This is a genomic window from Sinorhizobium fredii (assembly GCF_002944405.1).
Taxonomy (GTDB): Bacteria; Pseudomonadota; Alphaproteobacteria; order Rhizobiales; family Rhizobiaceae; genus Sinorhizobium; species Sinorhizobium fredii_C.
Genome location: NZ_CP024307.1, coordinates 3,763,451 through 3,876,253, shown reverse-complemented (window position 1 = coordinate 3,876,253; position 112,803 = coordinate 3,763,451). Strand labels below are relative to the sequence as shown.

The 112,803-nt window shown below is 63.7% G+C and carries 110 protein-coding genes, 1 tRNA gene, 1 pseudogene and 2 riboswitches (2 of these 114 only partly in view); of the genes and pseudogenes, 60 read left to right on the top strand and 52 right to left on the bottom strand.

The annotated features are described in order from the left end of the window. A protein-coding gene (gene pyc / locus NXT3_RS19045) for a pyruvate carboxylase (protein ID WP_104839868.1) crosses the window boundary here: on the top strand, positions 1-838 show its final stretch. The gene continues 2,618 nt to the left of window position 1, outside the view; the window shows 838 of its 3,456 coding nt (coding positions 2,619-3,456); the start codon falls outside the window, past its left edge; the stop codon is at positions 836-838. Between the two features lie 329 nt (positions 839-1,167). Here the strand turns inward: pyc and NXT3_RS19040 are convergent, their stop codons facing one another. From NXT3_RS19040 to NXT3_RS19030, 3 genes are all read right to left on the bottom strand, one after another. Further along, on the bottom strand, positions 1,168-1,929 hold the full coding sequence (locus NXT3_RS19040) for an amino acid ABC transporter ATP-binding protein (protein WP_037418262.1): 762 nt from the start codon (positions 1,927-1,929) through the stop codon (positions 1,168-1,170). Next, a complete protein-coding gene (locus NXT3_RS19035; protein ID WP_097526078.1) occupies positions 1,926-2,606 on the bottom strand; it encodes an ABC transporter permease subunit in 681 nt (226 codons plus the stop codon). Before NXT3_RS19035 ends, NXT3_RS19040 begins: the two co-directional genes overlap by 4 nt. A gap of 104 nt (positions 2,607-2,710) precedes the next feature. Further along, entirely contained in the window at positions 2,711-3,484 is a 774-nt protein-coding gene (locus NXT3_RS19030) for an amino acid ABC transporter substrate-binding protein (RefSeq protein WP_097539683.1), read from the bottom strand. Between the two features lie 270 nt (positions 3,485-3,754). On the opposite strand from NXT3_RS19030, the gene NXT3_RS19025 reads away from it, so the two are divergent. The 3 genes from NXT3_RS19025 (at position 3,755) to ispG (ending at position 7,438) form a co-directional block, all read left to right on the top strand. Further along, on the top strand, positions 3,755-4,537 hold the full coding sequence (locus tag NXT3_RS19025) for a DeoR/GlpR family DNA-binding transcription regulator (protein WP_097539622.1): 783 nt from the start codon (positions 3,755-3,757) through the stop codon (positions 4,535-4,537). Between the two features lie 76 nt (positions 4,538-4,613). Then, a complete protein-coding gene (locus NXT3_RS19020) occupies positions 4,614-5,807 on the top strand; it encodes an MFS transporter (protein WP_176536622.1) in 1,194 nt (397 codons plus the stop codon). A 377-nt stretch (positions 5,808-6,184) separates the two neighbouring features. Next, positions 6,185-7,438 carry a flavodoxin-dependent (E)-4-hydroxy-3-methylbut-2-enyl-diphosphate synthase gene (gene ispG / locus NXT3_RS19015; protein WP_037418251.1) on the top strand — a complete coding sequence of 418 codons (1,254 nt, stop codon included), beginning with the start codon at positions 6,185-6,187 and terminating at the stop codon, positions 7,436-7,438. 182 nt (positions 7,439-7,620) lie between these two features. On the opposite strand, the gene hisC is transcribed toward ispG, so the two are convergent. Beyond that, positions 7,621-8,676 (bottom strand): histidinol-phosphate transaminase, encoded by a 1,056-nt coding sequence (hisC, locus tag NXT3_RS19010; RefSeq protein WP_104839867.1) that lies wholly within the window; start codon positions 8,674-8,676, stop codon positions 7,621-7,623. A gap of 6 nt (positions 8,677-8,682) precedes the next feature. Beyond that, on the bottom strand, positions 8,683-9,597 hold the full coding sequence (locus tag NXT3_RS19005; protein WP_104839866.1) for a polyprenyl synthetase family protein: 915 nt from the start codon (positions 9,595-9,597) through the stop codon (positions 8,683-8,685). Positions 9,598-9,774: 177 nt separating this feature from the next. On the opposite strand from NXT3_RS19005, the gene mtgA reads away from it, so the two are divergent. The 3 genes from mtgA to rpmF all read left to right on the top strand — a co-directional run bounded on the left by mtgA (position 9,775) and on the right by rpmF (position 11,627). Next, positions 9,775-10,521: a monofunctional biosynthetic peptidoglycan transglycosylase gene (mtgA, locus tag NXT3_RS19000; RefSeq protein ID WP_083854000.1), complete on the top strand. Its 747-nt coding sequence runs from the start codon at positions 9,775-9,777 to the stop codon at positions 10,519-10,521. A gap of 76 nt (positions 10,522-10,597) precedes the next feature. Continuing rightward, entirely contained in the window at positions 10,598-11,245 is a 648-nt protein-coding gene (locus tag NXT3_RS18995; RefSeq protein WP_104839865.1) for a glutathione S-transferase family protein, read from the top strand. A gap of 196 nt (positions 11,246-11,441) precedes the next feature. Continuing rightward, positions 11,442-11,627, top strand: coding sequence for a 50S ribosomal protein L32 (gene rpmF, locus NXT3_RS18990; RefSeq protein ID WP_026186748.1), 186 nt, complete (start codon positions 11,442-11,444; stop codon positions 11,625-11,627). A 144-nt stretch (positions 11,628-11,771) separates the two neighbouring features. On the opposite strand, the gene phaR is transcribed toward rpmF, so the two are convergent. Next, positions 11,772-12,350 (bottom strand): polyhydroxyalkanoate synthesis repressor PhaR, encoded by a 579-nt coding sequence (gene phaR / locus NXT3_RS18985; RefSeq protein ID WP_037390320.1) that lies wholly within the window; start codon positions 12,348-12,350, stop codon positions 11,772-11,774. Next, complete coding sequence (locus NXT3_RS31730) at positions 12,292-12,576, bottom strand: hypothetical protein (protein WP_141471734.1); 285 nt, start codon at positions 12,574-12,576, stop codon at positions 12,292-12,294. Before NXT3_RS31730 ends, phaR begins: the two co-directional genes overlap by 59 nt. On the opposite strand from NXT3_RS31730, the gene NXT3_RS18980 reads away from it, so the two are divergent. The 7 genes from NXT3_RS18980 to NXT3_RS18945 all read left to right on the top strand — a co-directional run bounded on the left by NXT3_RS18980 (position 12,575) and on the right by NXT3_RS18945 (position 21,966). Continuing rightward, positions 12,575-13,756 carry an acetyl-CoA C-acetyltransferase gene (locus tag NXT3_RS18980; RefSeq protein WP_104839864.1) on the top strand — a complete coding sequence of 394 codons (1,182 nt, stop codon included), beginning with the start codon at positions 12,575-12,577 and terminating at the stop codon, positions 13,754-13,756. The genes NXT3_RS31730 and NXT3_RS18980 overlap by 2 nt on opposite strands. 108 nt (positions 13,757-13,864) lie before the next feature. Further along, a complete protein-coding gene (locus NXT3_RS18975; protein ID WP_037418234.1) occupies positions 13,865-14,590 on the top strand; it encodes a beta-ketoacyl-ACP reductase in 726 nt (241 codons plus the stop codon). 859 nt (positions 14,591-15,449) lie between these two features. Then, the gene (locus NXT3_RS18965; RefSeq protein WP_199773359.1) at positions 15,450-18,473 is read left to right on the top strand and encodes a helicase-related protein; all 3,024 of its coding nucleotides are present in this window, start codon (positions 15,450-15,452) and stop codon (positions 18,471-18,473) included. A 7-nt stretch (positions 18,474-18,480) separates the two neighbouring features. Beyond that, positions 18,481-18,891, top strand: coding sequence for an Hsp15 family ribosome-associated heat shock protein (locus NXT3_RS18960; RefSeq protein ID WP_037418128.1), 411 nt, complete (start codon positions 18,481-18,483; stop codon positions 18,889-18,891). 416 nt (positions 18,892-19,307) lie between these two features. Then, positions 19,308-19,646, top strand: a complete 339-nt coding sequence (gene fdxA / locus NXT3_RS18955) for a ferredoxin FdxA (RefSeq protein WP_037390327.1) — start codon at positions 19,308-19,310, stop codon at positions 19,644-19,646. Positions 19,647-20,050: 404 nt separating this feature from the next. Then, positions 20,051-20,617 carry a CarD family transcriptional regulator gene (locus tag NXT3_RS18950; protein ID WP_018235988.1) on the top strand — a complete coding sequence of 189 codons (567 nt, stop codon included), beginning with the start codon at positions 20,051-20,053 and terminating at the stop codon, positions 20,615-20,617. Between the two features lie 482 nt (positions 20,618-21,099). After that, positions 21,100-21,966 carry an RNA polymerase factor sigma-32 gene (locus tag NXT3_RS18945; RefSeq protein ID WP_064252367.1) on the top strand — a complete coding sequence of 289 codons (867 nt, stop codon included), beginning with the start codon at positions 21,100-21,102 and terminating at the stop codon, positions 21,964-21,966. Positions 21,967-21,982: 16 nt separating this feature from the next. On the opposite strand, the gene ampC is transcribed toward NXT3_RS18945, so the two are convergent. From ampC to thiB, 5 genes are all read right to left on the bottom strand, one after another. Beyond that, positions 21,983-23,167 carry a class C beta-lactamase gene (gene ampC / locus NXT3_RS18940; RefSeq protein ID WP_104839862.1) on the bottom strand — a complete coding sequence of 395 codons (1,185 nt, stop codon included), beginning with the start codon at positions 23,165-23,167 and terminating at the stop codon, positions 21,983-21,985. A gap of 150 nt (positions 23,168-23,317) precedes the next feature. Further along, positions 23,318-24,829, bottom strand: coding sequence for a M48 family metalloprotease (locus NXT3_RS18935; protein ID WP_037418120.1), 1,512 nt, complete (start codon positions 24,827-24,829; stop codon positions 23,318-23,320). Positions 24,830-25,134: 305 nt separating this feature from the next. Further along, entirely contained in the window at positions 25,135-25,857 is a 723-nt protein-coding gene (locus NXT3_RS18930; RefSeq protein WP_104839861.1) for a thiamine ABC transporter ATP-binding protein, read from the bottom strand. Next, the gene (thiP, locus tag NXT3_RS18925) at positions 25,854-27,452 is read right to left on the bottom strand and encodes a thiamine/thiamine pyrophosphate ABC transporter permease ThiP (protein WP_234828124.1); all 1,599 of its coding nucleotides are present in this window, start codon (positions 27,450-27,452) and stop codon (positions 25,854-25,856) included. The genes NXT3_RS18930 and thiP overlap by 4 nt, the downstream gene beginning before the upstream one ends. A 31-nt stretch (positions 27,453-27,483) precedes the next feature. Next, positions 27,484-28,512, bottom strand: coding sequence for a thiamine ABC transporter substrate binding subunit (thiB, locus tag NXT3_RS18920; RefSeq protein WP_104839859.1), 1,029 nt, complete (start codon positions 28,510-28,512; stop codon positions 27,484-27,486). A 48-nt stretch (positions 28,513-28,560) separates the two neighbouring features. Then, positions 28,561-28,676, bottom strand: a riboswitch (TPP riboswitch). Positions 28,677-28,831: 155 nt separating this feature from the next. Between thiB and NXT3_RS18915 the strand changes: the two genes are divergently transcribed. From NXT3_RS18915 to NXT3_RS18900, 4 genes are all read left to right on the top strand, one after another. After that, complete coding sequence (locus NXT3_RS18915) at positions 28,832-29,311, top strand: GNAT family N-acetyltransferase (protein WP_037418210.1); 480 nt, start codon at positions 28,832-28,834, stop codon at positions 29,309-29,311. An 84-nt stretch (positions 29,312-29,395) separates the two neighbouring features. Beyond that, complete coding sequence (locus NXT3_RS18910) at positions 29,396-30,046, top strand: thiamine diphosphokinase (RefSeq protein WP_037418112.1); 651 nt, start codon at positions 29,396-29,398, stop codon at positions 30,044-30,046. A gap of 4 nt (positions 30,047-30,050) precedes the next feature. Next, positions 30,051-31,877 (top strand): ABC-F family ATP-binding cassette domain-containing protein, encoded by a 1,827-nt coding sequence (locus NXT3_RS18905; protein WP_104839858.1) that lies wholly within the window; start codon positions 30,051-30,053, stop codon positions 31,875-31,877. A gap of 81 nt (positions 31,878-31,958) precedes the next feature. Then, positions 31,959-32,705 (top strand): sulfite exporter TauE/SafE family protein, encoded by a 747-nt coding sequence (locus NXT3_RS18900; RefSeq protein WP_097526094.1) that lies wholly within the window; start codon positions 31,959-31,961, stop codon positions 32,703-32,705. On the opposite strand, the gene trmD is transcribed toward NXT3_RS18900, so the two are convergent. The 6 genes from trmD to NXT3_RS18870 form a co-directional block, all read right to left on the bottom strand. Beyond that, complete coding sequence (gene trmD / locus NXT3_RS18895; protein WP_104839857.1) at positions 32,687-33,403, bottom strand: tRNA (guanosine(37)-N1)-methyltransferase TrmD; 717 nt, start codon at positions 33,401-33,403, stop codon at positions 32,687-32,689. The two genes, NXT3_RS18900 and trmD, sit on opposite strands and share 19 nt — an antisense overlap. Before the next feature lie 10 nt (positions 33,404-33,413). Continuing rightward, on the bottom strand, positions 33,414-33,977 hold the full coding sequence (gene rimM / locus NXT3_RS18890; RefSeq protein ID WP_097526214.1) for a ribosome maturation factor RimM: 564 nt from the start codon (positions 33,975-33,977) through the stop codon (positions 33,414-33,416). 134 nt (positions 33,978-34,111) lie between these two features. After that, on the bottom strand, positions 34,112-34,486 hold the full coding sequence (gene rpsP, locus NXT3_RS18885; RefSeq protein ID WP_104839856.1) for a 30S ribosomal protein S16: 375 nt from the start codon (positions 34,484-34,486) through the stop codon (positions 34,112-34,114). A 37-nt stretch (positions 34,487-34,523) separates the two neighbouring features. Beyond that, on the bottom strand, positions 34,524-34,859 hold the full coding sequence (locus tag NXT3_RS18880) for a chorismate mutase (RefSeq protein WP_037418097.1): 336 nt from the start codon (positions 34,857-34,859) through the stop codon (positions 34,524-34,526). 12 nt (positions 34,860-34,871) lie between these two features. Beyond that, positions 34,872-36,434, bottom strand: coding sequence for a signal recognition particle protein (gene ffh, locus NXT3_RS18875; RefSeq protein WP_104839855.1), 1,563 nt, complete (start codon positions 36,432-36,434; stop codon positions 34,872-34,874). A gap of 277 nt (positions 36,435-36,711) precedes the next feature. After that, entirely contained in the window at positions 36,712-37,164 is a 453-nt protein-coding gene (locus NXT3_RS18870) for a MarR family winged helix-turn-helix transcriptional regulator (RefSeq protein ID WP_097526096.1), read from the bottom strand. A 126-nt stretch (positions 37,165-37,290) separates the two neighbouring features. On the opposite strand from NXT3_RS18870, the gene NXT3_RS18865 reads away from it, so the two are divergent. From NXT3_RS18865 to NXT3_RS18840, 6 genes are all read left to right on the top strand, one after another. Further along, positions 37,291-38,298, top strand: coding sequence for an MBL fold metallo-hydrolase (locus tag NXT3_RS18865; protein ID WP_037418090.1), 1,008 nt, complete (start codon positions 37,291-37,293; stop codon positions 38,296-38,298). A 90-nt stretch (positions 38,299-38,388) separates the two neighbouring features. Continuing rightward, positions 38,389-39,291 (top strand): diaminopimelate epimerase, encoded by a 903-nt coding sequence (gene dapF / locus NXT3_RS18860; RefSeq protein WP_199773358.1) that lies wholly within the window; start codon positions 38,389-38,391, stop codon positions 39,289-39,291. Further along, positions 39,288-40,562: a tRNA (N(6)-L-threonylcarbamoyladenosine(37)-C(2))-methylthiotransferase MtaB gene (gene mtaB, locus NXT3_RS18855; protein ID WP_097526099.1), complete on the top strand. Its 1,275-nt coding sequence runs from the start codon at positions 39,288-39,290 to the stop codon at positions 40,560-40,562. The genes dapF and mtaB overlap by 4 nt, the downstream gene beginning before the upstream one ends. 15 nt (positions 40,563-40,577) lie before the next feature. Next, positions 40,578-42,248 (top strand): signal recognition particle-docking protein FtsY, encoded by a 1,671-nt coding sequence (ftsY, locus tag NXT3_RS18850; protein WP_104839853.1) that lies wholly within the window; start codon positions 40,578-40,580, stop codon positions 42,246-42,248. Between the two features lie 158 nt (positions 42,249-42,406). Next, positions 42,407-43,039 carry a septation protein A gene (locus NXT3_RS18845; RefSeq protein WP_037418204.1) on the top strand — a complete coding sequence of 211 codons (633 nt, stop codon included), beginning with the start codon at positions 42,407-42,409 and terminating at the stop codon, positions 43,037-43,039. Next, positions 43,036-43,629 (top strand): DUF2585 domain-containing protein, encoded by a 594-nt coding sequence (locus tag NXT3_RS18840; protein ID WP_083853992.1) that lies wholly within the window; start codon positions 43,036-43,038, stop codon positions 43,627-43,629. Before NXT3_RS18845 ends, NXT3_RS18840 begins: the two co-directional genes overlap by 4 nt. 259 nt (positions 43,630-43,888) lie before the next feature. Here the strand turns inward: NXT3_RS18840 and NXT3_RS18835 are convergent, their stop codons facing one another. The 5 genes from NXT3_RS18835 to ccmA are packed head-to-tail and all read right to left on the bottom strand — an operon-like array spanning position 43,889 to position 46,780. Then, on the bottom strand, positions 43,889-44,500 hold the full coding sequence (locus NXT3_RS18835) for a DsbE family thiol:disulfide interchange protein (RefSeq protein WP_037418080.1): 612 nt from the start codon (positions 44,498-44,500) through the stop codon (positions 43,889-43,891). Continuing rightward, the gene (gene ccmD / locus NXT3_RS18830; protein ID WP_083853990.1) at positions 44,497-44,673 is read right to left on the bottom strand and encodes a heme exporter protein CcmD; all 177 of its coding nucleotides are present in this window, start codon (positions 44,671-44,673) and stop codon (positions 44,497-44,499) included. The genes NXT3_RS18835 and ccmD overlap by 4 nt, the downstream gene beginning before the upstream one ends. Then, complete coding sequence (locus NXT3_RS18825) at positions 44,670-45,440, bottom strand: heme ABC transporter permease (protein ID WP_104839852.1); 771 nt, start codon at positions 45,438-45,440, stop codon at positions 44,670-44,672. The genes ccmD and NXT3_RS18825 overlap by 4 nt, the downstream gene beginning before the upstream one ends. A gap of 60 nt (positions 45,441-45,500) precedes the next feature. Then, entirely contained in the window at positions 45,501-46,160 is a 660-nt protein-coding gene (gene ccmB / locus NXT3_RS18820) for a heme exporter protein CcmB (protein ID WP_037418075.1), read from the bottom strand. Next, on the bottom strand, positions 46,157-46,780 hold the full coding sequence (ccmA, locus tag NXT3_RS18815) for a heme ABC exporter ATP-binding protein CcmA (protein ID WP_104839851.1): 624 nt from the start codon (positions 46,778-46,780) through the stop codon (positions 46,157-46,159). Before ccmA ends, ccmB begins: the two co-directional genes overlap by 4 nt. A 269-nt stretch (positions 46,781-47,049) precedes the next feature. Here ccmA and acnA point away from each other — a divergent pair, with 269 nt between their 5' ends. The 3 genes from acnA (at position 47,050) to NXT3_RS18795 (ending at position 51,581) form a co-directional block, all read left to right on the top strand. Then, positions 47,050-49,740, top strand: coding sequence for an aconitate hydratase AcnA (acnA, locus tag NXT3_RS18810; protein WP_037418069.1), 2,691 nt, complete (start codon positions 47,050-47,052; stop codon positions 49,738-49,740). 213 nt (positions 49,741-49,953) lie between these two features. After that, positions 49,954-50,727, top strand: coding sequence for a DUF1223 domain-containing protein (locus NXT3_RS18805; RefSeq protein WP_083853988.1), 774 nt, complete (start codon positions 49,954-49,956; stop codon positions 50,725-50,727). Positions 50,728-51,176: 449 nt separating this feature from the next. Next, positions 51,177-51,581: a DUF2794 domain-containing protein gene (locus NXT3_RS18795; protein ID WP_037418194.1), complete on the top strand. Its 405-nt coding sequence runs from the start codon at positions 51,177-51,179 to the stop codon at positions 51,579-51,581. Positions 51,582-51,733: 152 nt separating this feature from the next. Here NXT3_RS18795 and NXT3_RS18790 read toward each other — a convergent pair whose 3' ends face one another. The 4 genes from NXT3_RS18790 to NXT3_RS18775 form a co-directional block, all read right to left on the bottom strand. Beyond that, entirely contained in the window at positions 51,734-52,291 is a 558-nt protein-coding gene (locus tag NXT3_RS18790; protein ID WP_104839849.1) for a GNAT family N-acetyltransferase, read from the bottom strand. Between the two features lie 117 nt (positions 52,292-52,408). Then, positions 52,409-53,146 carry a Bax inhibitor-1/YccA family protein gene (locus NXT3_RS18785; RefSeq protein ID WP_037390358.1) on the bottom strand — a complete coding sequence of 246 codons (738 nt, stop codon included), beginning with the start codon at positions 53,144-53,146 and terminating at the stop codon, positions 52,409-52,411. 211 nt (positions 53,147-53,357) lie between these two features. Beyond that, a complete protein-coding gene (locus NXT3_RS18780) occupies positions 53,358-55,913 on the bottom strand; it encodes an ABC transporter permease (protein WP_104839848.1) in 2,556 nt (851 codons plus the stop codon). Next, the gene (locus NXT3_RS18775; RefSeq protein ID WP_037418060.1) at positions 55,910-56,635 is read right to left on the bottom strand and encodes an ABC transporter ATP-binding protein; all 726 of its coding nucleotides are present in this window, start codon (positions 56,633-56,635) and stop codon (positions 55,910-55,912) included. The genes NXT3_RS18780 and NXT3_RS18775 overlap by 4 nt, the downstream gene beginning before the upstream one ends. A gap of 69 nt (positions 56,636-56,704) precedes the next feature. Here NXT3_RS18775 and NXT3_RS18770 point away from each other — a divergent pair, with 69 nt between their 5' ends. Further along, positions 56,705-57,346, top strand: coding sequence for an arylesterase (locus tag NXT3_RS18770; RefSeq protein WP_097539590.1), 642 nt, complete (start codon positions 56,705-56,707; stop codon positions 57,344-57,346). A 112-nt stretch (positions 57,347-57,458) separates the two neighbouring features. Beyond that, a complete protein-coding gene (thpR, locus tag NXT3_RS18765) occupies positions 57,459-58,046 on the top strand; it encodes an RNA 2',3'-cyclic phosphodiesterase (protein ID WP_097526109.1) in 588 nt (195 codons plus the stop codon). Here the strand turns inward: thpR and NXT3_RS18760 are convergent. Then, on the bottom strand, positions 57,986-58,459 hold the full coding sequence (locus NXT3_RS18760; RefSeq protein WP_176536623.1) for a low molecular weight protein-tyrosine-phosphatase: 474 nt from the start codon (positions 58,457-58,459) through the stop codon (positions 57,986-57,988). The genes thpR and NXT3_RS18760 overlap by 61 nt on opposite strands. Positions 58,460-58,530: 71 nt before the next feature. Between NXT3_RS18760 and NXT3_RS18755 the strand changes: the two genes are divergently transcribed. The 4 genes from NXT3_RS18755 to rlmN all read left to right on the top strand — a co-directional run bounded on the left by NXT3_RS18755 (position 58,531) and on the right by rlmN (position 61,667). Further along, positions 58,531-58,848 (top strand): 4a-hydroxytetrahydrobiopterin dehydratase, encoded by a 318-nt coding sequence (locus tag NXT3_RS18755; RefSeq protein ID WP_104839847.1) that lies wholly within the window; start codon positions 58,531-58,533, stop codon positions 58,846-58,848. 75 nt (positions 58,849-58,923) lie between these two features. Continuing rightward, a complete protein-coding gene (locus tag NXT3_RS18750; protein ID WP_037418049.1) occupies positions 58,924-59,301 on the top strand; it encodes a YkvA family protein in 378 nt (125 codons plus the stop codon). 395 nt (positions 59,302-59,696) lie between these two features. Then, positions 59,697-60,200: an invasion associated locus B family protein gene (locus NXT3_RS18745; protein WP_037418046.1), complete on the top strand. Its 504-nt coding sequence runs from the start codon at positions 59,697-59,699 to the stop codon at positions 60,198-60,200. A 231-nt stretch (positions 60,201-60,431) separates the two neighbouring features. Further along, positions 60,432-61,667, top strand: coding sequence for a dual-specificity RNA methyltransferase RlmN (rlmN, locus tag NXT3_RS18740; RefSeq protein WP_097539586.1), 1,236 nt, complete (start codon positions 60,432-60,434; stop codon positions 61,665-61,667). Between the two features lie 25 nt (positions 61,668-61,692). Here the strand turns inward: rlmN and NXT3_RS18735 are convergent, their stop codons facing one another. Beyond that, positions 61,693-62,334 carry a LysE family translocator gene (locus tag NXT3_RS18735; protein WP_097526114.1) on the bottom strand — a complete coding sequence of 214 codons (642 nt, stop codon included), beginning with the start codon at positions 62,332-62,334 and terminating at the stop codon, positions 61,693-61,695. Between the two features lie 166 nt (positions 62,335-62,500). On the opposite strand from NXT3_RS18735, the gene NXT3_RS18730 reads away from it, so the two are divergent. Further along, complete coding sequence (locus NXT3_RS18730; RefSeq protein WP_097526115.1) at positions 62,501-63,718, top strand: argininosuccinate synthase; 1,218 nt, start codon at positions 62,501-62,503, stop codon at positions 63,716-63,718. A gap of 275 nt (positions 63,719-63,993) precedes the next feature. On the opposite strand, the gene NXT3_RS18725 is transcribed toward NXT3_RS18730, so the two are convergent. Together NXT3_RS18725 and NXT3_RS18720 are read right to left on the bottom strand one after the other, a co-directional pair. Then, positions 63,994-65,232, bottom strand: a complete 1,239-nt coding sequence (locus NXT3_RS18725) for a multidrug effflux MFS transporter (RefSeq protein ID WP_104839846.1) — start codon at positions 65,230-65,232, stop codon at positions 63,994-63,996. Beyond that, positions 65,229-65,702 (bottom strand): MarR family winged helix-turn-helix transcriptional regulator, encoded by a 474-nt coding sequence (locus tag NXT3_RS18720; RefSeq protein ID WP_104839845.1) that lies wholly within the window; start codon positions 65,700-65,702, stop codon positions 65,229-65,231. The genes NXT3_RS18725 and NXT3_RS18720 overlap by 4 nt, the downstream gene beginning before the upstream one ends. 275 nt (positions 65,703-65,977) lie before the next feature. Between NXT3_RS18720 and rplS the strand changes: the two genes are divergently transcribed. From rplS to NXT3_RS18680, 5 genes are all read left to right on the top strand, one after another. Beyond that, positions 65,978-66,511 (top strand): 50S ribosomal protein L19, encoded by a 534-nt coding sequence (gene rplS / locus NXT3_RS18710; protein ID WP_064242464.1) that lies wholly within the window; start codon positions 65,978-65,980, stop codon positions 66,509-66,511. A gap of 129 nt (positions 66,512-66,640) precedes the next feature. Then, entirely contained in the window at positions 66,641-67,450 is an 810-nt protein-coding gene (locus NXT3_RS18705; protein WP_104839843.1) for a basic amino acid ABC transporter substrate-binding protein, read from the top strand. Positions 67,451-67,625: 175 nt separating this feature from the next. Further along, positions 67,626-68,444: an amino acid ABC transporter permease gene (locus NXT3_RS18700; protein ID WP_104840040.1), complete on the top strand. Its 819-nt coding sequence runs from the start codon at positions 67,626-67,628 to the stop codon at positions 68,442-68,444. 433 nt (positions 68,445-68,877) lie between these two features. Beyond that, on the top strand, positions 68,878-70,287 hold the full coding sequence (leuC, locus tag NXT3_RS18685) for a 3-isopropylmalate dehydratase large subunit (protein ID WP_037418025.1): 1,410 nt from the start codon (positions 68,878-68,880) through the stop codon (positions 70,285-70,287). Positions 70,288-70,430: 143 nt separating this feature from the next. Next, positions 70,431-70,970: a SixA phosphatase family protein gene (locus NXT3_RS18680; protein WP_104839842.1), complete on the top strand. Its 540-nt coding sequence runs from the start codon at positions 70,431-70,433 to the stop codon at positions 70,968-70,970. 12 nt (positions 70,971-70,982) lie between these two features. On the opposite strand, the gene NXT3_RS18675 is transcribed toward NXT3_RS18680, so the two are convergent. Next, positions 70,983-71,531, bottom strand: a complete 549-nt coding sequence (locus NXT3_RS18675) for a L,D-transpeptidase family protein (protein WP_104839841.1) — start codon at positions 71,529-71,531, stop codon at positions 70,983-70,985. Between the two features lie 144 nt (positions 71,532-71,675). Between NXT3_RS18675 and NXT3_RS18670 the strand changes: the two genes are divergently transcribed. Both NXT3_RS18670 and NXT3_RS18665 read left to right on the top strand, forming a co-directional pair. After that, positions 71,676-72,359 carry a response regulator transcription factor gene (locus NXT3_RS18670; RefSeq protein ID WP_037390380.1) on the top strand — a complete coding sequence of 228 codons (684 nt, stop codon included), beginning with the start codon at positions 71,676-71,678 and terminating at the stop codon, positions 72,357-72,359. A gap of 62 nt (positions 72,360-72,421) precedes the next feature. Then, entirely contained in the window at positions 72,422-72,877 is a 456-nt protein-coding gene (locus tag NXT3_RS18665; protein WP_037418017.1) for a cyclic nucleotide-binding domain-containing protein, read from the top strand. A 30-nt stretch (positions 72,878-72,907) separates the two neighbouring features. On the opposite strand, the gene NXT3_RS18660 is transcribed toward NXT3_RS18665, so the two are convergent. The 6 genes from NXT3_RS18660 to tesB form a co-directional block, all read right to left on the bottom strand. Next, complete coding sequence (locus NXT3_RS18660) at positions 72,908-73,714, bottom strand: exodeoxyribonuclease III (RefSeq protein ID WP_037418014.1); 807 nt, start codon at positions 73,712-73,714, stop codon at positions 72,908-72,910. Between the two features lie 129 nt (positions 73,715-73,843). Further along, positions 73,844-74,506, bottom strand: a complete 663-nt coding sequence (locus NXT3_RS18655; RefSeq protein WP_097526216.1) for an outer membrane lipoprotein carrier protein LolA — start codon at positions 74,504-74,506, stop codon at positions 73,844-73,846. Positions 74,507-74,621: 115 nt separating this feature from the next. After that, a complete protein-coding gene (locus NXT3_RS18650) occupies positions 74,622-77,276 on the bottom strand; it encodes a DNA translocase FtsK (protein ID WP_104839840.1) in 2,655 nt (884 codons plus the stop codon). A gap of 338 nt (positions 77,277-77,614) precedes the next feature. After that, on the bottom strand, positions 77,615-79,039 hold the full coding sequence (locus NXT3_RS18645) for an ammonium transporter (RefSeq protein ID WP_104839839.1): 1,425 nt from the start codon (positions 79,037-79,039) through the stop codon (positions 77,615-77,617). A 27-nt stretch (positions 79,040-79,066) separates the two neighbouring features. Beyond that, a complete protein-coding gene (locus tag NXT3_RS18640) occupies positions 79,067-79,405 on the bottom strand; it encodes a P-II family nitrogen regulator (protein ID WP_014766401.1) in 339 nt (112 codons plus the stop codon). 252 nt (positions 79,406-79,657) lie between these two features. Beyond that, positions 79,658-80,536 (bottom strand): acyl-CoA thioesterase II, encoded by an 879-nt coding sequence (tesB, locus tag NXT3_RS18635; protein ID WP_037390388.1) that lies wholly within the window; start codon positions 80,534-80,536, stop codon positions 79,658-79,660. A gap of 184 nt (positions 80,537-80,720) precedes the next feature. Here tesB and NXT3_RS18630 point away from each other — a divergent pair, with 184 nt between their 5' ends. After that, positions 80,721-81,935, top strand: a complete 1,215-nt coding sequence (locus NXT3_RS18630; protein WP_104839838.1) for a ubiquinone biosynthesis hydroxylase — start codon at positions 80,721-80,723, stop codon at positions 81,933-81,935. Positions 81,936-81,956: 21 nt separating this feature from the next. Here NXT3_RS18630 and NXT3_RS18625 read toward each other — a convergent pair whose 3' ends face one another. Continuing rightward, entirely contained in the window at positions 81,957-82,163 is a 207-nt protein-coding gene (locus NXT3_RS18625; RefSeq protein WP_037390390.1) for a DUF1737 domain-containing protein, read from the bottom strand. Further along, positions 82,160-83,065, bottom strand: coding sequence for an HpcH/HpaI aldolase/citrate lyase family protein (locus NXT3_RS18620; protein WP_104839837.1), 906 nt, complete (start codon positions 83,063-83,065; stop codon positions 82,160-82,162). Before NXT3_RS18620 ends, NXT3_RS18625 begins: the two co-directional genes overlap by 4 nt. Positions 83,066-83,166: 101 nt before the next feature. Here NXT3_RS18620 and NXT3_RS18615 point away from each other — a divergent pair, with 101 nt between their 5' ends. From NXT3_RS18615 to NXT3_RS18580, 8 genes and pseudogenes are all read left to right on the top strand, one after another. Next, on the top strand, positions 83,167-83,409 hold the full coding sequence (locus NXT3_RS18615; protein ID WP_097526128.1) for a hypothetical protein: 243 nt from the start codon (positions 83,167-83,169) through the stop codon (positions 83,407-83,409). 123 nt (positions 83,410-83,532) lie between these two features. Further along, on the top strand, positions 83,533-84,138 hold the full coding sequence (gene leuD / locus NXT3_RS18610; protein ID WP_097526129.1) for a 3-isopropylmalate dehydratase small subunit: 606 nt from the start codon (positions 83,533-83,535) through the stop codon (positions 84,136-84,138). Between the two features lie 11 nt (positions 84,139-84,149). Next, positions 84,150-84,530 carry a RidA family protein gene (locus NXT3_RS18605; RefSeq protein ID WP_097526130.1) on the top strand — a complete coding sequence of 127 codons (381 nt, stop codon included), beginning with the start codon at positions 84,150-84,152 and terminating at the stop codon, positions 84,528-84,530. Positions 84,531-84,578: 48 nt separating this feature from the next. Next, positions 84,579-85,418: an AAA family ATPase gene (locus NXT3_RS18600; protein WP_104839836.1), complete on the top strand. Its 840-nt coding sequence runs from the start codon at positions 84,579-84,581 to the stop codon at positions 85,416-85,418. Continuing rightward, a pseudogene (locus NXT3_RS33285) lies at positions 85,415-85,891 on the top strand (NUDIX hydrolase). The gene NXT3_RS18600 and the pseudogene NXT3_RS33285 overlap by 4 nt, the downstream one beginning before the upstream one ends. Before the next feature lie 161 nt (positions 85,892-86,052). Continuing rightward, positions 86,053-86,130, top strand: a riboswitch (SAM riboswitch). Between the two features lie 61 nt (positions 86,131-86,191). Then, the gene (metA, locus tag NXT3_RS18590) at positions 86,192-87,115 is read left to right on the top strand and encodes a homoserine O-acetyltransferase MetA (RefSeq protein WP_037417986.1); all 924 of its coding nucleotides are present in this window, start codon (positions 86,192-86,194) and stop codon (positions 87,113-87,115) included. Then, positions 87,115-88,299 carry a vWA domain-containing protein gene (locus NXT3_RS18585; protein WP_104839835.1) on the top strand — a complete coding sequence of 395 codons (1,185 nt, stop codon included), beginning with the start codon at positions 87,115-87,117 and terminating at the stop codon, positions 88,297-88,299. The genes metA and NXT3_RS18585 overlap by 1 nt, the downstream gene beginning before the upstream one ends. Before the next feature lie 82 nt (positions 88,300-88,381). Next, the gene (locus NXT3_RS18580; RefSeq protein WP_104840039.1) at positions 88,382-89,398 is read left to right on the top strand and encodes an aldose epimerase family protein; all 1,017 of its coding nucleotides are present in this window, start codon (positions 88,382-88,384) and stop codon (positions 89,396-89,398) included. A 33-nt stretch (positions 89,399-89,431) separates the two neighbouring features. Here the strand turns inward: NXT3_RS18580 and NXT3_RS32475 are convergent, their stop codons facing one another. Further along, on the bottom strand, positions 89,432-90,097 hold the full coding sequence (locus NXT3_RS32475; RefSeq protein ID WP_234828067.1) for a PIN-like domain-containing protein: 666 nt from the start codon (positions 90,095-90,097) through the stop codon (positions 89,432-89,434). A 335-nt stretch (positions 90,098-90,432) separates the two neighbouring features. Continuing rightward, positions 90,433-90,507, bottom strand: a tRNA-Gly gene (locus tag NXT3_RS18570). Between the two features lie 252 nt (positions 90,508-90,759). Between NXT3_RS18570 and NXT3_RS18565 the strand changes: the two genes are divergently transcribed. From NXT3_RS18565 to NXT3_RS18550, 4 genes are all read left to right on the top strand, one after another. Continuing rightward, complete coding sequence (locus NXT3_RS18565) at positions 90,760-91,269, top strand: prolyl-tRNA synthetase associated domain-containing protein (protein WP_037418183.1); 510 nt, start codon at positions 90,760-90,762, stop codon at positions 91,267-91,269. 61 nt (positions 91,270-91,330) lie between these two features. Next, a complete protein-coding gene (gene trxA, locus NXT3_RS18560; RefSeq protein WP_104839834.1) occupies positions 91,331-92,308 on the top strand; it encodes a thioredoxin in 978 nt (325 codons plus the stop codon). A 145-nt stretch (positions 92,309-92,453) separates the two neighbouring features. Then, the gene (locus tag NXT3_RS18555) at positions 92,454-93,134 is read left to right on the top strand and encodes an LON peptidase substrate-binding domain-containing protein (protein WP_037389940.1); all 681 of its coding nucleotides are present in this window, start codon (positions 92,454-92,456) and stop codon (positions 93,132-93,134) included. A gap of 10 nt (positions 93,135-93,144) precedes the next feature. After that, positions 93,145-93,333 carry a Trm112 family protein gene (locus tag NXT3_RS18550; protein ID WP_018235934.1) on the top strand — a complete coding sequence of 63 codons (189 nt, stop codon included), beginning with the start codon at positions 93,145-93,147 and terminating at the stop codon, positions 93,331-93,333. Between the two features lie 109 nt (positions 93,334-93,442). On the opposite strand, the gene NXT3_RS18545 is transcribed toward NXT3_RS18550, so the two are convergent. Next, a complete protein-coding gene (locus NXT3_RS18545; protein WP_037389938.1) occupies positions 93,443-93,877 on the bottom strand; it encodes a metallopeptidase family protein in 435 nt (144 codons plus the stop codon). A 168-nt stretch (positions 93,878-94,045) separates the two neighbouring features. Here NXT3_RS18545 and NXT3_RS32470 point away from each other — a divergent pair, with 168 nt between their 5' ends. From NXT3_RS32470 to NXT3_RS18520, 6 genes are all read left to right on the top strand, one after another. Continuing rightward, entirely contained in the window at positions 94,046-94,999 is a 954-nt protein-coding gene (locus NXT3_RS32470; RefSeq protein WP_037417969.1) for an ImuA family protein, read from the top strand. Positions 95,000-95,039: 40 nt separating this feature from the next. Further along, positions 95,040-96,455: a DUF6504 family protein gene (locus tag NXT3_RS18540; protein ID WP_234828123.1), complete on the top strand. Its 1,416-nt coding sequence runs from the start codon at positions 95,040-95,042 to the stop codon at positions 96,453-96,455. Then, a complete protein-coding gene (locus NXT3_RS18535; RefSeq protein WP_104839832.1) occupies positions 96,452-99,805 on the top strand; it encodes an error-prone DNA polymerase in 3,354 nt (1,117 codons plus the stop codon). The genes NXT3_RS18540 and NXT3_RS18535 overlap by 4 nt, the downstream gene beginning before the upstream one ends. A 294-nt stretch (positions 99,806-100,099) precedes the next feature. Then, positions 100,100-100,411 (top strand): (2Fe-2S)-binding protein, encoded by a 312-nt coding sequence (locus tag NXT3_RS18530; protein WP_037417961.1) that lies wholly within the window; start codon positions 100,100-100,102, stop codon positions 100,409-100,411. Then, entirely contained in the window at positions 100,377-100,862 is a 486-nt protein-coding gene (bfr, locus tag NXT3_RS18525) for a bacterioferritin (protein ID WP_018235917.1), read from the top strand. Before NXT3_RS18530 ends, bfr begins: the two co-directional genes overlap by 35 nt. Before the next feature lie 587 nt (positions 100,863-101,449). Continuing rightward, positions 101,450-104,473 (top strand): calcium-binding protein, encoded by a 3,024-nt coding sequence (locus NXT3_RS18520; protein ID WP_104839831.1) that lies wholly within the window; start codon positions 101,450-101,452, stop codon positions 104,471-104,473. Between the two features lie 67 nt (positions 104,474-104,540). Here the strand turns inward: NXT3_RS18520 and NXT3_RS18515 are convergent, their stop codons facing one another. The 9 genes from NXT3_RS18515 to proB all read right to left on the bottom strand — a co-directional run. Then, on the bottom strand, positions 104,541-105,071 hold the full coding sequence (locus NXT3_RS18515; RefSeq protein ID WP_037417951.1) for an RNA pyrophosphohydrolase: 531 nt from the start codon (positions 105,069-105,071) through the stop codon (positions 104,541-104,543). A 46-nt stretch (positions 105,072-105,117) separates the two neighbouring features. Then, positions 105,118-106,323 (bottom strand): divergent polysaccharide deacetylase family protein, encoded by a 1,206-nt coding sequence (locus NXT3_RS18510; RefSeq protein ID WP_104839830.1) that lies wholly within the window; start codon positions 106,321-106,323, stop codon positions 105,118-105,120. 146 nt (positions 106,324-106,469) lie between these two features. Next, a complete protein-coding gene (locus NXT3_RS18505) occupies positions 106,470-107,792 on the bottom strand; it encodes a S41 family peptidase (RefSeq protein WP_037417945.1) in 1,323 nt (440 codons plus the stop codon). After that, positions 107,782-109,209, bottom strand: coding sequence for a murein hydrolase activator EnvC family protein (locus NXT3_RS18500; RefSeq protein ID WP_234819766.1), 1,428 nt, complete (start codon positions 109,207-109,209; stop codon positions 107,782-107,784). Before NXT3_RS18500 ends, NXT3_RS18505 begins: the two co-directional genes overlap by 11 nt. 95 nt (positions 109,210-109,304) lie before the next feature. After that, entirely contained in the window at positions 109,305-109,787 is a 483-nt protein-coding gene (rlmH, locus tag NXT3_RS18495) for a 23S rRNA (pseudouridine(1915)-N(3))-methyltransferase RlmH (protein ID WP_037417938.1), read from the bottom strand. Positions 109,788-109,948: 161 nt separating this feature from the next. Beyond that, complete coding sequence (gene rsfS / locus NXT3_RS18490) at positions 109,949-110,440, bottom strand: ribosome silencing factor (protein WP_423827875.1); 492 nt, start codon at positions 110,438-110,440, stop codon at positions 109,949-109,951. Between the two features lie 44 nt (positions 110,441-110,484). Continuing rightward, positions 110,485-111,051 (bottom strand): nicotinate-nucleotide adenylyltransferase, encoded by a 567-nt coding sequence (locus NXT3_RS18485; RefSeq protein WP_234828122.1) that lies wholly within the window; start codon positions 111,049-111,051, stop codon positions 110,485-110,487. A 56-nt stretch (positions 111,052-111,107) separates the two neighbouring features. Next, positions 111,108-112,391: a glutamate-5-semialdehyde dehydrogenase gene (locus NXT3_RS18480; RefSeq protein ID WP_037417931.1), complete on the bottom strand. Its 1,284-nt coding sequence runs from the start codon at positions 112,389-112,391 to the stop codon at positions 111,108-111,110. Between the two features lie 37 nt (positions 112,392-112,428). Continuing rightward, positions 112,429-112,803: the 3' portion of a glutamate 5-kinase gene (gene proB / locus NXT3_RS18475; protein ID WP_104839828.1), read on the bottom strand. 762 nt of this gene lie beyond the right edge of the window; the window shows 375 of its 1,137 coding nt (coding positions 763-1,137); its start codon lies beyond the right edge, outside the window — the gene reads right to left on this strand; its stop codon occupies positions 112,429-112,431.

The window sequence follows — 112,803 nt, the reverse complement described above, 5'->3', positions numbered from 1 at the left end:
GTTCGGCGACATCGTCAAGGTGACGCCGTCCTCGAAGGTGGTCGGTGACATGGCGCTGATGATGGTCTCCCAGGACCTGACGGTTGCCGACGTCGAGAACCCGGCGAAGGACATCGCCTTCCCGGATTCGGTCGTGTCGATGCTGAAGGGCGACCTCGGTCAGCCGCCGGGCGGCTGGCCGGAGGCGCTGCAGAAGAAGGCGCTGAAGGGCGAGGCGCCCTATACGGCGGTGCCGGGTTCGCTGCTGCCGCCGGCCGATCTCGACGCGGAACGCAAGACGATCGAGGAGAAGCTCGGCCGCAGCGTCGATGACTTCGAGTTCGCTTCCTACCTGATGTATCCGAAGGTCTTCACCGACTATACGCAGGCCTGCGAGACCTATGGTCCGGTCAGCGTGCTGCCGACGCCCGCCTATTTCTACGGCATGGCGCCGGGCGAGGAGCTCTTCGCCGATATCGAGAAGGGCAAGACGCTGGTCATCCTCAACCAGGCGCAGGGCGAGATTGACGAGAAGGGCATGGTAAAGATGTTCTTCGAACTGAACGGCCAGCCGCGCTCGATCAAGGTGCCGGACCGCAACCGTGGCGCTTCCGCCGCCATCCGCCGCAAGGCCGAAGCCGGCAACGCCGCCCATCTCGGCGCGCCGATGCCGGGCGTCATCTCGACCGTCGCGGTTCACCCCGGCCAGCCGGTCAAGGCCGGCGACGTGCTGCTCTCCATCGAGGCGATGAAGATGGAGACGGCGCTGCACGCCGAGAAGGATGGCGTCGTTGCCGAGGTGCTGGTCCGGGCCGGCGATCAGATCGATGCCAAGGATCTGCTGGTGGTGTTTGGCTGATAGGGGCAACCCTTCAATACAAACGGCCGGAGTGATCCGGCCGTTTGTATTTGCTGTAAGGCGAAGGTGGCAACGGTCTGCAGCGGAGCCCAGCTTCCCCCGTCGTCATCCTCGGGCTTGACCCGAGGATCCATGCACGAGCTGCAACCTTCACGGAGCGGTCCACACGCAGGACCCTTGCGACTGGGTTCGGAACGCGATGGACCGGATGCTTGCGTGTGGATCCTCGGGTCAAGCCCGAGGATGACGATGGAGAGGGGAGATGCCCTCCCTGCTAAGCGTGCGCGCAGCCGTGCCATGGGAAAGCCGTCGTCACGGCGAACATTCTCTCAGATATCATAGCTCATCGGCGCACTGAGCGAGGCGATGAACCTTTTCGTGCGCTCCCGCTCTGGCGTCGAAAAAATCTTGCGCGGCGGGCCGCTTTCGACGACGACGCCGGCGTCGAGGAAGACGACGTGATCGGCGACGCGGGAGGCGAGGCGGAGGTCGTGGGTGGCCATGATCATCGTCGTGCCTTCGCGCGCGAGGCGGCTGAGCACCTCCACCACTTCTTCCGCCAATTCCGGGTCGAGCGCAGAGGTCGGCTCGTCGCAGAGGAGAACGCGCGGCGAGGGGGCGAGCGCCCGGGCGATTGCCACGCGCTGCTGCTGGCCGCCGGAGAGCGTCGCCGGCCAGGCATCGGCCTTGTGGGCCATGCCGACCTTTTCGAGGAGTTCGAGCGCCCGGGTGCGGGCCCGGTCGGCCGGCCATTTGAGAACGGTGACGAGGCCTTCCATGACGTTGCCGAGGGCGGTCTGGTGCGGGAAGAGCTGGAAGTTCTGGAACACCATGCCGGTCTGCCGGCGCAGCCGCTGGATCGCCTGCCAGCCGACCTTGCGGCCGGGGGCGAAGTCAAGCCGCTCGTCGCCGAGGCGGATTGCGCCGCTGGTCGGGATTTCCAACAGGTTGACGCAGCGCAGAAGCGTGCTCTTGCCGCCGCCGGAGGGGCCTACCAAGGCTGTGACGGTTCCTTCCGCCAGGCTGACGCTGATGTCGTTCAGGACCGCGTTGGTGCCGAAGCGCTTTACGATGTGCGTGAGCTCGATCATGCGCGCGCCTCCAGGAAACCGCCATAGCGGGCGAAGCGTTTCTCCAGCCTCACCTGGAGAGCGGAAAGCACGGAACTCATCACAAGATAGATCAGCGCTGCCTCGATATAGAGGATCAGGGGTTCATAGGTCGTGGCGACGATGCGCTGCGCCGTCTGGAAGAGCTCCGGTACGGTGATCGCCGCGGCGAGCGAGGTGTCCTTGACCAGCGATATGAAGGTGTTCGACAGCGGCGGCACGGCAACGCGGCCCGCCTGCGGCAGGATTGTCCGGCGCATCGCCTGGCTCCAGCTCATCCCGATCGAATAGGCGGCTTCCCATTGCCCGCGCGGCACGGAGGAGATCACCGCACGAATGATCTCGGACGTGTAGGCGCCGATGTTCAGCGTGAAGCCGATCAGCGCCGCCGGAAAGGCGTCGAGCAATATGCCGAGGCTCGGCAGGCCGTAGAAGATGACGAAAAGCTGAACGAGCAGCGGCGTGCCGCGGATTACCCAGACATAGAAGCGCGCCACGGCGACGAGGGGCGCCGGTGCGAACAGCCTGACGATGGCGGTGACGAGGCCCAGCAGCAGCCCGAGAACGAAGGAGAGCAGGGTCAGCGGCACCGTGAAGATCAAGCCGGCCCAAAGCAGGGTCGGCAGCGATTCCGCCATGAGGTTCAGCCAGTTGGGCAAGGGGAAGCCTTTCAAGACGCGCGGATCCGCTCCGGGGCCGGAACGGATCGTAACTCATAGGGCGAGATCAGGAAAAGTGGGAAGCGCCTTTCCGCTCGCCGGCGCTACTTGGACACGTTAGCGCCGAAATATTTCTGCGAGATTTTCTCGTAGGTGCCGTCGGCCTTGATTTCGTTGAGCGCCTTGTTGATGGCTTCGAGCAGCTCCGGTTCGCCCTTGCGGATGATGATGCCCGAATAGTCGGCATCGGCCTGCTCGGCAGCGACCTTCACGGGGGCGTCCGGCTTTTGCTTCTTGAAGTCGAGGAAGGACAGGCTGTCGTTGATGGTCGCGTCGGCGCGGCCGGTCAAGACGAGCTGGATCGACTGGTCGAAGCCGTCGGTGCCGACGAGCTCGGCGCCCGAGGCTTGCGCAAGCTTGCCGAAGTTGCTGGTCAGCGATTGGGCCGACTTCTTGCCCTTCAAGTCGGGGAAGTCCTTGATCTCCTCGTTGTCGGCCTTGACGATCAGCACCGCCTTGGAAGCGATATAGGGCTCGGAAAAGTCGTATTTCTTCTTGCGTTCCTCGGTAATGCCGACCTGATTGATGACGGTGTCGTAGCGGTTGGCGTCGAGGCCGGCGATCAGGCCGTCCCACTTGCCTTCGAGGAACTCGGCCTTGACGCCGAGGCGCTCGGCGACCGCCTGGCCGATCTCGACGTCAAAGCCAACGAGCGTGCCGTTCGCATCATGATAGGTGAAGGGGGCATAGGTGCCCTCGGTGCCGATCTTCAGCACGCCGGCCGATTTGATGTCGTCGAGATTCGACCCTGCCTCGGCCGGCGCAAAGGCGGCAAGTTGCAGCAGGGCGGCAGCGAAAAGTGTCGGAAGGAGCTTCATTGTCTTGTTTCCATCTTTGTTGTTCTCCGGCCCGTCATCCGGATTGCGGGCGAGACTCGCACAAAATCCAGGCCGCCAGAGCGCATAAAAGACCAATCCCCAGCCGGTTCGGTAGAATATTTTCTCAGGCGAACCGTCCGCCGCCGGAACGGACCCCATTAGAACCTTCAGGCGGCGTGCCTGTTCCCAATGATCCAAGGTTGAAACTGCACGGCAAGACTGGTACTCACGTTTAAAGCGATTCATGCACGTTTTTTCACGATTAGGAAAATGGCGATCGAACTGCTGCTCCGCGAAAGAAAATCCCTGATCCGGGAGCGCCTGAGAACCAATGGCCGCGTTCTGGCGGCGGATCTCGCGCGCGAACTCAACGTTTCCGACGACACGATTCGGCGCGACTTGCGCGAAATGGCCGCGGCTGGTCTTTGCGAGCGCGTCTATGGCGGCGCCCTGCCGATCGCTCCGGACGCAGGCTCGTTAAGCGAGCGAGCGGCGCTCGCTTCGGAACGCAAGGCGGTGCTGGCGCGGGCATCGGTCGGCTTCATAGAGCGCGGCATGACCGTGTTTGTCGATGCGGGCTCGACCAATCTGGCGATCGCCCGGGTGATCGCCCCGGACCTCACGGCGACGATCGTCACCAACACGCCGCTGATCGCCTCCGCCTTGATGGAAAAGCCGGGGCTCGACCTTATCCTGATCGGCGGACCCCTCGACCGTGCGGTCGGCGCGGCGGTCGGGGCGAGGGCACAACGTGACGCCGCGTTGCTGCGGCCCGATCTCTGCCTTCTCGGGACATGCGGTGCCGACGCCGAGGCGGGGCTGACGGCCTTCCATTTCGAGGATGCGGAATTCAAGCGGCTGATCGCCTCGCGCAGCCGCTCGGTGCTTGCCGCCATCACGACGGACAAGCTCGGCACGGCCGCGCCGCATGCCGTGGTCGGTATCGACGCCGGTTCGACTCTCATCCTCGAGGCGGATGCACCGGAAGCCGAGATCGCCGCATTCACCGCGCGAGGGGCACGTGTCGTTCTTGCGGGCGAGCGCGCCGGATGAGCATCGCGGCACAGCCCGAACGGCAAACGTATCAGAATCAGTTTGAGCCGGCTTGTCCGGCAGCGGAAAGTTAACAATGGATCAGCGCACAGACACCGCCCCGAAGGTCGCAGTCCGACAGGGCTACATGTCGAAGAACCGGCTCGCCGTCTCCCTCCTGTTCCTGATGAACGGCTTCGTCACCGGCAGCTGGGCCCCGAAGATCCCCGAATTCAAGGATCGGCTCGGGATCGGCGAGAGTGTGCTCGGCCTCCTTATCCTCGTGTTCGGCATCGGCTCGCTGGTGCTGATGCCGATCGCCGGTGGCTACATTGCTCGCATCGGCTCGCAGAAGGTGGCCAAGGCCACGGCGATCATCCTCTCGCCCCTGCTGCTCGTGCTGACGCTGGTGCCGAACGTCTGGGCGGCGGCGCTCGGCATGTTCCTGCTCGGCGGCTTCGTCGGCGCCATGGACGTGGCGATGAATGCCAATGCCGTCGAGGTCGAGAAATCGATGCGCCGGGCCATCATGTCCTCCTGCCACGCCTATTGGAGCCTCGGCGGTCTGATCGGCGCCGGCATCGGCGGCTTCCTGATGGCCCGCGTCGGCGTCCTGCCGCATGCGATCGTGGTGACTTGCCTCTGCGCCGCGATCCTTGCTGCTGCCTGGCCGATGATCCTTGCAGATCAGCCGCATCCCGCGGCCGCCAAGGAGAAGCTCAGACTGCCGAGGACGCCGCTGCCGTGGCTTGTCGGCCTGATGGCGCTGTTCTCCATGGTGCCGGAAGGGGCTGTGCTCGACTGGGGCGCCCTCTATCTCCGCAATGAACTCGGCGCCTCGGTCGAGCTATCGGGCTTCGGCTTTGCCGCCTTCTCGGCGACGATGGCGGCGATGCGTTTTGCAGGCGACCATGTGCGCGATCGCTTCGGGGCGACGACGACGCTGCGCGTCTGCACCGTCACTGCGCTGGTGGGAATGGTTCTGGCGGGGCTTGCGCCGAATGCGGCCTTAGCGGTTCTCGGTTTTGCCATCGCCGGCATCGGCATTTCCAACATGGTGCCGATCGCCTTTTCGGCCGGCGGCAACATGCCCGGCCTGCAGCCGGGCATCGGCCTCGCCGTCGCGACCACCATGGGCTATTCCGGCATGCTGTTCGCGCCGTCGCTGATCGGCTTCATTGCCGAGCACAGCGGTTTCGCGGTGATCTTCGCATCGCTCCCCGTTCTCTTCGTCGTCGTGCTTCTCCTGTCGCACCACGCCGTTCATGCGGATCAAGGCGGGGAGCATTAGATCGCCGTTGCACGGAACGCGGCTGGCACAGGCGACTGCCCCTCAACCGGCCTGCCGGCCACGTTCTCCCCGCAGGCGAGGCGAAGGTGACTCGCGGCTTGTTCCGAACTCCCTCGTCCGCTCGGCGTATGCTGTCGGCCGTGCTCTGCGGCGAAAGGGGAGCGAGGCTTGCGGCAGACCCCTTCTCCCCGCCTGCGGGGAGAAGGTCGCGGCAGCGGGATGAGGGGCGCTTCCCGCGCCGTCGGTCGCCGCCATCAATTCGCCGTCAGCGCATGATGTTGCCGTTGACAAGTACGCTTTCCTTCGCCACCTGAATGACGAAAGCCGGAGCGGTTTCCGTATCACGCTCCGCCCGCGGGATCCAAAAAGAGGCCTTCATGTCTTCTGCCTTCGATTTCGAGCCAAAGCCGCGCCGTGCCTCGGTCGCCGTCGATGTCGGCGGCGTCATCGTCGGCGGTGCCGCGCCGGTCGTCGTCCAGTCGATGACGAATACGGATACGGCCGATATTGACGCGACGGTCGCGCAGGTGGCGGCTCTTCACAAAGCGGGCTCGGAACTGGTGCGCATCACCGTCGACCGCGACGACAGTGCGGCCGCCGTGCCGAAGATCCGCGAGAGGCTGCTGCGGCTCGGCATGGACGTGCCGCTCGTCGGCGACTTCCACTATATCGGCCACAAGCTCCTGGCCGACCATCCGGCCTGCGCCGAGGCGCTTGCCAAATACCGCATCAATCCGGGCAATGTCGGCTTCAAGGACAAGAAGGACAAGCAGTTCGCCGAGATCATCGAGATGGCGATCCGCTACGACAAGCCGGTGCGCATCGGGGTGAACTGGGGCTCTCTCGACCAGGAACTGCTGACGCGGCTGATGGACGAGAACCAGGCCGCGGGCTCGCCGCTGACGGCGCAAGAGGTGACGCGCGAAACGATCGTGCAGTCGGCGCTGCTCTCGGCGGAATTGGCGGAAGAGCTCGGCCTGCCGCGCAACCGCATCATCCTTTCCGCCAAGGTTTCCGGCGTTCAGGACCTGATCGCCGTCTATGCGATGCTTGCCGCCCGCTCCGACCATGCGCTGCATCTCGGGCTTACCGAGGCCGGCATGGGCACCAAGGGCATCGTCGCCTCCTCGGCCTCGCTCGGCATCCTGATGCAGCAGGGGATCGGCGACACGATCCGCATCTCGCTCACCCCCGAGCCCGGCGGCGACCGCACCCGCGAGGTACAGGTGGCGCAGGAGCTCCTGCAGGTGATGGGCTTCCGCCAGTTCATTCCCGTCGTCGCCGCCTGTCCCGGCTGCGGCCGCACCACCTCCACCGTCTTCCAGGAACTTGCCCAGAAGATCCAGGAGGACATCCGCGCCAGCATGCCAGTCTGGCGCGAGAAGTATCCGGGCGTCGAGGCGCTGAAGGTCGCCGTCATGGGCTGCATCGTCAATGGCCCCGGCGAGAGCAAGCATGCCGATATCGGCATTTCGCTGCCCGGCACCGGCGAGATGCCGGCCGCACCGGTCTTCATCGACGGCCAGAAGGCGATGACCTTGCGCGGCCCGAAGATCGCCGAGGACTTCCAGCTTCTCGTTGCCGACTATATCGAGAAACGCTTCGGCCACGGCCAGGCGGCGGCGGAGTAGCGCCGTTATCTGCCCCTCATCCGGCCTGCCGGCCACCTTCTCCCCGCAAGCGGGGCGAAGGGGACTTGCGGTGACGCTTCAACCCCCTCGCGCCGTTTGCGGGGGAGGGCTGGTCCTCGGGTTTAACCCGGGTTAAATCCGAGGAGAGGGGCGGCCGCACTCGCTCGAGACAGGCCGCGGCCTCAGAGAACCTCGTCGAGCGCCGCGACCAGTCTTGCGCATTCCTCGTCGGTGCCGATGGTGATCCGCAGGAAGTCCGCGATTCGCGGCTTGGCGAAATGGCGGACGATGACGGCGCGTTCGCGCAGCTTCGCGGCCAGCGTCTGTCCTTCATGGTCCGGATGACGGGCGAAGACGAAATTCGCCTGCGACGGCAGGACCTCGAAGCCGCGCCTTTCCAACTCATTGGTCAACCTCGCGCGCGTCGCGATGATCTTGCCGCGGGTTGCCTCGAACCATGCGTCGTCCTTGATCGCAGCCGTCGCACCGGCCTGGGCGGCGCGGCCAAGCGGGTAGGAATTGAAGCTGTCCTTTACGCGCTCGAGCGCCTCGATCAGCGCGCGCTGGCCGATGGCGAAACCGACACGCAGGCCGGCCAGGGCCCGCGACTTGGAAAAGGTCTGCACGACCAGCAGGTTGTCGTATTTCGGCACGAGGGCGATCGCCGATTCGCCGCCGAAGTCGATATAGGCCTCGTCGATCACCACCGGCTGGTCGGGGTGCTCCGCCACCAGTCTTTCGATCTCGGCAAGCGGTAGGCCGATGCCGGTCGGCGCGTTGGGATTGGGAAGGATGATCGCGCCTGAGGCGCGGCGATAGTCGGCAATGTCGATGCGGAAGGCCGCATTGAGCGGCACTTCAATCGCTTCGATGCCGAAGAGCCCCGCATAGGTCGGATAGAAGCTGTAGGAAATGTCCGGATAGAGCAGCGGCTCGTCGTGCTTCAGCAGTGCGGCGAAGGCGTGCGCCAGCACCTCGTCGGACCCGTTGCCGACGAAGACCTCGCCGGCCGAGACGCCATAGCGTGCGGCGATCGCCTCCCTCAGGCCCAGTGCGACCGGATCCGGATAGAGCCGGAGATCGGCGCTTGCCGCCGTCCGGATCGCCTCGAGCGCCTGCTCCGAGGGCCCGTAGGGGCTCTCATTGGTGTTGAGCTTGACGAGGTTTGCGATGCGCGGCTGCTCGCCCGGAACATAGGGCTTCAGCGTCGAAACGATCGGCGACCAGAATTTGCTCATTTTAGTTCAGTTCCTCCGGTTCGCGATGAAACGGGCGGTTTCGACGAGAACGGCCGAACGGCTGCCGTAGGGCGCCAGCAGTTCTTCCGCCTCGACCACCAGTCTTTCAAGCTCTCGTTCGGCCCAGGACTGGCCGTGTAGGGCGACGAGCGTGCCCTTGCCGCGGGCGGCGTCCTTGCCGGTGGCCTTGCCCATGGCCTCGGCGTCGGCGGTGAGGTCGAGAAGGTCGTCGGCAAGCTGGAAGGCAAGGCCGATCTTCTCACCGAAGGCGCGCAGGCTTCTGCGATCCTCGGCCGCGGCGTCGGCAATGATCGCCCCCGCCTCGCAGGCGAAACGGAGGAGGGCGCCGGTCTTCATCGCCTGCAGCGTGACGATCCCCGCCTCGTCGGGGGCATCCTTCTCGGCGGCGAGGTCGAGCGCCTGGCCGCCCGCCATACCGCCATGGCCGGCGGCGCGCGCCAACGCAAGCACAAGCGCCGTCTTCTGGCGGTCGGCAAGCGGCATTTCCGGTGCCGCGATGATGTCGAAGGCAAAGGTCAGGAGACTGTCGCCGGCAAGGATCGCCGTTGCTTCGTCGAAGGCAATGTGCACGGTCGGCTGACCGCGCCTCATATCGTCGTCGTCCATCGGCGGCAGATCGTCATGGACGAGCGAATAGCAATGCACGCATTCGAGCGCCGCACCGATTTTGATCGCTGCCTCGGCGCTGCCGCCGAGAAGGGCGGTGCTTTCGGTGACGAGGAACGGGCGCAGCCGCTTGCCGCCGTTGAGCACGCCGTGGCGCATGGCCTCGAGCAGCCGTGGCGGGCGGGCAATTTCGTCCGTCTGGGCGGCAGGTCCGAGGAGTCCGGAAAGCTGGCTCTCCACCGCCAGCGCCGCGGCCTTGAGGCGCTGCGCAAAAAATGTTGTCTCGTCTTGCATGAGAGGCTCTTTGGCACGGGGAAGAGCGGCTTTCAACGGACTTTGTAGTCGCAGTTCGCGCGTTTTGTTCGGGATGAGTGCACAGCCGCCCTTGTCTTTCTCGGAGAAAGGCCGTTCAACTTTCGCGTTTCATGAAATAAGAGTGGGGGAATGGACAGAGGGGTAGACAGTCAGGCGGTGGACATCGTTCCGGAAGAACGCGAGGAGGGCGAGTTGTCCGCCGGCCGCTGGTCCACCTTGCGCCGCACCTGGCGAACGCGGCGCCGGCGTCTCGTTCTCGCGGCACTCTCCATTCTCCTGCTTCCCTACCTGCTTATCTTCGTCTACCTCGCCGATTTCATCCATCCTGTTTCCACATTGATGTTGCGCGACCTCGTGCTGCTGCGCGGCTATGACCGGCAGTGGGTGGAGTTCGACGATATCGCGCCGGTTCTCGTCCAGTCGGTGATGATGTCCGAGGACGGCCAATTCTGCGCTCACAACGGGGTCGACTGGACGCAGATGCGCGGCGTCGTCGAGGATGCGCTGGATGGCGAGCAGACCCGCGGCGCCAGCACCATTCCGATGCAGACGGTCAAAAACCTCTATCTCTGGAACGGCCGCTCCTTCATTCGCAAGGGCTTGGAATTGCCGCTCGCCGTCGTCGCCGATCTCGTCTGGAGCAAGCGGCGGATGATGGAAATCTACCTGAATGTCGCCGAGTGGGGCGACGGCATCTACGGCGTCGAAGCCGCCGCACGGCATCATTTCGGCGTTTCCGCCGCCAAGCTTTCGCGCCGCCAGGCCGCTCTGCTCGCCGTAGCGCTCCCCAATCCGATCGACCGCAATGCCGGCAAGCCGGGGCGGGGATTGAGGCGTCTCGCCTCGGTGATCGAGCGCCGCGCCGGCCGGTCCGGCGACTACATCACATGTCTTTATGATTGAGATGAAGGCAATTCATTGGTCCTGCCGCCGGTGATGTGGCAATCCTCTCGCCGAAATCAAATTCAGTGAGGGATCCATGGCCAAGCTCGTTCTTTATGTCGGCAACAAGAATTATTCGTCCTGGTCGCTTCGGCCATGGCTGGCGCTCGAAGGCTGCGGCATCCCCTTCGAAGACGTCGTCATTCCTTTCGACTTTCCGGCGGGAAACCCGAAATTTCACGAGATCTCGCCGACGGGGCGCGTGCCGGTGCTTCACCACGGCGATACGCGCGTCTGGGAATCGCTGGCGATCATCGAGTACGCGGCCGAGCTCTTCCCGGAAGCCGGCCTCTGGCCGGAGGACCGCGAGGACCGGGCGCGGGCGCGCAGCTATTCGATGGAGATGCTCTCCGGCTTCCGTGCGTTGCGCGGCGCCTGCCCGATGAACATCCGCCGGTCGGTGAAGGCGATCGCGCTTCCCGATGGCGTCATGGAGGACGTCGCACGGATTGAAGCGATCTGGCGCGAGGCGATCGCCCGCTCAGGCGGCCCCTTCCTTTTCAGCCGCTTCACCGCCGCCGACGCGATGTTTGCCCCCGTCGTCAACCGTTTGGAAGTGTACGAACTGACGACCGATTCGGGAACGCTCGCCTATATGGAAGCCGTCAAGTCGCACCCGGCCTTCCTCAAGTGGGAGGAGGCGGCCAAGGCAGAGCCATGGATTGTGCCCGAGGACGAGGCTTGAAGCCGGGGCAGGACGCGGGGCCGACAACCGCTTCACACTTTTCCTCGTCCCGCTCCGATTCGAAAATTTGCGCGCGGGGACTGGTCAAACCGTGGTCGGCCATGTATAAGCGCGCGAAATTTCCGAGATCGACATCTGTTTGACCCGGCCATTTTCGGCTGCTGAACAGTGTTTTGCCCGATAAGTGGAGAATGAAATGGCTGTACCGAAAAGAAAAACGAGCCCGTCCAAGCGTGGCATGCGCCGTTCCGCTGACGCCCTCAAGGCTCCGACCTACGTCGAAGACAAGAACTCCGGCGAGCTGCGCCGTCCGCACCACATCGACCTGAAGACCGGCATGTATCGCGGCCGTCAGGTGCTGACGCCGAAGGAAAACGCATAAGCGTTTCCGCTGGCGGATGAAGTTCGAAGGGTCGGCTCTGCCGGCCCTTTTTTCGTCGCTGCGGTCGGGATCATCCTTGAGAACCCCTCCCGACCCCAGGGGGAGGGTTGGGGAGGGAATCTTCGTTCGCGAGGAAATTGGACGTCAGCCCAAGTTGTCGAGCTTCGTCTGCAATGCGCGCAGTTGTTCCTTGAGCTCGTCGATGTCCTTCGCCTCGGCCTTCTTGCTTTCCTTGGCCGGAGGAGCGGCCATGAAGGGCGAGAACATCTGCATCGCCTGATGGAACATTTCGGTGTTGCGCTTGACCTGCTCCTCGACGAGCTGCAGCGGTACCTGCAGGTTCTTGCCGAGCGGCGTGTCGCCGAAAGCCTTGTTGATCTGCTCGCGCATTTGGGCCTGCTGTTCCGTGAAGGCCTGCATCGAATGTTCGAGGTAGCTCGGTACGACCATCTGCATCTGGTCGCCGTAGAAGGAAATCAGCTGGCGGAGGAAGGAAATCGGCAGAAGCGTGTTGCCGGTCTTCGATTCCTGCTCGAAAATGATCTGCGTCAGCACGGAATGGGTGATGTCTTCGCCGGACTTGGCGTCCTGCACGATGAAGTCCTCGCCCCTCTTCACCATCACCGCCAGATCGTCGAGGGTTACATAGGTGCTCGTGCCGGTATTATAGAGCCGCCGGTTGGCGTATTTCTTGATAACGATCTGGCCTTCGTTCTTCGCCATCAGGGTCTCCTCTACCCATCATCCCGTCTTTATTGTGTTTTTTAAGAGTATCCGCAAAAGAGCGCCGCTGACAATCTCTTTGTGCGTTGCGGCGACGCAGGTGCAAAAGGTGATGAACGGCGCCGGCCGTGAAGCTTTTGTTGCAGAGCATCAAGGCGTTTGACTTGCGCTCCTGGCTTTGCCAGTCTGCTCGTCCAGGCAAAGGAAACAAGAGGAAACGTCCCATGAGCAATCCCTCCATCGTGATCGCCAGCGCCGCTCGCACCGCAGTCGGGTCCTTCAACGGCGCCTTCGGCAACACTCCCGCTCATGAACTGGGTGCAACGGTCATCAAGGCGGTCCTCGAACGGGCCGGAGTCGAGGCGGGCGAGGTCGACGAGGTGATCCTCGGCCAGGTGCTGCCGGCCGGCGAGGGGCAGAACCCGGCGCGTCAGGCGGCGATCAAGGCCGGTCTGCCGCAGGAGAAGACCGCCTGGGGCATGAACCAGCTCTGCGGCTCGGGCTTGCGCGCCGTCGCCCTCGGCATGCAGCAGATCGCCACCGGCGATGCGAACATCATCGTTGCCGGCGGCATGGAGTCGATGTCGATGGCGCCGCATTGCGCGCATTTGCGCGGCGGCGTCAAGATGGGCGACTACAAGATGATCGACACGATGATCAAGGACGGCCTGACCGACGCCTTCTACGGCTACCACATGGGCATCACCGCCGAGAACGTCGCGCGCAAGTGGCAGCTTACCCGCGAGGAGCAGGACGAATTCGCGCTTCGTTCGCAGAACAAGGCGGAAGCCGCACAGAAGGCCGGCCGGTTCGCCGACGAAATCGTTCCCTTCGTCGTCAAGACCCGTAAGGGCTACGTGACCGTCGACCAGGACGAATATATCCGCCATGGCGCCACGCTGGATTCGGTCGCCAAGCTCAGGCCCGCCTTCGACAAGGAAGGCACGGTAACCGCCGGCAATGCCTCCGGGCTCAATGACGGCGCGGCCGCGACGCTGCTGATGACCGAGGCGGAAGCCTCCAGGCGCGGCATTCAGCCGCTCGCCCGCATCGTCTCCTGGGCAACCGCCGGCGTCGATCCGCAGATCATGGGCACCGGCCCGATCCCGGCCTCCCGCAAGGCGCTCGAGAAGGCCGGCTGGGCGATCGGCGACGTCGAACTCGTCGAGGCCAACGAAGCCTTCGCGGCCCAGGCCTGCGCAGTCAACAAGGATCTCGGCTGGGATCCGTCGATCGTCAACGTCAACGGCGGCGCGATCGCCATCGGCCATCCGATCGGCGCGTCTGGCGCCCGGGTTCTGAACACGCTGCTCTTCGAGATGAAGCGGCGCGGCGTTTCCAAGGGCCTTGCGACCCTCTGCATCGGCGGCGGCATGGGCGTCGCCATGTGCGTCGAGCGCCTGTAGCAGTTCGCGGCATGCAAGGGCATCCGCCCTGTTTGATCGAGCGTGCGGCCTGGAGCTCCGGGCCGCCGAAGGACAATTTTTGACAGTTAACCCAAGTGGGAGGCAAAGATGAGCAGGGTAGCATTGGTTACGGGTGGGTCCCGCGGTATCGGCGCTGCGATTTCGGTGGCACTGAAGGCGGCGGGCTACAAGGTGGCCGCCAACTATGCCGGCAACGACGAAAAGGCCCAGGCCTTCAAGCAGGAAACCGGCATTCCGGTCTATAAATGGGACGTCTCCAGCTATCAGGCCTGCGTTGACGGCATCGCCAAGGTGGAGGCGGATCTCGGGCCGGTCGACGTTCTCGTCAACAATGCCGGCATCACCCGCGACGCGATGTTTCACAAGATGACGCCGGAACAGTGGGGCGAAGTCATCAACACCAACCTCACCGGCCTCTTCAACATGACCCATCCCGTCTGGTCGGGCATGCGCGACCGCGGCTTCGGCCGCGTCATCAACATCTCGTCGATCAACGGCCAGAAGGGGCAGATGGGCCAGGCGAACTATTCCGCAGCCAAGGCCGGCGATCTCGGCTTTACCAAGGCGCTGGCGCAGGAGGGCGCGGCTAAGGGCGTGACCGTCAATGCGATATGCCCCGGCTATATCGGCACGGAGATGGTGCGCGCGGTACCGGAGAAGGTGCTGAACGAAAGGATCATCCCGCAGATCCCGGTCGGCCGCCTCGGCGAGCCTGACGAGATCGCCCGCTGCGTCGTGTTCCTGGCATCCGACGAGTCGGGCTTCATCACCGGCTCGACGATCTCGGCGAATGGCGGGCAGTATTTCGCCTGACACCCGCGGACTCTCGGCATCATGCGGCGCTCTTCGGGGCGCCGCTTTCCTTTTCCGTCCGTTGCCCGAGCTGCGGCGCGGCGTCGGGCGAGACCGGACTCGCGGCCGGTGATCCCCGACACACTATATCTGGTAGCGCACTAAGCAGACGTCGCGCCGTTGCCGCCCGGAAGGGAGAGTCGCACCGATTCATCCGGCTGTCCGAAATGGCGATTCCTATTCCGGGAATCGAGGCGGCAAAAATGCAATTTTGGTCAAAATTTTTCAGCTGTTCCAGAGTCTTGGATTCGGAATCCTTTGAACCGGTTGCGTCATCGGACGCCGGAAGCGGGCGCTTGAGAAGCGTGAAGCGCGCGCCTCGTCAACAGATTCAGCATATGGTGCGATTCGGCTCGACGTGGTCTATATGTAGCCGTGAACATACAGAGAATCGGTGCGAGTCAGCGATTCGTCTCCGATTCGTTCCACCGCTGTTCCAAGTGGCGATATTCGCATGGAAACTGAGCCCCAAGATATGGCCGGCAACAGCCTGGATTGTTTTATTGCTCGCGCCCCCTTGCGCTCGCGCTTGTGCATGGGCATCTGTTGCCCGCCGGGGTGCTGGCGCTCCGGCTCCTACTGCATGTACCTTAAATCGGAGCCGATTTAAGGATAAAAACATGCAGCAATCAGAAGTGCTGCAGCGACCTTTGTGCGTGTGGAAGACGTGCGGCGCTGTGGAGCATTTTGCAGTCAGGTGGACTCACCTGACGTTGCACAAATGCGGCAAAGACAAAAAGATAGATCGGGAGCGCGAACGCATGTGAGCGAATCCCGCTCTAGAGACTGCCCGGGATCGATGACCTTGTCCTTTCAATCCATGATCCTGAGCGGCCGCGGGGTTGCCGCGGTCCTCGGACCCACCAATACCGGCAAGACGCATTATGCCATCGAGCGCATGGTCGCGCATGACAGCGGCGTCATCGGGTTGCCTTTGCGATTGCTTGCTCGCGAGGTCTATACGCGCCTCGTCGAGAAGGTCGGGCACCACAATGTCGCGCTGATCACCGGCGAGGAAAAGATTGCGCCGCATCGCGCCCGCTATTCGGTCTGCACGGTGGAGGCGATGCCGCGCGAAACGACGGCTTCCTTCGTCGCCATCGACGAGGTGCAGCTCGCCGGCGACCTCGAGCGCGGTCACATCTTCACCGACAGGCTCCTGCATCTGCGCGGACGGGGAGAGACGCTCCTCCTCGGTGCCGCGACCATGCGGCCGATCCTCGAGCATCTTCTGCCCGGCATCACGGTGGTCGAACGGCCACGCATGTCGCAGCTTCTCTATGCTGGCTCGAAGAAGATCACCCGGCTGCCGCATCGCTCGGCGATCGTCGCCTTTTCGGCCGACGAGGTCTATGCCATCGCCGAGCTCATCCGGCGGCAGCGCGGCGGCGCCGCGGTGGTGCTCGGCGCGCTCTCGCCGCGGACCCGCAATGCCCAGGTGGCGCTCTATCAGGAGGGCGACGTCGACTATCTGGTGGCGACCGACGCTATCGGCATGGGGCTCAATCTCGATGTCGACCACGTCGCCTTCGCCCAGGATCGCAAGTTCGACGGCTACCAATACCGCAACCTCAATCCGGCCGAGCTCGCCCAGGTTGCCGGCCGCGCCGGCCGACACATCCGCGACGGCACCTTCGGAGTGACGGGCCGCGTCGACCCCTTCGAGGACGAGCTCGTGCACCGGATCGAATCGCACGAATTCGATCCGGTCCGGGTGCTGCAATGGCGCTCCAAGGCCGTCGACTATTCCTCGCTGAAGGCGCTGAAGCACAGCCTCGAGGCGGCACCGGCCGTATCCGGTCTGACGCGGGCCCTTCCGGCCGTCGACCAGCAGGCGCTCGAGCACCTGGCGCGCTATCCGGAAGTCGTCGACGTCGCCACGACCGCGGAACGGGTTGAGAAGCTGTGGGAAGCCTGTGCGCTTCCCGATTACCGCCGCATCACGCCGGCGCAGCACGCCGACCTGATCGCGAGCATCTATGCCGATCTCGTCCGCCATGGCGCTGTCAATGAGGACTTCATGGCCGAGCAGGTCCGCCGCGCCGACCATACGGATGGCGAGATTGACACACTTTCGGCGCGAATCGCGCAGATCAGGACCTGGACCTATGTGTCCAACCGGCCCGGGTGGCTTGCCGATCCGACACACTGGCAAGAAAAGACGCGGGAAATCGAAGATCGATTGTCCGACGCGTTACATGAAAGGTTGACGAAACGCTTCGTTGACCGCAGGACATCTGTGCTCATGAAGCGCCTGAGAGAGAATGCGATGCTGGAAGCAGAAATCAGTGTGAATGGTGATGTCTTCGTCGAAGGGCACCACGTGGGTCAGCTAACCGGTTTTCGGTTCACGCTCGTGGCCGGCAGCGAAGGAACGGATGCCAAGGCTGTCCAGGGTGCTGCCCAAAAGGCGCTGGCGCTGGAATTCGAGGCCCGCGCCGCCCGCCTGCATGCGGCCGGCAACAACGATCTGGCGCTCTCGTCGGACGGACTCGTGCGCTGGCTCGGCGATCCCGTGGCGCGGCTTGCGGCAAGCGACCACGTCATGCGGCCCCGCGTCATCCTGCTCGCCGACGAGCAGCTGCAGGCGAATGCCCGCGACCACGTCGTGGCGCGGATCGAGCGCTTCGTGAACCATCACATCAGCACGGTCCTGAAGCCGCTCGACGACATCTCGCGCGCCGAGGATCTCGAAGGCCTGGCGAAGGGTCTCGCCTTCCAGCTCGTCGAGAATCTCGGCGTCCTCTTCCGCCGCGACGTCGCCGAAGAGGTGAAGTCTCTCGACCAGGAGAGCCGGGCGTCGATCCGCAAATACGGCGTCCGCTTCGGCGCCTACCACATCTTCCTTCCGGCGCTCCTGAAGCCGGCGCCTGCGGAGCTGATCACGCTTCTCTGGGCGCTGAAGAACGACGGCCTCGACAAGCCGGGCTACGGCGAACTGATCCCCATGCTTGCCGCCGGCCGGACCTCGGTCGTCACCGACGCGTCCTTCGAGCGGACCTTCTACAAGCTTGCCGGCTTCCGCTATCTCGGCAAGCGCGCCGTTCGGATCGATATCCTGGAGCGTCTCGCCGACCTCATCCGCCCGCTCCTGCAATGGAAGCCGGGCGCAACGCCGCGGCCGGACGGCGCCTATGACGGCCGCCGTTTCACGACGACGACCTCGATGCTCTCGATCCTCGGCGCGACCCCCGACGACATGGAAGAGATCCTCAAGGGTCTCGGCTATCGCGCCGACAGCGTGACCGCCGAGGAAGCGGCGGCCTTTCTGGCAAAGCAGGACGGCACGCCGGCGGAGGCCGTGCCGACCGACGAGGCGGCCGGGGAGCATGTCGAAGCCGATGCGGACGCCGCGGCGGAACCTGCCGAGGAGGATGCGGCACCGGCGGAAGTGGATTCGGCAGAAGCCGCTCCGGCCGAGGCAGAAGCCGCCTCGACGGAGTCGACCAGCGACGAGTCTCCCGTGGCGGAGCAGCCGGAAGAGCCGGCCGAGCCGAAGCCGGTGCTTCTGTGGCGGCCGGGCACGCGTCAGGACAACCAGCGCAGCGGCCGCCATCAGGGAGACCAGCGCCGCGGCGGCCAGCGCCACGGTGAGCGTCACGCTCAGGGCGAGGCAAGGGAAGGCGGCCGCAAGGGCGGTGCACCGGCGCGCGGCAAGGCTCAGGACGGCAAGCCGGGCGGCCAGCGCAAGGAGCGCCAGGACCGTCACGAGCGACATGAGCGTCACGACCGGTCGGACCGGTCTGGCAAGTTCGACAGCCGCCCGCCGCGCAAGGAGAAGCCGATCGATCCGGATTCGCCCTTCGCGAAGCTCGCCGCGCTCAAGGAGCAACTGAAAAAGTAGGCGGACCATGGAGAAACAGCCAGCCTCATCGCCTGCCGCGCGCCAGCGGCTCGACAAGTGGCTGTTCTTCGCCCGGCTGATCAAATCGCGCTCGCTCGCCCAGAAGGCGATCGAGGCCGGCCATGTGGCCGTCAACGGCGTCCGGACGACGCAGCCGTCGGCGCAGATCAAGGCCGGCGACAGGCTGGAGCTTTCGCTCGAACGGCGCGACCTCGTCGTGCGGGTCCTGCTGCCGGGTAACCGGCGAGGTCCCTATGAGGAGGCGCGGCTGCTTTACGAGGACCTGACGCCGCCCGCTCCCGCCGAGCGTCGCACAGCCTTTGAACAGGCAACCCGCGATCGCGGCGCAGGACGGCCGACGAAACAGGAGCGGCGCGAGACGGACCGGCTGAGGCCCGATTTCGGCGACGACGACTAGCGTCCTCCATCGTGGTTTGGGCGGCGGTCGTGGTACGGGAGATGCCGTCGCGGCTGTCCTCTGAGGGGCCGTCCAGCAACTTTGGATGCTTCGATCCGATAGTCCGGCGATGCTGGAAAACTCTGCCCTTTTCGCGGCAAAAGGCGAGTGGATTATTCTTGCAAAGGCCGCTTAAAGCCTTTACGTCACAAGCCATGTTGCAGCACCCCGCGCCGTTCGGGCGCGCAAGGGTCGCTGTGTGAAATTTGAATTGCTGCATGGTCTTATCCTTGAACCGGTGCCGATTTAAGGAACCCTGCAGGAGGTGGCACTTGCGGTTTGCTTCGGGCAGCTATGCGCGCCGGACATTCCTAGCATGCGCGGACGATCGAGCATTGCCGACTGCCATCTGATGAGAGCATTGGCTGGAGTACCTCATGACGTATGTCGTGACCGACAATTGCATTCGCTGCAAGTACACGGACTGCGTGGAAGTCTGCCCGGTGGACTGCTTCTACGAGGGCGAGAACTTTCTCGTCATCCATCCGGACGAGTGCATCGATTGCGGCGTGTGCGAACCGGAATGTCCCGCAAATGCGATCAAGCCGGATACCGAGCCAGGCCTCGACATGTGGTTGAAATTGAACGCCGATTTTGCGACGCAGTGGCCGAACATCACGGTCAAGCGCGACCCTCTGCCGGAAGCGAAGGAGATGGACGGCGTCGAAGGGAAGTACGAGCAGTATTTCTCCGAGAAGCCCGGCCAGGGCGACTGAGGCCCGGCCGCTCGGTTCGCCGCGGCTGACGGAGCGCTAAACGCGCGAGGCCGGAAATCTGGGGAAATCCCATCGGTGCCTCGCAGGTGCGAGCATGGCGGCTTGATCGTTGCCATGCAGCAAATTATTGATTTCCGCTCTTTTTTATGATAGGTTCCAGACACTGATCCACAGAGGGTGCTTTTGCGCGCCCGAAAACCAGCACGAAAGCAAATCGATTTCCACGGCGCGGCACTTTCAAAATAGGCAACGTTCCGTTGCTCGTGACTGCGACGCAAGAAGCCGTTTGCATTTCGTTGGACGGACCAGGATTGACCCCACCCGGCGGTATCCCCGTCTATCCGGGCCTCACGACCCGGCCCGGCCGATCGAGGCCGGTGCGCACTAGGGAGTGTTTGAAACGAATGACGACCCAGCAGAAAAAATCTTCAACGCGCCAAGGCTTCAAGACCGGTGAATCGATCGTTTATCCGGCTCATGGCGTTGGTCAGATCGTGGCGATTGAGGAGCAGGAAGTCGCCGGCATGAAGCTCGAGCTTTTTGTCATCGATTTCGAAAAGGACAAGATGCGTCTCAAGGTGCCGGTGGCTAAGGCCGTCAGCATCGGGATGCGCAAACTGTCCGAAACCGATTTCGTCGACCGCGCATTGAAGGTTGTGCAGGGCAAGGCACGCGTGAAGCGGACCATGTGGTCGCGTCGCGCGCAGGAATACGATGCCAAGATCAATTCCGGCGATCTCATTTCCATCGCGGAAGTGGTGCGCGATCTTTATCGTGCGGAAAACCAGCCGGAACAGTCCTATTCCGAGCGCCAGCTCTACGAAGCCGCTCTCGACCGCATGGCGCGCGAAATCGCTGCCGTGAACAAGATGTCGGAAACGGAAGCCGTGCGCCTCGTCGAAGCCAATCTGAACAAGGGGCCGAAGCGCGGCAAGGCCATCGAGGAAGACGAGCAGGACGAAGCCGCCTGACCGGCAGCGAAACGCTTCGCCAGCATTCAGCAATTGGATCTAGGCCCGGCATCAGCGCCGGGCCTTTTTTCTTGCCTCAGTGCCTTTCGCGCGCCGCACAATGCTACTGCATGTCTCCTTATATCGACCTCCATTTAAGGACCAAGACATGCAGCAGTTCAAAGTGCTCAGCGACCTTTGCGCGATTAGACGCGCGGGCGCTGCAGGTGCATGGCTCGCGACCTGCAATCTAAAATCGTTACCGCGACAGGGAACTTTTCGACCCGGCGCACGTTTCTCGTTCACGGGATAGGCGCGCGCCTGCGTTCCCGCGCGATCGTGGTTCTGTGAGTGCTCACCGTTTCAGGTCGTATTCCTCGATGTAGGGCACTGCTTCAATTCGTCAAGCAGGGCCGGCCGCCCTTCAACCGACCGCCGCGACAGGCGTTCGGCTCTTCTAGGATCAACAGTGTTGGCGTTCGGCGCCAGCCAGGGAGCAATCGATGAAGACCCTTACAGCAGACAGGCGTTTGATTAAGATTGCAATGGATGCCCCTTATCTCGAGCGAGACGAGGAGCATGCGCTGGCGGAGGCCTGGCGGAACGACCACGACCAGGAAGCCCGAAACAAGATCGCCATGTCGCATATGCGGCTGGTGATCGCCATGGCCGCCAAGTTCCGTAGCTTCGGCCTGCCGATGGGCGATCTCGTCCAGGAGGGGCATATCGGCCTTTTGGAGGCGGCGGCGCGGTTCGAGCCGAGCCGCGAGGTGCGTTTCTCGACCTACGCCACCTGGTGGATTCGCGCATCCATGCAGGACTTCGTGCTGCGCAACTGGTCGATCGTCAGGGGCGGCACCAGCTCGGCGCAAAAGGCGCTGTTCTTCAACTTGCGCCGGCTCAGGGCCCGCCTCGCCCAGGGCGACCGCCAGCTTACATCGCAGGCTATGCACGAGGAAATCGCTGCCGCCCTCGGCGTCAGCCTCGCCGACGTGCAGACCATGGATGCCCGTCTCTCCGGAAACGACGCCTCCCTGCAGGCGCCGGTCGGCCACGGCGACGCCGATGGCGGTGCGCGGCTCGATTTCCTGCCGAGCGATGCGCCGCTCCCCGACGAGCAGGTGAGCGACATGATCGACGGCGAGCGGGCGCGCCGCTGGCTGCAGCTCGCGCTGACGCAGCTGACCGAGCGCGAGATGAAGATCATCCGGGCACGCCGTCTTTCCGAGGACGGCGCAACCCTCGAGGAGCTCGGTCTGGCGCTGGGCATATCGAAGGAGCGTGTGCGGCAGATCGAAACCCGGGCGCTGGAGAAGCTGCGGACGGCGTTGGCGGCAAAGGCCCCGGCACTGACTGCCGCCATGCACTGATCGCGCGCTGAAGCCGTTATTGGGCGCTCGTTCCTGCGTCCTCAAGTGCCGTCAGAATTCGATAGGCGGCCTTCACCCGTGCCGGAATGGGATAGCCCCTGTTGGCAAGAATGACGATGCCAATCCGCTGCGTGGGCACAAAGGCGGCATAGGCGCCGAATCCGCCCGTCGAACCCGTCTTGTTGATCAGCACGTCCTCCCGTGGCGCCCGCGGCGGATCGTGCCTTGTGACCTTGTTGGGTTTCAAGCTCACCTCGGGCGAGTTTCCTGCCAGCAGCGCCTCAAGCTCGACCGGGTAGGGATACATCTCCCACCCAAGCCCTTGCGTCATGTCACCGACACTGAAGTAACCGGTGTGCGTCGCGGCGATCGCCCCCCGGAGCGTCTCGTCGACTGCTGCGCCGCCCATATTGGCCTCGACAAAGCGGATCAGATCGCCGGCCGTCGTCTTGACGCCATAGGCTTCCGAATCGAGCACGCCGGGATTCACCCGGACCGGCTTGCCGGCTTTCGAATATCCATGCGCATAGTCGTCCATGCGATCTTCCGGCACGCTGATATGGGTCTCGGTAAGACCGAGTGACGGGAAGAGCGTCTTTTCCATGAGATCGTCGAAAGGCTTTCCCATGCCTCTGGCGGCAAGGTAGCCGAACAGGCCGATGCTGGGATTCGAATAGAGCCTGTGGGTGCCGGGGGCGTAGTCCGGCCGCCAGGCTTTGAAATAGGCGACCATCTCGTTCTCATCGGTGACCGACGCCGGAAACTGCAAAGGCAGGCCGCCCGCCGAATAGGTGGCGAGATCGAGAAGACTGATTTCCTCGAAGCGGCTTCCGGCGAGTGTCGGCAGGTATTTGCTGGCGCTGCCGGAGAGAGACAGGTCTCCACGCGCCTCGCCGTAGGCGGCGAGCGTTGCCGTAAAGGTCTTGCTGATCGAGCCGATCTCGAAAAGCGTCCGATCGCCGACCTTCCGTCCGGTTTCCTTCGAAGCGACGCCGTAGTTGAAGACGTATCGTCTCCCCTCGACCGTCACTGCGACAGCCATTCCGGGAATGTCGTATTCCTTCATCACCGGGCCGACCGCCTCGTCAACGACGCGCCCGATGTTTTCCCGGTCGTCGCCGGCAATTGCCTGAGTGCATGCGCCGCTGAAAAGAGAAACGGCCGCAACGACTGCAAGCGTCTGAAAGTGCCTGTTTTTCATGCTGATTCATCCCCGTCCAAGACCGTCAGTGGCTTACTTACTGCATGATTCCTTGAATCGTAGCCGAATTAAGGAAGAAGGCGGCAATTCAAAGTTGTTACACTTTGAGGGTGCGTTGCCGAAGAATGAGGAGAGAGCGGCGGCCATCACCTATTCGGCGATGATCTTCACCTTGTCGCCCGGCTTTACGGTGGATGTGACCTGCATGGCGTTGATGAGCCGGAAAAGGTCGAGCTTCCTGTCCGTTCCCATCATCCGCGCCGCCAATGTGGCGCTCGTGTCGCCCGGCCGCACCGTCACCACCCTGATGCGCAGCGGCTTCAGGGATTGGACTTCGGCCGTAGACATGCGGCGGAAGGAGCTGCGCAACTGGCTCGCGGTCGCTTCAAGCGCGGTCGATCCCTTCGGAACCGCGGTCAGGAAGCGATAGATGCGGTCGCCGAGCCGGATGACGGTGACGTCGAAATCCCAGCGATCGGCGGAGGCACGCGCCGTCGCAGCCTCAAGGCCGCTGACGGAAACGGGACGAATGGTGTCGGGCTGCAGGCCGGTCACCCAGCCGCTGGCAATGTAGTCGGTCAAGTTGCGGCGGGCGTTGTCGGAAATGCCGTCGAAGCGGATGGCGACCTCGCCCGGACCCGTCGCCAGCACGGCTTCGGCCTTGTTGTCGATCTGGAAACCCTGGGGCACGTCGAAGCGTATGCCGAGCTGGCCGTGCAGGAAGGTCTGGCCGCGGACATAGCCTTCCTCCGGGCTGTCGCCATAGAGCAGCCCGTCAATGCCGGCGAGATAGTAATCCCGGCCGCGGTCGCCGCTCGTTCCTTCTGGGCCGAAGGCGCGCGCATGCCGGCGCGCCAGTTCGACGCGCTGCGGCGCGTTCGGGTGGCTCGACAGGAAGTCGAGGCTCTGGTCCGCTTCGGGATCGACCGCGGTGAAGCGGCTATAGGCAGCCATCGAATCGAGGAAGCGCGCGGCGGCGTAGGGATCGTAGCCGGCTTCGCCGAGCATCCTAACACCGATCACGTCGGCCTGCAGTTCCTGGTTGCGCGAGAAAGCCGCAAGCCGCAGCTTGCCGCGGGCGAGCGCCTGCTTGCCGGCAAGATTGGAGGACAGCACTTCGGAGACGACGCGGCTGGCGATCACCTCCGCCTCTTCGCGCTGCTGGCGCTGGATGCCGTGATTGGCGGTGACGTGCGCCATTTCGTGCGAAAGCACGGCGGCGACTTCCGAGGCGTCGTCGGCAAGCGCCAGCAAGCCGCGCGTGACGTAGAGATAGCCGCCCGGCAGCGCAAAGGCGTTGATTGCCGGGGAATTGAGGATGGTGATGCGGTAGGACTGCTGCGGGTTTTCCGAAACCGCCGTCAGCGCGCCGGTGATGCGGGCGACGAGCCGTTCGGTCTTGGCGTCCTTGTACTCGCCGCCGTAGCTCGCGACGATGCGCGGATGCTCGCGCGCGCCGAGCTGGGCGCGCGGATCGTTCTTCTGCACCTCCTCGACAATCTGCGGATTGGAGGAGGGCGAGACGGCGGGCTCGTAAGTCTGCTCGATGATCGACTGGCAGGCGGAAAGAAGGCTGAATGAAGACAGCGCAACCAAGGCGCGCAAAACCATGCCGGCATGCCGCGTCGGAAACCAGTCTCTTGTGACTGTCTGCCTTGCCATTCCTCAGCCCGTTCCATCCGCCGATGGCGCCTCTCGCCCTCGACGAAAAATCCTACTTTTTCAGCCGCATAACGCCGCCGGCGCCGGGTTTCTCAGCCATAACTCTGCTGTATCGATTTAACCGGCGCCTGCCTAGCTGATCCCAGTAGAAATAGTTGCCCCGTGGTATCACAGCAACGGATGCGCGAGTAACCTGCGCATCCGACCGGACGTTCCGCGCGTCGCATAGCGGGGCGGTCAAATTGTGGCGAAACGCGCATTGTCCAAAGATACTGCCGTAGTGCCCCGACCAATGGCTCATTCCTTCACCGGATCTCGTCATTGCCAAGAAACCGGTTGACCGCTGCCAGGTCCCGCCTTGCAAGAAACCGATTGAGGGGATCGTGAGCGACGATACGCCCGTCGTCGAGGAAAAGCACGCTGTCGGCGAGGCTCTTCACGTCATCGGGATGATGCGTGATCATCAGGATGGTGTTGGCTTCCTCGCGGTGAAGGTCGCTCAGAAGTTCGCGCATCTCGGCGCGCATTCCCGGGTCGAGCGCGGCGAAGGGTTCATCGAGCAGCAGCAGCGGCCGATGCCGCACCAGCGCGCGGGCGAGCGCCACCCGCTGCCGCTCGCCGCCGGAAAGCGTCGGCGGCAGCCTTCTGCCGAAGCCGGCGAGCCCGACCCGCGCCAGCGCATCCTCGATCCTGTCGTGATCGGGCGGGCCGAGCCTCAGCGAGGGGCTGATTCCAAGGCCGACATTGGTCGCGACGTCGAGATGGGCGAAGAGATTGTTATCCTGGAAGATGACGGACACGGGCCGTTCTGCCGGAATGCGGCCGGCCATGTCGTCGCCGAGGATCCGTACATTGCCAGATTCCGGTGTTTCGAAGCCGGCGATGACACTGAAAAGCGTCGATTTTCCGGAGCCGGAGGGGCCGACGACGGCGGCGAACTGCCCGGCCGGAACCGCGCAGTCGAAGGCCAGGGCTGCCGTTTCAAAGCGGACCCTCACGTCATTGAGGGACAAGGCAAGCGAACTCATGCGGCTCGTCCTTCCGCCGCCTTCTCTCCCGCCGTGCCGAGCACGGTCAGAGCGAGGCAGATGAGCCCCAGCATCAAGGCAATGCCGGCGGCGTCGGCGGTACGGTAGCTGCCCATCCGGCTATAGAGCAGCCAAGGTAGGGTCGCGAGATCCTGCGAACCGAAGAGGGCAACGGCGCCGAGATCGCCGAGCGACAGCGCGAGCCCGAAGGAGAGCGCCATCAGGAGCGGCTTGCGTAGCGCCGGCCAATCGATCCATCGCAGGCGATGGAAGCCGCGGATGCCGAGGCTGGCGGCAAGGCGCTCCGTTCGCGCGGCATGGGTCGCCATGGCCGGGGCCAGGACCCGGTGTACGAAGGGAAGCGCCATCAGCGCATTGATCGCGATCACGACGAAGGGAGCGAAACGCGCAACATCGCCGAAGGGGCGCAGGAGGAGGAACCAGCCGGCGCCGAGCACGACGGGCGGCGCGAGCAGGATGAAGGAAGTGCTGGCACCGATCGTGCCGGCAAACAGACGGGCGGGCATACCGCGGCGGCGCCTTCCGAGGAGCAGCCGTTGCGCCCGGGTCATCAGACCGGCCATCGCGACCGAAATGGCGGCGGAGGGAAGGGCGATGGCGGCGCTGGTGATTAGCGCCCGACGGAATGCCGGCTCGCTGACGAGGCGGGCGAGATCGGCCTGCAATCCCGACGCTGCGATGGCGATGAAGGGCAAGCCGACGAAGACGAGGGCGAGCGCCAGCCAGATGCCGTCGGCAACGCGCGAAAGGCCACTCAGGCCGTCGAACCGCCGGGCTGCCCGCCCGCTCGTCTGGCCTTCTTCGGGGGGCGGAGCGAGAAATCTTAGGGCGATCAGCAGCGCGCCCGTCAGCGCGACCTGAAGGCCGGAAAGGGCGATCGCCCGGGGCGGGTCGAAATCGAAGCGCAGCGCCTGGTAGATCGCCACCTCGATCGTGCTCTGGGCCGGGCCGCCGCCGAGCGTCAGCACCAGCGTGAAGCTGGTGGCGCAGAGCATGAAGACGAGGCCGGCAATGCCCGGCAGCAATCCCCGGATCGCCGGCCATTCGATGAAGCGGAAGATCGCTAACGACCCCATGCCGAGATTGGCGGAGCTGCGCCAATATTCGCCGGGAATGCGCTCGAGTCCGGCAAGCATCAGCCGGGCGGCAAGCGGCATGTTGAAGAAGACATGGGCAAGCAGGATGCCGAACAGGCCATAGACGCTGATCGGCTGCTGGCCCATTGCCGAGAGAACGTGGTTCAGAATGCCCTGCCGGCCCCAGACCTCGATCAGGCCGAGCGCCGCGACGAGCGCCGGCAGGCCGAGCGGCAGGGCCATCAGCCGCAGCATCCAGATCCGGCAGGGGAAGGACGCCTGCCGCGCCAATGCGCGTGCCACGGGAATGGCGAAGAGGATCGACAGGGCCGTCGAGAGGCCCGCCTGCAGCAGCGTGAAGCGCGTGACGCGCCAGATATAGGCGTCGAACAGGCCGTCGGCGTTGCTCTCGCCCGTCTGCGTGATGAGGGCCATTCCCGCCATGCCGACAAAAAGCAGGATGCCGCCGAGGCAGAAAGCCGCGGCGGCGATCGTCATCCTGCTCTCGGTGCTGTCGAACAAGCCGGCCTCAGTTCTCGCTCATCGCCGCCAGCCATTCGTCGATCCAGGCCTTGCGGTTGGCCGCGACCTCCTCCGAGGGCAGCAGCAAGGTCTTTTCGGGATTGACGAGTTTGCCAAAGGCTTCCGGCAGCGGCTCCTTGGTGGTGCCGACCGGCATCATCCAGTTGGTGGTCGGAATGATCGACTGGAATTCCGGACCGGTCATGAAGGCCAGGAACTGGCGGGCGAGTTCCGGCTCCTTGGCGTTCTTCGTCGCGCCGGCCACTTCGATCTGGATGTAGTGACCCTCGGCGAAGGCTGCTGCCTGATAGCGATCCGTGTTTTCCGCCACCATGTGATAGGCGGGGGAGGTGGTGTAGGAAAGCACCATCGGTGCCTCGCCCTTGGTGAACAGGCCATAGGCTTCCGACCAGCCGGGGGTCACCGTCAGCACGCGATCCTTGAGCTTGGCCCAAGCCTCGCCGGCCTTGTCGCCATAGACCGATTTCACCCAGAGCAGCAGGCCGAGGCCGGGCGTCGAGGTGCGCGGGTCTTCGATGACGATCTTTTGCGCAGGATCGCCCTCGACCAGCTCCTTGAGGCTCTTCGGCGGGCTCTTCAGGGTCTCGGTGTCGTAGACCACGGCGAAGTGGCCGAAGTCATAGGGCACGAAGGTATCGTCGGAAAAATCGCCGGGAACCTTGAGGCCTTTTGTGTCGAGGCCGTGCGGGGCGAAATAGCCGGTGGCCTTGGCCTCGGCGACGAGGTTGGTATCGAGGCCGAGAACGATGTCGGCCTTCGAACCCTCGCCTTCCAGCTTCAACCGCGTCAGGAGCTCGACGCCGTCGGCAACGCCGACATAATTCACCTTGCAGTCGCAGGTCTTGCCGAAGGTTTCGGCGACCTTGGCGCCAGGACCCCATTCGGTGATGAAGCTCTCATAGGTGTAGATAGTCAGCGTCTTTTCGGCAGCTGCGGCGCTCGCGGAAAATGCCGCGATGGCCACGGTGGCGATAGCCAGCCGGCCAAGGATCTTGCGATGGAGTGAACTGGACATCTGGGCACTTCTCCCTGTTGTTGATGTTGCACGGGAAAAGCGCGTATCGGTCCGATCGCTTCTAATCCCTCCGCCGGTACGAGCCGGATCAGGTTCCGCGGGTTGGCTCGAAGCCTCTCAGCCATTGAATCCGCGAGCGGTTCCAGGCACCCCGTTAGAGCAACCAAGATTTAGCTTCGGGCGGCAGCCAAGGCAAGCGGAGTTTCGGCCGGAGCATTGGCCCTTGGCGCTGCCTGCGCTATTAAGAGGCCCGAAGCCTGCAAGGCTTTGAAATTCAAACAACGGCGGCGGCGTTTTGTTCGCCAAGCGAGGCCATTTCATGCCGGATATGCTCGTTCGCCTCTATGCTTTGCCCGAGGATCGCGCGTCCCGGCTCGGCCCCGACGTTGCCATTCGGCGCGCCCTGGCGCCCGAGCGCAGGATCGTCGTCTCCTGGATCGAGGAGCGCTTCGGCACCCTTTGGGCGGGCGAGGCGGAAGCGGCCTTCTCCTCGACGCCGACGCGGATCCATCTCGCGCTCTGCAAGGGCGAGCTTGCCGGCTTTGCCTGCCATGACGTGACGGCGCTCGGCTTCTTCGGTCCGACGGGCGTCGACAAAACATTGCGCGGCCGCGGCATCGGCGAGGCTTTGCTCTTCGAGAGCCTCTCCGCCATGCGCGCCGCCGGCTATGCCTATGCGATCATCGGCGGCGTCGGCCCGGCCGAATTTTACGCGCGCGCCGTCGGCGCGGTGGAGATTCCCGATTCGACGCCCGGCCTCTATGCCGACATGCTGTTGCCAGAGGAAAGCGGAAGTTGATCCAAGCAGTCCTGTTGGCCAAACGGCCCGAAGAGGCGTTCTACCCTTTTCCTTCGCTGCCGCTTTGCGCTATGGGCTTCTGCCATGACCCGATCGACCTTCACCATTCTTCTCGGCGGCGCGCTCAGCTTGACGGAGCGGCTGACGGCGCAGCTTTCCGGCAGCCGGTTCATCGCGGCGGACGGCGGCATGCGCCACGCGAAGACCCTCGGCATCGTCCCGGATCTCTGGGTCGGCGATTTCGATTCGACCGACGAAACGCTGCTGGCGGCATTCGCCCAAGTCCCGCGGGAAAACTATCCCGCCGCCAAGAACGCCACCGATGGCGAGATCGCGGTCGAGGCCGCGCTTGCGCGCGGTGCGACCACGCTGATCTTCGCCGGCGCGCTCGGCGGCACCCGCAGCGACCATGCCTTCCTGCATCTCTTGCAACTCGCGGCGCTTGCGGAAGAGGGCCACGATGCGTTCATGACCTCGGGCGAGGAGGAGGCCTATCCGCTGATGCCGGGCACCCGTGAGATCGACCTGCCGAAGGGCAGCCTGTTTTCGGTCCTCGGATTCACCGAGCTTTCCGGACTGTCGATCGAAAACGTCCGCTATCCGCTCGACGGCTTCGCGCTTTCCTTCGGATCGTCCCGGACCATTTCCAACGTCGCGGAAGGTCCGGTCCGCTTCTTCCTGAAATCCGGCCGGGCCGTGGTCCTCGCCCGCCCCTACGATCTTTCCGGAGCCTGACGCCTTGGCGCCCCCCATCCTCAAGCTTGACGACATCTTCCTGACCTTCGGCGGCACGCCGCTTCTCGCCGGCGCCAATCTGCAGGTCGAGCCCGGCGACCGCATCTGCCTCGTCGGCCGAAACGGATCCGGCAAGTCGACGCTGATGAAAATCGCCGCGGGCCTCGCCGAGGCGCAGTCCGGAGAGGTTTTCCGGCACCCGTCGGTGACAATCCGCTATCTGCACCAGGCGCCGGATTTCGACGGCTTCGATACGGTGCAGGCCTATGCGGAGGCGGGGCTGGGACCCGGCGACGATCACTACCGCGTCACTTACCTGTTGCAGCATCTGGGGCTGACCGGCGAGGAAGACCCGAAGCGCCTCTCCGGCGGCGAGGCGCGGCGCGCCGCGCTTGCCCGTGTGCTCGCGCCGGAGCCCGACATCCTGCTTCTCGACGAGCCGACCAACCATCTCGACCTGCCGACGATCGAGTGGCTCGAAGACGAGCTCAGCCGCAGCCGCTCGGCACTCGTCTTGATCTCGCACGACCGGCGCTTTCTCGAAAAAGTCTCGACCGCCACCGTCTGGCTCGATCGCGGCCAGTCGCGCCGGCTCGACCGCGGCTTCGCCCATTTCGAAGCCTGGCGCGACGAGGTACTGGAGGCGGAGGAGCTCGAACAGCACAAGCTCGGCAAGGCGATCGAGCGCGAGGAGCACTGGCTGCGCTACGGCGTCACGGCGCGGCGCAAGCGCAACATGCGCCGCCTCGGCGAGCTGCAGGACATGCGGGCGCGCCACCGCGGCCAAAAGGGGCCGCAGGGGACGATCCAGGCGACCGTCGCCGATGCCAGGGAATCCGGCAAGCTGGTCATCGAGGCGGACAAGATCACCAAGGCCTATAGCGAGCGCACGATCGTCGCGCCCTTTTCGATCCGCGTCCATCGCGGCGACCGCATCGGCCTGGTCGGCCCGAACGGCGCCGGCAAGACGACGCTGCTGAAGCTCCTGACCGGACAGATCGAGCCGGATTCCGGCAGGGTAAAGCTCGGGACCAATCTGGAGATGGCGACGCTCGACCAGAAGCGCGAGGATCTGAACTTCGACGAGACGCTGGCGCACTACCTGACCGACGGACGCGGCGAGACGCTTCTCGTCAACGGCGAGCAGCGCCACGTCACCGGCTACATGAAGGAATTCCTCTTCCAGCCGGAACAGGCGCGCACGCCGATCAGCGAACTTTCCGGCGGCGAGAGGGCGCGGCTGATCCTCGCCCGCATCCTGGCGAGCGCCACCAACCTGCTGATCCTCGACGAGCCGACCAACGATCTCGACATCGAGACGCTCGACCTGCTGCAGGAAATCGTCGCCGGCTTCGCCGGAACGGTGATCCTCGTCAGCCACGACCGCGATTTCCTCGACCGCACCGTGACCTCGACCATAGCGCCGGCCAATCCGGAGGCGCCGGACGGCCGCTGGATCGAATATGCCGGCGGCTATTCCGACATGATGGCGCAGCGCCGTGGCGCGATCGAGGAGCGGCGCCGGGCCGAAAAGGCCGAGAAGACCAAGCCGAGCGAAACGGCAGCCGAAGCGGTCGAACCGCAGAAGGCCAAGGGCAAGCTCTCCTACAAGCAGAAATTCGCGCTGGAGAACCTGCCGAAGGAGATCGCCAGCACCGAGGCCGAAATCGCCAAACGCGAAGAGAAGATGCACGATCCGGCGCTCTTTTCCCGCGATCCGGAAGGCTTCGCCAAGCTCGCCGCCGAGCTCGAAAAGCTGAAGGAGAAGCTGGCGCGCATGGAGGAGGAATGGCTGCAGCTCGAAATGCTGCGTGAGGAACTAGAGGGCTGAGGTCAGACCGCGATCCGTGAGCGGACTTGCGGCCGATTGTTCCAGCCGCTATCCCGGGTCGCGGGCTTTACGAGGACGGCCATGACGATATTCCAGGCGCTGTTGCTTTTTGTTGCGGGCTTCCTGTCCGGTGCCGTCAATGCGATTGCCGGCGGCGGCACGTTTCTGACCTTCGGCGCGATGACGCTTAGCGGCCTGCCGCCGATCGTCGCCAATGCCACCTCCTCGATCGTGCAGTTTCCGGGCTACGTCACCTCGGCGCTCGCCTATGCCAAGGAGATCCGCGCCGACCGCAGGAATGCCGTCCTCCTCGGGGTGATATCGGCGGTCGGGGGGCTCGCGGGCGCGCTTCTCCTGCTGTCGCTCTCCAACCCGTCGTTCCGCGCGATGGTGCCCTGGCTGCTGATCGCCGCGACGGCGATCTTTGCGGCGGGCCCTCTCCTGAAGCCGAAGGCCCGCAGCGACGAGCACCGGATCGGGCCGTTCGGTGTGGCGAGCCAGATGGCGACATCCGTCTATGGCGGCTTCTTCGGGGCCGGCATGGGCATCATGATGCTTGCAGTGCTCGGGCTTGCGACCGGCGGCAGCTATCACCGGCTGAATGCGCTGAAGAATTTCATCTCGATCGTCATTGCGCTGATCGCCATCCTGGTGTTCGCCGCAGGCGGCGTCGTTTCCTGGCTCCATGCGGTGATCATGGTGCCGGGTGCCGCCCTCGGCGGCTATTCCGGCGTCTGGGCCGCCCGGCGCGTTCCGCAGGCGGTCATCCGCGCCATCGTCGTCGCCGTCGGCCTGCTGCTCGCCGCTTATTATTTCTTCACGGGCTGAGGCGGATCACTCTCGAAGGCACGCGCCAGCAGATCGGGGCGGCGTTCCGCCGTCAGCCGCCGCGCCTCGGCCGCGCGCCATTTGGCGACGGCGCCGTGATTTCCTGATGTCAGCACCGCCGGAATCTCGTGGCCTTCGAAGACCTGCGGCCGGGTATATTGCGGGTGCTCGAGCAGCCCGCCCTCGAAGCTTTCGTGCACGCCGGAGAGTTCATTGCCCATCACCCCGGGCAGGACGCGCACGACCGCATCGAGCAGCACCAGCGCCGCCGGCTCGCCGCCGGACAGGATATAGTCGCCGATCGACACTTCTTCGAGATGGCGCGTGTCGATGACCCGCTGGTCGACGCCCTCGAAGCGGCCGCAGACGATGACGGCGCCGGGACCGGCGGCAAGCTCGCGAACGCGTGCCTGCGTCAACGGTCGGCCGCGCGGGCTCATCAGCAGGCGCGGCCGGTCGTCATCCGCCGCGACGTGGTCGATGGCGCGGGCAAGAACATCCGGCTTCAACACCATGCCGGCGCCGCCCCCGGCCGGCGTGTCGTCGACGGTGCGGTGCTTGTTCTCGGCGAAATCGCGGATCTGCACCGCCTCGATCGACCATTGGCCGCGCTCCAGCGCCTTGCCGGCGAGCGACACGCCGAGATGCCCCGGAAACATCTCCGGATACAGCGTCAGGACCGTGGCGCGAAAGGACATCGCCGGCGGCTCACTTGCGCTTCGTCGGGAATTGCTTGTCGAGGCTCTCGTCCTTGTCATCGACGAGCCCGGCGGCGACCGGATCGACCAGCAGCTTGCCGGCCTCGAGATCGATCTCCAGCACCGACCATTCGGTGAACGGGATCAGCACCGGCCGGCGGCCGGGTCCCTTGAGCTCCAGCAGGTCCCCGGCGCCGAAGTCGAAGACGCCGGTCACCGAGCCGTAGCTCTTGCCAGTGCCGTCGATCGCTTCCAGGCCTTCGAGATCGGCATAGAAAAACTCATCCTCGTCGAGGTCGTCGTCGGGGAGGTTGTCGCGTTCGATGAAGAGTTCGAGGCCGTTCAACGCTTCCGCCGCGGTTCGGTCGTTGATGCCGCGGAAGCGGACGATGACCACGTTCTTCGCTTCACGGATTTCCAGCACCTCGAAGACGCGGCCGTCCTCGCTGTGCAGATTGCCGTAGTCGCCGAGCGCCGTCGGATCTTCCGTAAAGGACTTTACCCGCACTTCGCCGCGCAGGCCTTGCGCCGCGCCGATCGTCGCCATCAGGACAGGGTTCTCGAGCTTGGTCATTTTCGGCATCCAGGCAGGAGGGGTTCTTGCCACCGCTCCAATTCTTTGCCCGCTCCAATTGTTCGAACGTGGACATAAAGCAAAACGGGCGGCATGAAAATGCCGCCCGTCTGCTAACACCGTCCTGACGGTTATTATTCCGCGGCTGCTTCCGCAGCGGCAGCGGCGGCATCCTCGGCCTTCTGCTTGGCTTCGGCGGCACGCTCCTGTGCCTTCTTGCCCGGCAGTGCCTTGGTCGGGTTGTTGCGGGCCGGGCGCTTGGCAAGGCCTGCCTGGTCGAGGAAGCGCAGGACGCGGTCGGTCGGCTGGGCGCCCTGGGCGATCCAGTGGCTGACGCGCTCGGCGTTCAGCTCGACGCGCTTTTCGTCGTCCTTGCCGAGCATCGGGTTCCAGGAGCCGATCTTTTCGAGGAAGCGGCCGTCACGCGGGCTGCGCGCATCGGCAACGACGATCTGATAATAGGGGCGCTTCTTGGAACCGCCGCGGGCGAGACGAATTTTCAGTGCCATTTCAGTTACTCCTTGCAGGCTTTCTTGACCGCTTCGTTCAAGCGGAACGGGTGGTGCCGGCGCTGCCCGCGGGCTGCGAGCGATCGGCGGCGATGGCTTCATGATGCCGGATGACTTCCTTGATGATGAAGTTCAGGAACTTCTCGGCGAAATCCGGGTCCAGATTGGCATCCTTGGCCAAGTGGCGAAGGCGTTCAATCTGGTATTCTTCGCGCGCCGGATCGGCCGGCGGCAGCTTGTGCTTGGCTTTGAGAACGCCGACCGCCTTGGTGCAGCGGAACCGTTCGGCCAGCATGTGGACGAGTGCGGCATCGATATTGTCGATCGATTGCCGGTAGCCCGCCAATTCCTCTTTGATCTCGGGATCAAGCATTCGTCGCGATCCTCACTTCTTCTTAGGTAAACCGGGAAGGCCGGGGAATCCGCCGAGACCGGGCAGCTTGCCGCCACCCAGGCCCGGCAAACCGCCACCGAGGCTCGGCATTCCGGCACCCGACTTGCCGAGGCCGGCGGCCTCCGCCTGCTTCTGCAGTGCTTCCAGCTGTTTCGGATCCATCTTCGAAAGATCCGGCATGCCGCCGCCCAAGCCGCCAAGGCCCATCTTGTTGGCAAGGCCGCCCATCATCTGCTTCATCATGCCGCCTTTGCCCTTGCCGCCCATCATCTTCATCATGTCCGCCATCTGGCGGTGCATCTTCAGAAGCTTGTTGATGTCGGCGGCGTCGGTTCCCGAGCCGCTGGCGATGCGCTTCTTGCGCGAATGCTTGAGCAGATCCGGATTGGCGCGCTCGGCCTTGGTCATCGAGGAGATGATGGCGAGCTGACGCTTGAAGAGGCTGTCGTCGAGGCCGGCAGCGGCCATCTTGTCCTTCATGCCGGCCATGCCGGGCATCAATCCCATGATGCCGCCCATGCCGCCCATCTTCTGCATCTGGCGCAGCTGGTCGGCGAGGTCGTTGAGGTCGAATTTGCCCTTGGCCATCTTGGCGGCCATGGCGGCCGCCTTTTCGGCGTCGATGTTTTCCGCCGCCTTTTCGACCAGCGAGACGATGTCGCCCATGCCGAGGATGCGGTCGGCAACGCGGCGCGGGTGAAACTCCTCGAGCTCGTCCATCTTCTCGCCGACGCCGATCAGCTTGATCGGCTTGCCGGTGACCGCACGCATCGACAGCGCCGCACCGCCGCGGCCGTCGCCGTCCATGCGGGTCAGCACCAGGCCGGTGATGCCAACGCGATCGTCGAAGTTGCGGGCGAGGTTGACGGCGTCCTGGCCGGTCAGCGCATCGGCGACGAGCAGGATCTCATGCGGATTGGACTTCCGCTTGATCTCCGCCATCTCGATCATCAGCGGCTCGTCGATATGGGTGCGGCCGGCGGTGTCGAGGATGACGATGTCGTGGCCGCCGAGCTTCGCCGCCTGAACGGCGCGGGCGGCGATATCGGTCGGCGACTGGCCGGCGATGATCGGCAGCGTGTCGACGCCGGTCTGCACGCCGAGCTGGCGCAACTGCTCCTGGGCGGCCGGACGACGGGTGTCGAGCGAGGCCATCAGGACCTTCTTCTTGTCGCGCGCCGTCAGCCGCTTGGCGATCTTGCCGGTGGTCGTCGTCTTGCCGGAGCCCTGCAGGCCGACCATCATGACGACGACCGGGGCCGGCGCATTGAGGTCGATCGTCACGCCCTCGGAGCCGAGCATGGCAACAAGCTCGTCATGGACGATCTTGACGACCATCTGGCCGGGCTTGATCGATTTCAGGATTTCGGCGCCGACCGCCTTCTCGCGAACCTTCTCGGTGAAGGACCGCACGACATCGAGCGCGACGTCGGCTTCGAGTAGCGCACGGCGAACCTCCCGAAGCGCCGCGGAAACGTCCGCTTCCGACAGGGCGCCGCGGCCGGTCAGTCCATTCAATATGGAACCAAGACGGTCCTGGAGGCTCTCGAACATTCTCTCTTCCTTCTGGTTTCCGGTTCGCTTCAGGCTCGCCGAAAACTTGGGTACCCTCGCGCGGAAAACAAGGCGCAAAGCCAAAAACCACCCGAGGGCGCAACGCGCTGTCGGGTGTTGACCTCCGGGCTCTCTTTATACCTTTGCGGGGCCCGGTCGGCGGCTTCGAAGTCATCACTTGCGAAGGAATTTGCCGCGATAAACAGCAAAGCGACCGAAAAGTCAAGTTACGGGAGAACCTTGCGCGAAGAGGAAGAGCGGCGTCAAGTTCCTTCGCTCACCGTCGGGCGAGCGCCTCGAAGGCGGCGTCGATCCGTGCCATGACTCTGAGCGCCACGACTACCTCGGTCTGATTGATATCGCCGAGGACCGCATGCAGCATTTCGAGTTCGCGCCGATGGACGGCGTTGAAGAGATCCCTGCCGGCCGGGCTCGGCGCGCAGAAATAGGCCCGCCGGTGTTCCGGATTGGGCCTTTTCTCGATCAACCTTTTGCCGATCAGGCCGGCGGCGACGCGCTGCACGAACTGCCGCTTCATCGACAGCCGCCTGGCTGCCTCCGGCACGGTCAGCGGCTCCTCGCAGAGGAGTTCCAGCACGGAGCGCTCGGCAACACTGATTCCCGCACCCTCGAGCATGTTCTCGACTGTTCTGCTGACGTTGAGATGCACGGGCCGGACAAGCTTGATCGCCTTGTAGAGCCGTTCCAGTCTGTCGAATCGGGCAAGCATGATGGTATGGTAGCAATCGAGTTGCCATTCACAAGAAATTATTAACGGATTTGGCGTTCACACTGTGATCGAGCACCGGAGCGCCTATCTTTTCGGCATCGATGTAATCGACAGCTTGGGACGGCAATGGGCACAGGCGGCAACCGCTACTACAGGGGACCCGTTTCGGATCATTTCGACGGCATTCGTTTCTACAATCCCGGCGGAATGGCGCCGCGCGGCTTCGCCGACCTGTTGCGCTGGCAGCTGCGCGGCAAGCGCGTGCGCTGGCCGAAACACTACGACAGCCCCTTCATCGAAGTCCGGCCTGAGCTCAATGTGGATGGCGACCGGCTGCGGGTGACGATGATCGGGCACGCGACGCTCCTGATCCAGGTGGCCGGCCTGAACATACTGACCGATCCGGTCTGGTCCCATCGTGCCAGCCCCTTCGCCTTTGCCGGGCCGCATCGCCATAACGCACCGGGCATTCGCATGGACGACCTGCCGCCGATCGACGTCGTGCTGGTCACCCACAATCACTACGACCATCTCGATGTAGAAACACTCGGCACGCTGCATGCCGAGCACGCGCCGCTGATCGCAACGCCGCTCGGCAACGACACGATCATCCGCCGCGCCGTTCCGGATGCGGAGCTCGCGGTTCTCGATTGGGGCGAGCGGATCGAGATCGACGACGGCGTCGTCGTCCATGCGGAACCCTGCCATCATTGGTCGGCCCGCGGCATGCGCGACAGGCGGATGGCGCTCTGGTCCGCCTTCGTCATCGAGACTCCGGTTGGCAAGATCTACCATGTCGGTGATACCGGCTTCCACGGCGGCATCAACTATCGCGCCGCCCGCGACAAGCACGGCTCCTTCCGCCTTGCCAACCTTCCCTTCGGCTGCTACGAGCCGCGCTGGTTCATGGAAAGCCACCACCAGAATCCGGAAGAAGCGGTCATGGGCATGATCGCCTGCGGCGCAGAGCACGTGGCGGGTCACCATTGGGGCACGTTCCGTTTGACGGATGAGGGCATCGAAGAGCCGTTGAGGGCCCTGGAGGCCGCGCTCGCCAGGGCCGGCGTCGAGCCACGCCGCTTCCGGCCGCTGCGGCCCGGCGAAGTCTTCGACGTTCCCGCCTCGACGGGATAATGCAGCACTGGTAATTTCAGGGCCTTTCCGCCATATACAGCCCGAATGAAGGGCGCCCGGGGTCGGGAGCCGAGTTTGGACAATCGCGACATGGCCGATCACGTGCAATTTGCCAGGATGAACGGGCTTGGAAACAAGATCCTGGTCGTCGACATGCGCGGCCGCAAGGATCGCGTGGCGCCTGCGGCGGCGATCGCGCTCAATGCCGATCCGGAGACAGAATTCGACCAAATCATGGCGATCCACGATCCGAGGGCCGCCGGCACGGACGCCTGGATCGACATCGTCAATTCCGACGGCTCGATGGCGCAGGCCTGCGGCAACGGCACCCGCTGCGTCGTCCAGGCGCTCTCCGCCGAGACAGGCAAGAAGGCGTTCCTGTTCCATACGGTCGCCGGCCTGCTCGAGGCCAAGGAGCATGACGGCGGCTTGATCTCGGTCGATATGGGAGCCCCGCGCTTCGGCTGGAGCGAGATCCCGCTCGCCGAGGAATTCCACGATACACGGCGGATCGAGCTGCAGATCGGGCCGATCGACGATCCGGTGCTGCATTCGCCGTCGGTCGCCTCGATGGGCAATCCGCATGCGATCTTCTGGGTGGAGAACGACGTCTGGAGCTACGAGCTCGAGCGCTTCGGGCCGCTGCTCGAAAATCACCCGATCTTTCCCGAACGCGCCAATATATCGATCGCCCGTGTCCGTTCACGTGAGGAGATGGACCTCAGGACGTGGGAGCGGGGCGCGGGGCTGACGCTCGCCTGCGGTTCCGCCGCCTGCGCCGCCGCGGTCAGCGGCGCCAGAACCGGCCGCACGGATCGGACCGTGACGGTGAACGTTCCGGGCGGGCCGCTTAAGATCGAATGGCGCGAGCGCGACGACCACGTGATCATGACGGGGCCGGCCGAATGGGAATGGTCGGGCAGGCTCGATCCCGCCACCGGTGCTTTTGAGCGTGATGCGGCGAGCGGCGCAAACGGAGCGCGAGCGCTTTGAGCGGCGTCGAGGTCATAACCTTTGGCTGCCGCCTCAACACTTATGAATCGGAAGTGATGCGGGCGGAGGCCGAGAAGGCGGGGCTGAACAACGCCATCCTCGTCAATACCTGCGCGGTCACGGCCGAGGCCGTGCGCCAGGCGCGCCAGGCGATCCGCCGCGCCCGGCGCGACAATCCGCATGCCCGCATCGTCGTCACCGGCTGCGCCGCCCAGACCGAGAAGGAAACCTTCGCCGAGATGGCCGAGGTCGATGCGGTTCTCGGCAACGAGGAGAAGCTCAAAAGCGCCTCCTATCGGGCGCTGCCGGATTTCGGCGTTTCGGCCGAGGAAAAGCTGCGCGTCAACGACATCATGAGCGTGCGCTCCACGGCGCCGCAGATGGTCAAGCACATCGACGGCCACGTGCGCGCCTTCATCCAGGTGCAGAACGGCTGCGATCACCGCTGCACCTTCTGCATCATCCCCTATGGCCGCGGCAATTCCCGCTCCGTGCCGATGGGCGCGGTCGTTGAACAGGCGCGCCGGCTCGTCGAAGGCGGCTATTGCGAGATCGTCTTGACCGGTGTCGACGCGACGAGCTACGGCGCCGATCTGCCCGGAACGCCGACGCTTGGGCTGCTCGCCAGGACGCTTTTGAAGCAGGTGCCGGAAATTCTCCGCCTCAGGCTCTCGTCGATCGACAGCATCGAGGCGGACAGGCATCTCCTCGACCTCATCGCGGACGAGCCGCGCTTCATGCCGCATCTGCATCTGTCGCTGCAGCATGGCGACGATCTGATCCTGAAGCGCATGAAGCGACGCCATTCGAGCGCCGATGCCCGCGCCTTCTGCGCCGAGGTTCGGCGTTTGCGGCCCGAGATCAGCTTCGGCGCCGACATGATCGCCGGTTTTCCGACAGAGACCGAAGAGATGTTTGAGAACGCCGCGCGGCTTGCCGAGGAGTGCCGCATCGCCCATCTCCACGTTTTCCCCTATAGCCCCCGTCCGGGCACCCCGGCGGCCCGCATGCCGCAGCTCGACCGGGCGCTCGTCAAAGAACGGGCCGCGCGGCTGCGCGTCAAAGGAGCAGAGCTCTACGCGGCCCATCTCGACCGCATGATCGGCAGCGACCAGACGATCCTCGTCGAGATGAACGGGCTGGCGCATACGGAGAATTTTACCCTCGTCGATGCGGCCGGCCTCGAGCCGCGCTCGCTCGCTACGGTCGCAATCACCGGCCACAACGGCAAGCATCTGACGATGCACAGAGAACAGATGGCTGCGGCCTGATATCCGGACATTCCCATGGCGATTGGTTTCATCAAGAAGATCTTCTCCTTCGGCAAGGATACCGTCGAAGAGAAACCGCTGCCGCCGCAGGAGGCGCCGGTAGCGCCGGTTGCCGATGAGGCCGCTGGCACGCCCTCTGTCCCTGCGGCGAGCGCCGAGGATGATCGGACTGCCATCGAGGAGGCGAAGTCTGGTGCGGACGAGATTGCGCCATCTCCCGAACGTGCCCCCGAGGTTGAGACCGGTCATGAAGAGGCAAGGTCCGAGAAAGACGTCGTCATCGAAGGCGAGAGCGTGCCCCATCCAATCTCCCCCCTTGTGAGGGAGATGCCCGAGGGGGGAGAAGCACCTTCCGAAGACGCTCCGTTTGCCGGTGAAGCCGCGATACCCCCCTCTGTCCCTTCGGGACATCTCCCCCTCAAGGGGGGAGATCAGGGGGAGATCGAGGCAGCCGCCGACAACAGCCGAACCGTCGTCGAGGAGGCAGAGGCCGGTCGTGCAGGCGAAATTGCGCCGACAGCCGAGCCCGCCCCGGATGAGGTTGGTACCCGTAGCGAAGAAGTTGACGAAAGCGTTGCGATAGACGGCGAGGGCGCGCCCCATCCAATCTCCCCCCTTGTTGGGGAGATGCCCGGCAGGGCAGAGGGGGGTGCCCCTTCCGCAGACCAGGCCGCGCTTCGCGACGAAGCCGCCCCGAGCCTCCCCAAGGGCTTTGCCGCCGCCGACAAACGCCCCCAGGAAGCAGTGCCCGCCGCCCAGCCGAAGCTTTCCTGGTATCAGCGGCTGCGCCGCGGCCTCGCCCGCACGTCGTCGCAGCTCACCGGCCAGATCGCCAGCCTCTTCACAAAGCGCAAGCTCGACGAGGCGACGCTGCAGGAATTGGAAGATCTGTTGATCCAGGCGGACCTCGGCGTCGAGACGGCGATGCGGATCACCGACGCACTCTCCTCGGAGCGCTACGGCAAGGACGTGACCGGCGAGGACGTCTCGCGCATCATGGCCGGCGAGATCACCAAGGTGCTCGCCCCGGTCGCCAAGCCGCTAGAACTCGATCTCAGCCACAAGCCGCATGTGATCCTCGTCGTCGGCGTCAACGGCACCGGCAAGACGACGACGATCGGCAAGCTTGCCGCAAAACTTTCCGGCGCCGGGCTGAAGGTGATGCTCGCAGCCGGCGACACCTTCCGCGCCGCGGCGATCGAGCAGCTGAAGATCTGGGCGGAGCGGACGAAGTCCGACATTGTCGCCTCCAAGCTCGGCGCCGACGCCGCGGGCCTTGCCTATGAGGCCTACCAGCTCGCCCGCGAGAAGAAATCGGACGTGCTGATCATCGACACGGCCGGGCGGCTGCAGAACAAGGCCGAGCTGATGGCCGAGCTCGAAAAGATCGTCCGCGTCCTCGGCAAGCTCGATCCGGATGCGCCGCACACGGTGCTGCAGACGCTCGATGCGACGACCGGGCAGAATGCACTGCAGCAGGTGGAGATCTTCCGCAATGTCGCGGGCGTCAGCGGGCTGATCATGACCAAGCTCGACGGCACGGCGCGCGGCGGCATCCTGGTGGCGATCTCCGCCAAGCACAAGCTGCCGGTCTATTTCATCGGCGTCGGCGAGGGTGTCGACGATCTCGAACCCTTCGAGGCGAAGGATTTTGCCGAGGCGATCGCCGGCGTCGCCGCCGGCTGATCAAGAAACGCGAAGCTTGCGGTGGCAACGCCGGTTGATATGGTTTTGCCGCAATGCTGGTGTTATGAGCGGCCAGAGAGCGGGACGAGGAAAAGTGTGAAGCGGTTTTCCGCCCGCGTCCCGTTCCAGCAAGTGGTATGACAGAACAGGATCCGCACATGTCGACAATCGAGGCAGAGAAGCCCCGGACGGAGGTAAGCCCGCTCCTGAAGCTCGTACTGGAGCTCGGGCCGCTGATGGTGTTCTTCTTCGCCAATTCGCGCGGCGACTGGCTGGCTGGGCGCTTTCCGGTGCTCGCCGAACTCGGCGGTCCGATCTTCATCGCCACCGGCCTTTTCATGGCGGCGACGGCCGCGGCGCTCGCCGTCTCCTGGATCATGACGCGAACCCTGCCGATGATGCCGCTCGTCTCCGGCATCGTCGTCTTCGTCTTCGGGGCGCTGACGCTGTGGCTGCAGAACGATACCTTCATCAAGATGAAGCCGACCATCGTCAACACGCTGTTCGGCGCGATCCTGCTCGGTGGGCTCCTGTTCGGCAAGTCGCTACTCGGCTATGTATTCCATGCCGCCTTCAAGCTGGATGAGGACGGCTGGCGGAAGCTGACGATCCGCTGGGGCGTGTTCTTCCTGTTCCTCGCGGTGTTGAACGAGATCGTCTGGCGCTCCTTCTCGACCGATTTCTGGGTCGCCTTCAAGGTCTGGGGGACGATGCCGATCACCATTCTCTTCACCCTTGCCCAGATGCCGCTGATCATGAAGCACTCGCTGGAACAGGAGAGGGCCGAGTGACGATCGCCGCCGGTACGGACGACAACAGGCAACGCAGCACCTGGATTTGGCTGATCGCCTGCCTCGGCGTCGTCGTCATCCAGATCCTGATGCAGCATCTGATGGGGCGGCTGTGGATCTGCGAATGCGGCTATGTGAAACTCTGGGAGGGCGTCGTCAATTCCAGCGGCAACTCGCAGCACATTTCCGACTGGTACACGCCGTCGCACATCATCCACGGCTTCCTGTTCTACGGCCTCGGCTTTCTGCTGCTGCGCGGAAAACCGCTGAGCGCCCGCCTGCTGCTCGCGACCGTCATCGAGTCGGCTTGGGAGATCGCCGAGAACACGCCGATGGTGATCAACCGCTACCGCTCGGCGACGATCTCGCTCGACTATTTCGGCGACAGCATCCTTAATTCCACTATGGACACGCTCGCCATGGCCGCAGGCTTCCTCATTGCCTCGCGGTTGCCGGTGGCGGTAACGGTCACGATCGCGATCATCCTCGAACTCTTTACCGGCTGGCTGATCCGCGACAACCTGACGCTCAACGTGCTGATGCTTGTCTGGCCGCTTGATGCGGTGAAGGCGTGGCAGGCGGGGCTGTAGACCCGTTAGGTCTTCCGGCCGGGTTTGCCCCTCAACCCGCTGCCGCGACCTTCTCCCCGCAGGCGGGGAGAAGGGACTTCGCGGAAACGCCGAGCGCCCTCTTCAACGCAAGGCGTTGAAACTGGGAAGCCGCGTTTCCGTTACCTTCCCACAGGCGGTTCGATGAGGATGAGTGGGCGCCACGAGTCCCTTCGCCCCGCGCGCGGGGAGAAGGTGGCCGGCAGGCCGGATGAGGGGGCAACGCTAGCTAAAATGCCACCTACGATCCGGCAAGCGCCTTCTCGATCGCCGGCATCAATCCTTCCTTCAAAGTCCGCTCGTCGAACGGCCCGGCGCGCTTGTAGAGGATCGTGCCGTCGGCGGCGACGAGGAAGGATTCCGGGATGCCGTAGACGCCCCAGTCGATCGCCGCCTTGCCGTTCGGATCGATGCCGACCGCCGAGAAGGGGTTGCCGAGTTCGCCGAGGAACCGCAGCGCGTTGTCGTTGCGGTCCTTGTAGTTGATGCCGACGACGGTCAACCGGGGGTCCTTCGAAAGTTCGAGGATGACCGGATGTTCCTGGCGGCAGGGCACGCACCAAGAGGCCCAGACGTTGACGAGCGTCAGTCTGCCCTTGACGGCCGTATCGGTGAGCGCCGGCATCGGCTGGCCTGAGGGCGTCACGGCGCCTTGGAGCGGCGGCAGATCGAGCTTCGGCGCCTTGGTGCCGATGAGCGCCGAGGGAATTTCGCTGATGTCGCGGCCGGAATTCAACTGGCTCCAGAAGATCAGCGCCAGCGCCGCGAAGATCAGAAGCGGAAGCGCCGCCAGCAAATAGCGCAAGGGGCCGGGCCTGCGCTCGTCCGGCTGCGGCGCCTGCGTGCTCGTCATCGAGCTTCTCCGGCTGGAGCTTCCGCCGAACGGCGGCGGATGCCGGCGGCCTCGAGTGCCCTCAATTCTCGTTGCCGGGCACGGCCGTCGCCGACAACCCAGACGACGAGGCCCGCAACGACCGCGAAGGCGGCGGCATAGCTGGCAAAGACATAGGCTGCATGGCTCATCATGGCACCAAGTTCTCCCGGCCGGCATTGCGGGCCGCCTGGCGCCGGAGCGACGTCACCCGGCGGCGCCAGATCTCGTTGCGCATTGCGGCGATGTGCAGCGTGAAGAACAGGAGCGTGAAGCCGACCGCCATGATTATGAGCGGCCACAGGAATTCCGGATCGATGGTGGGGCCGTCGAGGCGCATGACGCTTGCCGGCTGATGCAGCGTGTTCCACCATTCGACGGAGAATTTTATGATCGGGATATTGACGAAACCGACGAGCACCAGCACGGCCGAGACGCGGGCCGAACGGGCCGGATCGTCCATGGCCCGGTTCAGCGCCATCAGTCCGAGATACATAAGGAAGAGCAGGAAGACCGAGGTCAGCCGTGCATCCCAAACCCACCAGGTGCCCCACATCGGCTTGCCCCAGAGCGAGCCGGTGACGAGCGCCAGGAAGGTGAAGCAGGCGCCGATCGGTGCGGCCGCCTTGGCCGAGACATCCGCCAGCGGATGGCGCCAGACGAGCGTGCCGAGTGCGGATATCGCCATCAGCGTGTAGCACATCATCGACAGCCAGGCGGAAGGCACGTGCACATACATGATGCGCACCGTCTCGCCCTGCTGGTAATCGCCCTCGGTGGTGAAGGAGAGCCAGAGCCCGGCGGCGAAGGCGAGCACCGTAAGTGCGGCAAACCATGGCAGTACGCGATCGGCGAGCGCCAGGAACCGGGTCGGGTTGGCGAGATCGCTGAATTTGCGGATGGCCAGGCTGTTATCGCTCATGACGGCTGTTTAACGCGGAAGCACCTTCTCCGCAATTGACCCTGGTCAATCACGATTGCGTCAGTCGGCCGAATGCCGCAGCGCCGCGGCCGCCGCAACCGGTCCGATGACCGCGAAGAACAGGGTTATCGCCATCAATATCATGAAAGGCGGCAGGAAGGGGGCGGGATCTTCGACCGCGGCATAGACGGCGCTCACCCCGAAGATCAGCACGGGAATGGCGAGCGGCAGCACGAGGATCGAGACGAGCAGCCCGCCGCGCGGCAGGGCGACAGCGACGGCCGCGCCGACCGCCCCGATGAAGGTGATCGCCGGCGTCCCTGCAAGGAGAGTAAGCATTGTCGCGCCGATGGCGAACTCGTCCATGTTCATGAACAGGGCGAGAAAGGGCGAGGCGACGACCAGCGGGAGTCCGGTGGCGGCCCAATGGGCGGCGCATTTGACGAAAACCGTGAGGATGAGCGGCGTCTCGTGCATCAGCATGAGATCGAGCGAGCCGTCTTCGCGCTCCGCCTGGAAAAGCCGGTCCAGGCCGAGAAGCGAGGCGAGCAGCGCGCCAATCCAGAGGATCGCCGGGCCGATGCGGGAAAGCAGATTGAGATCCGGCCCGACGCCGAAGGGGATCACCGACACGACGGTCATGAAGAAGAGCACGCCGATCATCGCGCCGCCGCCGGCGCGCACCGAAAGCTTCAGGTCCCGGAAGAAAAGAGACATCAATGCGAAAACCCCGTCATCTGCAAGGTCTTCGACTGCCCGATCCCCAGCGCCTGGTGGGTGGCGGCGATGACGATGCCGCCACGCTCGAGATGGCTCGTGACCAGCCCGGCAAAGAGCCTGTCTGCGCCGGCATCGAGTGCGGCGGTCGGTTCGTCGAGAATCCAGATCGGTCGATAGGCGACGAGCAGCTTCGCCATCGCCATCCGCCGCTGCTGCCCGGCGGAAAGATAGCCGAAGGGCAGATGGGTAATGTCGGCGAGGCCGACGGCGGCTGCCGCCGCGGCAAGATCGAGGCCGGAGCCGCCCGGCGAATTGCCGAGAAAACGCTGCCAGAAGGAAAGATTTTCCTCGACCGTCAATTCCCGCTTCATCGCATTGCGGTGGCCGAGATAGTGGCTGAGCTCGTGCGGATGCTCGAAACCGGCAGGTCCGTCCTTGAGCGATATTCTCCCCGTTTCGGCACGAAGAAGACCCGCAAGAACGCGCAGCAGGGTCGACTTTCCAGAGCCGTTCGGCCCCGTCACCACGAGCGCCTCCGCGGCTGCAAGCGAAAAGGAAATATAGTTGAAAATCAAGTCTTCGCCTCGCCTCGCACTCAAACCCTCAACCAGCAGGCGCATCGATCTTAAGCTTTCCTTGACGCTCTTTTTTGCAGAGCAAAAAAAGTTCCGATTGGACCTTGGTTGGTCTGGCACGAATTGGAGAAATTATCTATAAGGCGGCCAACACGCCAGCGGTCGGCGTGAATTTCATCCAAGCGCCGAACATGGAATGACATTCCACGTACGGACAGCGGAAATGGCCGCACCCGCATCCCATTTCGCGCTTCACAGGCGCTCGGGCGTTCGTACGTCAGCTTTTGGCGATCAGACGGAACGGGGTATTTCCAGTGTCCAAATCCCTAGACAGCTTTAATTGTCGCTCCACGCTCACGGTCAACGGCGTGGATTATGTCTATTACAGCCTGCCGAAAGCGGAAGCGAACGGCCTCGCCGGTGTCTCCAAGCTTCCCTATTCGATGAAGGTGCTGCTGGAAAACCTGCTGCGCAACGAGGACGACCGCTCGGTCACCAAGAAGGACATTGAAAACGTCGCCGCATGGCTCAGCGACAAGGGCACTGCGGAAAACGAAATCGCCTACCGTCCGGCGCGCGTGCTGATGCAGGACTTCACCGGCGTCCCGGCCGTCGTCGACCTCGCGGCGATGCGCGACGCCATGGTGTCTCTCGGCGGCGACCCGGAGAAGATCAACCCGCTCGTTCCCGTCGACCTCGTCATCGACCACTCGGTCATCGTCGATGAATTCGGCACGCCGCAGGCCTTTGCCAAGAACGTCGAACTCGAATATCAGCGCAACGGCGAGCGCTACCGCTTCCTGAAATGGGGCCAGCAGGCGTTCAAGAACTTCCGCGTCGTGCCGCCCGGCACCGGCATCTGTCACCAGGTCAATCTGGAATATCTCGGCCAGACGGTCTGGACCCGCGAAGAGAACGGCGAAATCACCGCCTATCCGGATACCTGCGTCGGCACCGACAGCCACACCACGATGATCAACGGCCTCGGCGTGCTCGGCTGGGGCGTCGGCGGCATCGAAGCGGAAGCAGCGATGCTCGGTCAGCCGGTCTCGATGCTGCTGCCGGAAGTCATCGGCTTCAAACTCACCGGCAAGCTCAAGGAAGGCGTGACGGCAACCGACCTGGTGCTGACCGTCGTGCAGATGCTGCGCAAGAAGGGCGTCGTCTCGAAATTCGTCGAATTCTTCGGCCCGGGCCTCGACAACATGACGCTCGCCGACCGCGCCACCATCGGCAACATGGGTCCGGAATACGGCGCCACCTGCGGCTTCTTCCCGGTCGACGCCGAAACGATCAACTACCTGACGATGTCCGGTCGTGAAGAACAGCGCATCGCGCTGGTCGAAGCCTATTCCAAGGCTCAAGGGATGTGGCGCGAGGGCGACGGTTCGGACCTCGTCTTCACCGACACGCTGGAACTCGACCTCGGCGACGTCGTGCCGTCGATGGCCGGCCCGAAGCGCCCCGAGGGCCGCATCGCGCTTGAAAACATCGCCTCCGGCTTTGCCGTCGCGCTCGAAAACGACTACAAGAAGCCCGGTCAGCTTTCGAACCGCTATGCCGTCGAAGGCACGGATTTCGACATAGGCCATGGCGACGTCGCGATCGCGGCAATCACCTCCTGCACCAACACCTCGAACCCGTCGGTGCTGATCGCCGCAGGCCTGCTTGCCCGCAACGCGGTCGCCAAGGGCCTGAAGACCAAGCCTTGGGTGAAGACATCGCTGGCGCCCGGATCGCAGGTTGTCGGCGAATATCTGGCGAAGTCCGGCCTGCAGAAGGACCTCGATGCGCTGGGCTTCAATCTCGTCGGCTTCGGCTGCACCACCTGCATCGGCAACTCCGGCCCGCTGCCGGCGCCGATCTCGAAGACGATCAACGACAAGGGCCTGATTGCCGCCGGCGTTCTTTCCGGCAACCGCAACTTTGAAGGCCGCATCTCGCCGGACGTCCAGGCAAACTACCTCGCCTCGCCGCCGCTTGTGGTCGCCTACGCACTCGCCGGCACGGTCCAGAAGGACCTCACCAAGGAGCCGATCGGCGAAGACAAGGACGGCAAGCCGGTCTACCTGAAGGATATCTGGCCGACCTCGCAGGAAATCCAGGAGTTCATCTTCAAATACGTGACCCGCGAACTTTACGCGACCAAATACGCGGACGTCTTCAAGGGCGACGAAAACTGGCAGGCCGTCCAGGTTCCGGCCGGGCAGACCTATGCCTGGGACGAGGCCTCGACCTATGTGCAGAACCCGCCCTATTTCGTGGGCATGGGCAAGAGGGGCGCCGGTATTTCCGACATCAAGGGCGCCCGCGTCCTCGGCCTCTTCGGCGACAAGATCACCACCGACCACATTTCCCCGGCCGGTTCGATCAAGGCCGCCTCACCGGCAGGCTCCTACCTGCTCGGCCATGGCGTGACCGTTGCCGACTTCAACCAGTACGGCACGCGCCGCGGCAACCATGAAGTGATGATGCGCGGCACCTTCGCCAATATCCGTATCCGCAACCACATGCTCGGCCCGAACGGCAAAGAAGGTGGCTACACCATCCACTATCCGTCCAAGGAAGAGATGTCGATCTACGATGCGGCCATGCAGTACAAGGAAGAGGGCGTTCCGCTCGTCATCTTCGCCGGCGTCGAATACGGCAACGGCTCCTCGCGCGACTGGGCGGCCAAGGGCACCAACCTTCTCGGCGTCAAGGCCGTGATCGCCCAGTCCTTCGAACGCATCCACCGCTCGAATCTCGTCGGCATGGGCGTCATCCCCTTCGTCTTCGAAGAGGGCACGACCTGGGATTCGCTGGGCCTGAAGGGCGATGAGGTCGTCACGATCGACAACCTCGCCAATGTCCAGCCGCGCGAAAGGCGCGTCGCCAAGATCTCCTATGGCGACGGTTCGGTGAAGGAAGTGCCGCTCATCTGCCGTATCGACACGCTGGACGAGGTCACCTACGTCAATAATGGCGGCATCCTGCAGACGGTTCTGCGCGATCTCGCGGCCTGAACCGGCCGTCCGCATTCTGCTTCAACGATCTGGCCGGGGCATCAGCCGATGCCCCGGCTCTTTTTTTGCGCTAACTGCCGCCGCTTATGTCCGTCGACGTTTTCCCCAGCCTGCCCGCAGGTCACTCCAACGTGACTTTCTGTTGAAACCGGCCCGTCGTATGTAATGTACTCCCCTGATGGAAGCGCCCGCCCGACAAATACAAGTGACGCCATGACTTTCGCCTTGCTGCCAATGCTCCGCCGCCTGGCCCTGACCATGGGCCTGCTCGGTGCCATCAGCGGCACGGCGGCGGCCGACGACGGCAAGGCGTTCAAGGGTGTGGTCGAGCTTTTCACCAGCCAGGGCTGTTCGTCCTGTCCGCCCGCCGACGCCGCCTTGAAGGCGCTTATCGACGAGGGCGAGGTCGTGGCACTCGCCTATCACGTCGATTACTGGAACTATCTCGGCTGGGCCGACACGCTTGCCACCAAGGAAAACACCGAGCGGCAGTATGCCTATGCCCGCATGCTCGGCCGCAGTGGCGTCTACACGCCACAGGTGGTTCTGAACGGCCGCGATCACGTGAACGGCTCCGACCTCCAGGCGGTCAAGTCCCGGCTGGCGACGATGAGCGCCGGCGGCGGCGGGCTCGCCGTGGCGGTCGATGCCACGATCGGCGGCGAGGAAATCTCCATCAAGGTCGGCGCCGGTGAGGGCAAGGCGAATGTCGTCGTCGTCTATTTCGACCGGGCCCGGGAGGTCAAAGTCGAAAGAGGCGAGAACAAGGGCAAAGAAATCGCCTATTGGCACGCGGTCAAGGATATCCAGACCATCGGCATGTGGGACGGCAAGCCCGCCCAGTTCACGCTCCCCGCCTCGGTGCTGATCGAGGGGCGCGGCAATAGCGGCTGCGCCATCCTGCTGCAATCGATGAAGGATGCGGAAACGCCGGGCCCGATCATCGGCGCCGCAACCCTTCTCGCCGGCCCGCAAGGCAAGCTGTAGCGACGCGAAGGGCTCCGGTCAGGAGTTTGCCCCTTGTCTGCTCGTGTAGGGACGTAAGCGGGTGCGGCATCGTCCCTTCGCCCCGCTTGCGGGAAGAAGGTGGCGGCAGCCGGATGAGGGGCAGATGCGAGCGCACGCGCCGAATTCGAGGCGGAGGGATGGTTCGGCCCGGCAGCATCGAGGGGCTGGGGCTGAGGGTTCGAAGTTACCGGACCGAACCGGTCATGTCTGCGTTTGGAAACCTCCCGCAGCATGACAACCTGTCCGGACATACGGTGGCAACGACTCGTCCGGCAGCGGTCGGAGTTTTGCGGTGAATTGGGGCGGCGATTTGACTGAATTGCGGCAAGGGCAAGAATTGCCCGCCTTGCCAACAGCTTCCGGCTTGCTTTTCGTCTTTCGTCAGGCACACTGTCATGGTCCTGTCACATCAGAAGGCCGAATTGCCGATGACCGATCAATCGGATTTGCCGGAGGGCGAAGCGCGTCACCAGGGCCAGACCACATCGAATGTGGTCGTCGATTTTCACGAATACAAGCAAGCCAAAAACCCCCCGCCAGTCACCTTCCACCGCCGTGAGCTGGACCTCGTTCTGAGACTCTACGGCCGCATGGTCGGTGAGGGCGAATGGCGCGACTACGCGATCGACCATTTGAAGGACCGTGCCGTGTTCTCGGTGTTCAAGCGCGCCGGGGAAGTCCCGCTCTACCGCATCGAGAAGAACCCCAAACTCGCCGCCAAACAGGGTGCCTACAGCGTGCTGAACGCTCAAGGCACGATCCTGAAGCGCGGCCACGAGCTGGCACAGGTCCTCAAAGTCTTCGACAAGGTGCTGAAGCTCGTCGAGACATAACGCAGCGTCTCCATTTGGAATTGCCCCTCATCCGCCTCCCGGCACCTTCTCCCCGCAAGCGGGGCGAAGGACTATGCCGCGCCGGCTCCAGTCCCTCTACCCGCGTACGGGGAGAGGGTTAGTCCTCGGGTTTAACCCGAGGAGAGGGGCAATCAGCTCCGGTAAAGCGTATCCGGATAGGCGCCCTCGGCGGGCAGGGTGTCCATTCCCTCGCCGAGAGGAAGCTGCATGATCGCGGTATCCAGCCAGCGCCCATGCTTGAAGCCGGTTGCCTTCATCGTTCCCTGATGCTCGAAGCCGACGGCGCGATGAACGGCGATCGAGGAGGGATGGGCGCCGCCGATCACCGCCGCCATCTGGCGAAAACCGAGCGCGGTGCACCGCTTGACGAGCTCCTCGAGCAGCGCCCTGCCGATGCCTTGGCCGCGCGATTCCGGCGCCAGATAGATCGAATCCTCCACCAGGAACCGATAGGCGGTCCGGGTGCGGAAGGCCGACGCATAGGCGTAGCCGAGCACGCTGCCCTGCTCGTCCGCGGCGACGATATAGGGATAGCCGCTGCCGGTGATCGTCGAAAAGCGCAGCGCCATCTCCGCCTCGGAGGGCGGCGTCACCTCGTAGGTCGCGACACCGTTTAGGACCGACTCGCGGTAGATCTCGGTGATGGCGGGAAGATCGGCGGCGACGGCGTCGCGAAGCGTGAAGGTCATGGGCGATTTTTCGTTGTTGTGACTGCTGCAGCATTCGCATGAAGCGGCCGGACCGATCAAGATTCGGCGCAACAAAAAAGGCGGCCGAAGCCGCCTTCTTCGTCAATCCAGTCCCGACTACTCGTTCTTGTTGCCCAGGAACTGCAGCAGGAACATGAACAGGTTGATGAAGTCGAGGTAGAGCGTCAGCGCGCCCATGATAGCCTTGCGGCCGGCAACCGCGACGTCATCGGCCTCGAAGTACATTTCCTTGATCTTCTGCGTGTCGTAGGCGGTCAGGCCGGCGAAGACCAGAACACCGATCACGGAGATCGCGAAGCCGAGGGCCGACGAAGCAAGGAAGATGTTGACGATCGACGCGATGATCAGGCCGAACAGGCCCATGATCAGGAATGTGCCGAAGCCCGACAGATCCTTTTTCGTCGTGTAGCCGTAGAGCGACAGGGCGCCAAACGAGGCGGCCGTCACGAAGAACGTCTGCACGATGCTCTGGCCGGTGAAGACCAGGAAGATCGAGGACAACGAAAGGCCCATCAGCGCCGCGTAGATCCAGAACGTCGTCTGGGCGGCGGAAACGCTCATAGAGTTGATGCGGAAGCTCATGAAGAAGACCAGCGCAAGCGGTGCCAGCATCACGACCCACTTCAGCGGCGAGGCGTAGATGAGCTGGGCGAATGCCGGATTGGAGACGGCAAGCGCATAGGTCCCGTAAGCTGCCACGCCGGTGATCGCCAGCCCCAGGGCCATCAGGTTGTAGACCTTCAGCATGTAAGCGCGAAGGCCTTCATCGATCACGGCACCCGCCTGAGCGCCGGCGGGCGACATTCGGGTTTGGTAGTTTCTCAGATCAGCCATTGTTTCCTCTTTAAGCCCCGGTTGGAATTACGGTGTCGGGCGGCGGGTGTCTGTGCCAGCTCACGCCCAGGCGCCGCTGCGGGGCTCCAGCATGCCTGTGGATAAATATGATGGTGAAAGCCGCGCCGCACAAGACCCGGCCGGGCCTGAATCGAGCAAAGCCGGGCTTCTGGGCGATCAAACACGGGTGATTAACGGTTAATCGCCACCGCTACAGTTCGCGTAGGACCGGCGCGGCCTTCTGCCCGAGGATGCGCCAGGTCCCGGCAAGGCCGATGCCGACCGTCACGACGAGGGCAACGGCGATCGTAGCGAAGGCCACGTCCGGCAGGAAATTCGACGGCAGCGTCATGATGCGGCTGACGACGAACCAGGCCGCAACTCCGCCTGCCAGGAGCGCGAAGACGGCGGTGGCCACGCCGAGAATAAAATATTCGTAGCTGAAGGCGCGGATCAAGGTTCCCCGGGTGGCGCCGAGGGTCTTCAGCACCACCGCGTCGTGGATGCGTGCCCGGTTTCCGGCGGCAAGCGCGCCGGCGAGCACCAGCACGGATGCGATCAACGCCACGGCGGCCGCGGCGCGGATTGCCGTCGCAAGCTGCCCGAGCAGCGTGTTGACGATGTCGAGCGCGTCCTTGACGCGAACGCTGGTGATCGTGGGATAGGTGTTGGTGACGGATTTCAACACCGCCGCTTCTTCCGCCGCCGTGGCATCCGGGTCGATGATCGTCGCCAGCCAGGCATGCGGCGCGCCGGCAAAGGTGTTGGGCGAGAAGACCATGACGAAATTGATCGACAGCGATTCCCACTCGACATTGCGGAAATTGGCGATCCGGGCGGTGACGTTGCGGCCGAGCACGTTGACCGTGACCGTGTCGCCGAGCTTCAGGCCAAGCTCGCCGGCCTCTTCGGCCGAGAAGGAGACGAGCGGCTCGCCGCTGTAATCCGCGGGCCACCATGCGCCCGCGGTGAGCGTCGAATTCTCCGGCTTGTTCTTCGCGTAGGTGATGCCGCGGTCGCCGCGCAAGACCCATTGTCCGCCGGGCGGCACGGTGCGGCTGTTCACGTCCTGGCTGTTGAGGGCGACGATGCGGCCGCGCAGCATCGGCACCTCGACGATCTTGCCCTTCGGCATCGCCCTGCCGAGCAGCGACCGGAAGCCGTCTATCTCATGACCCTGAATGTCGACGAAGAAGAAATTCGGCGCGCGCTCCGACATGCTGCCGGTCAGCTCGCGCCGCAGATTGCCGTCGATGAGTGCGAGCGTGACCAGAAGCGCGAGGCCCAGCCCGAGCGACAGGACCACCGACGGCGTCAGTGCGCCGGGCCGGTGTATATTGCCGATTGCCAGCCGCAGGGCCGGCGAGTGGACGCGCGGGCTGCGCCGCGCCAGCCAGCCGATGAGGAAGGCAACGGCCCGCAGGACGACGAAGGCAAAGGCGATCGCGCCGAGAAAGATCAGCGAGATGTAGCGGTCATAGGCGGTCCAGACGGCAAGGCCTGCGAGCGCCGCCAGGCAGACGAGCGCGCCCGCGAGATAGGGCCAGGCGGGAAAGCCGCTCGGCTCGAAACCCTGCTGGCGGAAGAGGGCGGTGGCCGGCACCCGGCGCGCCCGGCCGAGTGGCAGGACCGCAAAGGCAAGCGCCGTCAGCAAGCCGAAGAGCGCCGCAAGGCCAAGCGCCGAGGGATAGAGCTCGAAGGATGTCGACACCGGCAATACGTCGGCGAGGAACTGCGCCGCCACGAATGGGATCAAGGCACCGAGCGCGAGGCCGATGGCAATTCCGATCGAGGCGATCATCAGGATCTGTGCGAGGTAGACCGTCGCCACCAGCGAGGCCGGCGCGCCGAGGCATTTGAAGGTGGCGATGACGCCGCGCTTGCCGTCGAGATAGGAGCGCACCGCATTGCCGACCCCGACCCCGCCGACGATCAGCGCTGTCAGCCCGACGAGCGTCAGGAACTGCGAGAAGCGGGTGATGTTGGCGTTGAGCGACGGGGCGGCATTGCTGCTGGTGCGGATCGACCAGCCGGCTGCGGGAAAACGCGCCTGCGCTTCCGTCCGGATCGAGGCGACACGTGACGGATCGGCGAGCCTGATCTTGTAAGCGTGCTCGACGAGGCTGCCGGTCTGCACCAGGCCGGAAACAGCGAGCGCCTCGGCCGACACCATCAGCCGCGGCGCGAAGCCGAATCCGTCGGACAGTGCGTCCGGCTCGCGAATGATCGTGGCATTGACGCGGATCCGTGCATTGCCGAGAAGGATCTCGGCGCCCGAGGCGATGCCGAGCCGCTCGAGGAGCAGCGGCGCGGCAACCGCACCGTAGACATCGCCATCCTTCGCAAGGAGTTCGGCAAGCGGCCCTGCCGGCTCGCTTTCAAGCGCGCCATAGAGCGGATAGGCGGCGTCGACGGCCTTCAACTCCACGAGCGCCTGGTTCGACCCGTCCGGAAGGCGCGCCATCGAGCGCAAGCCGGCGGATGCCGAAACGTCGCCGAAGCCCTCGAGAAAGGCGCGCTCCTCGGGCGTCGCGAGGCGGTTGTTGAGCTCGAAGCGGATATCGCCGGCAAGGATCTCCTGGCCCCGCGAGGCGATCGTCGCGCTGATCGACTGCGACAGCGAGTTGACCCCGGCGATCGCCGCCGTGCCGAGCGCGATGCAGGCAAGAAAGATATAGAAGCCCTTGAGACCGCCGCGCATCTCCCGGAGCGCCAGACGAAGGGCGAGGAACGGGCGAAGGCGGCGGATGACCGTGGCTGCGCTCATGCGGATGCGGCCTCCGGGCGGGCCGGTTCGGCGAGCGGCGCGGCCTCGGCCCCGGAGACGATCTCGCCCGAACGGACCCGCACCTGCCGGGAGCAGCGCCCGGCGAGGGCCGCGTCATGGGTGACGAGAATGAGGGTCATGCCGCGCTCGCGTTGCTCGGCAAAGAGCAGGTCGGCGATCTGCCGGCCCGTCTCGGCATCGAGATTGCCGGTCGGCTCGTCGGCGATCAGCAGTTTCGGCGACGGCGCCAGCGCCCTGGCGATCGCCACGCGCTGCTGCTCGCCGCCGGAAAGCTGTCCCGGATAATGCGTCAGCCGTTCGCCGAGCCCGACGGCGACTAGCTCTCGGCGGGCGATGCCGAAGGCGTCGCGGACATTGGCGAGTTCCAGCGGCACCGCGACGTTTTCGAGCGCCGTCATATTGGGGATCAGATGAAAGGACTGGAAAACGATGCCGATATTGCGGCCGCGGAAATCGGCGATCTCGTCCTCGCTCATCCGGTGCAGGGCCGTGCCGTCAATGACGATCTCGCCGCGATCGAGGCGCTCGAGGCCGGCCATGACCATCAGGAGTGTCGATTTTCCCGAGCCGGACGGCCCGACGATGCCGACGGATTCGCCGGCATTGATGGTCAGGCTCATGCCCTTCAGCACGTGCACCGAGGCTGCCGCCTCGCCGAGGGTCAGGTCCGCATTTTTCAGTTCGATGATGGTTTTTGCCACGCGGAACGACCCTATATGAAAGAAGAATGGATTGACGAAAAGATTGCCCGCCGATTTAGGAACGGAAGCATGCGATTGAAAGATTTTCTCCCGTTTTTCTTGAGCCTTGCAATGACAATCGCGTTATCGGCGGCAGCCCGGGCCGAAAGCCTCAGCCTCGTCGGCTTCGGCGACAGCCTGATGGCCGGCTACCAGCTTCCGCCGGAGGATGCTTTCCCCGCCCGGCTTGAAAAGGCGCTCAAGGACAAGGGCTTCGATGTCACGATCGCGAATGCGGGCGTCTCCGGCGACACGACTTCGGGCGGTCTCGCCCGCATAGATTGGTCGGTGCCTGACGGAACGAAGGGCGTGATCCTCGAACTCGGCGCCAATGACGCGCTGCGCGGCGTCTCGCCCGAGGAAACCCGCAAAAACCTCGAGGCTATGATTGACCGGCTCCAGGAGCGCGGCATTGCGGTGCTGCTCGTCGGCATGATGGCGCCGCCGAACATGGGTGGCGACTACGGCGCGCGCTTCAATTTGATTTATTCCGACCTCGCTAGGGAACACAAACTCGCCTTCTACCCTTTCTTCCTCGACGGAGTCGTAACCAAAGCAGGACTGCAACTCGACGACGGCATGCATCCGAACAGCGATGGCATTGCCGTAATGGTGGAGCGTTTTCTTCCAACGGCCGAGCAATTCGTCAGATCACTGCACAAAGGAGAATAACGAACATCCACAATTAAGCAGATGTTAATTTCTCAACTCGCCAAATAACAGTTGCGTGCAGAGTCGATGCGTGATTCGCTGAGACATCTGCAAGAGATTCGGGGAGCTCGCCATGCCGAGACTATTCACCGCCCTCGAAATTCCGCACAATGCAGCAATGAGTCTTTCGTTGCTGCGCGGAGGTCTTCCCGGAGCTCGATGGATCGATGTGGAGAATTACCACATCACCCTGCGTTTCATCGGCGATGTCGATTGGCGCACCGCCAATGAAATCATCGACGGCCTCGACCGCATCGAACGGCCGGAATTTCAGTTGCAATTGACCGGCATCGGTGCCTTTGGCTCGAAGAAGCCGCACTCGGTCTGGGCCGGCGTCAGCAACAATCCGGACATGTATGCGCTGCAGGCGGAAATCGAACGCATCTGCCAGCGTCTCGGCCTGCCGCCGGACCCGCGCAAGTTCACGCCGCACGTGACGCTGGCGCGACTACGCGCTTCACGTGTCGACGACGTCGTCGAGTATCTGTCAGGGCGCGGCAATTTCATGACCGCGCCCTTTATCGTTCCGCGCTTCGTCCTCCTATCCTCGCGCGACTCGGTCGGCGGCGGGCCCTATCTGACGGAAGAGGTGTTCCCGCTTCACGAAGGGCGCGTGAGCTTCGCAAGCAGCGAGGAGCAGCCGGCCTCCAGCATCTGGTAGAGCGCCTCGAAGGCATCCGCCGTTTCGGAATAGGGATCCGGAACGTCGTCGTTCCGGCCCGCGGCAACGTTCATGAACAGATGCACCTTGTGGAATGTCTCGGGCGAGGCGAGCCTCCGCAGCTCGGCGACATTGCGGCGGTCCATGCCGAGGATCAGGTCGAAGGCGGCAAGATCGGCCGCGTCGATCTGCCTGCCGCGCAGACCGGAAATGTCGATGCCGTGGGCTCTGGCGACTGCGATCGAGCGGCGGTCGGGAGGATGGCCGATATGCCAGGCACCCATGCCGGCTGAATCGACCGAGACCACATCGCCATAGCCGTTTCGGCACGCAAGCTGACGCATGATGCCCTCTGCCAATGGCGATCGGCAGATATTGCCGAGACAAACGAAGAGAATTCTGACGGGTTTCATGGTATCCATGGAGCATTCCACCGCACGTCCACGCGGCATGGTTAGCCTGAAAAGGGCAGGGAGAAAACCGCATGAGGCCCGAAAAGCTCGATGCCGAGACTATCGCCGAGCATCTCCACAGGATGGAAGGCTGGGTTCTCGCCGAGGACGGAGCCTCGATCTGGAAGGCGTTTCGCTTCCGCAATTTCGCCGAAGCCTTCAGCTTCATGACGCAATGCGCTCTCGCGGCGGAGAAGCTCAACCACCACCCGGAATGGTTCAATGTCTACAACAAGGTCGATGTCACGCTTTCGACGCATGATGCCAGCGGCCTGACGGAGCTCGACTTCAAGTTGGCGGCGAAGATGGACCAGGCGGCTGCCGGGCGGATGCCGGATCATCTGAAGTAAGGCCATCTAAATACGGCCATTTGAAATGGCGCCTGCCATGCCCATATCTGGCTGGTGACAAGCGGAACGGACGCGATGGACGACGTGAAGATTGGTGAAATTCTCCTTCCAGGCGAGGAATCCGAACAGGAGCGCCGCGAGCGCAAGGTGCGCCGCCGCTTCTGGCCGACCTTCCGCCGGGCGGTTCGCCAGATTCCCTTCAGCCGCGATCTCGTCGCCGCCTATTATTGCGCGGTGGACCCGCAGACGCCGACGCGCACCCGAGGGATACTCCTCGCGGCACTGGCCTATTTCGTCCTGCCGCTCGATTTCGTGCCCGACGTGCTCGCCGCCGTCGGCTTCTCCGACGACGTCGCCGTATTGACTGCCGCCTTTGCGGCGATCAGCGGCCAAATCAAGGAGACACATTATCACAAGGCCGACGAGACGTTCGGCGAGCGACTCGACGACTAGCGGCGCCACCCCGTTGCCGAGGTCGCCGCATTGCCGCCCGCGACGACAAACTCTTGCCCGATTCTTTGTGACATAGATTCCGTAAACGTGACGGCTGTGGGCGTGAGGCAGCAGAACGGCGCGTCCGACGAGATTTGAGACAGGAAGATCACCGGCCACGGCCCGCCAGTACCGATGTCCGACCGGACCGGCAAATCCGCACAGGGACGAACCGCACGCCCGCAATGGTCCAAGGCCGCGGGCGCACTGTTCCTGTGGGGCAAAACGGGACGATTGCGGCGATCGTTGACGGTTTGGTAACCTGAATTAAGTCAAAATAAATTCAAATCGTGACTATGCGTCGCCCGTGTAAGCCTGGTTCGGGCAACCGCAAGCTAGGAAATCGGCAGGAACTCATGTTTGCAAGAAAGATCGCAACTGCAATCGTACTCGTAATGGCGGCAGCCGGCGTGGCTTCCGCGCAATCGCCGACGCGAATCCAGCAGTTCAACGCCTGGGGCGCGTACTCCTATCAGTCGGGCGGCGGCAAGGTCTGCTATGTCCTGTCGGTTCCAAAGGAAAAGAGCCCTGCCGGCGTCGACCACGGAGACATCTTCTTCCTCGTCTCGCAGCGCCCGGGGCAGAACATCAGCTACGAGCCGCAGGTGATGATGGGCTATCAGCTACAGGACAATTCGAAGGTCAACGTGGTCATCGACGGACGCACCTTCATCATGTTCACCAAGGGCAACTCTGCCTGGGTCGAGAATGCCGCGGAAGAGCCGGCGCTGGTCGCGGCGATGAAATCGGGCAAGGACATGTCGGTCAACGCCAAGTCGCGCAAGGGCACGGCAACCTCCTACTCCTATTCGCTCTCCGGCATCTCCGCCGCCTTGAAGCAGATCGAGGCCTGCAAGTAGGCCGGACCCTGCGTTCCCGACTCAGAGGCCGGCTGCTCAGCCGGCCTTTTTGCTTTCGGCTGAAGCGCTCATGGTGACTCGCCGCAAAAAGAATGCTAAAGCGCCCGCAATCCAGAGCCCTGCGCCCCGTGTGAGCGCGCCCGAAGGCTCGCCATACTTCAGTTCGAGCATCGGAAGATGATCCGGAGACGCATATCCGGACAGCCCCCGCTCCATGACAGGACCACGAGCATGCCAGCCACCGAGATCTTGAACAGGCCGGATATCGTTAAGGCGCCGCAGGTGCGCGTCGCGCCGCAAACGGAAAAGCCGTCGCTGATCGGCCTCTTGCGCGAGGACATGGCCAAGCTCTTGGTCGAGAAAGGCGTGCCGGAGCGGCAGGTGAAGATGCGCGTCAGCCAGCTGTGGCATTGGCTCTATGTGCGCGGCGTCTCGGACTTCGACCAGATGTCGAATGTCTCCAAGGACATGCGCGAAATGCTCAAGCAGCATTTCACCGTTGCCCGGCCCGAAATCGTCGAAGAGCAGGTTTCGGGCGACGGCACGCGCAAATGGCTGTTGCGCTTTCCGCCGCGCGGCGCCGGACGGCCGGTGGAAATCGAGACCGTCTATATTCCCGAGGAAGGCCGCGGCACGCTCTGCATTTCGAGCCAAGTCGGCTGTACGCTCACCTGTTCCTTCTGCCACACCGGCACGCAGAAGCTGGTGCGTAATCTGACGGCCGAGGAAATCCTCTCGCAGCTTCTGCTCGCCCGCGACAGGCTCGGCGACTTTCCGGAGCGCGACACGCCGCAGGGCGCGATCGTGCCGGCCGAGGGCCGCAAGATCACCAATATCGTGATGATGGGCATGGGCGAGCCGCTCTATAATTTCGAGAACGTCAAGACGGCACTGCTGATCGCCTCGGACGGCGACGGCCTGTCGCTCTCGAAGCGGCGCATCACGCTGTCGACCTCCGGGATCGTTCCGGAAATCTATCGCACCGGCGAGGAGATCGGCGTCATGCTGGCAATCTCGCTGCACGCCGTCAAAGACGAACTGCGCGACATGCTCGTGCCGATCAACAAGAAATATCCGCTGAAGGAGCTGATGGAGGCCTGCCGCGCCTATCCGGGCCTGTCCAATGCGCGCCGCATCACCTTCGAATATGTAATGCTGAAGGACGTCAACGACAGCCTGGAGGACGCCAAGGAACTGGTGAAGCTCCTGAAGGGCATCCCGGCGAAGATCAATCTGATCCCCTTCAATCCCTGGCCGGGCACCAACTACCAGTGTTCGGACTGGGAGCAGATCGAAGCCTTCGCCGACTTCATCAACCAGGCCGGCTACGCCTCGCCGATCCGCACCCCGCGCGGCCGCGACATCCTCGCCGCCTGCGGCCAGCTCAAGTCGGAATCGGAGCGCATGCGCAAGGTCGACCGACTCGCCTTCGAGGCGATGATGATCGCCAACCACGGCGAGGATTGAGGGGCAAGAGCCCTCGGGATGGACGTCACCGCGCCTGCGTCAGAAAAATCTTCACGGCAAACACCGAAAACACCCCGGCAAAGCTGTAGTCGAGCGCTCGCATCGCCCGCCTGTTGCGCTGCAGCCAGGCCGCCAGCCAGTCGGCGGCTAGCACCACCAGCGCGTTGACCGGCATGCCGATAGCGATGAAGAAGAAACCGAGGAACAGGAGCTTGCCGGTCACCGCCGGGTCGTCGGCGCTGACGAATTGCGGCAGGAAGGTCATGAAGAAGATCACGACCTTGGGGTTCAGGATGTTGACGGAGAAGCCGGTCGAAATGTTCGAAAGCGCCGTACCCTTCGCCTCCGCCACCTTCGTTACCGACAGGCTGGAGCCGTAGCGGATCGCCTGGATCGCGAGCCACAGGAGGTAGGCGGCACCGCCGGTCTTCAACACCAGGAAGGCGGTCGGCGAGGCGGTGATCAGCGCCGAGATGCCGAAGGCGACGAGCAGCGTGTGGACGACGATGCCGAGCCCGGTGCCGACCACGACGAAGAGCGCGGCCTTCTTGCCCTGCGCCAGTGCCCGGCTGATCGACAGCGTCATGTCGGGTCCGGGCGTTGCCGCCAGCAGCAGGCTCGCGCCGGCAAAGGTAAGGAGGGTCGGCAGGCTTGGCAGGAAGTCCATGGCTATTCCTCAGGCGCAGGTCTTTGCTGATACCGAAGCTTACATCCTTTCGCCAGCAGATTCGTCCGAATGCCGCTTGTTCCGCTTGTATCGCTTCGAGTTCTGGCTAAAGTGCCGCAGATTTTGCACGGCGGCATTCCGCCCTCGAATAGCACGGACAGACATCATGGCATCGCACAAAGACGTGAAGAAGGTCGTACTCGCCTATTCCGGCGGTCTCGACACCTCGATCATCCTCAAATGGCTGCAGACCGAACTCGGCGCCGAAGTGGTGACCTTCACCGCCGATCTCGGCCAAGGTGAGGAGCTTGAGCCGGCGCGCAAGAAGGCGGAGATGCTCGGCATCAAGGAGATCTATATCGAGGACGTGCGCGAGGAGTTCGTGCGTGACTTCGTCTTTCCAATGTTCCGCGCCAATGCGGTCTACGAAGGCGTCTATCTGCTCGGCACCTCGATCGCCCGGCCGCTGATCTCCAAGCACCTGATCGACATCGCCAGGAAGACCGGTGCCGACGCCATCGCCCATGGCGCGACCGGCAAGGGCAACGACCAGGTCCGCTTCGAGCTATCGGCCTATGCGCTGAATCCCGATATCAAGATCATCGCTCCCTGGCGCGACTGGTCGTTCAAGAGCCGCACCGAGCTGCTCGAATTCGCCGAAAAGCACCAGATCCCGGTCGCCAAGGACAAGAAGGGCGAGGCGCCCTTCTCCGTCGACGCCAACCTGCTGCATTCCTCATCGGAAGGCAAGGTGCTGGAAGACCCGGCTCAGGAAGCGCCGGAATATGTGCACATGCGCACGATCTCGCCGGAGGCTGCTCCGGACCAGGCGACCATCATCAAGATCGGCTTCGAGCGCGGCGACGCCGTTTCGATCGACGGCGTGCGCCTGTCGCCGGCGACGCTGCTTGCCAAGCTCAACGACTACGGCCGCGACAACGGAATCGGCCGCCTCGACCTCGTCGAGAACCGTTTCGTCGGCATGAAGTCGCGCGGGGTCTATGAGACCCCCGGCGGCACGATCCTGCTCGCCGCCCACCGGGCGATCGAGAGCATCACCCTCGACCGTGGCGCAGCGCATCTGAAGGACGAGCTGATGCCGCGCTATGCCGAGCTCATCTATTACGGCTTCTGGTTCTCGCCGGAGCGCGAGATGCTCCAGGCGGCCATCGACAAGAGCCAGGAGCATGTCGAAGGCGAAGTGACGCTGAAGCTCTACAAAGGCAATGTCATGGTCACCGGCCGCGAGAGCGCGAAGTCGCTCTATTCCGACAAGCTGGTCACCTTCGAGGACGACCAGGGCGCCTACGACCAGAAGGACGCTGCCGGCTTCATCAAACTGAACGCCCTGCGCCTGCGCACGCTCGCTGCCCGCAACCGCTGAGGCCGGAATTCCTCGAGACAGAGCTGCGGCGGAGCAATCCGCCGCAGTTTTTTCGTGCCGGGCGGTTTGAAGGCAAAGCCGGTTTCAAGGGGAGCATCTACGGCCGGCTCCCTTCCGCCTGCCCCTCATCTGCCTGCCGGCATCTTCTCCCCGCGCACGCCGCGCACGGGGACGAGGCATGCCCGGCAGCAGAGGGGCATCCACCCCGAGCGCAGCTCATTCATCTCGTCGTGGTGTCGTGGATGGAAAACCGTCACACGTCCCTGCAACTGTCTCTATTCCGCCGCTTCGCTCAACGGCGCTTCGGCTGGTGCCGGCGCGGCGAGCGGCCTCAGCCGAACCGCCTTGCGATACCAGATATAGCTCGCGATGGAGATCAGGCCGAAGCCGGGGATGATCGTCCCGAGCGCCAGGGCGGGCGCGCCGACGAGGGCGGCAAGCGCGCCGCCGAGAAGGCCGGAGCCCATCTGGATGAAGCCCATCAACGCCGACGCCGTGCCTGCGATATGCGGGAAGGGCGCCATCGCCGCGGTCATCATATAGGGCATGATGAAGGCGATGCCGAAGGCGTAGATGCCGATCGGAGTCATGACCGAGAGGAAGGTCGGCTCCATTGCTTGCATTGTAAAGGCAAGGATGAGGCTCGATGCGCCGATGAAAGAGAGGCCGACGGGCACCAGCGCCTGCGGCGTGAAGCGTCGCATCAGGAGCCGCACCGTCACCGTGCCGGAAAAGAACAGACCCGATTGCATCAGCATGCCGACGCCGAACTCGGTGGGCGTCAGCCCGACCTCGCTGATCAGCACGAAGGGCAGCATCGTCGCCCAGGCGTAGAGCGCGCCGACGGCGCCGGCGATCACCAGCGTCGTCGATAAGAAGCGGCTGTCGGCCAGCAGTTCGCGATAGGCGGCAAGGATCGGCCGCAGATGCCCCTTGCTGCGGTCGGGCGCCACCGTCTCGGCCATGAAGAAATGCACGGTCAGGCAGGCCATCAGTGCGAAGCCGACCATCAGCAGGAAGATCGACTGCCAGCCGAAAAGACCAAGCGCAATGCCGCCGAGCGTCGGCGAGACGGCCGGCCCGAGCGCCAGCATCATGCCGATCATGTTCATGATGCGGGCGGCGCTCGTGCCGGTGAACTGGTCGCGGACGATGGCGCGGGCGACCGTCATGCCGACCGAGGCGCCGATCCCCTGCACCAGCCGCCCGGCGAGCAGCACGGCGATCGACGGCGCAAAGGCGGCCATCAGACTGCCGGCGAGATAGATGGCCATAAAAATCAGCGTCGCCGGCCGGCGGCCGATAACGTCGGAAAGCGTGCCCGAGACGAGCTGGGCGAAGGCGAAGCCACCAAAATAGAGCGACAGCGTCATCTTGATCGCCGCCTCGCTGGAGGCGAAGGCGCGGACGAGTTCCGGCATGGCCGGCGTATAGAGCGCCATGGAAACCGGGCCGAGCGCCACCAGGAAGGCGCCGATGATGCTCGTGCGCCGTTCGCTCATCCTGAGCGTCATTGCGTCTTCTCCTTGCCGGCAAGACACGGATCCAGGCGGCGAAGATTGTCGCGGAGGATTTGGAGGCTGCCGCGCAGCTGCTCGCGGCCCTCGTCGCCGAGGCTCTCGGTATAGGCGTTCATCATTCCCCTGAGCCCGCTCATCAGCTCGGAAAGCAGCGGGTCGGCCTTTTCGGTGATGACGACATTCTTGGCGCGCCGGTCGGCCGGATCAGGCACCCGCGCCACCAGTTCCAGTGCCTCGAGGCGATCGAGATAGGCCGAGAGCGTCATCGGCTCGATCCCCATGCGCGTGGCGATCTCCGCCTGCTTGATGCCCTCGGTCACGGCGACCTGGATCAGCGTGCGCGCTTCCCCGGGGGTGATGCCGAGCGCCATCGCATTGACCTTGCGGTCGAAGGCGCCGCGCAGCAGCCGCGAGACATCGGTGAGCAGCAATCCGATCGTGTCGGATTCGAGTTTCCTGGGCATCCGGTTCGATCACGTAGAAATATAATAAGGTTTCCTTATCATGTCTCGGCCGCGCGTACAATCGACGCGCCGGGCATCCCAGAAAATCTGCGATCGGGGATGACAAGCAGTCTCGTTTGGTGTATGTGCCGCCCCGGTTCGGGTTCTTGCCCGTCGACCACCAAGAAAGAATGGCGAATCCGCTCCTGTCCTTAAAGAGGGCAAGGCCTGAAGGAAATCCGACAGGCCGGCCGAGAGCGCTCTGGCTGTTTCAGAAGAAAGCAAAGGTTAGACCGATGAACATCATCCAGCAGCTGGAAGCCGAACAGGCCGCCAAGATCGCCGCCAAGCGCACCCTTCCCGATTTTTCCGCCGGCGACACCGTCCGCGTCAACGTCCGCGTCGTCGAAGGCAACCGTACCCGCGTCCAGGCCTATGAAGGCGTCTGCATCGCCCGCTCCGGCGGCGGCCTCAACGAGAGCTTCACGGTTCGCAAGATTTCCTACGGCGAAGGCGTCGAGCGCGTATTCCCGGTTTACTCGCCGCTCGTCGAGAGCGTCGAAGTGGTCCGCCGCGGTAAGGTCCGCCGCGCCAAGCTCTACTACCTGCGCGATCGTCGCGGCAAGTCGGCTCGTATCGTCGAGAACACCGGCACGCGCGCCCGCAAGCTGAACGAAGCCGAGCGCCAGGCAGTCGCCGACGAGAAGGCACGCATCGAGGCCGAGAAGGTCGCAGCCGCCCAGGCGCTCGCCGCCGAAAAAGCAGCCGCCGAAGCGGCGGAAGCAAAGGCAGCCGAAGAGGCAAAGGCAGCCGAAGCGGCCGCAGAATAAGATTTCGACTCTTCGGAGTTATTCGCAAAGGCGGCCTCCCGGCCGCCTTTCTTTTTTAGCACTATCTGCTTGTCTTCCCGGCGAAATTCGTGACATTTTCGGTCGCCACAATTTTCGGGAGTTCCTCCAATGACAATCCGCCGCCACGTGCTCGCGGGCATCGCCGCTGCCCTCGCCGTTCCCTTCGCATTCTCCGCGTCCGCCGTCGCGAGCGGCCTGCCCGACCTTGGCGGCCAAACGGTCGTCGTCGTTACCGAGAACGCCTATCCGCCGCTGCAGTTCGTCGATCCGAAGTCGGGCCAGGCGGTCGGCTGGGAATATGACGCGATGAACGAGATCGCCAAGCGGCTGAACTTCAGGGTAGAATATCAGAACACCAGCTGGGATGCGATGATCCAATCGGTATCCGACGGCCAGTATCAGATCGGCATGACCGGCATCACCATCAAGGACGACCGCAAGGAGAAGGTCGACTTCTCCGATCCCTATATGCGCTCGCAGCAGTTCATGCTGGTGCGCGCCGACGAGGCGCGCTTCAAGGACGCCAAGAGCTTCGCCGCGGTCGAGGACGCGCTGATCGGCGCCCAGCCCGGCACCTCGCCCTTCTACACCGCCGTCTATGAAATTCTCGACGGCAACGAGCAGAACCCGCGCATCAAGCTGTTCGAGACCTTCGGTGCGACGGTCCAGGCGCTGAAGGCCGGCGACGTCGATCTGGTGCTGACCGACAGCGTCGCGGCGAAAGGCTATGTCGACGCCTCCGAAGGCACGCTCAAGGTGGTCGGCGAGCCCCTCGGCACCGAGGATTTCGGCTTCATCTTCCCGAAGGGATCCGATCTCGTCCAGCCGGTCAACGCCGCAATCAAGGCGCTGAAAGAGGACGGCACCTTCGACGCGCTCAACAAGAAGTGGTTCCTCGACTACAAGATGGGCGGCTGATCGCTACTGCATGATTCCCTAAATCGGAATCGATTTGAGGACAAAATCATGCAGCATTTCAAAGTACTACAGCGACCTTAGCGCGTCCTATTGGACGCGCGGCGCTGTGGAGCGGGATGAGGAAAAGTGCATGCGGTTTTCCGCTCGCATCCCGCGTCTCAACTATGGAATCACGATGGCGCCGGTCAGTTCATCCGCTTCCGAGAAGGGCGACTATCCCTGGTGGCTGGTCGCCCTACTTGTAATCGCCGTGGCGCTCGCCGCGGTGATCGCCGCCAATGACATCTTCGCTCAGGTCTTCGCGGTCGTCCTGAAAGGTCTCGGCGTCACCGTCTTCGTAACCCTGGTCGGCTTCGCGCTCGCGACCATGCTCGGCCTCGGCGTGGCGCTGATGGCGCTTTCCGAGCACGCGGCACTGCGCCAGGCGGCGCGCTTCTACACGGAAGTCATTCGCGGCGTGCCGATCCTCGTCCTGCTCTTCTATATCGCCTTCGTCGGTGCGCCGGCGCTGGTGACAGCCGTCAATTTCCTGGCGACGCCGCTCGTCAAGGCGGGCGTCATGGAGCCGCTCGTCGTGCGCGACGTTTCGCTGATGTGGCGGGCGATCATCGCGCTGATGATCGGCTATTCCGCCTTCATCGCCGAGGTCTTCCGCGCCGGCATCCTTTCCGTCGACAAGGGGCAGGTGGAGGCGGCCAAGGCGCTCGGCCTGACGCGCTACCAGCGCTTCCGGCTCGTCGTCCTCCCTCAGGCGATCCGCGTCATCCTGCCGCCGCTCGGCAACGACTTCGTGGCGATGGTCAAGGACTCCTCACTCGTCTCGGTGCTCGGCGTCGCCGACATCACCCAGATGGGCAAGGTCTACGCCTCGGGCTCGTTCCGCTTCTTCGAGACCTATTCGATCGTCGCCTATGTCTATCTCATCCTGACGATCGGTCTGTCGCTGGCGCTTCGGGGGCTCGAGCGGCGGCTGAGAAGGGCAGAGGCGCGGTAGGGCGCGTTCCCCTCGCAAGGCCCCTCCCCAACCCCCCACAAGGGGGAGGGGCTCCGATGCCGCGCCCAAACCTCCCTTCTGCACCGCTGCAGCCGCCTCTTGCGCCGAGGTGATCGAAGAGGGTGCCGCGCGCGCCAAGCCCCTCCCCCTTGTGGGGAGGGGTTGGGGAGGGCTCTGACCGTCAACTGCCTGCCATCTCGCCAATTGCCGAACAGTCGAAAAATTGATATGAGCACCGGCCATGGAATCCAAGTTCGGATGTCGCGCCCAGAAAATCGTCGTGCTGCAGGACCACAAGCGTCTGCCGGCACGGTTCTTTGCGCATGTCTGCGGCGCTCTGACGAGCCGCCTATCCTGATCGCCTGACCAGCGTTGTTTCCGGCAGAATCGCCGCCGGCTTTTCCGTATTTTAAAATTCGATGGATATCTCGCCATGAGCGCACCGCGTACCCTCTATGACAAGATCTGGGACGATCATCTGGTCAATCAACAGGATGACGGCACCTGTCTGCTCTACATCGACCGTCACCTCGTGCACGAGGTGACGAGTCCGCAGGCCTTCGAAGGACTGCGCATGGCCGGCCGCAAGGTCCGGGCGCCGGAAAAGACGCTGGCCGTCGTCGACCATAACGTGCCGACCTCGCCGGACCGCCATCTCGGCATCAAGAACGAGGAAAGCCGAATCCAGGTCGAGGCGCTTGCCAAGAACGCCGCCGATTTCGGCGTCGAATATTATTCGGAGAACGACAAGCGCCAGGGCATCGTCCATATCGTCGGACCCGAGCAGGGCTTCACGCTGCCGGGCATGACGATCGTCTGCGGCGACAGCCACACCTCGACGCATGGCGCCTTCGGTGCTTTGGCGCACGGCATCGGCACGTCGGAAGTGGAGCACGTGCTGGCCACCCAGACGCTGATCCAGAAGAAGGCGAAGAACATGCTGGTGCGCGTCGACGGGCAGTTGCCGCCCGGCGTCACCGCCAAGGACATCATCCTCGCCATCATCGGCGAGATCGGCACCGCCGGCGGCACCGGCCACGTCATTGAATTCGCCGGCGAGGCGATCCGTTCGCTGTCGATGGAAGGCCGCATGACGGTCTGCAACATGACGATCGAAGGCGGCGCCCGCGCCGGCCTGATCGCGCCGGACGAGACGACCTTCGCCTATATCAAGGACAAGCCGCGCGCGCCGAAGGGCAAGGCCTGGGACATGGCGCTCGACTACTGGAAGACGCTGCACACCGACGAGGGCGCCCATTACGACCGGGTCGTCGTGCTCGACGCGGCCAACTTGCCGCCGATCGTCTCCTGGGGCTCCTCTCCGGAAGACGTCATCTCGGTCCAGGGCGCCGTTCCGAATCCGGACGACATCCAGGACGAGACCAAGCGCGCTTCCAAATGGCGGGCGCTCGACTATATGGGCCTGAAGCCGGGCACGAAGATCACCGACATCGCCATCGACCGGGTGTTCATCGGCTCCTGCACAAACGGTCGCATCGAGGACCTGCGCGCCGTTGCCAAGGTCGTCGAAGGTCGCAAGGTCGCCCCGACCGTTTCGGCGATGATCGTGCCGGGCTCGGGCCTCGTCAAGGAACAGGCGGAGGCCGAGGGTCTCGACAGGATCTTCAAGGAGGCCGGCTTCGACTGGCGCGAACCGGGCTGCTCGATGTGCCTGGCGATGAACGACGACCGGCTGAAGCCGGGCGAGCGCTGCGCCTCGACCTCGAACCGCAACTTCGAGGGCCGCCAGGGCTTCAAGGGCCGCACCCATCTTGTCTCCCCCGCAATGGCCGCCGCCGCCGCGGTGGCGGGCCATTTCGTCGATATCCGCGAGTGGAAATAAGCCGGTTCGAACTTTTCCGGCAATTTGGCCGCCCTCTCGAGGGCGGCCTTTTTCATTGAGCGTCACAAGAAGCTTCCGCGGGCAGACAAGTGGCGTCAACGGTGCCACAATGGCCGCGTTCCACCTGACCCGCGAAGAACCTCATGGCTGATCACGACAAGACCGCCGCACGGCGCCTGATGCTGCTCCGCCATGCGAAATCCGCCTGGCCCGAAGGCGTGGCCGACCATCGCCGGCCGCTCGCCGGGCGCGGGCGAAAGGCTGCCCCGGTGATTGGCGCCTATATGGCCGAGCAGGGCCTCGTGCCGGATCTGGCGCTTGTTTCCACGGCGCGACGCGCCCAGGAGACCTGGGAACTGGTGGCCGAGGCGTTGCCGGCCAGCGTCGACTCCCGTGACGCCGTCGGGATCTACGAGGTCGCGGCCAAAGCCATTCTCGGCGTGATACGGGGCGTGGAGCCGTCGGTGCGCAGCCTCCTCCTCGTCGGGCACAATCCAGGCATGGAGGAGCTTGCACTGCTCCTTGCCGGCGAGGGCGAGGCGCTGCCGCGCCTGCGTGAAAAATTTCCCACGGCCGCCCTCGCGGTCATCGATTTCGATGCCGGGCAATGGTCGGAGATCGAGCCCAGCAGCGGCCGCCTCGTCCGGTTCGTGACGCCGCGCATGCTCAAGCAGAAGCAATGACGGTCTTCGCGGCTATGCCACCCGGACAGCCGTTCCCCGGCGCATATGCCTCAGCAGCCGCTTCATCGCCGGCAAGCTGACGGCGATGCAGCCTTGCGTCGGCTCATAACCGGGGCGAATGAGATGAAAGAAGATCGCCGAGCCGGCTTGTCGCCGCCTGGACGAGATGTTCCAATCCATGACGAGGCAGATGTCGTATAGTCCGTCATCGCGCATCATCGCCTCGTGGCTTGCGGCAAACGGTGCCCTGACGGGGCGGTTGTAGGAGGCGTGGCCCGGCGCGTCGCACCAGAGCATGTCGCGGCGGGTCCTGCGGATCGGCAGCCGTGTCGGCGGCAGGGACACGCGGTCCCGGCGCGCGAACCCGCCGATCAGCCTCATCGTCGCCCGCGGCGTTGCGCCATCGCCTTCCCGCTTCATGGCCGTGAGGCCGCTTCGCCCGATCGCCGCCTGCTCGGTCTTTCCGTCGAAGCTCAGAAGCGCGCGGCGGCGATCGCGCGGCGCAGTGCGCACCACAATGGTGGATTTCCCCGATCTTACTCCCGACGTTTTCTTGCGCATTATTCTCACAAATTCTTGCTTTGCCCGTGAGCTCGCGGCCACCCTAAGCACGGTTCCAAGGCGACAAGATTGCGCGGCCGCCGCGCTTTGCCAAGGGCGGCATTTGAGCTAGTTTGAAATTCAGGAAGCAACAGGAACTGTCCCATGGCGACGCGCACTATCCTCCTTGTCGACGATGACAATGACCTGCGTGAGACGTTGATAGAGCAGCTCTCTCTTTACGAGGAGTTCGACCTCCTGCAGGAAGCGACCGCCGGCAAGGGTATCCAGACGGCGCGCGCCCGCCAGGTGGACCTGTTGATCATGGATGTCGGCTTGCCGGACATGGACGGCCGCGAGGCGGTGAAGCTGTTGCGCAAGAGCGGGTTCAAGGCGCCGATCATCATGCTGACCGGTCACGATACCGATTCGGACACGATCCTCGGGCTCGAGGCCGGCGCCAACGACTATGTCACCAAGCCCTTCCGTTTCGCCGTGCTGCTGGCCCGTATCCGCGCCCAGCTGCGCCAGCATGAGCAGAGCGAGGACGCTACCTTCAGCGTCGGTCCCTACACGTTCAAGCCGAGCCAAAAATTGCTGACGTTGGATAACGGCCAGAAGATCCGGCTGACCGAGAAGGAGGCGGCGATCATCCGCTACCTTTACCGGGCCGACCAGAAGGTGGTGACCCGCGACGTCCTGCTCGAGGAGGTCTGGGGCTATAATTCCGGCGTGACGACCCACACGCTCGAGACGCATGTCTACCGGCTGCGCCAGAAAATTGAACGCGACCCTTCCAATGCCGAGATTTTGGTGACAGAGAACGGCGGCTACAAGATCGTTCCGTAAGGCGGGATTTGCGGGTTTTCCCCTCCCCATCTTGCTCGTAGGTGAGTCAGGAGAATTGCTGCGTGACGCTCAATGACGACATCGCGCTTCTGTCCAACGTCTCGCTCTTCGCCGATATCGGCGACGACAAGCTTCGGCTGATCGCCTTCGGCGCCGAGCGTCGTCGCGTGGCGAAGGGCCACGAGCTCTTTCGCGAAGGGGCGCCGGCGGACTGCGCCTATGCGGTCGCCGCCGGGAGCTTTTCGCTCTCCAAGCTCAATGCCGAGGGCCGGCCGCAGCAGGTCGACAGCGTCGGCCGCGGCGCTCTGCTATCGGAACTGGCGCTGATCTCGATGGTCGAGCGCAAGTTCACCGCGACCGCGGACGAGGACAGCGAGGTGATCCGCATCAACCGGCCGCTTTTCCGCCGCATGCTGGAAGAATACCCGGAGGTGACGGCAATGGTCGAAGCCCGGATCCGCGACAATCTGCAGGCGATGATCCGCCGCGTCGAGGCGCTCGCCGGGCGTTTTGCCTAGTCGAAGATGCTTCCCAAGCGCGTGGCGATCTCAAAGCTCGAAATGTGCAATCACCGGCACATGGTCCGAGGGGCGCTCCCAGCCGCGTGCTTCCCGGAGGATGTCGACGCGCAGGAGTTTCGTCGCGAGATCGGCCGAGGACCAGATATGGTCGAGGCGGCGGCCGCGGTCGGCGGCGGCCCAGTCCTTGGCCCGGTAGCTCCACCAGGTGTAGAGCCTCTCGGGCGGCGGGGTGTGCTGGCGCATCAGGTCGACCCAGGCGCCGCCGGTCATGACGGTGGTGAGCCCGTCGGTTTCGACGGGCGTGTGGCTGACGATCTTCAGGAGCTGCTTGTGCGACCAGACGTCGTGCTCGAGCGGCGCGATGTTGAGGTCGCCGACCAGAATCGAGGAAATGCCCGCCTCGGCCTCGGCGTGCAACAGCTTCATCTCGTCGACAAAATCGAGCTTGTGGCCGAATTTCGGGTTGATGGTGCGATCCGGCTCGTCGCCGCCGGCCGGCACATAGAAATTGTGCAGGCGGATGGTCTTGCCGCCGGCCGCGAAGACGACGGAGAGATGGCGTGCATCGCCGACGCCGCAATAGTCGCGGCGATCGGTCAATTCGGTCAGCGGCAGGCGGGAAATGGTCGCAACGCCGTGATAGCCCTTCTGCCCGTGCATTTCGATGTAGTTGTAGCCGAGCTTCTTCAAAGGTGCGGACGGAAACTGATCGTCCGGGCACTTGGTCTCCTGCAGGCAGAGGATGTCGGGCTGCCAATTCACCAGCAGATGCTCCACGAGCGGCATGCGCAGGCGGACGGAGTTGATGTTCCACGTGGCGATGGAAAGCGGCATTCTCATTCCTCTGAATAGCGGGATGTCCGGCAGTACGGGCGTTTTAAGCAGGTCCGGGGCCAATCGACAAGCATGAAAAAGGCCGCCCGAAGGCGGCCCTGGAGTCCTGTCGCGGCCACGCCCCTATGGCTATTTGCCGCCCTTGTTGCGCACCTCGTCATAGGGAATGCGGAACACCTTGTCGTCCAGTGCGATGCCGGTCTGCACGTTGAAGATCATCACCGAGGTGTCTTTCTTCTGCGCGTCGGTGATCGTCCATTGCCTGAGATTGTAGGTCCGCGGGTCGAACATCATGGTGATGGTCGAGTCGCCGAAGATCGAGCGGTCGCCGAGCACGATGGTGATGAGGTCGGGTTCGACCCGGACGTCGCGCACCATGCGGCTGCGGAGATCGATCCGCTCGCTCAGAAGCAGATTGAGCGGCGTCTTCGACAAGGGATAGATGTCCCAGGTCTTCAGCTTCATATTGCCGATGACCACCGACCGTCCGTCGGCGATGACGCGCATCGGCGACGGCGCCTCGTAGTTGAAGCGGATGCGGCCGGGGCGGCGGATGTAGAACTTTCCGCCGGTCTGCTCGCCGCGCGGACCGAACTGGACGAATTCGCCCGCCATCGTCTTCACCGATGAAAAATGATCGGCGATCTTCTGGGCGACGGCGGGGGCCTGCGCCGAAGCGGGGGCCGCGTCCAGCGTCGTGCCGGCGATGCCTGCGAGCGCTGCCAGGCCGCAAACGAAGACGCGCCGCGAGATCGCCCGAGTGTCGCCGCCGCCGTTTCTTGTCTCTGTCATCGCAGTCTCCTTCATATCAGCGTCATTTGGAGCGCAAGTGGGGCGCCTTCAAGGCGTTATCTGCTGCCGCGGCGGCCCGCCTCTCAAATGACCGTTACCGGCCGGTCTTTCAGACTTACCGGCCCGTGATCTCCGCCTCGGTCGGCACCAGGATTTCGCGCTTGCCGGCATGGTTGGCCGGACCGATGATGCCTTCCTGCTCCATCCGCTCGATCAGCGATGCCGCCCTATTATAGCCGATGCCGAGGCGCCGCTGCACGTAGGAGGTCGAGGCCTTGCCGTCACGCAGCACGATCGCCACCGCCTGGTCGTAGGGGTCCTCGGAATCGGCAAGGTTCGAGGTGCCGGCCGGTCCGCCGCCGTCGTTCTCCTCGTCGTCGTCCTCGGTGATCGCGTCGAGATATTGCGGCACCCCTTGCGTCTTCAGATAGGCGACCACCTCTTCCACTTCGGTGTCGGAGACGAAGGGGCCGTGGACGCGCTGGATGCGCCCCCCGCCGGCCATGTAGAGCATGTCGCCCTGGCCCAGCAGCTGCTCGGCACCCTGTTCGCCGAGAATAGTGCGGCTGTCGATCTTCGAGGTCACCTGGAAGGAGATGCGGGTCGGGAAGTTCGCCTTGATCGTGCCGGTGATGACGTCGACCGACGGGCGCTGCGTCGCCATGATGACGTGGATGCCGGCGGCGCGCGCCATCTGGGCGAGCCGCTGTACCGCCCCTTCGATGTCCTTGCCGGCGACCATCATCAGGTCGGCCATCTCGTCGATGATGACGACGATATAAGGCATCGGCGAAAGGTCGAATTCTTCGGTCTCATAGACGGCTTCGCCGGTCTGGCGGTCGAAGCCGGTCTGGACGGTGCGGGTGATCGCTTCGCCCTTCAACAGCGCCTGCTCGACGCGGGTGTTGAAGCCGTCGATGTTGCGGACGCCGATCTTCGACATCTTCTTGTAGCGCTCTTCCATCTCGCGCACGGTCCATTTGAGCGCGACGACGGCCTTTTTCGGGTCGGTGACGACCGGCGAGAGCAGATGCGGAATGCCGTCATAGACGGAAAGCTCGAGCATCTTCGGATCGATCATGATCAGCCGGCACTGGTCGGGGGTGAGCCGATAGAGCAGCGACAGGATCATCGTGTTGATTGCCACCGACTTGCCCGAGCCGGTGGTGCCGGCGACGAGCAGATGCGGCATCTTGGCGAGGTCGGCGACGACCGGTTCGCCGCCGATCGTCTTGCCGAGCGCCATGGCGAGCTTGGTCTTGGTGGTCTCGAAGTCGCGCGAGCCGATCAGCTCGCGCAGATAGACCATTTCGCGCCGCTGGTTCGGCAGTTCGATGCCGATGGCGTTGCGGCCCGGCACGACGGCGACGCGGGCGGCGATCGCGCTCATCGAGCGGGCGATGTCGTCGGCAAGGCCGATGACGCGCGACGACTTGATGCCGGGCGCCGGTTCGAGTTCGTAGAGGGTGACCACGGGGCCGGGGCGGACATGGATGATCTCGCCCTTGACGCCGAAATCCTCGAGCACGCCTTCGAGCATGCGGGCATTCTGTTCGAGCGCATCGGCCGAAAGCGAGGCGTCGCGCGCCACATTCTTCGGCTCGGCGAGGAAATGGATCGGCGGCAGCGCGAAGTCGCCGTCATCCTCGACGAAGGAGCGCTGGGCTTCCCGTTCGACGCGCTGTCCGCTCTTCGGCCGTGCCGGCGGCGGAGCGACCCGCGAGCCGCCTATCGCGACCATCGGCTTGGCGGGGGGCGGTCTCGGCGCCCAGTCGGCGGCAATATCGTCCTCGTCGTCCGGCAGGATGCCGGCGGGGCGGGGCTCGTCGATGTCGAAGGGCGGGTCGTCTTCGTCGGCGACGATCGGCGGCGGCGTGACGACGCGGCGTTCGGCACGCTCGAGCGACGGTTCGATGCGCGCGCCGCCCACCTGCGCCTTCGGCCGGACCGGCTCGTTGAGGGTGCCGAACTCGTCGTTGTTGAAATCATAGGGCTCGTCGTACTGGCGCTTGGCGCGGCTGGCGCTCATGCCGATGGCCCGCCGCAGCCGGGCCTGTGCCGTGAAGCGCATATGAGCGAGAGAACCCATCAGCAGGGTCAGCGGACCTTCGTCGTCCTCATCCTCGAGTTCTTCGCGGATAGTGCGCGCCTTGCTCGGAACGGGTTCGGGTGCCTGCTCCTCTTCCGCCTCGTCGCTGACGCCGATCAGGCCGGCGCTGAAGATCAGCGCCCAGGCCGCCGGCCCGGCGAAGAGGCAGGCGAGCACGGTCGCGAAGGTGCCGGTCGGGAAGGTGCCGGTGAAGAGCGCCGGGAAACGCAGGATCATGTCGCCGAAGACGCCGCCGAGGCCGTTCGGCAACGGCCAGGTGATCGGCGCCGGAACACAGCTCAAGGCGGCGCTTGCCAGCACCGAGCCGACGAACCAGAGGCAAAACCGCTTCACGACCTTGTCGAAGGGCTTGTTGCCGATGAGCACGAGTGCCCAGGCGACCGCCGGCAGCAGCGCCACGACGCTCGCCAGGCCGAAGAATTGCATGAAGATGTCGGCAAAGGCGGCGCCGCCATAGCCGAGCAGGTTGGTCGGCTCCTCCGAGGTGGCATAGGAGAAGCTCGGATCGGCAACGTTCCAGGTCGAAAGAGCGGCAACGGCGAGCGCCAGGGTGCCGAACAGCGCAAAACCCGCCAGCGACGCGGTCTGGCGCCAGAGGAAGGTGGTCAGCACGAACCGGTTGGTACGGCTGTCAAGCGTTGCGGGGTTGCTTCTGCTCATATTGCCTGCTGTCCGTTTCGATCCGCCGGAGCGCCACGCATTTTGCGAGTAACGGTGGGAACATTCCAGCCATTGATTGCAGAACATCCTTGCCCGACCCCAACCGGTTTCGGCGCAGAATGCTCCGGGCACATTGCGTGCCATGGAATCAACCTAAGCGTAGTAGGGTTAATGCGACATTAACCATGCGCGTGTGGCGCCGAATTACCGGTGGATAGGCCGGTCGAGGAACAAAAAAAGCCCGGATCGCGAGATCCGGGCGAAAGGCGATCCACGAAATATGCGGATCGCGACGGGACTTTTGGCGGCGCCGTTTTTTGCCGGCGCCGCAATCGAGCTTAGCTGGCGTGGTAGGCGGCCTCGCCGTGCGAGGAGAGGTCGAGGCCTTCGCGCTCCGCTTCGACCGAGACGCGCAGGCCGACGATCGCATCGACCACCTTGAAGAGGATGGCGGAACCGATACCGGACCAGACGACGGTGACGAGGACGCCCTTCAGCTGCGCCCAGACCTGCGTTGCCGTGCCGGCGTAGCCGGCGGCGAAGTCGGCGGTCGAATAGTCGACGATGCCTGCACCGCCGAGCGCCGGATTGACGAGGATGCCGGTTGCGATCGCACCGAGGATGCCGCCGACGCCGTGGATGCCGAAGACGTCGAGGCTGTCGTCATAGTGGAACTTGTTCTTCACCACGTCGACGAAGAAGTAGCAGACCGGCGAGACGGCGAGGCCGAGCACGATCGCGCCCATCGGGCCGGCAAAGCCGGCGGCCGGGGTCACCGCGACGAGACCGGCAACGGCACCCGAGGCGGCACCGAGCATCGAAGCCTTGCCGCGGACGAGCGTTTCGACGACGGCCCAGGAGATGATCGCAGCTGCGGTCGCCAGGAAGGTGTTGATCATGGCGAGGGCCGCGTAAGCATTGGCTTCGAGGTTCGAGCCGGCATTGAAGCCGAACCAGCCGACCCACAGCAGCGAGGCGCCGACCATAGTGAGCGTCATCGAATGCGGAGCCATGATCTCTTTCTTGTAGCCCGTGCGCTTGCCGAGCATGATCGCGCCGACGAGGCCCGCGATGCCGGCATTGATGTGGACGACGGTGCCGCCGGCGAAATCGATCGCGCCGAAGGAGAAGATCAGGCCGGTCGGGGCCGTATAGGCGCTCGGGCCGCCCCAGAACCAGACCATGTGGGCGACCGGGAAGTAGACGAAGGTGACCCACAGGATGACGAACAGCATGACGGCCGAGAACTTGATGCGCTCGGCGAAGGCGCCGACGATCAGCGCCGGGGTGATGCAGGCGAAGGTCATCTGGAAGACGACGAAGACGTATTCGGGGATGAAGACGCCCTTCGAGAAGCTTTCCGCAAGCGTCGTCGTGTCAACGCCGGCCAGGAACATTTTCGAGAAGCCGCCGATAAAGGAATTGAGCGAGCCGCCATCGGTGAAGGCCAGCGAATAGCCGTAGGTCACCCAGATGATCATCACGACGGCGGTGATCATCAGAACCTGCATCAGCACCGACAGCATGTTCTTGGCACGCACAAGACCGCCATAGAAGAGCGCGAGCCCGGGAATGGTCATCAGGAGGACGAGGATGGTCGACAGCAGCATCCAGGTGGTGTCGCCCTTGTCCGGAACCGGCGTTGCTGCAACGGCCTCGGCAGCGGCGGGCGCCGCCTCCTGGGCAAAGGCAACGACCGGCGCGAGCAAGGCGGCGGCGGTGGCGCCCACGCGTCGAAGAGAGGAGGAAAGGTAGAATGACATTGAGAAATGCTCCCTGATCGGCGCTGCTTACAACGCTTCTGAATCGGTTTCGCCGGTGCGGATGCGCACGGCGTGGTCAATCGAATAGACGAAGATCTTGCCGTCGCCGATCTGGCCGGTCTTGGCGGCCGAGGCGATCGCGTCGACGGCCTTGTCGACGATCTCCGACGGAACCGCGATCTCGATCTTCAGCTTCGGCAGGAAGCTCACCGCGTATTCGGTGCCACGGTAAATTTCGGTGTGCCCCTTCTGGCGGCCGTAACCCTTCACTTCGGTCACGGTCAAACCCTGGATGCCTACGGCGGTCAGGGCTTCGCGAACCTCATCGAGCTTGAACGGCTTGATAATGGCCATCACAATTTTCATCGGCTTCCCATCCTTGTCTGCCTCCGCGCGGGAGGCCGTCTCTCCTTGCTGCTTAAGCGCGTGAAGCGCTGGGCAACCGAAAAGTCACATTCAAGGGGCGTGCCAGATTCAATTCAGAGGCCGCAAACTCCGGAAAAGACACGAAAAAACCACGATTCCTGCGCCGACGATCGCGGAATGCTAAAAAAGCAGCCAATTGAAAAGCTGATAAAATAGGCAAAAGCCAAAAAATGGCTCAGAACTGGCTATTTTTTACTCAACTGCCTTTTTACGGATCAGGCCTTCCTGTGCCACCGAGGCGATCAGCACGCCGGAACGATCGAACAGGCTGCCGCGCGTCATGCCGCGTGCGCCGTGCGCGCTCGGGCTGTCCTGGGTATAGAGCAGCCAGTCGTCCATTTTGGAGGGCCGATGGAACCACATGGCATGGTCGAGGCTCGCGACCTGCAGCGTCCGGTCGAAGACCGAAGTGCCGTGCGCATAGAGCGAGGTATCGAGCAGCGTCATGTCGGAGAGATAGGCAAGCACGGCCGCCTGCAGATGCCGTTCGTCCGGCACCTGGCCGACGGCCTTCACCCAGACGTCCTGCCGCGGCGCGGCCTTGTCGCGTGAGAAGTAGTGCTCGAGCGAGGTCGGCCGGATCTCGATCGGCCGTGGCCGTTCCCAATAACGGCGGATCGCCTCCGGTGCGTGGACCAGGAATTTCTCCCGCAGCTCCTTTTCGCCCGGCAAGGTTTCCGGCATCGGCACGTCGGGCATGTCGAACTGATGGTCGAAACCGTCTTCGTCGAATTGGAAGGAGGCGGACATGGAGAAGATTGCCTTGCCGTGCTGGATCGCCACGACGCGGCGCGTCGCGAAGCTCGACCCGTCGCGGATGCGGTCCACCTCGTAGATGATCGGGACGGTGGGATCGCCGGGCCGCAGGAAATAGGCGTGCAGCGAATGCACGTAGCGGCCGGCATCCACGGTGCGTTGTGCGGCGACGAGCGCCTGGCCGATCACCTGTCCGCCGAACACTCGCTGCCAGCCGACCTGGGGGCTCAAGCCGCGGAACAGATTCACCTCGAGTTTCTCGAGATCGAGAATGGCGAGAAGCGCATCCATGGGGGTTTCGGTGGGGCGCGACATTTCGGCGGTCTCCTCTACAGCGCCGCGCGCCTTTTCAGACGCGCAAAGGCCGCTGTACACTTTGAGTTGCTGCGTGTCTTCTTAAATCGCCCCCGATTCAAGGAGACATGCGGCAGTAGGAACGGCGATGGCATTGATCTATATAGGCACGGATCGATGCTCAAGTGCGACGGGAGAAGGCGGGATGATCGATGTACTGATTGCCGGAGGCGGTTATGTCGGCCTGTCGCTTGCCGTATCGCTCAAGAAAGCGGCTCCCCATCTTGAAGTGACGGTTGTCGACGGCGCGCCGGAAGGTGATTGGAAAAGGGACGAGCGAGCCTCCGCGGTGGCGCTTGCTGCCGAGCGCATGCTCGAAGTGCTCGGGGTCTGGAGCGCGATCGCGCCGGAGGCCGAGCCGATCCTCAGGATGGTGATCACCGATTCGAAGGCCGCCGATCCCGTTCGCCCCGTGTTTCTGACCTTCGAGGGCGATGGCGGCGAGGGCCGTCCCTTTGCGCATATGGTGCCGAACACCGCGCTGGTCGGCGCCTTGCGCGACGCGTGCCGGGAGCTCGGCGTGGCCATCCGCCAGGCGGCGATGGTTGAGAGCTTCAAGAGCGGCGATCACGCCGTTGCCGTGACGCTTGCCGGCGGCGAGGCGCTCGAGGCGCGGCTGCTAGTCGCCTGCGACGGCGTGCGTTCGAAATTGCGCGAGGCGGCCGGCATCAAGGTCGTCGAGTTCGATTACGGCCAGTCCGGCATCGTGACGACGGTCGAGCACGAGCGGCCGCATGGCGGCACGGCGGAGGAGCATTTCCTGCCGGCCGGCCCCTTCGCCACCCTGCCGCTCAAGAACAACCGCTCCTCGCTCGTCTGGACGGAGAGCAGCTACGATGCCGAAAGGCTGCTGAAAGAGGATGACTTCATTTTCGAAGAGGAACTGGAGCGCCGCTTCGGCCATAAGCTCGGCCATCTCAAGGTGGTCGGCGGCCGCAGGGCCTTTCCGCTGGGCCTGACGCTGGCGCGCGATTTCGTGGCCCCGCGCTTCGCGCTGGCGGGCGATGCCGCCCACGGCATTCACCCGATCTCCGGCCAGGGCCTCAATCTCGGCTTCAAGGACGTGGCCGCCCTTGCCGAAACGATCGTCGAGGCGGACCGCCTCGGCCTCGATATCGGCTCGCTCGCCGTCCTCGAGCGCTACCAGATCTGGCGGCGCTTCGACACGTTCCGGATGGGCGTGACGACGGATGTGCTGAACCGGCTGTTCTCCAACGACATCACGCCGGTGAGGGTGCTGCGCGACGTCGGCCTCGGCCTCGTCGATCGCCTGCCGTCGCTCAAGAATTTCTTTATCCGCCAGGCGGCCGGCATTGCCGGCGAAGCGGACCCGCGATTGCTTTCGGGGCAGCCTATCTGAGGAAGCGCCCGGTATTCGGCCTTACTGCTCCGACAGCTTCATATCCGGCTGGTAATCCTTGCCCTCCACCTCCTTCACCACCGCCTGGCCGCATTGCATGTGCTGGGTATCGGCGTTGAAGGCATAGGTAGGCGAGCCGTGCAGGCTCCAACCCTGGTTCAAAGCCGCCGTCACCTTGTGGCAAAACGAAGCGTCGTCGGGACCGGTCAGAAATCGGTAGAGTTTCAAGGTTTCACCTTTCGCTTTTCGATGATGTCCGCTTTCGTGGCGAGTTTCAGCGCCTCGTCGAGATGGAGGCGCTCGACCATGCGGCCGTCTAGATTGATCACGCCCTTGCCGGCATGTTCCGGCCGGGCGAAGGCGCCGATGATCGCGTGCGCCTCGTCGAGTGCCGCCTGGTCTATGCCGAAGCAGCGATTGGCTTCGTCGATCTGGGCGGGGTGGATCAGCATCTTGCCGTCGTACCCCATGTCCCGCCCCTGCCGGCACTCGGTCCCAAAACCCTCCGCGTCGCGAAAATCGTTGAAGACCGCGTCGATGGCGTCGAGACCGCTGCCGCGGGCGGCAAGCAGGACCTGCATCAGCCATGGCACGAGATAGGTGCGGCCGGGAAGGGCGGGAACGCCCGTCGCCTTGCGCAGGTCGTTGAGGCCGACGACGAAGCAATCGAGCCGACCGCCGACGGTGCGCCCCATCTCGGCGATCGCCGGCACGTTGATGACGCCGCGCGGCGTCTCGATCATCGCCCAGAGCCGCAGGCTTTCGGGCGCGTCGTTGTCGGAGAGCCAATCGAGCACCGCTTGGATGTCGGCAGGGCTTTCGACCTTCGGCAGAAGAATGGCGTCCGGGCGCAGCACGACCGAGGCGGCAAGATCCGCTTCGCGGAATCCCGATTCCGCCACATTGATGCGGATGATCGCTTCGCCGTCGGGACGGTTTGCGGACAGATGGCTGACAAGGGCGTCGCGGGCTTGCGCCTTGTGCTCGGGCGTCACGGCATCCTCGAGGTCGAAGATCACCGCGTCTGCGGCAAGGTCCTTGATCTTGGCGAGCGCGCGGGGATTGTCGGCAGGAACGCTAAGCACGGAGCGGCGGAGCCGCACGGGATGATGATCTGTCGCACGTGTCATGCAACCCGTTGTGCCCGCCTTTGTTGCCTTGCGCAAGGTCGAAGGCCCCTCTTGCAAGCGGTGCCGCGAGCCACCACATGGCTTAAAGAAAGGTGACGAACATGCAAAGCATCCGCTCTGTTCTTTTCACGGCCGCCGCCATTGCCATCACGGTCGCGGCCTTCGTGCTGACCGCCTCGCTCGCCCTGGCGCTTGCCGGCATCGCCGCCGTCGTCGCGATCGGCAGTGCGATCGCCGCGCGGTTCAGGGCGAAGCCGATGCCGGCACGGGCCCGGGCAAATGCCGGCCAGCAGCGCGAAATGCGGATCTGGAACGACGGGCGCGGCACGATCATCGATCTCTAGAAACGCTCAAAGGACGCTCCAGAAGCGAGCCGCCAAGGCCCGCAGCACAGATTCTCCTTCATTTCGGCGCGAAACTGATCTAAACGCTCTCCCAACACTTCCGCTGAAATCGAAGGCTAGACCATGGACAAGTTCGTCAAGCTCACCGGCGTTGCTGCGCCCCTGCCCGTCGTCAACATCGACACGGACATGATCATCCCGAAGGACTACCTGAAGACGATCAAGCGCACCGGCCTCGGCACGGGGCTTTTCGCCGAGGCGCGCTACAACGAGGACGGCACGCCGAACCCCGATTTCGTGCTCAACAAGCCGGCCTATCAGAACGCCAAGATCCTGGTTGCCGGCGACAATTTCGGCTGCGGCTCCTCGCGCGAGCATGCGCCCTGGGCGCTCCTCGATTTCGGCATCCGCTGCGTCATCTCGACGTCTTTCGCCGACATCTTCTACAACAACTGTTTCAAGAACGGCATCCTGCCGATCGTCGTCAGCCAGGCCGACCTCGACAAGCTGATGGACGATGCCAACCGCGGCTCCAATGCCGTCTTGTCTGTCGATCTGGAAGCCCAGGAAATCACCGGCCCGGACGGCGGTTCGATCAAGTTCGAGATCGATGCCTTCAAGCGCCATTGCCTGCTGAACGGCCTCGACGACATCGGCCTGACGCTCGAAAAGGCGGGCGCCATCGACAGCTTCGAGAAGTCGACCGCCGCATCGCGCCCCTGGGCCTGAACGGCTCGCGGATGACGCGCAGGCTGATTTCGACCGGATCGCCCTTCGAGAAGACGGCAGGCTATTCGCGTGCCGTCGTCAAGGGCGACTGGTGCTTCGTCTCCGGCACGACCGGCTACGACTACGCCAGCATGACCATGCCGAAGACGGTCGAGGAACAGGCGCGCAACTGCCTGAAGACGATCGAGGCTGCGCTGAAGGAAGCCGGCTTCTCGCTCTCGGACGTCGTGCGCAATCATTACTACGTCACCGACGCCAGCTTCGCCGACCGGGTCTTCCCGATTTTCGGCGGGGTTTTCGGCGAGATCCGCCCAGCCGCGACGATGGTCGTTTGCGACCTGATCCGCCCGGAAATGCTGATCGAAATCGAGGTCACGGCATTTCGCGGGTGAGGCGGGATCGGTTTTCGCGCATTCATCAACCTCGAGAGTAGCAGGTCCATGCAGTTTGAAGGCACCGCCGACTATATTGCCGAAAAGGACCTGATGGTCGCCGTCAATGCGGCGATAAGGCTGGAGCGGCCGCTGCTCGTCAAGGGCGAGCCAGGCACCGGCAAGACCGAGCTCGCCCGCCAGATCGCCGCGGCACTTGGCCTCGACCTCATAGAGTGGAGCGTCAAATCGACCACCAAGGCGCAGCAGGGGCTCTACGATTACGACGCCGTCTCGCGGCTGCGCGACAGCCAGCTCGGCGACGCCCGCGTCAACGACGTGAAGAACTATATCCGCAAGGGCAAGCTCTGGCAGGCTTTCGAGGCGTCGGAAAAGGTGGTGCTGCTGATCGACGAGATCGACAAGGCGGACATTGAATTTCCCAACGACCTCTTGCAGGAACTCGACCGGATGGAGTTCCATGTCTACGAGACCGGCGAGACGATCCGCGCGCGGCACCGGCCGATCGTCGTCATCACTTCGAACAACGAAAAGGAACTGCCGGACGCCTTCCTGCGCCGCTGCTTCTTCCACTATATCCGCTTTCCCGATGCCGAGACGCTCGCCCGCATCGTCGAGGTCCACTATCCGGGCATCCGCAAGACCCTGCTATCGGCGGCCCTTGCCGCCTTCTACGGCATCCGCGAGGTGCCGGGGCTCAAAAAGAAGCCCTCGACCTCCGAGGCTCTCGACTGGATCCGCCTTCTGGTCGCCGATGAGATCGATCCGGCCGACCTGCGCGCCGATCCAAAATCGATGCTGCCGAAGCTGCACGGCGCCCTTTTAAAGAACGAGCAGGACGTGCACCTGTTCGAGCGCCTGGCCTTCATGGCGCGCCGCGACGCATGAGCCCGGACGCGCAAAAGGTCCTGATCTACGCCACCTGGCGGGGTTCGCTGCTGGTCTTCGACGAACCGGATTTTCCCGAAATCGAGCTGCAGGTGCCGGGCGGCACGATTGAGCCTGGCGAGAGCCCGGAAGGCGCGGCCCGTCGGGAATTTTTCGAGGAGACCGGGCTCACGCTGCCGGACACGGCGACGCAATTCGCCACCCGGGATTTTCGCTACGGGAAAGGTGATAGGGAAATCTGCCATCGCCGCCACTATTTCCACGTCGCCCTTGAAGGCGAACAGCGGCAAACATGACTGCATCACGAAATGACGCTGGACGGCGGTGGAGCGCCGATCCGCTTCTGCTTCTTTTGGATGAGCCCCGACAAGGCCGTCACGCGTCTGGGGTACGGAATGCAGGAAGGTCTGGACTTGCTGCAGTACGCGACGCTTCGCCCTTTTCCTCGGGTTTGCCCCTCTCCTCGGGCTTAACCCGAGGACTAGCCCCCGCTCGCGGGGGGGGGGGAGAGCTTGGGCGCCGCCGCGAGTCCCTTCTCCCCGTTGAACGGGGAGAGGTGGCCGGCAGGCCGGATGAGGGGCCGCAAACCCCAAGACTCCTTTTCCATTGACCACCTGCCCGGCGCCACGCTATCAAACGATCCTGTGGTGATTTGGCCGGCCGGCTTGCAGCCACGTTAAAGAAATCGCTAAAGGGCCGAGGAAAGAACGGATTTCCGAGGACCGGTCGCGATCATCTCGCCGCCGGTTTTTTTGTATTGATCGAGTGGACCCATGCCCATCAAGATTCCCGATACGCTGCCTGCCTTTGAAACGCTCGTCAACGAGGGCGTGCGGGTGATGACCGAGACGGCGGCGGTCCGCCAGGACATCCGCCCGCTGCAGATCGGGCTCTTGAACCTGATGCCGAACAAGATCAAGACGGAGATCCAGATCGCCCGGCTGATCGGCGCGACGCCGCTGCAGGTGGAACTGACGCTGGTGCGCATCGGCGGCTATCGACCGAAGAACACGCCAGAAGAGCATCTCTTCGCCTTTTACGAGACCTGGGAGGAGGTGAAGGGCCGCAAGTTCGACGGCTTCATCATCACCGGCGCCCCGGTCGAGACGCTCGACTATGAAGAGGTCACCTATTGGGACGAGCTGCAGCGGATTTTCGACTGGACCGAAACGCATGTGCATTCGACGCTGAACGTCTGTTGGGGCGCGATGGCGGCGATCTACCACTTCCACGGCGTGCCGAAATATCCGCTCAAGGAAAAGGCCTTCGGCGTCTATCGTCATCAGAATCTCAAGCCCTCCTCCGTCTATCTGAACGGCTTTTCCGACGATTTCGCCGTCCCCGTGTCGCGCTGGACGGAGGTACGCCGCGCTGATATCGACCGGGTGCCGGGTCTCGAGATCCTGATGGAATCGAGGGAGATGGGCGTCTGCCTGGTGCACGAGAAGAAGGGCAACCGGCTCTATATGTTCAATCACGTCGAATATGATTCCACCTCGCTCTCAGACGAATATTTCCGCGACGTGGACGCCGGCGTGCCGATCAAGCTGCCGCACGACTATTTCCCGCACAATGATTCGACCCTGCCGCCGCAGAACCGCTGGCGCAGCCATGCGCATCTTTTCTTCGGCAACTGGATCAACGAGATGTACCAGACGACGCCTTACGAGCTCGAAAAGATCGGCAGCGGAGAGTGATGTTCATTCCCTTCTTCCTTGAACTGAAGGCAGAGAAGATCCCGGTGACGCTTCGGGAGTTTCTGTCGCTGATCGAGGGAATGGAGAAGGGGATCGCCGCTTTCGACGTGGAGGCCTTCTATTTTCTGGCGCGCACGGCGCTGATCAAGGACGAGCGCTACATCGACCGTTTCGACCGGGTGTTCCGGCATTGCTTCGCCGGGCTCGAAGCGGTTTCCCCGTCGCAGAATGTTGCCGAAGTGGCGATCCCCGAGGAGTGGCTGAAGAAGCTCGCCGAGAAATATCTGACCGAGGAGGAGAAGAAGCTCGTCGAGGCGCTCGGCGGTTTCGACAGGCTGATGGAGACGCTGCGCCAGCGGCTTGCCGAGCAGACCGGCCGTCACCAGGGCGGCTCGAAATGGATCGGCACGGCCGGCACCTCGCCCTTCGGCGCCTATGGCTACAATCCCGAAGGTATCAGGATCGGCCAGGAAGGCTCGCGGCATCGGCGTGCGGTCAAGGTCTGGGACCGGCGCGAGTTCAAGGACTACGACGACACAGTCGAGCTCGGTACCCGCAACATCAAGGTGGCGCTGAAGCGGCTCAGGCGCTGGGTGCGCCAAGGGGCGGCCGACGAACTCGACCTCTCCGGCACGATCCGTTCCACCGCCGAGCACGGCTATCTCGACGTGGTCACCCGGCCGGAGCGCCGCAATGCCGTCAAGCTCCTGATGTTCTTCGACGTCGGCGGATCGATGGACGACCACATCCGCATCGTCGAGGAGCTGTTCTCGGCGGCCCGCGCCGAGTTCCGCCAGATGGACTATTTCTACTTCCACAATTGCGTCTATGAGGGCCTGTGGAAGGACAATCGCCGCCGCCGCGCCGACATTACCCGCACCACGGAGGTCCTGCGCACCTATGGCAGCGATTACCGCGCCATCTTCGTGGGCGACGCCGCGATGAGCCCCTACGAGATCAGCCATCCGGGCGGCTCGGTCGAGCACTGGAACGACGAAGCGGGGGCGCTCTGGCTCGAGCGCCTGACGGCGCATTTCCCGCGGTCGATCTGGCTCAACCCGGTGCCGGAGAGCCATTGGCGCCATACCCATTCGATCGGCGTGATCCGCGCGCTCTTTCACGGGCGGATGTTCCCGCTGACGCTCGCCGGCCTGCAGGCGGCGACCAAAGAATTGTCGCGTTGAAAAGTGTGACTTTCCGGTTGCCGCCCCGCCGGAAATGACGCAGTTTGTCGCCCGCTTGGATGATGTCGCGAGGGGAGAAACGATGAGCACCGACACGGAAATCTTCGGCCACCTGCCGTCCGGCGAACCGGTGCATCGGCTGACGCTCACGGGCGGCGGGCTGACCGCCAGGGTTTTGACCTGGGGCTCGGTCATCCAGGACCTGCGGCTTGACGGCCATCAGGCGCCGCTCGTGCTCGGCTTTGAGGATTTCCAAAGCTATCCGGCCCACTCCTCCTATTTCGGCGCCACGCCCGGGCGCAACGCCAACCGCATCGGCGACGGGGGCTTCATGCTCGACGGCAAGGCCTATCAACTCGAGCTCAACGAGAAGGGCGTCACACATCTGCACGGCGGCAGCGACAATATCGGCAAGCGCAACTGGACGATCCTCGACCGGGCGGAGGGCAGCGTGACGCTCCGGATCACCGATCCCGATGGCCGCGCCGGCTATCCCGGCAACTGCACGGTGACCTGCACCTATGCGCTGAAGCCGGGCGGCACGCTGAACGTCCTCTACGAAACCGAGACCGACGCGCCGACGCTCGCCAATGTCTGCCAGCACAGCTATTTCAATCTCGACGGCGGCGAGGACGCGCGCGGCCATGACATCATGATCGCCGCCGACCATTACCTGCCGACGGACGAGCGGCTGATCCCGACCGGCGAAATCCGCCCCGTCGCCGGCACTGCCTTCGACCTCCGCGAGATGACCTCGCTCAAGCGCCAGATGCAAGGCGACAGGATCGCCTATGACCATAATTTCTGCCTCTCGCCGGAGCGCATGCGGAAGCGCTCGGTGGCGCTGGTGCGCAGCATCAATTCCGGCGTCTCGCTGGAGGTGCGGACGACCGAGCCCGGCGTCCAGCTTTACACCGGATCCAAACTGAACGTGCCGGTCTCTGGCCTCGAAGGCCGCCGCTACGGCCCCTTCGCCGGCTTCTGCCTCGAGACGCAAGTCTGGCCCGATGCGGTGAACCACCGAGGTTTTCCGAATGGTGTGCTGAGGCCGGGTGAGGTGCTCCGGCAAGAGACGGACTACGTTTTCGCCAAGAGCTGAAACGGATATATAGCGCGAAGTATCTAAAGGTGCTCAAAGAGGGAGAGAGCGAAGCTTCGTGTGTTTGCCGATCGGAACTCGTGCATCGAAGGTGCGGCAAGGCCATCTGGAAACGATTGTCGCTGCCACCATGTGCATAGGCGATTTTTGATAGGCGGGCGCCAAGACAAAGCCGTGTAACCCAGCGGAGCGTAGTGCTGCTCGTTCTGCCGAATTTCTGAGAACTCGGGTATCTCCGGTGATGAACATCCACGATTCCGCTGAGGTGCGCAAAAATTCTATCCATTCCAAATCGGTGGAATTTCGCCCGCGCGGTAAGCCGGAGAGATCTTTGATGTGCAGGGCCGAGTGGCCAAAGTGACTTATGAAACCATGTAATGTTGAGGCGAGAACTGGCGAGGTGCAGTTGTCGAACAGAACCTTCACCATCCGCTGACTGAGAGAACCTTCAAATTCCACGGCGCGGCGCACCGATGATTCGGGCACGTCAAAGGCCATGTTCAGCAGGCGTTCTCGTTCCTGGCCGTCGGGGTCGGTCTCGATGACGTGCAAGAATATCTTACGTCCATCAGTCCGAAATCGGTCGGTAGAAAGAGGGTGGTCGCGGCCGAGCTCCTCACGGGCAATCTGAATTGCAGCGCGCACCTTTATTGCTGAAATACCTGCTCGAATGAACGCGTCTGCAACTCTGATTTCCATCAGGTCTCTGAAGTCGAGCACCAACCGATCATCACCAAGATTGATTGCCGGAGCCCAGAGCGGTGCGTACGTAGAACCCTGGCGGAGTGTCCGCGCAGCCATCGAGAGATTTTCGACGCGGGCACGTGAAGGAGGCGTCCTGCTTCCGCAGGCGTGTATAGTCCCACTCCTATCAGGTAGCTCATCCCGAAATCTCCTACGCCCATAGATTCAATAAACGAGATTCCTGTCAACAACTTTAAGCAAGTGCTCGCGAGCGCTGACAGTGAGCTTGTTAGGACGCGTTTTAGACAGGCAAAAGCTGCTAGAAAGCTGCTGATAATCTTTGAGAAAACTGGAGCGGGCGAAGGGATTCGAACCCTCGACCCCAACCTTGGCAAGGTTGTGCTCTACCCCTGAGCTACACCCGCTCATCAGACCCAGGTCCGGGGTAGTCTGTGGACCGTGGGTTGCCGCCCCGTCTTGCGGCGACCGGCGCTATATGGCCTATCGATTTTTCAAATGCAACAGGGAAATGGCGCGGAAGGCAAGAATTTTTTCGGGCTAATCCCAAAAGGCCGCCATGCCGCGATCCCCCGCCGTTGGCCGCCCTTGAGATTGCGTAAGCCGGCCCTTCCTCGTAAAGCAGGACAAAATCTAAAGCCGTCGGAAGGATCAAGATGATGAGCGAGGCACAGCCGAAATCCGCGGAAGACCTATTCCGCTTTCTCGACGAACTCGGTATCGAGCACAGGACGAAGCAGCATCAGCCGGTCTTTACCGTCGCCGAATCGGTGGCGCTGCGCGATGAAATTCCCGGCGGACATACAAAAAACCTGTTCCTGAAGGACAAAAAGGACAATTATTTCCTGCTGACCGTCGAGGAGAATGCGACGGTGGACCTGAAGACCATTCATCAGACCATCGGCGCGGCCAGCAAGGTCTCCTTCGGCAAGCCGGAGAAGCTGATGGAATATCTGGGCGTGATCCCCGGCGCCGTGACCGCCTTCGGCGCGATCAACGACACCTCGGGCAAGGTGAAGATCATTCTCGACGAGGGGCTGATGGAATTCGACACGATCAACTGCCACCCGCTCTCGAACGACCAGACGACCTCGATCGCCGCCACCGATATGCTGCGCTTCATGGAGGCGACCGGACACGAGCCGCTTGTCTTGAAAGTGACGGCCTGACATACGATCTTTGGTGCGGAAAGCATCAAGTCGGGCGGCAAGCCCGCGAGGAGAGAGAAGAATGGGCGGTAGCGACAATCCCTATGCAGGTTCCTTCGGCAACCAGATGACGGCCTCGGCCTCGTTCGGCGGGCAGCCGGCACCGAATGCCGCGGTCGCCGGCGACCTGATCAAGGAGACGACCACCGCCGCCTTCGCCCGCGACGTGCTCGAGGCCTCGCGCCAGCAGCCGGTGCTGGTCGATTTCTGGGCACCCTGGTGCGGCCCCTGCAAACAGCTGACGCCGGTCATCGAGAAGGTGGTCAAGGAAGCCGCCGGCCGCGTCAAGCTCGTCAAGATGAACATCGACGACCATCCGTCGATCGCCGGACAGCTCGGCATCCAGTCGATCCCGGCGGTCATCGCTTTTGTCGGCGGGCGTCCCGTCGACGGCTTCATGGGCGCTATCCCCGAGAGCCAGATCAAGCAGTTCATCGACCGTATCGCCGGCCCGGCCGTCGACGATTCCAAGGCAGAGGTCGAGGCCGTGCTTGCCGACGCCAAGGCGCTTTTCGAAGCCGGCGATGCCCAGAACGCCGCCGGCCTCTACGGCGCCGTGCTGCAGGCGGAGCCGGAAAACACCGAGGCGATCGCCGGCATGGTCGAATGCATGATCGCGCTCGGCCAGCTTGCCGAGGCGCGCCAGGCGCTCTCGCAACTGCCGGAAGAACCGGCGAAAGCCGCGGCAATCGGTGCCGTTTCGAAGAAGCTCGATCAGATCGAGGAGGCTCGCAAGCTCGGCGATCCGGTGGCTCTCGAGCAGCAACTGGCACACAACCCGGACGACCACGCGGCACGGCTGAAGCTTGCCAAGATCCGCAATGTCGAGGGCGACAGGACCGGCGCCGCCGAGCATCTCCTGACGATCATGAAGCGCGACCGCAGCTTCGAGGACGACGCCGCCCGGCGCGAGCTCCTGTCCTTCTTCGAAGTGTGGGGACCGAAGGATCCGACGACGATTGCCGCCCGGCGCAAGCTGTCTTCTCTTCTCTTCTCCTGATCGGAAGACAGCCGGCAGCCGAGCCGTTTTTTGCGTCTCCGATCGCAGCTTTTGCCTTGAGATTTTCGAGGGATGCACCATTTCTTGAGCGTGCGGCCCGCGTTTATGAAATGGGGGACGCCGCGATCTTCAGGGGCAATCGGAAATGCATGTCGGAAATGCGCGTTATCTCAGTCCGAAGGATCTGCCGGAGATCATTCCGGTCTTCCCCCTGACGGGCGCGCTGCTGCTTCCGGGTGCCCAGCTTCCTCTCAACATCTTTGAACCCCGCTACCTCGCAATGTTCGATGACGCGCTCTCCGGTGACCGGCTGATCGGCATCGTCCAGCCCTCCTTTGCCGAAGGCCGCAGCGACATCGATTCCTCGCCGGTGCCGGCACTCTGCCAGGTCGGCTGCATCGGCCGCATCACCTCCTTCGCCGAAACCGGCGACGGCCGCTACATCACCTCGCTCACCGGCGTCTGCCGCTACAGGCTGTTTGCCGAAATTTCCGGCGTGCGCGGCTATCGCCGCTTCCGCATCGGCCCCTTCGCGGCCGATCTCGAAGGGCCGGACGACGAGGCCCTCGTCGATCGCGAGGCGCTGCTTGCCGCCTTTCGCGCCTATCTCGACGCCAACAAGCTGGAGGCGGACTGGGAAAGCGTCGAACGGGCGAGCAACCGTACGCTCGTCAATTCGATGGCGATGATGTCGCCCTATGGGCCGGCGGAGAAGCAGGCGCTGCTCGAAGCGCCGGATCTCAAGACGCGCGCCGAAACGCTGATCGCGATTACCGAGATCGTGCTCGCCCGCAATTTCGGCGATCTCGACAACATTCTGCAGTGAAGACGAAGCCATGGACGCAAACGCCAGCAGGGTCGATCCGAAACTTCTCGAATTGCTCGTCTGTCCGCTGACAAAGGGGCGGCTTAGCTACGATGCCGAGGCCCACGAGCTGGTCTCGGAAAAGGCCCGCCTCGCCTATCCGATCCGCGACGGCGTGCCGATCATGCTTGTCTCGGAAGCGCGCAAGATCGAAGATTAGGCGACGGTTGCTTGCCCCCTCATCCCGCTGCCGCGACCTTCTCCCCGCGAGCGGGGCGAAGGTGCCGGCAGGCGGATGAGGGGCAAATCGATGGAAGGTCGTTTGTGCCCTAACCGCCGACGTGCTCGACGCTCGCCTCGATCCGCTCCATGTCGTCGTCGGAAAGACCGAAATGGTGGCCGATCTCGTGAATCAGCACATGGGTGATGATATCGCCGAGTGTTTCCTCGTTTTCCGCCCAGTAGTCGAGGATCGGGCGGCGGTAGAGGGTGATGCGGTTGGGAAACTGGCCGGTCTCCATGGTGAAGCGTTCGCCGATGCCGCGGCCTTCGAAGAGGCCGAGCAGGTCGAAAGGCGTCTCGAGCGCCATGTCTTCGAAGACGTCGTCGCTGGGGAAATCGGCAACTTCGATGATGAGGTCCGTCGTCAGCTTGCGGAATTCGTCCGGTAGGTGGCTATAGGCTTCAAAAGCAAGCTGTTCGAATGTGGTAAGCGTCGGTGCGTGGCGTTCCCGCCAATCATCGGTCTGGTCAATGCGGGCCATAGGCACTCCTTGTTGCCCTCATATAGCGATTTCCCGTTTGTTTTTCGAGTGTTGAATTCTGTTCAGGCGAGGCTGAGGAATAAATTCTTATTCTTTGCTGTTGACTCTTCCTGCCAGCTCTGGAATCCATAAGAACATAACATGAACATTTGATGGGAGTTGACCGTCATGGCCGAGAACGCCGTGCAACGGCAAACCATACTTTCCCTTCGTGACACCATAGCACGGATTGAAAATTGCAGCTTGCCTGGAATCGTGCGGACCGCCAAGACGGCCGATGCCGCCGGCTTTCGGCGCGGCAGTGAAGGGACCTTGCATCGCAAGGTGCTGCCGCTCGGGATCGGGCCGCTCGACGGTCTCCTCAAGGGCGGGCTGCCGCTCGAAGGGATGATGGAAATCCGCAATGCCGAAACCCGCGATGCGGGCGCGGCCGCCGGCTTCGTGGCGGCGCTTGCGGTGCTCTACCAGCAGGAGAGGAGGGAGAAAGGCCATCTCGCTCCGGTGCTCTGGATCAGCCAGGCGCTCGCTTGCCGCGAGGCGGGGCAACTCTATGCGCCCGGCCTCAAGTCCTATGGGCTCGATCCGGAGCGCTTCCTCTTCGTCGCGGCGCGCACCGTCAAGGATGCGCTCTGGGTCGCCGAGACGGCGCTTTCGGTGCCGGTCTTCGCCGCGGTCGTTCTGGAAATCCGCGGCAATCCCGCCTGTCTCACCTTGAGCGAGAGCCGGCGCCTCAATGTCCGGGCCCGGGCGGGTCATGTGCCTCTGCTTCTCTTCCGCCAGGCGGGCAAGGAGGAGGCGAGCAGCGCCTTTTTCCGCTTCCAGATCAAGCCGGCGCCGGCCGGCGAACGTCCTCTCCCCGATGGCTCGGTGCTTTGCGGCAGCATCGACCATCCCGCCTTTCACCTCCTTGTCGAAAAAAGCAGGGCTTATGCCGCTGCCGACATCTTTCTGGAATGGAACGCCCATGACCGCCGCTTCTACCCCCTCGACGAACGCCGGAGCGCCGCTCTTCAGGCCAACGGACAGCCAGAGAATCCTGTCGATCCACTTTCCTCACCTGCCGGCCGACCGCCTCGCGCGCAGCCGCTGGGGCGCCTCCTGGCTTTCGCGCGGGCGTCCTGATCATCCGCCGGTCGTTTTCGCCGCCAAGATCGACAATGCCATGCGCCTCGTCGCGCTCGACACGCTTGCCGAGAAGATCGGCCTGAAGCGCGGGCAGGGGGCGGCGGAGGCCCGCGCCATGTGCCCGGCGCTCGACGTGATCGCCGCCGATCCGGCGGCCGACCAGGCCTTTCTGGAAGGGCTTGCCGACTGGTGCGACCGCTACACGCCGCTGGTCGCGCTCGACGGAAAGGACGGCCTGTTTCTCGACATCACCGGCTGCGCCCACCTGCATGGCGGCGAGAAGGGGCTTGTCAGCGATCTCCTGTCCCGGCTTTTCTCGCTCGGCGTCGAGGCGCGGGCGACCGTCTCCTCCGCAGCCGGCCTTTCCTGGGCCGCCGCCCGCTACGGCGATGTGGCCGTCATCGAAGCGGGAGAGGCCGGTCGGGTTCTTGCACCCTTGCCGGTTGCGGCGCTCCGCCTGCCGAAGGAAACCGCCGCAGCCCTCGAGCGCGTCGGGCTGAAACAGATCGGCGACCTTCTCGAAGCGCCGCGCGCGCCGCTTGCCCGCCGCTTCGGTTCCCTCCTTCTCCTCAGGCTCGACCAGGCGAGAGGCGCGGCGGACGAACCTTTGTCGCCGCGCCTGCCGGTGCCGAGCTTTGCCGCCGAGCGCCGGCTCGCCGAACCGCTGATGGACGAGGAATACATTCTCGAACTGACCCGTCACCTTGCCAAGGACGTCCGCACCTCGCTGGAGCGGCATGGCGAAGGCGGGCGGCTGTTCGAGCTTCTTCTGTTTCGCGTCGACGGACGGGTATTCCGTGTGCGGGCGCATGCGGCCATGCCGTTGAATGATGCCGGCCGCATCGCGGCGCTCTTTCGCGAACGGCTGCAGGCGGTCCATGACGATCTCGATGCCGGCTACGGCTTCGAAATCCTCAGGCTGGCCGTTTTGCGCAGCGAAAGGCTCGATCCGGCGCAGCAGGATTTTTCCGGCGTGCCCGAGGAAAGCCAGCCGCTTGCCGCCTTCATCGACAAGGTTGCCGCCCGGTTCGGCCCCGATTGCCTGATGCAGGCGAGCCTTGCCGAAAGCCACCTGCCGGAGCGGGCGGGCGGGTTTGCCGCGGTCAGGAATGTGGCGGCGGTGATGGCGCCGCCTGGCTCTGACGGCAGGGTCTTTCCGGAAAACCGCCCGCTTCGGGTTTTCGCCTACCCCGAACTGGTGGAGGCGACGGCCGAGGTGCCGGACGGCGCCCCGCGCAGCTTCAACTGGCGAAAGACCCAGTATCGCGTCGCCCGCGCCGAGGGTCCCGAGCGGATCGCCGCCGAATGGTGGATCGACGGGGAGGACCATCCGACGCGCGACTATTTCCGGGTCGAGGATCAGGAGGGCCGCCGTTTCTGGCTGTTCCGCGAAGGCCTTTACGGAAGGGAAGTCGCGGCAGCCCGCTGGTTCATGCACGGAGTTTTCGCATGAGCGAGGCGCCGATCTTCTACGAGCTTGGAGCGCGCACGAATTTCTCCTTTTTAGAAGGGGCGGCGCCGGCCGAGGAGATGATCGTCTTTGCCAAGAAGATCGGGCTTTCAGGCCTCGGCGTCGCCGACCGCAACAGCGTGGCCGGTGTCGTCAGGGCCCATGCCAAGGCAAAAGTGGAGAATTATCCTTTCCAGCCCGGGGCCCGCCTGGTCTTTGCCGATGGCACGCCGGACATTCTCGCCTATCCCCGGAACAGGCAGGGCTGGGGGCATCTCTGCCGACTGCTCAGCGCCGGCAACCTGCGTTCGAAGAAAGGCGACTGCACGCTTCATCTCGCCGATCTTCTCGAATGGCAGGAGGAACTGCTGCTGATCGTCATGCCGGGCGAAGGCCGGCCGCAGCCGGAAATCCTGGGCACGCTTCTTGAGACATTGCGGGAGCATGCCGGCAACCGGCTCTATCTCGGCCTTGCGCCCCGTTATGACGGCTTCGACCGGCATGACTTCGCCGTTCTCGCCGCCCTCGCCAGGAGCCTCGATGTCCGGCTTCTGGCCACCAATGACGCACTCTATCACGATCCGCACTACCGGCCGCTTGCGGATGTGGTCACCGCCATTCGCGAGCATGTGTCGATCGCCAGCGCCGGCTTCCTCCTCCAGAAGAATGCCGAAAGGCACCTGAAGGGCCCGCAGGAGATGGTGCGGCTTTTCCGCGACTATCCCGAAGCGATCGTCAATGCGGGCAAATTCTTCAAGCGGCTTTCCTTCAGCCTCGACGAGCTCAGCCATCAATATCCGGACGAAAACGCCGCGGGCGAGACGCCGGCCGAAAGCCTGCGGAGGCTCGTCGCCGAAGGTGCGCGCGAGCGGTATCCTTCCGGCGTGCCGGAAAAGGTAAAGCGGCAGATCGAATACGAGCTCGAACTCATCCACGACAAGAAATACGAGCCCTATTTCCTGACCGTCCACAAGCTGGTGAAATTTGCCCGCAGCGTGAACATTCTCTGCCAGGGGCGGGGGTCTGCCGCCAACTCCTCCGTCTGTTTCTGCCTCGGCATCACCGACGTCGATCCGCAGAAGTTCACGCTGCTGTTCGACCGCTTCCTGTCGCGCGACCGCGACGAGCCGCCCGATATAGATGTCGACTTCGAACACGAGCGGCGCGAAGAGGTCATCCAATATATCTACAGAACCTACGGCAAGGAGCATGCCGGGCTCACTGCCGCGGTGATCAGCTACCGCTCGCGTTCGGCCGGCCGCGAGGTCGCCAAGGCCTTCGGCCTGTCGGAGGACATACAATCGGCTCTCGTCAGTTCCGTCTGGGGCTGGGGCACTTCGCCCTTCACCGAGGAACAGGCGAGGGGGGCGGGGCTCGACATGGCGGATCCGCTGACGAGGCGCGTGCTTGCCTATGCCAGCCTGCTCATGAACTTCCCGAGGCACCTCTCCCAGCATGTCGGCGGCTTCGTCATCACCCGCGACAGGCTCGACGAGGTTGTGCCGATCATGAACACGGCCATGCCCGACCGCTACATGATCGAATGGGACAAGGACGATCTCGACCAGTTGAAGATCCTCAAGGTCGACGTGCTGGCGCTCGGCATGCTGACCTGCCTCGCCAGGGCCTTCAAGTTCCTGGAAGCCCATTACGGCAAGCCGAAAACGCTCGCCGAACTCTACCAAGACCAGAAAGAGGCCGTTTACGACATGATCTGCCGCGCCGATACGGTCGGGGTGTTCCAGATCGAAAGCCGTGCGCAGATGAGCATGCTGCCGCGGCTCAGACCGCGCGAAATGTACGATCTGGTGATCGAGGTGGCGATCGTCCGCCCGGGTCCCATCCAGGGCAACATGGTGCATCCCTATCTGAAGCGGCGCGAGGCGCAGCGCCGGGGAGAAGCGGTCGACTATCCGAGCGAGGAATTGAAGGCGGTCCTGGAAAGAACGCTGGGCGTGCCGCTGTTCCAGGAGCAGGCAATGCAGATCGCCATCACCGCCGCCGGCTTCTCGCCGAGCGAGGCCGATCGCCTGCGCCGCGCCATGGCGACCTTCAAGCGGACCGGCACGATCCATACTTTCGAGCGGAAGATGATCGATGGCATGGTCAAGAACGGCTATGAAAGGGAGTTCGCCGAGCGCTGCTTCAACCAGATCAAGGGTTTCGGCGAATATGGTTTTCCCGAGAGCCATGCCGCCTCCTTCGCCTCGCTCGTCTATGCCTCCTCCTGGTTCAAGGCCTATTATCCGGATGTCTTCTGCGCCGCGCTTCTGAACTCGCAGCCGATGGGCTTCTATGCGCCCGCGCAGCTCGTGCGCGATGCCCGCGAACACGGGGTGAAAATCCTGCCGGTCGACGTCAACCACTCGGACTGGGATGCCCTGCTCGAAGGCGAGAGGATGTTCAGCAAGGATGCGGTCGACCCGCGCCATGCGGATATGCGGGATGTGATCAAGTCGCAGAAGGCCGTCCGGCTCGGTTTCCGGCTGGTCAAGGGATTGCGGCAAGCGGATATGGGGGCGCTCGTCGCGCGCCGCGGCGAGGGATACCGGTCCGTTCACGATCTCTGGGTCCGCTCCGGGCTGACGCGGGCCGTGCTGGAGCGTCTTGCGAATGCGGATGCCTTCCGCTCCATCGGCCTCGACCGGCGAAGAGCCCTCTGGGCGGTGAAGGCGCTCAACGAGCAGTCGGCGGTCGAGCGCCTGCCGCTTTTCGATGGGGCCGGTTCGACGGACCTACAGGTCGAGCCGGCGGTTGCCCTGCCGGACATGCCCGCCGGCGAACATGTCATCCATGACTATCGCTACCTGACGCTGTCGCTGAAGGCCCACCCGGTCTCCTTCATGCGAGAGGATTTCTCGCGCATGAGCATTCTTTCCAGCCGGGATTTGGCGCGGACCCCGGCCGGAAGACGGGTGACGGTGGCAGGCCTTGTGCTCGTTCGCCAGCGGCCGGGTTCGGCCAATGGCGTCATCTTCATGACGATCGAGGACGAAACCGGTGTTGCCAACATCATCGTCTGGGAGAAGACCTTCCAGAAATATCGGCGGCAGGTCATGGGATCCCGGCTCGTGAAGATACGCGGCCGCTTACAGAGCGAAAGCGGCGTCATCCATGTGGTCGCCGAACATATGGAGGACATGACGCCGATGCTCGGGCTCCTGCGCAACGAGGCCAGGCGCTTCGGAGCCAATGATCGGGCCGACGAGGCGCTCAGGCCGACCGCGGATGCCCGCGACAAGAAAGCACTCCGGCAATTGCGCCTGATGCCTTCTCAACAAGAGGGACGAAAAACGTCGGAGTCGGGGAGCGAGGTGGCCGAGGTCATGCCGAAGGGACGCAACTTCCATTGATCCTCGGTCGGCTTGCCAACTGCAGATCGTTGCATCGCCCGATTGTCTCCGGCTTTGGCTGCGGGTAAGCCTGTGTAAAAATGTCGCAGCCTTTCCGACCCAATCTGCAAGCCATGAGAGAAAAATCGGTGCCTTAGAATCCGCTAATCCGATGAAAACACGAAATTTTTCCTCAAGATTAGAACGCCTCTAATATACCCTTCAACTTTATGGAGAGGAGTTTTTTGTTGACGGCAAATATCCTCTTTTGCTTTATCGCAAATTCAGGATGTTGCGTTTGACGGGCAAGACGAAATGCTGGTTTGCAGCTGCAATTTCATCACCGAAAAAGAGATCGAGGACACGATCATCGGCCTCCTCGATGAGGACTGTTGGCAGCTGATCGTGCCGGCGAAAGTCTATCACGCGATGGAAAAGCGCGGTCGTTGCTGCGGCTGTTTCCCCAATGTCGTCGACATCATCATCCGCACCACCGAGCAATATCACGCCCGTCGCGACTCGACGGACGCCGAGATATTTGATTTCATGACCCGCCTAAAACAATTCCACGAAGAAAACCGGAGGGCGGATCTTGAAAGGCGACGCAAAGGTCATCGAGCAGCTTAACGAAGCGCTCTTTCTCGAACTCGGTGCCGTAAACCAGTACTGGGTGCATTACCGCTTTCTCGAAGACTGGGGCTACACGCTGCTTGCAAAGAAGGAGCGTGAGGAATCTATCGAGGAAATGCACCACGCCGACAAACTCATCGCACGCATCATCTTCCTCGAAGGCCATCCGAACCTGCAGACGGTGGCGCCGCTGCGCATCGGCCAGAATGTCAAGGAAGTGCTGAAGGCCGACCTCGCCGGCGAATACGACGCCCGCACGGCCTACAAGAATTCCCGCGACGTCTGTCACGCGGCCGGCGACTATGTCTCGATGAAACTCTTCGAGGAACTGCTCGCCGACGAGGAGGGCCACATCGACTTCCTCGAGTCGCAGATCCAGCTGCTCGAAACGATCGGCGAGGAAAAATACGGGCAGCTCAACGCCGCCCCGGCAAACGAAGCCGAATAGTATCGAATTTGTTTGGATAAAGCGCCGCGCGTGCTACGCGCGGCGCTTTTGTATTGAGCTTATTGCAAGATAGCCCGCACCGTACGGATGTTGCGCAAAGGTCCATGCGCAAGACCCAATCGCGTCATGATGTGCGATGCGAGAATTGAAGCAGCGCACCACGCCCGGATCGACAGCGGCGACGTTTCGGCCCAACGCATTTGACTGTTCCGACAGGAACAGGAGAGACCTCATAACTCGCGCATAGATGGCAGCGGAACGGAAGCTCCGTTCTCGAGGTCATGCGAATGCATGATCCGGTATGGGGGTCGAAGCAGGTCACGGAAATTTGCCGGTTCTCGTTCATTTCACGCTGTTTTTCCGGCTCGCTCATGGTCAGTTTGCAGATCGGATGCGCCTCAATGCGACAAGGCATTGAAATGCGGGGGCTGCGTTGGCGACAGCCGGCGGGACTGGGCAGTGCGGCCTTTGAGCAATCGAGCGGCACGCCCGCGGCATTTCTCCGAACAATCCGATTTTGACGGGCGAGACATGAGGATCGTGGTTCGAGCCTGCACGTCCCCGAGGCAACCAGTCAGGAGACAGGAATGGGAACTATCACGGGTACGAACGGCGACGATGTGTTGATCGGCAGCGATCTTGAGGCCGACGTCATAACGGGCCTCGAGGGTGCCGACGTCATCAATGGCGGCATGGGCTATGACACGGCCAATGGTGATGGGGACAATGATACCGTCAGCGGGTCATTTCAGGGTGACGACCTCCGCGGCGCCGACGGGGACGATACGCTGAACGGTGACAGCGGCAACGATCGGCTCATGGGTGATGTCGGACAGGACATGCTGCATGGGGGCAGCGGCCGGGACACCATTGTCGCCAACGGATACGATGAGACTGCCGGCGACATCGTCGACGGCGGCTCCGGCACCGACACGGTGATGCTCAACTATGCGGCCTATGGCGCCGGACTTGACATCAGGATTGATGATTGGGCTTCCGTGCAGACCCTGACCGGCGGCATGCAAGTGATGAATGTGGAGTCGTTCTCGATTGGCGGGACCAGTTTCGACGATGTGATATCCGGCGGCGCCTATGCCGATGCTCTGTGGGGAGGCGCCGGCAATGACGAGCTTTGGGGTGGCCGTGGCGATGATACGCTGACGGGCCACACGGGTGCCGACATGCTCGCCGGCGGCTATGGTTCCGACCGCCTGTTCGGCGAAACCGGGGATGACATCCTCTTCGGGGACGCTGGAAAGGACTATCTCTACGGCGGCGACGGCGACGACAAGCTCTATGGCGGCGACGGCGATGATCTGCTCATTAGTGACGTCGGCAACGATCTCCTTTCGGGCGGCAGCGGCAGGGACCAGATATTCGCCGGCGACGGCGCGGATATTCTTCAGGGAGGGGCGGGCGACGACGTTCTTCTCAGCGGTCTTGGAGACGACAAGTCGGAGGGAGGCGCTGGCGACGATGTCTTCATCTACACCCATGGCGAAGGGAAGGACCAGATTACCGATTCAAGCGGCAGCGATCGTCTGCAAATCGGGAACTTCACCGGCGATTTTACCGCCAAGGCGGCGACCGAGGTCAACACGCTCGATGGCGGAACGACGGTTATCGGCATAGAGCATTATTCTTTCTTCGCCGCCGGTTCCGACGCGAACCGCATCATCACAGCCGACGGTAACGACGTCGTCTTTTCCGATGGAGGAGACGATACGGTCGATCTCGGCGCCGGCGATGATTATGTCAACGCAGGTCTCGGCATCGACAATGTGATCGGCGGCAGCGGCGATGACGAAGTATCCCTCGGCGGCGGCGGTGCGGACCAGGCCGATGGAGGCGCGGGAAAGGACTGGGTAACTGTTATCCGCAGCTCTCTTACAGGCGCTCTGACCTTTTCGGTCAACGGCGCCGTCGCCACGCTTTCCGATGGCTCGGTTCTCACCAATTTCGAGCGTTATCAGATCCTGTTCGGCGCCGGCGACGACGTGGTTGCATCCGTAGGCTCCGCCGAGACCGTCTCGTTTTCCGGCTACGGCGGCAACGACAGGCTGATTGGCAGCAACGGTGCGGATTGGCTGGATGGCGGTGACGGCAACGACACGCTGACCGCCGGTGGCGGAAACGATGTTATCCGCGACTATGACGGCTGGAACACGATCAACGCCGGCGACGGCGATGATCAGGTCGCCGTTGCCGACGGTTCGAGCGGTGCCAGCACCAATGTCGTCAATCTCGGCGCCGGGAACGACACGTTTTCGCGGAGCGCCTCGAATGGGGTTCTCGACCTCGACGGAGGCGCCGGAAACGACTTCGCGACCATCGACTTCAGCATGTCCTGGTCGAATGTCGGATTTGAGCTCTCGGCCGACGTGACCGCTACCAACGCGTCCGTCTTTGTGAGGAACGTCGAGCGAGTCAAGCTCATCGGGGGTGCGGGCAGCAACACCTTCGCCGGCGGTAGCCTCGATGACGAGTTGAGCGGCGGCGGCAACAACGACACCCTCAACGGCGGCGCCGGCGACGACACGATATCGGGTGATGCCGGCAACGACAGATTGAGAGGCGGCGCTGGCAATGACATCATCCGCGGCGCGGGCCTCGCCGGTACCGAGGGCAAGGACGTGATCTATGTCGAGGACGGCAATGACACGGTCTATATCGGCATCGGCGACAAGGCGGACGGCGGCGCCGGAACCGACGTGCTGAACCTTGATCTCACTGGGCAGACGCGGGAAATCAGTTTTGCCTTCTCTGGCGCAGCGGTGATCGTCGATACGGCGACATGGTTCAACGGCTTCGAAGGGCTTGATTATGCGGGCAGCAACGGCCGTGACAGGGTGAGCGGCGGCGCTCTCGACGACACGCTCAAGGGCAACAACGGCGACGACACCCTGCACGGCGGAAACGGCAACGATACGCTCCGCGACGGCGCCGGCGACGATCAACTCTTCGGGGATGCTGGCGACGACCTTCTCATCCGCGATGATCCATCGGGCAGGGATGTGTTAGACGGCGGTAGCGGTGTCGATACGCTTTCCTTCAGCGAAGGATCGACTTCGGTCGTTCTCGATCTCCAGGATCAGGCGGCGAGCAAGGGCCTGGCACTCGGTCTCACGGTGACGAACGTCGAAAACATCAGAGGCAGCGGCGCCGACGATGAGATTCGCGGCAATGCAAACGGCAATGTTCTTTATGGCGGGAAGGCGGACGACATCCTCGATGGCCGCACGGGCAACGACATGCTGGTCGGCGGCAAGGGCGATGATTGGCTGACCGGCGGTGCCGGCAACGACCGGTTCGTCTTCGATAAGGACGGATTCGACGGCGAGGGAGACGTCATCACCGATTTCACCCGTGGCCAGGACAAGCTCGTCATCGAGCGCGACGCCTTCGGCATCGCGGGGGGCGATGCGGCGGTGACACTCGTGACAGGCACCGACCCCGCAGCGACGAGCGGAAAGGGCATGTTCCTGTTCGAGACGGACAATGGCCGTCTCTGGTTCGATGCCGACGGCTCGGGTACTGCCGAAGACCCGCAACTGGTCGCCATCCTGCAGAACGTCAGAACACTTACGACGAGCGACTTCGTCCTCGCCTGACGAAGGTCCGAACGATCCGCGATCAGTAGCCCGTCCCGTTTTTGCGGGGCGGGCTCCGACGGCGGGCCTACCTACCCACCAGATGCGCGAAGGCGGCGACGACCTCTTCATAGGCCTTGCGCTTGAAAGGCACGATCAGGCCCGGCAGTTCGCGCATCGGCTTCCATTCCCAGGCGTCGAATTCGGGGTCGTGGCCGCCCGGCGGCGGGTTGATGGCGATCTCGCTTTCGTCGCCTTCGAAGCGGAAGGCATACCAGCGCTGCGTCTGGCCGCGAAACTTGCCCTTGAGGCCGATGCCAATCAGGTGCTCCGGCAGGTCGTAATTGATCCAGTCGGGCGCCTCGGCAAGCAGCGAAACGCTGCGCATGCCGGTCTCCTCGTAAAGCTCGCGATAGGCGGCTTCAAGCGGGTCCTCGCCCTCGTCGATGCCGCCCTGCGGCATCTGCCAGAGCTGCGGCGAGCCATCATATTCCGAATTGCCGACCGCGAGCCGATGTCCGGCCCAGACAAGCCCCTCATGATTAAGGACCATGACGCCGACACAAGGCCGATAAGGCAGGTCCTCTGCCTTCAAAGCCTTGCCCTTGTCTTTACCCATGTCGTCATTCCCTTGCATGTGCTGTCAGGTATTCAGCCTGCTTAGATCAGTTTTGTTGCGGATCGTTGACGAGAGCCGAAATGCCGACGAATTCGATGCCGCGCCCGCCGGCCTCCTCCATCCAGTCGGCGATCGTCGCCACGCTCTCTTCGAAGGCGGAGGCGACGCCGATCGCCGTGCCGTTGCGCCGCGCGACGCGTTCGAGTTCGTCGAGCTTGCGCAGGATCGCGCCGCGGCTGAGTTCGCTGTCGAGAACCAGATCGGCAAAGCCATGCGGCACGCCGAAGGCGCCAGAGAGCGTTCCGGAAAGCGATTGCGCCGAGGTGCCGTCGTCGAGAAACAACAGGCCGCGCTTACCGAGGTCGCGCATCACCGGCTCGAGCGCATCCGCATCGGAGAGAAAGCGGCCGCCGAGATAGTTCATGACGCCGGTATAATTGGTGATCTGGCCCATGCTGCGGTGCAGCTCGGCGAGGTTCTTCGTGGCGCCGCGAGAGACGAGAAGCGCATGCGGCCCGGGGTCGTTGTCCGGATAGTCGAAGGGCTCCATCGGGATCTGCAGGAGGATCTCGTGGCCGTCGCGGCGCGCATCCTGCATCCAGCGCTGCAGGCTGTTGCCGGCCGCGGCGAAGGCGAGCGTCACGTCCGGCGGCAGATCGCGGATCGCCCGCTGGGTCCCCGTCTGGCTGAGGCCGAGGCCGCCGACGACGAGCCCGATGCGGGTGCCGCGGGCGCCGGACCAGGGACGGGCATATTGATCCATGGGCCGCAAACCGTCCGGACCGACGATCGGCAACCGGCCATCGGGCGTGACTTCGACGAGGTCCTCGTTCGGAAGCGCCGCCATGCGGGGATCCTGACCGCGCGTTGCCCCGGCACTGATCAGCGCCGGGCCCTCGCCGTCGCGCGGCCTCGGCGTGAATTTCGTGACCGTTGCGCCGTCGTCAGTGAGGATCTCCTCGACATGGGCGCCGGAACGGGCGCCGCTCGGGCGAAGCGAGCCGGCTGCTCCTTTCGGCTTGGCGGGGGATGCGACTTGCTCGGCGGGCGCCTGGCTCGCTTCTGCGCTCGCTACCGGATCCGGAGTGCGGAGCAGGGGATCGGGCGCCAAGGCGGCCCAGCCGGAAAGCCCGGCGACGACAAGGGTGAAGATGCCAAGAAATGCATAGCCGGACAGCCGGCGCGGGTCGCGCTTGCGCCGAGGCCGCTTCTTCGGGCCCCGGCCAAGGGGGGCATTGAGATCAGTTCCCAAACGGAGCCTCGACCTTTGGAACGTTGCCGGTGAGGGATGCGCCCCGCTCGCGAGAATCATCGGCAGTCGGCTACATCGCCGATGCATAATATAAAGGCGCCGGGTTGAACAGCCCGGCGTCTTTGTCTCATCCGCTTCGCGTCCGCTTACTTCTTGAGCTCGGCCTGTTCGGGATTGGCCGGGAAGGACGGATCCGTCTTCTTGCCGCGCAGGAGGTCGAGCGCGTAGTTCAGCTGAATGTCGTCCTTGGCCTCCGGCGGCACATAGGCGACCGAACCGGAGCCCTCGTCGTCCTCGTTCTGGCCCTTGATGTGGCCGCGCAGATCGGACTCGCCCTGGGCCTCGACCTTGCCGAGGAGTTCCGGCGGCAGCGGCTGTTCGACCTTGATGTCCGGGGTGATGCCGGTGCCCTGGATCGACTTGCCGGACGGCGTGTAATAAAGCGCGGTCGTCAGGCGCAGTGCGCCGGCGTCGCCGAGCGGAATGATCGTCTGAACCGAGCCCTTGCCGAAGGAACGCGTGCCGAGCACGGTCGCGCGCTTCATATCCTGCAGCGCACCGGCGACGATCTCCGATGCCGAAGCTGAGCCGCCGTTGACGAGGACGATGACGGGCTTGCCGTCCGTCAGGTCGCCCGGCGTCGCGTTGAAGCGGCGCGTCTCGTCCGGGTTGCGGCCGCGGGTCGAGACGACCTCGCCGCGTTCCATGAAAGCGTCCGAAACATTGATCGCCTGGTCGAGCAGACCGCCCGGGTTGAGTCGCAGGTCGAGCACATAGCCCTTGAGCTTGTCGGTCGGGACGTCCGCCTTGACTTTCTCGATGCCCTTCTTCAGGTCGTCGAAGGTCTTCTCCGTGAAGGAGATCACTCGGAGATAGCCGACATCGCCTTCAACGCGGTATTTGACGGCACGCACGGCGATCACGTCGCGAACGATCGTCACTTCGATCGGCTTCTCCGCACCCTTGCGCAGGATGGTGAGCTTGATCGGCGTGCCGACGGCACCGCGCATCTTGTCGACCGCTTCCTCGAGCTTTAGGCCGCGGACGTCCTGCCCGTCGATCTTCGAAATCAGGTCGCCGGCAAGCACCCCGGCGCGGGCGGCAGGGGTATCGTCGATCGGGCTCGTCACCTTGACGAGATCCTCTTCCATCGTCACCTCGATGCCGAGGCCGCCGAACTCGCCGCGCGTCTGGGTGCGCATATCCTCGGCATCGGCCGAGTTCATGTAGCTCGAATGCGGGTCGAGCGAGGAGAGCATGCCGTTGATGGCATTCTCGATGAGCTTGTCGTCCTGCGGCGGCGTCACGTACTGAGCGCGCACGCGCTCGAACACATCGCCGAAAATCGCCAGCTCGCGATAGGTGGACGAATTGGCCGCCACGGCCGGGATCGTTGCCGAATAGACGACGCCCATCGCCGTCGCCCCCATCAGCGCCCCGACCAGAACAAGTGAAGCTCTACGTATCATTTCGCGCCTTTCCAACTTCTGCTGCGGTCCACCACGGTCGGGAATCAACCGGCTTTCCGTCTTTTCGGAATTCAATGTAAATCGTTGGCCTGTCGGTTTCCAGCGTCAAGGCCGCCGCACTCGCCACTCTTTTTGCACCCATCGTCGCCACCGGCTCGCCTGCCACGACGAATTGCCCCGGGCGGACGCTTACGCTCTCCATTCCGGCAAGCACGATATGGTAGCCGTCGCCGGGATTGAGGATGATCATCTGTCCGTAGCTGCGGAAGCTGCCGGCATAGACAACCCATCCGTCCGCCGGCGTGGTCACCAGCGCGCCTGCATTGGTTTCCAGCATGATCCCCTGCAGCGAGTGCCCGGTGCCGTCCGCGTCGCCGAATTGCCGCAGGATCGAGCCTGCGACCGGATAGCTGAGCCTCTGTTGCAATTCCGAAAACACATATGCGGGCGCAATACGGTTTTTGTCGGGCACCGCGCTCTTGGCCAATTCCCGCGCCGCCTGGCGCTCGGCCTCGTTCATCCGCAGCCGTTCCTCCTCCTGCGCGCGCGCCGTCGCGGCTGCCTCGCGCACCGAGGAGATCTCGTTTTCGAGCGAGGAGATCAGCCCCTCGAGATTGGTCGCCTGCAGGGCCAGTTCCTCCGCCTTGAGCTGCTCGGAGGCGAGTTCCGTCGCGTTCTGCTGCCGCAGCTTTTCCTTCTCGGCGACGAGCATAGACATGCGCCGCTCTTCCTCGAGATTGGCGGTCATCGTCGCCGACAGATCGTCCCGCTGCCTCGCTATGCCGGCGCGGATGTCGGAAAGCGCCTTGAGATCGGCGACGAGGCTGTCGGTCTGCTCGCGTATTTCTGGAACGACGGCGCCGAGCAGGATGGCGCTGCGAACGGAGCCAAGCGCATCTTCCGGCGTCACCAAGATCGCCGGCGGTGGGTTGCGGCCCATCCGTTGCAGGGCGGCAAGCACCTCGGCGAGTACGCCGCGCCGGCCCCTGAGCGAGCGCTTGACCACGTCCTCCTTGGCGCGCAGCTCGTTGAGCTTCTTCTCGCCCTCGGCGATCTGCCGTTCGAGGTCCTGGCGCTTCGCCGCCGAATCGACGATCGCCGAGCGCAGCGCAGCATTGCTCTTGTCGATCTCGGCAATCGTTTGCTCGAGAGCCGCGGCGCGATCACGCGAAACGCCGATCGTCTTCGACAGCGCCTCGAGTTCGCTGCGTGTGCTGTCGCGCCTCAGGGTCAGGTCGGCGGCGGGATCCGGCGGCCCCTGCGTCGCAGCGGTCGGGCCCGGAGCGGCCGCGCCGGGATCCTGCGCCAGTGCCGGCGCGCCGCTCAACAGGAGAACGGCGGCGATCGCCGCGTGCCGACCGACCTGCCCGACGGCAAATTTCATCCGGGCGACGTCTCTGTTCCTGGCGCGCGTCATCCTGTCTCGTGGGCTAAGCAAATAAATCAGGAAACCCTAATCCGATTTGCCGCAGCCCACCAATACATATTCTTGTTATTGCCGACGAATGAGATTCACGCACGATGATACGGATGACCGGCCAAAATCGTCACGGCCCGATAGAGCTGTTCGGCAATCAGGATGCGCACGAGCTGGTGCGGCCAGGTCATCTTGCCGAGGCAGAGGACGGAATCGGCCCGGGCATGAAGCGTCGGGTCGAGCCCGTCGGCACCGCCGATGGCGATCATCAGATCGCGCTTGCCGCCGTCCCGCAACGTGCCGAGCAGCGTCGCGAAACTCTCCGAATCGAGCGCCTTGCCGCGTTCGTCGAGCAAGAGCAGCAGGCTGCCCTCGGCAAGCGCCTTTTCGAGCTGGGCCGCTTCCTCGCGCTTGCGTGTTTCCGCGTTGGCGGCGCGGCTCTCGTTGACTTCGACGACGCGCGCCAGTTCCAGGCCGATGGCCGGTCCCGCCTTGGCGAAGCGATCGAGGTAACGGGCTGCGAGATCCTTTTCCGGCCCCGCCTTGAGGCGGCCGACTGCGAAAAGTCCGATTCGCATTGACCCGTTTCCATCCCCACCGGCATCCGATCGAAGGGGATTTCGATCGGCAAAAACCCTTCTGCTGCCATCCTCCCGGTCGGGTGATGGCAGCGGCATCTCAAATCGGCACCGGTCGTCGCTCCGTCCTGAGGCGATCGGTCAGGGACGGGCGGCGCGTCTCAGTGCAGGGTGCTGTCCTCGACCTCCGGGGCCGCCCACATCTTTTCGATGTTGTAGAATTCCCGGATCTCGGGCCGGAAGATGTGAACGATCACATCGCCGGTGTCGATCAGCACCCAGTCGCCACCTTCGAGACCTTCGACGCGGGGATTGCCAAGGCCCTCGTCCTTCAGGTCCGTCACCAGGTGGTCGGCAATGGCCATAACATGCCTGTTCGAACGGCCGGAGACGACGACCATGAAGTCTCCCAACGCCGACTTTCCGGCAATGTTGATGGTGATGATATCTTCTGCCTTCGAGTCCTCTAGGCTTTCGAGGACCAGCTTAAGCGCACGGACAGCGGCTTCGTCGCTCAGTTCCGTGCTGCGCGGGACTGCGGAGACCGCATATCCCTTGGCGTGTGCTGTTGTCAGGGTCTTTCCTTTCCGAATGAACAGAACAAGCACTTCCGGTCCGTGATTGAGGTCGAACCGTGCGTCAAATGTAGGCACCAAACCGGTACGGTTTCAAGACGCGAGACGTAAATGACGGGAATTCACCCGGATTTGGCGGAACGGAGCGCCGTCGAGCTTAGTGAGGAGCGGGGTCCGTGGATGAAAGTCCAGGCCGGCGGCGGCCGAGATGCGACGCTCGGCGCGTCGTCCTCGTCGATTCGCGCCTGACTGAAGGTCCTGGCCATGGGCGACGACAGATAGGCGAGCGTCGAGCCCGGCCTGTCGATCACCGCGATCGGGAAGGTGCCGACGATCCGGCGCCAGTCCTGCCAGCGATGAAAGCTCCGGAGATTGTCGGCCCCCATCACCCAGACGAAGCGGACGCCGCGGTTGCGTGCCCGGACGAACTCCAGGGTGCGCGCCGTATAGCTCTGTCCGAGCGCCTGCTCGAAGGCCGTGATCTTGATGCGCGGATTGCCGGCGATCTTCTCGCTCATCGCGATCCGCTCGGCGAGCGGCGCGAGATTGTTGCGGTCCTTCATCGGATTGCCGGGCGTCACCATCCACCAGAGCTGGCAGAGCCCGAGCTTGCGTAGCGCCGTCTCGGCAACGAGCACATGGCCCTCATGGGGCGGGTTGAACGATCCGCCGAACAGGCCGACGGCCATGCCGCTCTCGACATGCGGCATGCGCAGATATTCCGGCTTCACATCCGCAGGTGTCGTCAGGGCCGCACCTGTCCTGTGCCGCGCACGCGATATTTGAACGAGGTCAGCTGCTCGACGCCGACCGGACCGCGGGCATGCATCTTGCCGGTGGCAATGCCGATCTCTCCGCCCATGCCGAACTCGCCGCCATCGGCAAACTGCGTCGAGGCATTGTGCAGCAGGATCGCCGAGTCGATTTCGGTGAAGAAGCGCTCGACGACGGCCGCGTCTTCGGCGATCACCGCCTCCGTGTGGGCCGAAGACCAGCTGTTGATGTGCTCGATGGCGCCGGAAATGCCGTCGACGAGCTTCGCCGAGATGATCGCGTCCAGATATTCGGTGGCCCAGTCTTCGTCGGTTGCGCCTCTCAGGCCCGGCAACAGGCCTTGTAGCTCGTCGGAAACGCGCACCTCGCAACCGGCGTCGAGCAAACCCTTAAGCAGCGGTTTCGCCAGCCGGTCGGCGGCGTTGCGGTCGATCAGCAGCGTCTCGGCGGCGCCGCAGATGCCGGTTCGGCGCATCTTGGCATTGACGACGATGTTTTTCGCCATATCGAGATCGGCGGAGGCATCGACATAGATATGGCAAAGGCCTTCGAGATGGGCGAAGACCGGCACGCGCGCCTCGTTTTGAACCCGGGCGACGAGGCTTTTGCCGCCGCGCGGCACGATAACGTCGATCGCCCCGTTCAGCCCCGAAAGCATGGCGCCGACGGCGGCGCGGTCGGCGACAGGCACCATCTGGATCGCTTCTTCCGGCAGGCCGGCAGCCTTCAGCCCCTCGGCCAGGCAGGCATGGATCGCCCGCGACGAATGGAAGCTGTCGGAGCCGCCGCGCAGGATCACCGCATTACCCGCCTTGAGGCAGAGCGCGCCGGCATCCGCCGTGACGTTCGGACGGCTTTCATAGATCACCCCAATGACGCCGAGCGGCGTGCGGACGCGCTCTATATGCAAGCCGTTCGGCCGGTCCCATGCGGCAATGACGTCGCCGACCGGATCCTTCAGCGCCGCGATCGCCCGGATGCCGTCCGCCATGTCGCGGATGCGGCCGTCCGTCAGCGTCAGCCGGTCGATGAACGCCTTGGCGACACCGCTCTCTTCAGCGTTTGCGAGATCGGTCGCGTTGGCGGCGAGGATGTCGCTGCTCCTCGCGATGATTGCCTCGGCCATGCCGATGAGCGCCGCATGCTTGCGCTCGGCGCTGGCAATGGCGAGCGGCCGGGCGGCCGCCTTGGCGCGACGGCCGATCTCCAGCATGATCGCATTGACGTCTGAGCCGTTCTCGACCGTGTCAAGCATGGAGCTTGCCTTTCTTCTCGTCCTTTTCCGCCCCGGATCATGGTTCCGAGGGAGCCGTCATTACCATATCGTCGCGATGCACCATGGCGGTGCGGCCGGCGTAGCCGAGGATCGCGGCGATCTCGGCCGATTTCTTGCCGGCGATCTGGCGCGCCTCGTCGGCGTCGTAGCCGGCGAGCCCGCGGGCGATCTCGCGGCCGGAATTGTTGAGGATCGCGATCGTGTCGCCGCGGCTGAACGTTCCGGTCACCTGGCGGACACCGGCCGGAAGCAGGCTCTTGCCGGAGCGCAGCGCCGTCTCCGCGCCGGCATCGATCGCAATCGAACCGGCCGGCAGGAGCTGTCCGGCGATCCAGGTCTTGCGCGCCGTCACCGGCGAGCGGGAAGGCGCGAACCAGGAGGAACGGGCGCC

Coding starts and splice junctions, on each gene's coding strand:
- hisC (WP_104839867.1), bottom strand. CDS start 8,676: ATGAGCAAATTCTGGTCGCCGATCGTTTCGACGCTGAAGCCCTATGTT.
- rpsP (WP_104839856.1), bottom strand. CDS start 34,486: ATGGCACTGAAAATTCGTCTCGCCCGCGGCGGTTCCAAGAAGCGCCCC.
- NXT3_RS18680 (WP_104839842.1), top strand. CDS start 70,431: ATGGCTGATCACGACAAGACCGCCGCACGGCGCCTGATGCTGCTCCGC.
- NXT3_RS18700 (WP_104840040.1), top strand. CDS start 67,626: ATGGCGCCGGTCAGTTCATCCGCTTCCGAGAAGGGCGACTATCCCTGG.
- NXT3_RS18730 (WP_097526115.1), top strand. CDS start 62,501: ATGGCATCGCACAAAGACGTGAAGAAGGTCGTACTCGCCTATTCCGGC.
- NXT3_RS18950 (WP_018235988.1), top strand. CDS start 20,051: ATGACGACCCAGCAGAAAAAATCTTCAACGCGCCAAGGCTTCAAGACC.
- NXT3_RS18485 (WP_234828122.1), bottom strand. CDS start 111,051: ATGGCCGTCGGCCTGTTCGGCGGATCGTTCAACCCGCCCCATGAGGGC.
- ffh (WP_104839855.1), bottom strand. CDS start 36,434: ATGTTCGAGAGCCTCCAGGACCGTCTTGGTTCCATATTGAATGGACTG.
- trmD (WP_104839857.1), bottom strand. CDS start 33,403: ATGTCCTTTCGCGCCACGGTCCTGACGCTGTATCCGGAGATGTTTCCG.
- NXT3_RS18535 (WP_104839832.1), top strand. CDS start 96,452: ATGAGCGAGGCGCCGATCTTCTACGAGCTTGGAGCGCGCACGAATTTC.
- NXT3_RS18640 (WP_014766401.1), bottom strand. CDS start 79,405: ATGAAAATTGTGATGGCCATTATCAAGCCGTTCAAGCTCGATGAGGTT.
- NXT3_RS18980 (WP_104839864.1), top strand. CDS start 12,575: ATGAGCAATCCCTCCATCGTGATCGCCAGCGCCGCTCGCACCGCAGTC.
- NXT3_RS18900 (WP_097526094.1), top strand. CDS start 31,959: ATGACGATATTCCAGGCGCTGTTGCTTTTTGTTGCGGGCTTCCTGTCC.
- NXT3_RS18555 (WP_037389940.1), top strand. CDS start 92,454: ATGCATGTCGGAAATGCGCGTTATCTCAGTCCGAAGGATCTGCCGGAG.
- NXT3_RS18770 (WP_097539590.1), top strand. CDS start 56,705: ATGCGATTGAAAGATTTTCTCCCGTTTTTCTTGAGCCTTGCAATGACA.
- NXT3_RS18655 (WP_097526216.1), bottom strand. CDS start 74,506: ATGACAGAGACAAGAAACGGCGGCGGCGACACTCGGGCGATCTCGCGG.
- ampC (WP_104839862.1), bottom strand. CDS start 23,167: ATGAAAAACAGGCACTTTCAGACGCTTGCAGTCGTTGCGGCCGTTTCT.
- NXT3_RS18945 (WP_064252367.1), top strand. CDS start 21,100: ATGAAGACCCTTACAGCAGACAGGCGTTTGATTAAGATTGCAATGGAT.
- NXT3_RS18795 (WP_037418194.1), top strand. CDS start 51,177: ATGACCGATCAATCGGATTTGCCGGAGGGCGAAGCGCGTCACCAGGGC.
- rplS (WP_064242464.1), top strand. CDS start 65,978: ATGAACATCATCCAGCAGCTGGAAGCCGAACAGGCCGCCAAGATCGCC.
- NXT3_RS18645 (WP_104839839.1), bottom strand. CDS start 79,039: ATGTCATTCTACCTTTCCTCCTCTCTTCGACGCGTGGGCGCCACCGCC.
- NXT3_RS18870 (WP_097526096.1), bottom strand. CDS start 37,164: ATGCTTGCCCGATTCGACAGACTGGAACGGCTCTACAAGGCGATCAAG.
- ccmD (WP_083853990.1), bottom strand. CDS start 44,673: ATGATGAGCCATGCAGCCTATGTCTTTGCCAGCTATGCCGCCGCCTTC.
- NXT3_RS18975 (WP_037418234.1), top strand. CDS start 13,865: ATGAGCAGGGTAGCATTGGTTACGGGTGGGTCCCGCGGTATCGGCGCT.
- NXT3_RS18620 (WP_104839837.1), bottom strand. CDS start 83,065: ATGACACGTGCGACAGATCATCATCCCGTGCGGCTCCGCCGCTCCGTG.
- rpmF (WP_026186748.1), top strand. CDS start 11,442: ATGGCTGTACCGAAAAGAAAAACGAGCCCGTCCAAGCGTGGCATGCGC.
- NXT3_RS18915 (WP_037418210.1), top strand. CDS start 28,832: ATGCCGGATATGCTCGTTCGCCTCTATGCTTTGCCCGAGGATCGCGCG.
- NXT3_RS32475 (WP_234828067.1), bottom strand. CDS start 90,097: ATGGAAATCAGAGTTGCAGACGCGTTCATTCGAGCAGGTATTTCAGCA.
- NXT3_RS18845 (WP_037418204.1), top strand. CDS start 42,407: ATGTCGACAATCGAGGCAGAGAAGCCCCGGACGGAGGTAAGCCCGCTC.
- NXT3_RS18580 (WP_104840039.1), top strand. CDS start 88,382: ATGAGCACCGACACGGAAATCTTCGGCCACCTGCCGTCCGGCGAACCG.
- trxA (WP_104839834.1), top strand. CDS start 91,331: ATGGGCGGTAGCGACAATCCCTATGCAGGTTCCTTCGGCAACCAGATG.
- NXT3_RS19005 (WP_104839866.1), bottom strand. CDS start 9,597: ATGCAAGACGAGACAACATTTTTTGCGCAGCGCCTCAAGGCCGCGGCG.
- NXT3_RS18480 (WP_037417931.1), bottom strand. CDS start 112,391: ATGCTTGACACGGTCGAGAACGGCTCAGACGTCAATGCGATCATGCTG.
- ccmA (WP_104839851.1), bottom strand. CDS start 46,780: ATGCGCCTGCTGGTTGAGGGTTTGAGTGCGAGGCGAGGCGAAGACTTG.
- NXT3_RS18520 (WP_104839831.1), top strand. CDS start 101,450: ATGGGAACTATCACGGGTACGAACGGCGACGATGTGTTGATCGGCAGC.
- thiP (WP_234828124.1), bottom strand. CDS start 27,452: ATGACGATCGCCGCCGCGGCTTTCTGCCTCGGCGGCATCCTGCTTTTT.
- NXT3_RS18785 (WP_037390358.1), bottom strand. CDS start 53,146: ATGGCTGATCTGAGAAACTACCAAACCCGAATGTCGCCCGCCGGCGCT.
- NXT3_RS18910 (WP_037418112.1), top strand. CDS start 29,396: ATGACCCGATCGACCTTCACCATTCTTCTCGGCGGCGCGCTCAGCTTG.
- NXT3_RS18500 (WP_234819766.1), bottom strand. CDS start 109,209: ATGACGCGCGCCAGGAACAGAGACGTCGCCCGGATGAAATTTGCCGTC.
- leuD (WP_097526129.1), top strand. CDS start 83,533: ATGGACAAGTTCGTCAAGCTCACCGGCGTTGCTGCGCCCCTGCCCGTC.
- NXT3_RS18605 (WP_097526130.1), top strand. CDS start 84,150: ATGACGCGCAGGCTGATTTCGACCGGATCGCCCTTCGAGAAGACGGCA.
- NXT3_RS18805 (WP_083853988.1), top strand. CDS start 49,954: ATGACTTTCGCCTTGCTGCCAATGCTCCGCCGCCTGGCCCTGACCATG.
- thpR (WP_097526109.1), top strand. CDS start 57,459: ATGCCGAGACTATTCACCGCCCTCGAAATTCCGCACAATGCAGCAATG.
- phaR (WP_037390320.1), bottom strand. CDS start 12,350: ATGGCGAAGAACGAAGGCCAGATCGTTATCAAGAAATACGCCAACCGG.
- NXT3_RS18825 (WP_104839852.1), bottom strand. CDS start 45,440: ATGAGCGATAACAGCCTGGCCATCCGCAAATTCAGCGATCTCGCCAAC.
- NXT3_RS18675 (WP_104839841.1), bottom strand. CDS start 71,531: ATGCGCAAGAAAACGTCGGGAGTAAGATCGGGGAAATCCACCATTGTG.
- NXT3_RS18745 (WP_037418046.1), top strand. CDS start 59,697: ATGTTTGCAAGAAAGATCGCAACTGCAATCGTACTCGTAATGGCGGCA.
- NXT3_RS18585 (WP_104839835.1), top strand. CDS start 87,115: ATGTTCATTCCCTTCTTCCTTGAACTGAAGGCAGAGAAGATCCCGGTG.
- NXT3_RS31730 (WP_141471734.1), bottom strand. CDS start 12,576: ATGGGACGTTTCCTCTTGTTTCCTTTGCCTGGACGAGCAGACTGGCAA.
- NXT3_RS18615 (WP_097526128.1), top strand. CDS start 83,167: ATGCAAAGCATCCGCTCTGTTCTTTTCACGGCCGCCGCCATTGCCATC.
- NXT3_RS18835 (WP_037418080.1), bottom strand. CDS start 44,500: ATGACGAGCACGCAGGCGCCGCAGCCGGACGAGCGCAGGCCCGGCCCC.
- NXT3_RS18660 (WP_037418014.1), bottom strand. CDS start 73,714: ATGCCGCTTTCCATCGCCACGTGGAACATCAACTCCGTCCGCCTGCGC.
- NXT3_RS18880 (WP_037418097.1), bottom strand. CDS start 34,859: ATGCTTGATCCCGAGATCAAAGAGGAATTGGCGGGCTACCGGCAATCG.
- NXT3_RS18550 (WP_018235934.1), top strand. CDS start 93,145: ATGGACGCAAACGCCAGCAGGGTCGATCCGAAACTTCTCGAATTGCTC.
- leuC (WP_037418025.1), top strand. CDS start 68,878: ATGAGCGCACCGCGTACCCTCTATGACAAGATCTGGGACGATCATCTG.
- NXT3_RS19040 (WP_037418262.1), bottom strand. CDS start 1,929: ATGATCGAGCTCACGCACATCGTAAAGCGCTTCGGCACCAACGCGGTC.
- fdxA (WP_037390327.1), top strand. CDS start 19,308: ATGACGTATGTCGTGACCGACAATTGCATTCGCTGCAAGTACACGGAC.
- NXT3_RS18600 (WP_104839836.1), top strand. CDS start 84,579: ATGCAGTTTGAAGGCACCGCCGACTATATTGCCGAAAAGGACCTGATG.
- NXT3_RS32470 (WP_037417969.1), top strand. CDS start 94,046: ATGGCCGAGAACGCCGTGCAACGGCAAACCATACTTTCCCTTCGTGAC.
- NXT3_RS18505 (WP_037417945.1), bottom strand. CDS start 107,792: ATGATACGTAGAGCTTCACTTGTTCTGGTCGGGGCGCTGATGGGGGCG.
- NXT3_RS18565 (WP_037418183.1), top strand. CDS start 90,760: ATGAGCGAGGCACAGCCGAAATCCGCGGAAGACCTATTCCGCTTTCTC.
- NXT3_RS18995 (WP_104839865.1), top strand. CDS start 10,598: ATGGCCAAGCTCGTTCTTTATGTCGGCAACAAGAATTATTCGTCCTGG.
- ispG (WP_037418251.1), top strand. CDS start 6,185: ATGTCTTCTGCCTTCGATTTCGAGCCAAAGCCGCGCCGTGCCTCGGTC.
- rimM (WP_097526214.1), bottom strand. CDS start 33,977: ATGACCAAGCTCGAGAACCCTGTCCTGATGGCGACGATCGGCGCGGCG.
- NXT3_RS19025 (WP_097539622.1), top strand. CDS start 3,755: ATGGCGATCGAACTGCTGCTCCGCGAAAGAAAATCCCTGATCCGGGAG.
- NXT3_RS18750 (WP_037418049.1), top strand. CDS start 58,924: ATGGACGACGTGAAGATTGGTGAAATTCTCCTTCCAGGCGAGGAATCC.
- rlmH (WP_037417938.1), bottom strand. CDS start 109,787: ATGCGAATCGGACTTTTCGCAGTCGGCCGCCTCAAGGCGGGGCCGGAA.
- NXT3_RS18630 (WP_104839838.1), top strand. CDS start 80,721: ATGATCGATGTACTGATTGCCGGAGGCGGTTATGTCGGCCTGTCGCTT.
- NXT3_RS18670 (WP_037390380.1), top strand. CDS start 71,676: ATGGCGACGCGCACTATCCTCCTTGTCGACGATGACAATGACCTGCGT.
- NXT3_RS18650 (WP_104839840.1), bottom strand. CDS start 77,276: ATGAGCAGAAGCAACCCCGCAACGCTTGACAGCCGTACCAACCGGTTC.
- NXT3_RS18735 (WP_097526114.1), bottom strand. CDS start 62,334: ATGGACTTCCTGCCAAGCCTGCCGACCCTCCTTACCTTTGCCGGCGCG.
- dapF (WP_199773358.1), top strand. CDS start 38,389: ATGGCCGATCACGTGCAATTTGCCAGGATGAACGGGCTTGGAAACAAG.
- tesB (WP_037390388.1), bottom strand. CDS start 80,536: ATGTCGCGCCCCACCGAAACCCCCATGGATGCGCTTCTCGCCATTCTC.
- NXT3_RS19030 (WP_097539683.1), bottom strand. CDS start 3,484: ATGAAGCTCCTTCCGACACTTTTCGCTGCCGCCCTGCTGCAACTTGCC.
- NXT3_RS18530 (WP_037417961.1), top strand. CDS start 100,100: ATGCTGGTTTGCAGCTGCAATTTCATCACCGAAAAAGAGATCGAGGAC.
- NXT3_RS18705 (WP_104839843.1), top strand. CDS start 66,641: ATGACAATCCGCCGCCACGTGCTCGCGGGCATCGCCGCTGCCCTCGCC.
- NXT3_RS18780 (WP_104839848.1), bottom strand. CDS start 55,913: ATGAGCGCAGCCACGGTCATCCGCCGCCTTCGCCCGTTCCTCGCCCTT.
- NXT3_RS18720 (WP_104839845.1), bottom strand. CDS start 65,702: ATGCCCAGGAAACTCGAATCCGACACGATCGGATTGCTGCTCACCGAT.
- NXT3_RS18515 (WP_037417951.1), bottom strand. CDS start 105,071: ATGGGTAAAGACAAGGGCAAGGCTTTGAAGGCAGAGGACCTGCCTTAT.
- NXT3_RS18935 (WP_037418120.1), bottom strand. CDS start 24,829: ATGGCAAGGCAGACAGTCACAAGAGACTGGTTTCCGACGCGGCATGCC.
- thiB (WP_104839859.1), bottom strand. CDS start 28,512: ATGTCCAGTTCACTCCATCGCAAGATCCTTGGCCGGCTGGCTATCGCC.
- NXT3_RS18790 (WP_104839849.1), bottom strand. CDS start 52,291: ATGACCTTCACGCTTCGCGACGCCGTCGCCGCCGATCTTCCCGCCATC.
- NXT3_RS18965 (WP_199773359.1), top strand. CDS start 15,450: ATGATCCTGAGCGGCCGCGGGGTTGCCGCGGTCCTCGGACCCACCAAT.
- NXT3_RS18930 (WP_104839861.1), bottom strand. CDS start 25,857: ATGAGTTCGCTTGCCTTGTCCCTCAATGACGTGAGGGTCCGCTTTGAA.
- NXT3_RS19020 (WP_176536622.1), top strand. CDS start 4,614: ATGGATCAGCGCACAGACACCGCCCCGAAGGTCGCAGTCCGACAGGGC.
- metA (WP_037417986.1), top strand. CDS start 86,192: ATGCCCATCAAGATTCCCGATACGCTGCCTGCCTTTGAAACGCTCGTC.
- NXT3_RS18960 (WP_037418128.1), top strand. CDS start 18,481: ATGGAGAAACAGCCAGCCTCATCGCCTGCCGCGCGCCAGCGGCTCGAC.
- NXT3_RS18865 (WP_037418090.1), top strand. CDS start 37,291: ATGGGCACAGGCGGCAACCGCTACTACAGGGGACCCGTTTCGGATCAT.
- NXT3_RS18725 (WP_104839846.1), bottom strand. CDS start 65,232: ATGACGCTCAGGATGAGCGAACGGCGCACGAGCATCATCGGCGCCTTC.
- NXT3_RS18755 (WP_104839847.1), top strand. CDS start 58,531: ATGAGGCCCGAAAAGCTCGATGCCGAGACTATCGCCGAGCATCTCCAC.
- NXT3_RS18540 (WP_234828123.1), top strand. CDS start 95,040: ATGCGCCTCGTCGCGCTCGACACGCTTGCCGAGAAGATCGGCCTGAAG.
- rlmN (WP_097539586.1), top strand. CDS start 60,432: ATGCCAGCCACCGAGATCTTGAACAGGCCGGATATCGTTAAGGCGCCG.
- NXT3_RS18545 (WP_037389938.1), bottom strand. CDS start 93,877: ATGGCCCGCATTGACCAGACCGATGATTGGCGGGAACGCCACGCACCG.
- ftsY (WP_104839853.1), top strand. CDS start 40,578: ATGGCGATTGGTTTCATCAAGAAGATCTTCTCCTTCGGCAAGGATACC.
- NXT3_RS18760 (WP_176536623.1), bottom strand. CDS start 58,459: ATGAAACCCGTCAGAATTCTCTTCGTTTGTCTCGGCAATATCTGCCGA.